108 protein-coding genes, 1 tRNA gene and 1 pseudogene (2 of these 110 running past the window's edge) are annotated in these 113,631 nt (G+C 64.2%); 49 read left to right on the forward strand and 61 right to left on the reverse strand.

The window, feature by feature from the left end; all coding sequences use genetic code 11:
* The 4 genes from sdhA to QA642_RS01635 form a co-directional block, all read right to left on the reverse strand.
* Positions 1-279, reverse strand: partial view of a succinate dehydrogenase flavoprotein subunit gene (sdhA, locus tag QA642_RS01620; RefSeq protein WP_283083088.1) — the beginning only. 1,557 nt of this gene lie to the left of the window's left edge; the window shows 279 of its 1,836 coding nt (coding positions 1-279); the start codon lies at positions 277-279; its stop codon lies off the left edge, out of view.
* A gap of 3 nt (positions 280-282) precedes the next feature.
* On the reverse strand, positions 283-687 hold the full coding sequence (gene sdhD / locus QA642_RS01625) for a succinate dehydrogenase, hydrophobic membrane anchor protein (RefSeq protein ID WP_027561806.1): 405 nt from the start codon (positions 685-687) through the stop codon (positions 283-285).
* A complete protein-coding gene (sdhC, locus tag QA642_RS01630) occupies positions 684-1,082 on the reverse strand; it encodes a succinate dehydrogenase, cytochrome b556 subunit (RefSeq protein WP_027561807.1) in 399 nt (132 codons plus the stop codon). The genes sdhD and sdhC overlap by 4 nt, the downstream gene beginning before the upstream one ends.
* A gap of 402 nt (positions 1,083-1,484) precedes the next feature.
* Positions 1,485-2,390 (reverse strand): LysR family transcriptional regulator, encoded by a 906-nt coding sequence (locus tag QA642_RS01635; RefSeq protein ID WP_283083089.1) that lies wholly within the window; start codon positions 2,388-2,390, stop codon positions 1,485-1,487.
* Positions 2,391-2,611: 221 nt separating this feature from the next.
* Between QA642_RS01635 and QA642_RS01640 the strand changes: the two genes are divergently transcribed.
* Complete coding sequence (locus QA642_RS01640; protein WP_283083090.1) at positions 2,612-3,469, forward strand: sulfite exporter TauE/SafE family protein; 858 nt, start codon at positions 2,612-2,614, stop codon at positions 3,467-3,469.
* 119 nt (positions 3,470-3,588) lie between these two features.
* On the opposite strand, the gene QA642_RS01645 is transcribed toward QA642_RS01640, so the two are convergent.
* A complete protein-coding gene (locus QA642_RS01645) occupies positions 3,589-5,118 on the reverse strand; it encodes a malonyl-CoA synthase (protein WP_283083091.1) in 1,530 nt (509 codons plus the stop codon).
* Positions 5,119-5,213: 95 nt separating this feature from the next.
* On the opposite strand from QA642_RS01645, the gene QA642_RS01650 reads away from it, so the two are divergent.
* From QA642_RS01650 to QA642_RS01665, 4 genes are all read left to right on the forward strand, one after another.
* Entirely contained in the window at positions 5,214-5,975 is a 762-nt protein-coding gene (locus tag QA642_RS01650) for an SDR family oxidoreductase (protein WP_283083092.1), read from the forward strand.
* Positions 5,976-6,227: 252 nt separating this feature from the next.
* A complete protein-coding gene (locus QA642_RS01655; RefSeq protein ID WP_283083093.1) occupies positions 6,228-6,782 on the forward strand; it encodes a fasciclin domain-containing protein in 555 nt (184 codons plus the stop codon).
* 184 nt (positions 6,783-6,966) lie between these two features.
* Positions 6,967-7,596, forward strand: a complete 630-nt coding sequence (locus QA642_RS01660) for a cytochrome b/b6 domain-containing protein (protein ID WP_283083094.1) — start codon at positions 6,967-6,969, stop codon at positions 7,594-7,596.
* 12 nt (positions 7,597-7,608) lie between these two features.
* Entirely contained in the window at positions 7,609-8,391 is a 783-nt protein-coding gene (locus tag QA642_RS01665) for a molybdopterin-binding protein (RefSeq protein WP_283083095.1), read from the forward strand.
* Between the two features lie 93 nt (positions 8,392-8,484).
* Here QA642_RS01665 and QA642_RS01670 read toward each other — a convergent pair whose 3' ends face one another.
* Positions 8,485-9,687, reverse strand: a complete 1,203-nt coding sequence (locus QA642_RS01670; protein WP_283083096.1) for a YbfB/YjiJ family MFS transporter — start codon at positions 9,685-9,687, stop codon at positions 8,485-8,487.
* 227 nt (positions 9,688-9,914) lie between these two features.
* Between QA642_RS01670 and leuB the strand changes: the two genes are divergently transcribed.
* Together leuB and QA642_RS01680 are read left to right on the forward strand one after the other, a co-directional pair.
* A complete protein-coding gene (gene leuB / locus QA642_RS01675; RefSeq protein ID WP_283083097.1) occupies positions 9,915-11,027 on the forward strand; it encodes a 3-isopropylmalate dehydrogenase in 1,113 nt (370 codons plus the stop codon).
* 130 nt (positions 11,028-11,157) lie between these two features.
* Entirely contained in the window at positions 11,158-11,796 is a 639-nt protein-coding gene (locus QA642_RS01680) for a DapH/DapD/GlmU-related protein (RefSeq protein WP_283083098.1), read from the forward strand.
* Between the two features lie 182 nt (positions 11,797-11,978).
* Here QA642_RS01680 and QA642_RS01685 read toward each other — a convergent pair whose 3' ends face one another.
* Together QA642_RS01685 and QA642_RS01690 are read right to left on the reverse strand one after the other, a co-directional pair.
* Positions 11,979-12,362, reverse strand: a complete 384-nt coding sequence (locus QA642_RS01685; RefSeq protein WP_283083099.1) for a hypothetical protein — start codon at positions 12,360-12,362, stop codon at positions 11,979-11,981.
* 157 nt (positions 12,363-12,519) lie between these two features.
* Entirely contained in the window at positions 12,520-13,308 is a 789-nt protein-coding gene (locus tag QA642_RS01690; protein ID WP_283083100.1) for a hypothetical protein, read from the reverse strand.
* A gap of 116 nt (positions 13,309-13,424) precedes the next feature.
* On the opposite strand from QA642_RS01690, the gene QA642_RS01695 reads away from it, so the two are divergent.
* Complete coding sequence (locus QA642_RS01695; RefSeq protein ID WP_283083101.1) at positions 13,425-14,459, forward strand: aspartate-semialdehyde dehydrogenase; 1,035 nt, start codon at positions 13,425-13,427, stop codon at positions 14,457-14,459.
* A gap of 131 nt (positions 14,460-14,590) precedes the next feature.
* Here the strand turns inward: QA642_RS01695 and QA642_RS01700 are convergent, their stop codons facing one another.
* The gene (locus tag QA642_RS01700; protein ID WP_283083102.1) at positions 14,591-15,235 is read right to left on the reverse strand and encodes a carbonic anhydrase; all 645 of its coding nucleotides are present in this window, start codon (positions 15,233-15,235) and stop codon (positions 14,591-14,593) included.
* Between the two features lie 111 nt (positions 15,236-15,346).
* On the opposite strand from QA642_RS01700, the gene QA642_RS01705 reads away from it, so the two are divergent.
* Together QA642_RS01705 and QA642_RS01710 are read left to right on the forward strand one after the other, a co-directional pair.
* A complete protein-coding gene (locus QA642_RS01705) occupies positions 15,347-16,228 on the forward strand; it encodes a CoA ester lyase (RefSeq protein WP_283083103.1) in 882 nt (293 codons plus the stop codon).
* A 219-nt stretch (positions 16,229-16,447) separates the two neighbouring features.
* Entirely contained in the window at positions 16,448-17,200 is a 753-nt protein-coding gene (locus QA642_RS01710; protein WP_283083104.1) for a hypothetical protein, read from the forward strand.
* 161 nt (positions 17,201-17,361) lie between these two features.
* Here QA642_RS01710 and QA642_RS01715 read toward each other — a convergent pair.
* A pseudogene (locus tag QA642_RS01715) lies at positions 17,362-17,751 on the reverse strand (SDR family oxidoreductase); the annotation flags it as partial.
* Between the two features lie 77 nt (positions 17,752-17,828).
* Between QA642_RS01715 and QA642_RS01720 the strand changes: the two are divergent.
* A complete protein-coding gene (locus tag QA642_RS01720; protein WP_283083105.1) occupies positions 17,829-18,602 on the forward strand; it encodes an N-acyl homoserine lactonase family protein in 774 nt (257 codons plus the stop codon).
* Between the two features lie 5 nt (positions 18,603-18,607).
* Here QA642_RS01720 and QA642_RS01725 read toward each other — a convergent pair whose 3' ends face one another.
* From QA642_RS01725 to QA642_RS01740, 4 genes are all read right to left on the reverse strand, one after another.
* Positions 18,608-19,027, reverse strand: a complete 420-nt coding sequence (locus QA642_RS01725; protein WP_283083106.1) for a hypothetical protein — start codon at positions 19,025-19,027, stop codon at positions 18,608-18,610.
* A gap of 280 nt (positions 19,028-19,307) precedes the next feature.
* Entirely contained in the window at positions 19,308-20,093 is a 786-nt protein-coding gene (locus QA642_RS01730; RefSeq protein WP_283083107.1) for a hypothetical protein, read from the reverse strand.
* Between the two features lie 82 nt (positions 20,094-20,175).
* Positions 20,176-20,781 (reverse strand): 3-isopropylmalate dehydratase small subunit, encoded by a 606-nt coding sequence (leuD, locus tag QA642_RS01735; protein ID WP_283022723.1) that lies wholly within the window; start codon positions 20,779-20,781, stop codon positions 20,176-20,178.
* Positions 20,782-20,862: 81 nt separating this feature from the next.
* Entirely contained in the window at positions 20,863-21,261 is a 399-nt protein-coding gene (locus QA642_RS01740; protein ID WP_283083108.1) for a metallopeptidase family protein, read from the reverse strand.
* A 160-nt stretch (positions 21,262-21,421) separates the two neighbouring features.
* On the opposite strand from QA642_RS01740, the gene QA642_RS01745 reads away from it, so the two are divergent.
* Positions 21,422-21,715, forward strand: a complete 294-nt coding sequence (locus tag QA642_RS01745; RefSeq protein ID WP_283083109.1) for a hypothetical protein — start codon at positions 21,422-21,424, stop codon at positions 21,713-21,715.
* A 309-nt stretch (positions 21,716-22,024) separates the two neighbouring features.
* Here the strand turns inward: QA642_RS01745 and QA642_RS01755 are convergent, their stop codons facing one another.
* Entirely contained in the window at positions 22,025-22,324 is a 300-nt protein-coding gene (locus QA642_RS01755; protein ID WP_283083111.1) for a DUF1330 domain-containing protein, read from the reverse strand.
* A 177-nt stretch (positions 22,325-22,501) separates the two neighbouring features.
* Here QA642_RS01755 and QA642_RS01760 point away from each other — a divergent pair, with 177 nt between their 5' ends.
* Entirely contained in the window at positions 22,502-23,065 is a 564-nt protein-coding gene (locus QA642_RS01760) for a hypothetical protein (RefSeq protein ID WP_283083112.1), read from the forward strand.
* Between the two features lie 109 nt (positions 23,066-23,174).
* Here QA642_RS01760 and QA642_RS01765 read toward each other — a convergent pair whose 3' ends face one another.
* The 7 genes from QA642_RS01765 to ffh form a co-directional block, all read right to left on the reverse strand.
* A complete protein-coding gene (locus tag QA642_RS01765) occupies positions 23,175-23,384 on the reverse strand; it encodes a hypothetical protein (RefSeq protein ID WP_283083113.1) in 210 nt (69 codons plus the stop codon).
* A gap of 91 nt (positions 23,385-23,475) precedes the next feature.
* Positions 23,476-24,882 (reverse strand): 3-isopropylmalate dehydratase large subunit, encoded by a 1,407-nt coding sequence (gene leuC, locus QA642_RS01770; protein ID WP_283083114.1) that lies wholly within the window; start codon positions 24,880-24,882, stop codon positions 23,476-23,478.
* Positions 24,883-25,208: 326 nt separating this feature from the next.
* Entirely contained in the window at positions 25,209-25,589 is a 381-nt protein-coding gene (gene rplS, locus QA642_RS01775; RefSeq protein ID WP_018643929.1) for a 50S ribosomal protein L19, read from the reverse strand.
* A 108-nt stretch (positions 25,590-25,697) separates the two neighbouring features.
* Positions 25,698-26,453, reverse strand: a complete 756-nt coding sequence (gene trmD / locus QA642_RS01780) for a tRNA (guanosine(37)-N1)-methyltransferase TrmD (RefSeq protein ID WP_283083115.1) — start codon at positions 26,451-26,453, stop codon at positions 25,698-25,700.
* Positions 26,454-26,570: 117 nt separating this feature from the next.
* Positions 26,571-27,128, reverse strand: a complete 558-nt coding sequence (gene rimM, locus QA642_RS01785) for a ribosome maturation factor RimM (RefSeq protein WP_283083116.1) — start codon at positions 27,126-27,128, stop codon at positions 26,571-26,573.
* Between the two features lie 9 nt (positions 27,129-27,137).
* Positions 27,138-27,470, reverse strand: coding sequence for a 30S ribosomal protein S16 (gene rpsP, locus QA642_RS01790; RefSeq protein ID WP_027561838.1), 333 nt, complete (start codon positions 27,468-27,470; stop codon positions 27,138-27,140).
* 85 nt (positions 27,471-27,555) lie between these two features.
* Entirely contained in the window at positions 27,556-29,103 is a 1,548-nt protein-coding gene (gene ffh / locus QA642_RS01795) for a signal recognition particle protein (RefSeq protein ID WP_283083117.1), read from the reverse strand.
* A 465-nt stretch (positions 29,104-29,568) separates the two neighbouring features.
* Here ffh and QA642_RS01800 point away from each other — a divergent pair, with 465 nt between their 5' ends.
* Positions 29,569-30,633, forward strand: coding sequence for an MBL fold metallo-hydrolase (locus QA642_RS01800; RefSeq protein ID WP_283083118.1), 1,065 nt, complete (start codon positions 29,569-29,571; stop codon positions 30,631-30,633).
* Positions 30,634-30,825: 192 nt separating this feature from the next.
* Here the strand turns inward: QA642_RS01800 and QA642_RS01805 are convergent, their stop codons facing one another.
* The gene (locus QA642_RS01805) at positions 30,826-31,527 is read right to left on the reverse strand and encodes an SIMPL domain-containing protein (protein ID WP_283083119.1); all 702 of its coding nucleotides are present in this window, start codon (positions 31,525-31,527) and stop codon (positions 30,826-30,828) included.
* Positions 31,528-31,532: 5 nt separating this feature from the next.
* The gene (locus QA642_RS01810) at positions 31,533-32,300 is read right to left on the reverse strand and encodes a GyrI-like domain-containing protein (RefSeq protein ID WP_283083120.1); all 768 of its coding nucleotides are present in this window, start codon (positions 32,298-32,300) and stop codon (positions 31,533-31,535) included.
* 226 nt (positions 32,301-32,526) lie between these two features.
* On the opposite strand from QA642_RS01810, the gene dapF reads away from it, so the two are divergent.
* Together dapF and mtaB are read left to right on the forward strand one after the other, a co-directional pair.
* Complete coding sequence (dapF, locus tag QA642_RS01815; RefSeq protein WP_283083121.1) at positions 32,527-33,402, forward strand: diaminopimelate epimerase; 876 nt, start codon at positions 32,527-32,529, stop codon at positions 33,400-33,402.
* Positions 33,402-34,655: a tRNA (N(6)-L-threonylcarbamoyladenosine(37)-C(2))-methylthiotransferase MtaB gene (mtaB, locus tag QA642_RS01820; protein ID WP_283083122.1), complete on the forward strand. Its 1,254-nt coding sequence runs from the start codon at positions 33,402-33,404 to the stop codon at positions 34,653-34,655. The genes dapF and mtaB overlap by 1 nt, the downstream gene beginning before the upstream one ends.
* A gap of 219 nt (positions 34,656-34,874) precedes the next feature.
* On the opposite strand, the gene QA642_RS01825 is transcribed toward mtaB, so the two are convergent.
* Positions 34,875-35,984, reverse strand: coding sequence for a DUF2336 domain-containing protein (locus QA642_RS01825; RefSeq protein WP_283083123.1), 1,110 nt, complete (start codon positions 35,982-35,984; stop codon positions 34,875-34,877).
* 300 nt (positions 35,985-36,284) lie between these two features.
* The gene (locus QA642_RS01830; protein WP_283083124.1) at positions 36,285-36,986 is read right to left on the reverse strand and encodes an RNA pseudouridine synthase; all 702 of its coding nucleotides are present in this window, start codon (positions 36,984-36,986) and stop codon (positions 36,285-36,287) included.
* A 225-nt stretch (positions 36,987-37,211) separates the two neighbouring features.
* Between QA642_RS01830 and ftsY the strand changes: the two genes are divergently transcribed.
* Both ftsY and QA642_RS01840 read left to right on the forward strand, forming a co-directional pair.
* Positions 37,212-38,159: a signal recognition particle-docking protein FtsY gene (gene ftsY / locus QA642_RS01835; protein WP_283083125.1), complete on the forward strand. Its 948-nt coding sequence runs from the start codon at positions 37,212-37,214 to the stop codon at positions 38,157-38,159.
* A 148-nt stretch (positions 38,160-38,307) separates the two neighbouring features.
* Complete coding sequence (locus tag QA642_RS01840) at positions 38,308-38,910, forward strand: septation protein A (protein WP_283083126.1); 603 nt, start codon at positions 38,308-38,310, stop codon at positions 38,908-38,910.
* A 105-nt stretch (positions 38,911-39,015) separates the two neighbouring features.
* On the opposite strand, the gene QA642_RS01845 is transcribed toward QA642_RS01840, so the two are convergent.
* The 5 genes from QA642_RS01845 to ccmA all read right to left on the reverse strand — a co-directional run bounded on the left by QA642_RS01845 (position 39,016) and on the right by ccmA (position 42,175).
* The gene (locus tag QA642_RS01845) at positions 39,016-39,609 is read right to left on the reverse strand and encodes a DsbE family thiol:disulfide interchange protein (protein ID WP_283083127.1); all 594 of its coding nucleotides are present in this window, start codon (positions 39,607-39,609) and stop codon (positions 39,016-39,018) included.
* The gene (gene ccmD / locus QA642_RS01850; RefSeq protein ID WP_283083128.1) at positions 39,606-39,803 is read right to left on the reverse strand and encodes a heme exporter protein CcmD; all 198 of its coding nucleotides are present in this window, start codon (positions 39,801-39,803) and stop codon (positions 39,606-39,608) included. Before ccmD ends, QA642_RS01845 begins: the two co-directional genes overlap by 4 nt.
* Positions 39,800-40,585, reverse strand: coding sequence for a heme ABC transporter permease (locus QA642_RS01855; protein WP_283083129.1), 786 nt, complete (start codon positions 40,583-40,585; stop codon positions 39,800-39,802). The genes ccmD and QA642_RS01855 overlap by 4 nt, the downstream gene beginning before the upstream one ends.
* A 92-nt stretch (positions 40,586-40,677) precedes the next feature.
* Positions 40,678-41,346, reverse strand: a complete 669-nt coding sequence (ccmB, locus tag QA642_RS01860; RefSeq protein ID WP_063198473.1) for a heme exporter protein CcmB — start codon at positions 41,344-41,346, stop codon at positions 40,678-40,680.
* Positions 41,347-41,572: 226 nt separating this feature from the next.
* Positions 41,573-42,175 (reverse strand): heme ABC exporter ATP-binding protein CcmA, encoded by a 603-nt coding sequence (gene ccmA / locus QA642_RS01865; protein ID WP_283083130.1) that lies wholly within the window; start codon positions 42,173-42,175, stop codon positions 41,573-41,575.
* 240 nt (positions 42,176-42,415) lie between these two features.
* On the opposite strand from ccmA, the gene acnA reads away from it, so the two are divergent.
* The 3 genes from acnA (at position 42,416) to QA642_RS01880 (ending at position 47,191) form a co-directional block, all read left to right on the forward strand.
* Entirely contained in the window at positions 42,416-45,136 is a 2,721-nt protein-coding gene (acnA, locus tag QA642_RS01870; RefSeq protein ID WP_283083131.1) for an aconitate hydratase AcnA, read from the forward strand.
* Between the two features lie 302 nt (positions 45,137-45,438).
* Entirely contained in the window at positions 45,439-46,215 is a 777-nt protein-coding gene (locus tag QA642_RS01875) for a DUF1223 domain-containing protein (RefSeq protein ID WP_283083132.1), read from the forward strand.
* 604 nt (positions 46,216-46,819) lie between these two features.
* Complete coding sequence (locus tag QA642_RS01880) at positions 46,820-47,191, forward strand: DUF2794 domain-containing protein (protein WP_283083133.1); 372 nt, start codon at positions 46,820-46,822, stop codon at positions 47,189-47,191.
* Positions 47,192-47,301: 110 nt separating this feature from the next.
* Here the strand turns inward: QA642_RS01880 and QA642_RS01885 are convergent, their stop codons facing one another.
* The 4 genes from QA642_RS01885 to QA642_RS01900 all read right to left on the reverse strand — a co-directional run bounded on the left by QA642_RS01885 (position 47,302) and on the right by QA642_RS01900 (position 52,405).
* Positions 47,302-47,832, reverse strand: a complete 531-nt coding sequence (locus QA642_RS01885) for a GNAT family N-acetyltransferase (protein ID WP_283083134.1) — start codon at positions 47,830-47,832, stop codon at positions 47,302-47,304.
* A 221-nt stretch (positions 47,833-48,053) separates the two neighbouring features.
* On the reverse strand, positions 48,054-48,845 hold the full coding sequence (locus QA642_RS01890; protein ID WP_035702927.1) for a Bax inhibitor-1/YccA family protein: 792 nt from the start codon (positions 48,843-48,845) through the stop codon (positions 48,054-48,056).
* A gap of 270 nt (positions 48,846-49,115) precedes the next feature.
* On the reverse strand, positions 49,116-51,686 hold the full coding sequence (locus tag QA642_RS01895; RefSeq protein ID WP_283083135.1) for an FtsX-like permease family protein: 2,571 nt from the start codon (positions 51,684-51,686) through the stop codon (positions 49,116-49,118).
* Positions 51,683-52,405 carry an ABC transporter ATP-binding protein gene (locus QA642_RS01900; RefSeq protein ID WP_092217832.1) on the reverse strand — a complete coding sequence of 241 codons (723 nt, stop codon included), beginning with the start codon at positions 52,403-52,405 and terminating at the stop codon, positions 51,683-51,685. The genes QA642_RS01895 and QA642_RS01900 overlap by 4 nt, the downstream gene beginning before the upstream one ends.
* A 55-nt stretch (positions 52,406-52,460) precedes the next feature.
* On the opposite strand from QA642_RS01900, the gene QA642_RS01905 reads away from it, so the two are divergent.
* From QA642_RS01905 to QA642_RS01960, 12 genes are all read left to right on the forward strand, one after another.
* Complete coding sequence (locus QA642_RS01905) at positions 52,461-53,096, forward strand: arylesterase (RefSeq protein ID WP_283083136.1); 636 nt, start codon at positions 52,461-52,463, stop codon at positions 53,094-53,096.
* A gap of 174 nt (positions 53,097-53,270) precedes the next feature.
* A complete protein-coding gene (thpR, locus tag QA642_RS01910) occupies positions 53,271-53,807 on the forward strand; it encodes an RNA 2',3'-cyclic phosphodiesterase (protein ID WP_027561862.1) in 537 nt (178 codons plus the stop codon).
* Between the two features lie 122 nt (positions 53,808-53,929).
* Positions 53,930-55,114, forward strand: a complete 1,185-nt coding sequence (zapE, locus tag QA642_RS01915; RefSeq protein WP_283083137.1) for a cell division protein ZapE — start codon at positions 53,930-53,932, stop codon at positions 55,112-55,114.
* 241 nt (positions 55,115-55,355) lie between these two features.
* Complete coding sequence (gene mdh, locus QA642_RS01920) at positions 55,356-56,324, forward strand: malate dehydrogenase (protein WP_008145224.1); 969 nt, start codon at positions 55,356-55,358, stop codon at positions 56,322-56,324.
* A 220-nt stretch (positions 56,325-56,544) separates the two neighbouring features.
* Entirely contained in the window at positions 56,545-57,741 is a 1,197-nt protein-coding gene (gene sucC / locus QA642_RS01925) for an ADP-forming succinate--CoA ligase subunit beta (RefSeq protein WP_283083138.1), read from the forward strand.
* Between the two features lie 4 nt (positions 57,742-57,745).
* A complete protein-coding gene (locus QA642_RS01930) occupies positions 57,746-58,225 on the forward strand; it encodes a DUF1579 family protein (RefSeq protein WP_283083139.1) in 480 nt (159 codons plus the stop codon).
* 36 nt (positions 58,226-58,261) lie between these two features.
* Positions 58,262-59,146 carry a succinate--CoA ligase subunit alpha gene (gene sucD / locus QA642_RS01935; protein WP_283083140.1) on the forward strand — a complete coding sequence of 295 codons (885 nt, stop codon included), beginning with the start codon at positions 58,262-58,264 and terminating at the stop codon, positions 59,144-59,146.
* Positions 59,147-59,283: 137 nt separating this feature from the next.
* Positions 59,284-62,253, forward strand: coding sequence for a 2-oxoglutarate dehydrogenase E1 component (locus QA642_RS01940; RefSeq protein WP_283083141.1), 2,970 nt, complete (start codon positions 59,284-59,286; stop codon positions 62,251-62,253).
* Positions 62,254-62,411: 158 nt separating this feature from the next.
* Positions 62,412-63,653 carry a 2-oxoglutarate dehydrogenase complex dihydrolipoyllysine-residue succinyltransferase gene (gene odhB, locus QA642_RS01945; protein ID WP_283083142.1) on the forward strand — a complete coding sequence of 414 codons (1,242 nt, stop codon included), beginning with the start codon at positions 62,412-62,414 and terminating at the stop codon, positions 63,651-63,653.
* Between the two features lie 52 nt (positions 63,654-63,705).
* Positions 63,706-64,467, forward strand: a complete 762-nt coding sequence (locus tag QA642_RS01950) for an SDR family oxidoreductase (protein WP_283083143.1) — start codon at positions 63,706-63,708, stop codon at positions 64,465-64,467.
* 58 nt (positions 64,468-64,525) lie between these two features.
* Positions 64,526-65,926, forward strand: coding sequence for a dihydrolipoyl dehydrogenase (lpdA, locus tag QA642_RS01955; protein ID WP_283083144.1), 1,401 nt, complete (start codon positions 64,526-64,528; stop codon positions 65,924-65,926).
* A gap of 33 nt (positions 65,927-65,959) precedes the next feature.
* Complete coding sequence (locus QA642_RS01960) at positions 65,960-66,490, forward strand: hypothetical protein (RefSeq protein ID WP_283083145.1); 531 nt, start codon at positions 65,960-65,962, stop codon at positions 66,488-66,490.
* Positions 66,491-66,684: 194 nt separating this feature from the next.
* On the opposite strand, the gene QA642_RS01965 is transcribed toward QA642_RS01960, so the two are convergent.
* Positions 66,685-67,275 (reverse strand): DUF4337 domain-containing protein, encoded by a 591-nt coding sequence (locus QA642_RS01965; protein WP_283083146.1) that lies wholly within the window; start codon positions 67,273-67,275, stop codon positions 66,685-66,687.
* Positions 67,276-67,400: 125 nt separating this feature from the next.
* Complete coding sequence (locus QA642_RS01970) at positions 67,401-68,366, reverse strand: tyrosine recombinase XerC (protein ID WP_283083147.1); 966 nt, start codon at positions 68,364-68,366, stop codon at positions 67,401-67,403.
* 123 nt (positions 68,367-68,489) lie between these two features.
* Between QA642_RS01970 and QA642_RS01975 the strand changes: the two genes are divergently transcribed.
* Positions 68,490-70,700 carry a primosomal protein N' gene (locus QA642_RS01975; RefSeq protein WP_283083148.1) on the forward strand — a complete coding sequence of 737 codons (2,211 nt, stop codon included), beginning with the start codon at positions 68,490-68,492 and terminating at the stop codon, positions 70,698-70,700.
* 381 nt (positions 70,701-71,081) lie between these two features.
* Here QA642_RS01975 and QA642_RS01980 read toward each other — a convergent pair whose 3' ends face one another.
* Complete coding sequence (locus QA642_RS01980) at positions 71,082-71,582, reverse strand: septal ring lytic transglycosylase RlpA family protein (protein WP_283083149.1); 501 nt, start codon at positions 71,580-71,582, stop codon at positions 71,082-71,084.
* Positions 71,583-72,242: 660 nt separating this feature from the next.
* Between QA642_RS01980 and QA642_RS01985 the strand changes: the two genes are divergently transcribed.
* The 6 genes from QA642_RS01985 (at position 72,243) to QA642_RS02010 (ending at position 79,246) form a co-directional block, all read left to right on the forward strand.
* Positions 72,243-72,803 carry a F0F1 ATP synthase subunit delta gene (locus tag QA642_RS01985; RefSeq protein WP_283083150.1) on the forward strand — a complete coding sequence of 187 codons (561 nt, stop codon included), beginning with the start codon at positions 72,243-72,245 and terminating at the stop codon, positions 72,801-72,803.
* Positions 72,803-74,332: a F0F1 ATP synthase subunit alpha gene (gene atpA, locus QA642_RS01990; RefSeq protein WP_283083151.1), complete on the forward strand. Its 1,530-nt coding sequence runs from the start codon at positions 72,803-72,805 to the stop codon at positions 74,330-74,332. The genes QA642_RS01985 and atpA overlap by 1 nt, the downstream gene beginning before the upstream one ends.
* A gap of 142 nt (positions 74,333-74,474) precedes the next feature.
* A complete protein-coding gene (locus tag QA642_RS01995) occupies positions 74,475-75,347 on the forward strand; it encodes a F0F1 ATP synthase subunit gamma (RefSeq protein WP_283083152.1) in 873 nt (290 codons plus the stop codon).
* Between the two features lie 85 nt (positions 75,348-75,432).
* Positions 75,433-76,866 carry a F0F1 ATP synthase subunit beta gene (gene atpD, locus QA642_RS02000; protein WP_027561880.1) on the forward strand — a complete coding sequence of 478 codons (1,434 nt, stop codon included), beginning with the start codon at positions 75,433-75,435 and terminating at the stop codon, positions 76,864-76,866.
* Between the two features lie 142 nt (positions 76,867-77,008).
* The gene (locus QA642_RS02005; RefSeq protein WP_283083153.1) at positions 77,009-77,416 is read left to right on the forward strand and encodes a F0F1 ATP synthase subunit epsilon; all 408 of its coding nucleotides are present in this window, start codon (positions 77,009-77,011) and stop codon (positions 77,414-77,416) included.
* Between the two features lie 150 nt (positions 77,417-77,566).
* On the forward strand, positions 77,567-79,246 hold the full coding sequence (locus QA642_RS02010; RefSeq protein ID WP_283083154.1) for an adenylate/guanylate cyclase domain-containing protein: 1,680 nt from the start codon (positions 77,567-77,569) through the stop codon (positions 79,244-79,246).
* A 286-nt stretch (positions 79,247-79,532) separates the two neighbouring features.
* Here QA642_RS02010 and QA642_RS02015 read toward each other — a convergent pair whose 3' ends face one another.
* From QA642_RS02015 to proB, 10 genes are all read right to left on the reverse strand, one after another.
* Positions 79,533-80,033, reverse strand: coding sequence for an RNA pyrophosphohydrolase (locus QA642_RS02015; RefSeq protein WP_283083155.1), 501 nt, complete (start codon positions 80,031-80,033; stop codon positions 79,533-79,535).
* 152 nt (positions 80,034-80,185) lie between these two features.
* Positions 80,186-80,692 carry an RNA pyrophosphohydrolase gene (locus QA642_RS02020; protein ID WP_027561884.1) on the reverse strand — a complete coding sequence of 169 codons (507 nt, stop codon included), beginning with the start codon at positions 80,690-80,692 and terminating at the stop codon, positions 80,186-80,188.
* A gap of 77 nt (positions 80,693-80,769) precedes the next feature.
* Positions 80,770-82,002, reverse strand: a complete 1,233-nt coding sequence (locus tag QA642_RS02025) for a divergent polysaccharide deacetylase family protein (RefSeq protein ID WP_283083156.1) — start codon at positions 82,000-82,002, stop codon at positions 80,770-80,772.
* Positions 82,003-82,226: 224 nt separating this feature from the next.
* Positions 82,227-83,585, reverse strand: a complete 1,359-nt coding sequence (locus QA642_RS02030) for a S41 family peptidase (RefSeq protein ID WP_027561886.1) — start codon at positions 83,583-83,585, stop codon at positions 82,227-82,229.
* Complete coding sequence (locus QA642_RS02035) at positions 83,582-84,940, reverse strand: peptidoglycan DD-metalloendopeptidase family protein (RefSeq protein ID WP_283083157.1); 1,359 nt, start codon at positions 84,938-84,940, stop codon at positions 83,582-83,584. Before QA642_RS02035 ends, QA642_RS02030 begins: the two co-directional genes overlap by 4 nt.
* A gap of 35 nt (positions 84,941-84,975) precedes the next feature.
* Positions 84,976-85,458 (reverse strand): 23S rRNA (pseudouridine(1915)-N(3))-methyltransferase RlmH, encoded by a 483-nt coding sequence (gene rlmH / locus QA642_RS02040; RefSeq protein WP_027561888.1) that lies wholly within the window; start codon positions 85,456-85,458, stop codon positions 84,976-84,978.
* A 95-nt stretch (positions 85,459-85,553) separates the two neighbouring features.
* The gene (gene rsfS, locus QA642_RS02045) at positions 85,554-85,910 is read right to left on the reverse strand and encodes a ribosome silencing factor (RefSeq protein ID WP_092217824.1); all 357 of its coding nucleotides are present in this window, start codon (positions 85,908-85,910) and stop codon (positions 85,554-85,556) included.
* Between the two features lie 203 nt (positions 85,911-86,113).
* Positions 86,114-86,758 (reverse strand): nicotinate-nucleotide adenylyltransferase, encoded by a 645-nt coding sequence (locus QA642_RS02050; RefSeq protein WP_283083158.1) that lies wholly within the window; start codon positions 86,756-86,758, stop codon positions 86,114-86,116.
* Positions 86,759-86,778: 20 nt separating this feature from the next.
* The gene (locus tag QA642_RS02055; RefSeq protein ID WP_283083159.1) at positions 86,779-88,086 is read right to left on the reverse strand and encodes a glutamate-5-semialdehyde dehydrogenase; all 1,308 of its coding nucleotides are present in this window, start codon (positions 88,084-88,086) and stop codon (positions 86,779-86,781) included.
* 217 nt (positions 88,087-88,303) lie between these two features.
* Positions 88,304-89,425 carry a glutamate 5-kinase gene (gene proB / locus QA642_RS02060; RefSeq protein ID WP_235541890.1) on the reverse strand — a complete coding sequence of 374 codons (1,122 nt, stop codon included), beginning with the start codon at positions 89,423-89,425 and terminating at the stop codon, positions 88,304-88,306.
* Between the two features lie 184 nt (positions 89,426-89,609).
* On the opposite strand from proB, the gene QA642_RS02065 reads away from it, so the two are divergent.
* Positions 89,610-90,587 (forward strand): Bug family tripartite tricarboxylate transporter substrate binding protein, encoded by a 978-nt coding sequence (locus tag QA642_RS02065; protein ID WP_283083160.1) that lies wholly within the window; start codon positions 89,610-89,612, stop codon positions 90,585-90,587.
* A gap of 147 nt (positions 90,588-90,734) precedes the next feature.
* On the opposite strand, the gene QA642_RS02070 is transcribed toward QA642_RS02065, so the two are convergent.
* From QA642_RS02070 to QA642_RS02080, 3 genes are all read right to left on the reverse strand, one after another.
* Positions 90,735-92,369, reverse strand: a complete 1,635-nt coding sequence (locus QA642_RS02070; protein ID WP_283083161.1) for an alkaline phosphatase family protein — start codon at positions 92,367-92,369, stop codon at positions 90,735-90,737.
* 260 nt (positions 92,370-92,629) lie between these two features.
* Positions 92,630-93,670, reverse strand: coding sequence for a GTPase ObgE (gene obgE / locus QA642_RS02075; RefSeq protein ID WP_283083162.1), 1,041 nt, complete (start codon positions 93,668-93,670; stop codon positions 92,630-92,632).
* Between the two features lie 248 nt (positions 93,671-93,918).
* On the reverse strand, positions 93,919-94,398 hold the full coding sequence (locus QA642_RS02080; protein WP_283083163.1) for a MaoC family dehydratase: 480 nt from the start codon (positions 94,396-94,398) through the stop codon (positions 93,919-93,921).
* Positions 94,399-94,659: 261 nt separating this feature from the next.
* Here QA642_RS02080 and QA642_RS02085 point away from each other — a divergent pair, with 261 nt between their 5' ends.
* Positions 94,660-95,574, forward strand: a complete 915-nt coding sequence (locus QA642_RS02085) for a DMT family transporter (protein ID WP_283083164.1) — start codon at positions 94,660-94,662, stop codon at positions 95,572-95,574.
* Between the two features lie 178 nt (positions 95,575-95,752).
* Here QA642_RS02085 and QA642_RS02090 read toward each other — a convergent pair whose 3' ends face one another.
* From QA642_RS02090 to rplU, 3 genes are all read right to left on the reverse strand, one after another.
* Complete coding sequence (locus QA642_RS02090) at positions 95,753-96,346, reverse strand: GNAT family N-acetyltransferase (protein WP_283083165.1); 594 nt, start codon at positions 96,344-96,346, stop codon at positions 95,753-95,755.
* Between the two features lie 152 nt (positions 96,347-96,498).
* A complete protein-coding gene (gene rpmA / locus QA642_RS02095) occupies positions 96,499-96,768 on the reverse strand; it encodes a 50S ribosomal protein L27 (RefSeq protein ID WP_018643862.1) in 270 nt (89 codons plus the stop codon).
* 102 nt (positions 96,769-96,870) lie between these two features.
* Entirely contained in the window at positions 96,871-97,245 is a 375-nt protein-coding gene (gene rplU / locus QA642_RS02100) for a 50S ribosomal protein L21 (RefSeq protein WP_283083166.1), read from the reverse strand.
* Between the two features lie 331 nt (positions 97,246-97,576).
* Between rplU and QA642_RS02105 the strand changes: the two genes are divergently transcribed.
* The gene (locus QA642_RS02105; protein ID WP_283083167.1) at positions 97,577-98,698 is read left to right on the forward strand and encodes an ROK family protein; all 1,122 of its coding nucleotides are present in this window, start codon (positions 97,577-97,579) and stop codon (positions 98,696-98,698) included.
* Between the two features lie 278 nt (positions 98,699-98,976).
* Here QA642_RS02105 and QA642_RS02110 read toward each other — a convergent pair whose 3' ends face one another.
* Positions 98,977-99,840 (reverse strand): alpha/beta hydrolase, encoded by an 864-nt coding sequence (locus QA642_RS02110; RefSeq protein WP_283083168.1) that lies wholly within the window; start codon positions 99,838-99,840, stop codon positions 98,977-98,979.
* A gap of 136 nt (positions 99,841-99,976) precedes the next feature.
* Between QA642_RS02110 and QA642_RS02115 the strand changes: the two genes are divergently transcribed.
* Positions 99,977-100,066, forward strand: a tRNA-Ser gene (locus tag QA642_RS02115).
* 42 nt (positions 100,067-100,108) lie between these two features.
* Here QA642_RS02115 and QA642_RS02120 read toward each other — a convergent pair.
* Positions 100,109-101,293: an IS481 family transposase gene (locus QA642_RS02120; RefSeq protein WP_283083169.1), complete on the reverse strand. Its 1,185-nt coding sequence runs from the start codon at positions 101,291-101,293 to the stop codon at positions 100,109-100,111.
* Positions 101,294-101,737: 444 nt separating this feature from the next.
* Here QA642_RS02120 and QA642_RS02125 point away from each other — a divergent pair, with 444 nt between their 5' ends.
* The gene (locus QA642_RS02125; RefSeq protein WP_283083170.1) at positions 101,738-103,342 is read left to right on the forward strand and encodes a hypothetical protein; all 1,605 of its coding nucleotides are present in this window, start codon (positions 101,738-101,740) and stop codon (positions 103,340-103,342) included.
* A gap of 330 nt (positions 103,343-103,672) precedes the next feature.
* Entirely contained in the window at positions 103,673-105,271 is a 1,599-nt protein-coding gene (locus tag QA642_RS02130) for a trypsin-like peptidase domain-containing protein (protein WP_283083171.1), read from the forward strand.
* Between the two features lie 106 nt (positions 105,272-105,377).
* Here QA642_RS02130 and QA642_RS02135 read toward each other — a convergent pair whose 3' ends face one another.
* Positions 105,378-106,799: a hypothetical protein gene (locus tag QA642_RS02135; protein ID WP_283083172.1), complete on the reverse strand. Its 1,422-nt coding sequence runs from the start codon at positions 106,797-106,799 to the stop codon at positions 105,378-105,380.
* Complete coding sequence (locus tag QA642_RS02140; protein WP_283083173.1) at positions 106,796-108,538, reverse strand: SIR2 family protein; 1,743 nt, start codon at positions 108,536-108,538, stop codon at positions 106,796-106,798. Before QA642_RS02140 ends, QA642_RS02135 begins: the two co-directional genes overlap by 4 nt.
* Before the next feature lie 851 nt (positions 108,539-109,389).
* Here QA642_RS02140 and QA642_RS02145 point away from each other — a divergent pair.
* Positions 109,390-111,078, forward strand: a complete 1,689-nt coding sequence (locus QA642_RS02145; RefSeq protein ID WP_283083174.1) for a type IV secretory system conjugative DNA transfer family protein — start codon at positions 109,390-109,392, stop codon at positions 111,076-111,078.
* 5 nt (positions 111,079-111,083) lie between these two features.
* Here QA642_RS02145 and QA642_RS02150 read toward each other — a convergent pair whose 3' ends face one another.
* Genes QA642_RS02150 through QA642_RS02160 form a run of 3 tightly spaced genes read right to left on the reverse strand, consistent with a single transcriptional unit; the run spans position 111,084 to position 112,821 of the window.
* Positions 111,084-111,653, reverse strand: a complete 570-nt coding sequence (locus QA642_RS02150) for a hypothetical protein (RefSeq protein ID WP_283083175.1) — start codon at positions 111,651-111,653, stop codon at positions 111,084-111,086.
* Complete coding sequence (locus tag QA642_RS02155) at positions 111,638-112,360, reverse strand: hypothetical protein (protein ID WP_283083176.1); 723 nt, start codon at positions 112,358-112,360, stop codon at positions 111,638-111,640. Before QA642_RS02155 ends, QA642_RS02150 begins: the two co-directional genes overlap by 16 nt.
* Entirely contained in the window at positions 112,357-112,821 is a 465-nt protein-coding gene (locus tag QA642_RS02160; RefSeq protein WP_283083177.1) for a hypothetical protein, read from the reverse strand. Before QA642_RS02160 ends, QA642_RS02155 begins: the two co-directional genes overlap by 4 nt.
* Before the next feature lie 241 nt (positions 112,822-113,062).
* Here QA642_RS02160 and QA642_RS02165 point away from each other — a divergent pair, with 241 nt between their 5' ends.
* Both QA642_RS02165 and mobF read left to right on the forward strand, forming a co-directional pair.
* Positions 113,063-113,329: a hypothetical protein gene (locus QA642_RS02165; RefSeq protein ID WP_283083178.1), complete on the forward strand. Its 267-nt coding sequence runs from the start codon at positions 113,063-113,065 to the stop codon at positions 113,327-113,329.
* Positions 113,326-113,631, forward strand: partial view of a MobF family relaxase gene (gene mobF, locus QA642_RS02170; RefSeq protein WP_283083179.1) — the 5' end (the start) only. 2,538 nt of this gene lie beyond the right edge of the window; only the first 306 of its 2,844 coding nucleotides appear in the window; it begins with the start codon at positions 113,326-113,328; the stop codon falls past the right edge of the window. Before QA642_RS02165 ends, mobF begins: the two co-directional genes overlap by 4 nt.

The following is a 113,631-nucleotide window of genomic DNA, read 5'->3' on the forward strand; positions in this document are numbered from 1 at the left end:
CTTCACGGTGTCGTACATGTGCCAGCGCCAGTCGTCCTTGTGCATGTTGCCGAGCGAGGCGGAGATGCCGCCCTGCGCCGCAACCGTGTGCGAGCGGGTCGGAAACACCTTGGTGATGCAGGCGGTGCGCAGACCGGCTTCGCTGCAGCCGACCACGGCGCGCAGGCCGGCGCCGCCGGCGCCGACCACGACGACGTCATAGGTGTGGTCTTCGATCGGATAGGCTTTGCCGTTGGTGGCGGGAGCGCCGTTGCCCTTGCCATTCGTCTCGTTGGCCATGGGTTACACTCCGGATGACAGTTGGAGAATCGCGTAGATCGAGGCGAGCGCGACCGCGATCGAGAAGAAATTGTTGAGCATGATCGCGGTGAGCTTCAGCTTCTCGTTGTGGACGTAGTCCTCGATCACGACCTGCATCCCGATCTTCATGTGCCAGGCGCTGGCGATGATGAAGAGCACCATGATGATGGCGACCGGGAGCGAGCCGAGGATCTGCTTGGCGCCAGCCTGGTTGCGGCCGAGCAGCATCATGATGATCACCAGCACCGGGATCATCAGCAGCGTCATCGCCACCGCCGTGAGGCGCTGGCGCCAGAAGTCGGACGTGCCGGAATGCGCCGCGCCGAGATTGCGGACGCGGCCGAGCGGGGTGCGCATGCTGCGCTTCGGCGTATCGGTCGCGCTCATCGTCCACCTCCGATCGCGTAGGCGATGATCCAGATCAGCACCGTCAGGGCGATGCCGCCGATCGCTGCGCCCCAGGTCAGCGCCTCGCGCTCATTGGCCTTGAAGCCATAGCCGAGGTCCCAGACGAAATGCCGGATGCCGCTGAGCATATGGTGCATCAGCGCCCAGGTGTAACCGAACACGATCAGCCGGCCGATGATGCTGCCGGTGAAGGCCTGGACATGGGCATAGGCGGCGGGGCCGGAGGCCGCCGCGATCAGCCACCAGGCCAACAGCAGGGTTCCGACGTAGAGGGCGATACCGGTGGCGCGGTGGACGATGGACAGGGCCATCGTCAGCGTCCAGCGGTAGACTTGCATGTGTGGTGAAAGCGGTCGTTCGATCCGTGCGGTCATGAGCTTTGATGTTTTATGGCGGCCCAACAGGGCGCGCGCGGGGATCGCGAGAGGTCGGCTCTATTTACGGAGTCGGTTTCGCCTGCGCAATCACCAAATCGCCATAAATCGAACCTGCGTTCAGCTCTAGACCCTTGATGAAACAAGGCCAATCAGGGTCTTGGTATACCAGAAGGTCGGTCCCCCAACGAAGAAGGGAATCTATATTCATCATTTCGAAAGTGCCGAGGCGCGTTGAAATTGCTATTGGAACACCTCTAAACGGACCATGCCGTCCAAACCGGGCAGAGATCGGCCAAAGGCGTCGCCAGCCTCATTCACCCGGGCGCCGACCTTCCCCCTCACCATTCGATTTGATCCGGTCCGGATATGCGCAACCTGCATTCCACCCCGCCGCGGAGATCAGCGGCTGAGCGGATCGCTTCCGCGCCACCGCTCGACCAGGAAATCGATGAAGGCGCGAATCTTCGTCGAGCCCAGTCGCGACGGCTGATACAGCGCGTTCAGCGGCGCCGGCGCAGGCTCGTGCTCGCGCAGCAGACGTCGCAGGCGTCCTTCCGCGAGTTGTTTTTCCACCTGCCATGACGGCACGCGGACGATGCCCGCGCCGTTCTCGGCGGCGGCGGCGAGCGCATCGAGGCTGTTGACCCAGAGTCGTCCCGAGATGCGGATTCGCGTTCCGCCGTTCGCCTCGCGGCCGAATCGCCAGGTTGCGGCGCCCGGCGCGTCCGAAAACACCAGGCAATCATGCTGCGCCAGATCGGCAGGCGTATGCGGCTCGCCGCGGCGTGCGAGGTAATCGGGCGAGGCGCAGTGAATCATCTGCACTTCCGCCAGCTTTCGCATCACCAATTGCGAATCCGGCATGCGCCCGACGCGAAGCGCCAGGTGAACGTCCTCCTCGATCAAATCGACATTGCGATCGACCAGCAGCAAGTCCACCGAGAGCGACGGATAGGTGCGCAGGAAATCGCCGAGCAGCGGTGCGATCAGCAGGCGCCCCATCAATGTGGGCGCGCTCACGTTCAGCCGTCCGGACGGCTCGCGGCGATTTCCGGCCAGGCCCTCTTCGATCTCCTTGAGCTCGCCCAGGATCGATTTGGCGCGCTCGTAGAGCATGCGTCCATCCTCCGTGAGCGCGAGCTGCCGCGTCGTCCGCATCAGCAGGCGCGTGCCGAAGTGGCGCTCGAGCGCGGAAATCTGCCGGCTCACCGATGTCAGAGAGCTCGGCAACGATCGCGCCGCCGCCGACAGACTGCCGTGGTCCACGGCCCGCACAAAGGTCGCCATCGCCGCAATCTGGTCCATGGCCATCCTTCCGCATATCGCAAGAGAGTATATCGACTGTCAGAAATAGCGCCGAAAAACGGAAGGGTCTACGTTGCGGTGGCTCCAAGCAGTCCGGGACTTCCCATGCCCACCCATGTCAGCCTGACGTCCATCCCCCACCGGCGCACCGCGCCCGCCCTCGCCGCCGCAGCAGCCGTCTGCGTCGCGCATTCGCGAGAGCTGCCGACGGATCGCCGCCGGTGAGTGGCCTCGAGGTTTTCGACGTCGTCGAGCTCGCGCTGCTGTTGATCGCAACCGGCGCGCTCTCGGGATTCCTGGCCGGCGTGTTCGGCATCGGCGGCGGCGCGATTCTCGTGCCGGTGTTCTACGAGTGCTTTCGCATTGCCGGCGTTCCGCTGGAGGTGCGCATGCCGCTCTGCATCGGCACCTCGCTGGCCGTGATCATCCCAACGTCGATCCGTTCGTTCCAGGCGCATTACAAGCGCGGTGCGGTCGACATGTCGATCCTGCGGGTGTGGTCGCTGCCGATCGTGATCGGCGTTGTCGCCGGCAGCGTGATCGCGCGCTATGCGCCGGAAAAACTGTTCAAGATCGTGTTCGTCTGCGTCGCCTGGTCGGCGGCCGCGCGTCTCATCTTCGCGCGCGAAGGCTGGAAGTTCGGCGATGATCTGCCGAAGGGCCCGCTGATGCGCGTCTACGGCTTCTGCGTCGGCATCCTCTCGACGCTGATGGGCATCGGCGGCGGCCTGTTCTCGAATCTCTTGATGACCTTCTATGGCCGTCCGATCCATCAGGCCGTCGCGACCTCGTCGGCGCTCGCCGTGCTGATCTCGATCCCCGGCGCGCTCGGCTACATCTACGCCGGCTGGCCCGCGGCGGCGACGTATCCGAGCGTAGCGGCGCTGCAGATTCCCTTCGCGCTCGGCTACGTCTCGCTGATCGGCGCCGTGCTGGTGATGCCGATGAGTCTCGTCACCGCGCCGCTCGGCGTGAGAGCCGCACATGCGATGTCGAAGCGGACGCTGGAGGCTGCGTTCGGGTGCTACCTGTTTGTCGTCGGCAGCCGGTTTGTGATGAGCCTGGTGGGCGGGCAGTAGCCGCCCCGCACTCCGTCATTGCGAGCGAAGCGAAGCAATCCAGACTGTCTCCGCGGAAAGATTCTGGATTGCTTCGTCGCAAGAGCTCCTCGCAATGACGAGGCGAGAGAGCCGTCCCCTCATTTCTTCGCGTAAATATCCTTGTACGTATCGCGCAGCACGTTCTTCTGCACCTTGCCCATCGTATTGCGCGGCAGCTCGTCGACGACGAAGACGCGCTTGGGCATCTTGAATTTGGCGAGCCGCCCGTCGAGCGCCTTCAGCACGGCGGCTTCGGTGATATCGGCGCCCTTGTTGCAGACCAGCACCGCGGTGACGCCTTCGCCGAAATCCGCATGCGGCACGCCGATCACGGCGGACTCGATCACGCCGGGCATGGCGTCGATCTCGCTCTCGATCTCCTTGGGGTAGACGTTGAAGCCGCCGGAGATGACGAGATCCTTGCCGCGGCCGAGGATGTGGACGTAGCCGTTGTCGTCGATCTTGCCGAGGTCGCCGGTGATGAAGAAGCCGTCGGGCCGGAACTCCGACTTGGTCTTCTCGGGCATGCGCCAGTAGCCCTTGAACACGTTCGGACCCTTGACCTCGATCATGCCGATCTCCTCGCGCGGCAGCTCCTTGCCGGTCTCGGGCTCGGTCACGCGCACGGAGACGCCGGGGAGGGGAAAGCCGACCGCGCCGGGCACGCGCTCGCCGTCATACGGGTTCGACGTGTTCATGTTGGTCTCGGTCATGCCGTAGCGCTCGAGCACCGCATGGCCGGTGCGCGCCGACCATTCACGATGGGTCTCGGCCAGCAGCGGCGCGGAGCCCGAGATGAACAGGCGCATATGCTTGGTGGTTTCGCGCGACAGCGCGGGATTTTGCAGCAGTCGCGTATAGAAGGTCGGCACGCCCATCAGCGCCGTGGCCCGCGCCATCAGCTTGATGATGAGGTCCGGATCGAGCTTCGGCAGGAAGATCATCGAGGCGCGGGCGAACAGCGTCACGTTGGTCGCCACGAACAGGCCGTGCGTGTGGTAGATCGGCAGCGCGTGGATCAGCACGTCCTTGTCGGTGAAGCGCCAGTAGCCGACCAGCGAGAGCGAGTTCGACGCGAGGTTATCGTGCGTCAGCATCGCGCCCTTGGAGCGGCCGGTGGTGCCGGAGGTGTAGAGGATCGCGGCGAGATCGTCGCCGGCCCGCGTCACCGTCGCAAAATCGCTGCTGGCTTTGTCGGCGGCGTCCGTCAGCGAGCCCTTGCCGTCAGCTCCAAGCGTCTCGACCCTGGCCTTCACCTTGGCGGCGATCGGGGCAAGACCCTCGGCCTTGGAGGGATCGCAGACCACCAGTGACGGCTCGGCATCGCCGATGAAGTAATCGAGCTCGTTCAGCGTGTAGGCGGTATTGAGCGGCAGATAGACCGCGCCGGCCCTGACAGTGCCGAGATACAGCACGATGTTGGCGACGGATTTCTCCACCTGCACCGCGACGCGGTCGCCGGGCTTCACGCCGCGCGCGACCAGCACATTCGCCATCTGCCCGGCCCGCGCGATCAGATCGCCATAGCTGATATGGCCACCGTCCTGCGTCTCGATCGCGAGGCGTTTGGGGTCGTCGAGGCCGTCGAACAGGCGGGAAAACAGGTTGGCGTTGGCTGCTTGGTTCATGCAAGATTTCCTCGACCGCAAGACTGACAAGGCCGGTCAAAACCGAGGGCTGGATTAGCAAAAACCGCCCCATTGAAGCAACGGAGACAGTTTGCATGACCAAAAACGGGAAACGCGTGGCCTGGGTCACGGGCGGCGGCAGCGGGATCGGGGAGGCCGGCGCCGAGGCGCTGGCGGCCGACGGCTGGACCGTCGTGGTTTCGGGCCGCCGCCAGTCAGCCCTGGATACCGTGGTTGCGAAGATCACCAAGGCCGGCGGCGCGGCCGAGGCCATCGCGCTGGACGTGGCTAACGCGGACCAGGCCCAGAAGGCGGCCGATCAGATCGTCGCGAAGCACGGCCGGATCGACCTGCTCGTCAACAATGCCGGCATCAATGTCCCCAAGCGCAGTTGGAAGGACATGGAACTGGAGGGCTGGGACAAGCTGGTCCAGGTCAATCTCAACGGCGTGCTCTATTGCATGCGCGCGGTGCTGCCGACCATGCGCAAGCAGCAGGACGGCTCGATCATCAACGTCTCATCCTGGGCCGGCCGCCACGTCTCCAAGATGCCGGGCCCGGCCTACACCACGACAAAACACGCGGTGCTGGCCTTGACCCATTCCTTCAACATGGACGAGTGCATCAACGGCCTGCGCGCCTGCTGCCTGATGCCGGGCGAGGTGGCGACACCAATCCTGAAGCTGCGCCCGGTGGTGCCGAGCGAGGAGGAGCAGGCGAAGATGCTGCAGTCCGAGGATCTCGGCCGCACCATCGCGTTCATTGCCTCGATGCCGCCGCGCGTCTGCATCAACGAGCTGCTGATCAGCCCGACGCATAATCGCGGATTCATCCAGACGCCGCAGAGCAGGGATTGAGGCGGGCAGACTGCTGCAACGGGCACACTGCCTTAACGGCACTGTCTGCTCGGCTCGCGCGCATCGCACGGGCACGCCGCCCCATAGTTTCACCCATCACAAAGAATTTTTCCTCGAAACCGCATCTCAGGCCGTCCCGTAGTTCGGCCAACGACGGCGCTGCTGCTTCACCTCGAGACTGCCGCAAGCCGCCTTCGTTGCCCCAACTCAACGCCGGCCCTTGCCGGTCACCATTCAATCGGGAGACTTTCCATGTCGAAGCGTATTGCCTATCTCGCTGCTGCCGCCTTCAGCGCTCTGGCCATCACCGCGACCGTCGTCGCGCCTGTGCGTGCCGAGGAGAAGACCGTCATGGTCGGCGGTGCCGCGATGTTCCCGTCCAAGAACATCGTCCAGAACGCGGTCAACTCGAAGGACCACACCACGCTGGTCGCGGCCGTGAAGGCTGCCGGTCTCGTGCAGACGCTGGAAAGCAAGGGCCCGTTCACGGTGTTCGCGCCGACCAACGCCGCCTTCGGCAAGCTGCCGGCCGGCACCGTCGACAATCTGGTCAAGCCCGAGAACAAGGCGACGCTGACCAAGATCCTCACCTACCATGTCGTGCCCGGCAAGCTCGAAGCCTCCGATCTCACCGACGGCAAGAAGCTGAAGACCGCCGAGGGCGAGGAGCTCACGGTGAAGAAGATGGACGGCAAGGTCTGGATCGTCGATGCCAAGGGCGGCACCTCGATGGTGACGATCTCCAACGTCAACCAGTCCAACGGCGTCATCCATGTGGTCGACACCGTGCTGATGCCGGCGACATAACACCGCGTAGCCCGGTTTCATCCCCCAAACCGGATGCGGCGAAAACGGCGAGCCGGGGGCACCCGGCTCGCTTTATTGTGACCGGCATAGCCTGACGGTATCGATTCGATGCCGGACAGGGCGTAACGAAAGCGGCCGCAGCGGCGTATATTCTGTGTCAGACCACGTTCAGGACCGAACCATCATGTCGAGCCTCACAGTCTCAGGCGAGCAGGTCAGCGCCACCCCGGCCAAGGTGATCCAGCCGGCCTGGGTTCGCGTCATGCACTGGATCAATGCACTGGCCATGATCCTGATGATCCTGTCGGGCTGGCAGATCTACAACGCTTCGCCGCTGTTCGGCTTCAGTTTTCCGCGCGAGTACACGCTGGGCGGCTGGCTCGGCGGCGGCCTGCTCTGGCATTTTGCGGCGATGTGGCTGTTGATGACCAACGGCCTTGCCTATCTCGTCACCGGCTTTGCCACCGGCCGCTTCCGGAAGAAGCTGCTGCCGATCACGCCGTCGGGCGTGCTTCACGACGTCAGGGCCGCGCTGACCTTCAAGCTCGGTCATGACGACCTCACCGTCTACAATTACGTGCAGCGCCTGCTCTATGCCGGCATCATCGTGGTCGGCGTGCTGATCGTGCTCTCCGGCCTCGGAATGTGGAAGCCGGTTCAGTTCTATTACCTGGTGATGCTGTTCGGCGATTATCCGACCGCGCGCTACGTGCATTTCTTCTGCATGGCCGCGATCTGCGCCTTCCTCGTCATTCACGTTTTGCTCGCGCTGCTGGTGCCGAAGAGTCTGCGCGCGATGATTATCGGGCGATAAAGGAGAATAGCGATGGCCAAGCGTTCATTCCTGATCCCCGGCGTCGACAAGCGGCTGCTGATCAAGGACTCCATCAAGGCGATGCCGGATTTTACCCGTCGCCGCTTCATCGCCGGCGGCGCCAGCCTGGGGGCGCTGACGCTGCTCACCGGCTGCGACGTGATCGACTCGTCCTCGGCTGAGACCATGCTGGCCAAGGTTTCGAAGTTCAACGATGCCGTGCAGGGCTTCATCTTCAATCCCGACGCGCTGGCACCGACCTTCCCGGAGAGCGCGATCACAAAGCCGTTCCCGTTCAACGCCTATTACGATCTCGACGACGCGCCCGATGTCGACGGCAAAGACTGGAAGCTCGAGGTGCGCGGCCTCGTCGACAACAAGAAGTCCTGGACGCTGGACGAGCTCTACAAGCTGCCGCAGGTGACGCAAATCACCCGTCACATCTGCGTCGAGGGCTGGAGCGCGATCGGCAGCTGGACCGGCACGCCCTTGCGCGATTTCCTCAAGCTGATCGGCGCCGACACGCGCGCGAAATATGTCTGGTTCCAGTGCGCCGACAAGGACGGCTACAACTCGCCGCTCGACATGCGCAGCGCGCTGCATCCGCAGACCCAGATGACGTTCAAATACGCGAACGAGATTCTGCCGCGCGCCTATGGTTTCCCGATGAAGATCCGCGTGCCGACGAAGCTCGGCTTCAAGAACCCGAAATACGTGGTCTCGATGGAAGTCACCAACGACTACAAGGGCGGCTATTGGGAAGACCAGGGGTATAATTCGTTCAGTGGGAGCTAGCCCCGCAGCCGTAGGGTGGGCAAAGCGCAAGCGTGCCCACCATTCTATCCATCAAGAAGACCGTGGGCACGGCGCTGTGCGCCTTTGCCCACCCTACGGCACCGATGATTTGGCCGGCCCCACCTTGCGCTGGCAAAGCGCCGCCACCGCCCCCAAGGCCAGCAGCGCTGCCGACACATTCAGCGCGTAGCTCAAGCTCCCCAGCGCATCCGTGATCGCACCCACGACGATCGGGCCGAGCGTCTGGCCGACGCCGAACGAGATCGTCATCGCCGCGATCGCGGTTGGCCACATCTGCGGCGGATAGTTGAAGCGGACGAAGGCGGTGGTCGAGCCGACCACGGCGAAGAAGGCAACGCCGAACACCACCGCTGAAATCGCGAGCCATGTCGGGGAATGCCCGAGCATCGGCAAGCCGGCGCCGAGCGCGTTGGTGCCGAGGATGATCGCGGTGGCGAGCCCGCCGCGATCGAGCGCGAGCACGCCGCGCCAGGCCCAGGGCGTGACGAAGGCCGACAGGCCGATCAGGCCCCAGAACGCAGCTTGCGCCGCGGCCCCACCGCCGCCGTCGCGGACATAGGCGATCATGAAGGTCATGTAGGCGATGTAGCCCGCACCGAACAGGAAATACGCGGCGAGATAGATCAGCACGGGCAGGATCGCGAAGGTGGCGTGGCTGCCTTCGGAGAAGCGCGCGCCGCTCTCGATGCGAGTCAGGAACAGCGGCACGGTCATCGCGGCCGACAGCAGCGTCAGCGCCCACCATACGATCCACCACGAGCCCGGCCCGAAATATTGCAGCGTGAACGGGGCGATCAGCCCCGAGGAGAGGATGCCGATGCCGGGCCCGGCATAGAACAGGCTGAGCAGGAAGTTGGCCCGCTCCGGGTGCGACTGAGCGATGGTTGCGGCGAGCGCGCCGCCGGCGACGAAGCCGGCCGCGGCGCCGAGGCCCAGCACGAGGCGGGCGAGGCTCAGCGCGACGAAATTGCCCGTCAGCGCGCAGGTGGCGAGCGCGGCGACGCAGGCCAGGGTCCCGCCGCGGATCGCCGCCGCCCAGCCGACCCGCTGGATCAGCCGCGACGCCGCAAGCGCGCCGACGAGATAGCCGACGGCATTGATGGTGTTCATGAAACCCGCCGCCGAGTAGGACCAGCCGAGGTCCTCCCGCATGTCCGGCAGCACCAAGGCATAGGCAAAGCGGCCGATGCCGAGCCCGACCGTCGCCGCCAGCGACAGGGTCAGGATCAGCCGCGCGGGATGTGCGTCGGGTCGAGGGCGGTCAGGCGCGTGCAAGGGGTTCTCCGGCTGGTGCAGTGTGGCAGGCCCGGTGCGCCTTGCACAGCCGCGGTGCGGCAATGGTGTCTTGCCAAGCACGCAACGCCGCTCTAGCACTCCGGCCGAAATTCACGAGGCGCCGTCATGCCCGGCCTTGTGCCGGGCATCCACGTTCTTCGCAGCGAAAGCAAGGACGTGGATGGCCGGGACAAGCCCGGCCATGACGAAACGGAGGAAGAACGACCATGGCGACCCACAAATTGCTGCTGCTCCCCGGCGACGGTATCGGCCCCGAGGTGATGGGCGAGGTGAAGCGGCTGATCGATTGGCTCAATTCGGCCGGGATCGCCAAATTCGAGACCGACACCGGCCTCGTCGGCGGCTCGGCCTATGACGCCCACAAGGTGTCGATCTCCGAGGGCGACATGGCCAAGGCGCTGGCCGCCGACGCCATCATCTTCGGCGCGGTCGGTGGTCCCAAGTGGGACGCGGTTCCCTACGAGGTGCGTCCCGAAGCCGGCCTCTTGCGCCTGCGCAAGGATCTGGCCCTGTTCGCCAACCTCCGCCCCGCGGTGTGCTACCCGGCGCTGGCCGACGCCTCCAGCCTGAAGCGCGAGGCGGTCGAGGGCCTCGACATCGTCATCGTGCGCGAGCTCACCGGCGGCGTCTATTTCGGCGAGCCCAAGACCATCACCGATCTCGGCAATGGCCAGAAGCGCGCCGTCGATACCCAGGTCTACGACACCTATGAGATCGAGCGCATCGGCCGCGTTGCCTTCGAGCTTGCCAGGAAGCGCAAGAACAAGGTGACGTCGATGGAGAAGCGCAACGTCATGAAGTCGGGCGTGCTCTGGAACGAGGTCATGACTCAGGTCCACAAGCGCGAATACCCTGATGTCACGCTCGAGCACCAGCTCGCCGATTCCGGCGGCATGATGCTGGTGAAGTGGCCGAAGCAGTTCGACGTCATCGTTACCGACAATCTGTTCGGCGACATGCTGTCCGATATCGCGGCGATGCTGACCGGCTCGCTCGGCATGTTGCCCTCGGCTTCGCTCGGCGAGGTCGACGTCAAGAGCAAGAAGCGCAAGGCGCTGTACGAGCCGGTGCACGGCTCGGCGCCCGACATCGCCGGCAAGGGCCTCGCCAATCCCATCGCGATGATCTCGTCGTTCGGCATGGCGCTGCGCTATTCCTTCGACATGGGCGATCTTGCCGACAAGGTCGACGCCGCCATCGCCGCCGTGCTCGCGAGTGGCTTGCGCACCGCCGACATCAAGTCGGAAGGCACGACGGCTGCTTCCACCACGCAGATGGGCGAGGCGATTTTGAAGGAATTGCAGAAGCTGCACGCCTGACGGCAAGCACCGCACTCGTAGGGTGGGCAAAGCGAAGCGTGCCCACCAATCGATTGCGATTAGAGAGAGATGGTGGGCACGGCGCGCTGCGCCTTTGCCCACCCTAGGGCACCTGCTTCCGGAGCCACTCATGGATGCCTCACCCCGCCCCAAGATCGCAGAAACCGTCATCCATGAAACAGTGCGCCAGCGCGAAGCGCAGATCGGGCGCCGCTGCGAGATCCTCGCCAACACCCGCATCGAATATGCCTCGCTCGGCGATTACTCCTATCTCGGCGAGTCCTGCGACGTCGCTGACGCTGCCATCGGCAAATTCACCGCGATCGCCAATTCGGTGCGGATCGGTGCGCCCAATCATCCGATGGGCCGCGCGTCCCAGCATCGCTTCACCTATGTCCCCGAATATTACGAGGCGAGCGCGACGCGTGACCGCGGCTTCTTCGCTGATCGCCGCGGCGACCGCGTCATCGTCGGCAATGACGTCTGGATCGGCCACGCCGCGATTCTGCTGCCGGGTGTCACGGTCGGCGACGGCGCGGTGATCGCGGCGGGCGCGGTCGTCAGCCGCGATGTCGCGCCCTACACGATCGTCGGCGGCGTTCCCGCGCGCCCCATCCGCAAGCGCTTTCCCGATTCCGTCGCGGCGAGCCTGCGCCGTATCGCCTGGTGGGATTGGCCGGACGAGCTCATCTTCGAGCGCCTCGGCGATTTCCGCTCCGAGGCGATCGAGGAATTTTGCCGACGCTATGACCCGGCTGCCAACGCGTAGCCTCAGCTGTCATTGCGAGGAGCGAAGCGACGAAGCAATCCAGAATCGTTCCGCAGAGAGATTCTGGATTGCTTCGCTGCGCTCGCAATGACGATGTAGAGGCAAGTGTGCCCTATGACACCTCGCAAAATCAAAAAGGCCGGGCGTGAAGCCCGGCCTTTTGATTCGGTCGCCGCGCCGCCTCAGTACAGCGGGAAATTCCGCGGATAGCCGCCGACGTCGGCCGGCGTCGAGAGCGGCTGGCGATCGATCGGACGGTTGTTGTTCTCGCGTGCGAAGGTTGGATAGCCGATCTCCGGCGGGAAAGCGTAATCCATGAACTTGCGGTCGCCCGGATTGACCTCGGTGCCGCCGTCGAGCCAGGAGCGCTTGCTCACATAGATGCGGGTGCGACCCTGCTGGTAGACCGAGTTGGGGCCGCTCGGGCCGTAATAGACCCGGCCGCGCTCGTCATAGCGCTTGGTCTTGGTGTCGGCCGCAGCCGGCGTCGCGAAGGCCGCGGCAATGACGGCGCCCGCCGCTAGCCAGGTCGCCAATTTGGTTGCCGCAGAAAATGTCGAGCTCATCACGTCCCCTTCAGGCGGCAGGCCGCCAGTCGATTTCGCCCCATACTAGCCCGGCCGGGGTGGTTGCAACTAGGTCTATTGGGTCACACCGGGTGGGAATAATCGTGCGCGCCGGCAAAAAGTTGCATCAATACCAGCCACTTGAGCTTGATGCCGATCAAAGCGCCCCGCGCAATTGCGCGTTGGCCGCGCCCAGCAGCCAGTCGGAGGCAGCAGCGCCCTCGCAGGCGCGGCGCTTCAGCTCGGCATGGGCGAAGAATTCCGCCAGTTTCGGCTCGTTGCCCGAAGCGAGCAGCGTCAGCCGGTTCAGCAGGCAGGCGACCGCCGCGCGCCGGGCGGGCAGCGTGTCGCCCTGGCAGGAGAAGCCGGAGATCTGCAGCGCCGGCTCCTCGTTGCGCTTGAGGTAGCCGAGGCAGGACGGCGCCGCCTTGTCCGTGCCGACCGGCCGGAACAGGGCCACGGGGCCGAATTTGGTGTCGATCAGTCCGGCCTGCTCGAGCGGGGTGGCCGAACCCAGGCCCATCTGGATGGCGAGGTCCGCTGCCGCCGGACGGGCCACGTCGAATTCGCCGCCTTCCCGGTAAATCTCGAGCTCGGCTATGGGCTTGTCCGCCTCGCCGGCCCAGCGCATCACATCCCTGCGGCCGCCTTCGGGATGCCTGAGGATGGTGTAAGAGGCTGTTTTATCTGATGAATCAAGCCGGCTCACAGCGAAGGCCGGATGCGAGCGGTCGGCCACGGTCCAGCCGGGCCTTGTGGCCGGCTCATCGTCCCGCATGTCGGGCAGCTGGTTGAGGGCCGCCAGCGCCAGGATGGCAAACAGGGCGAGCGCCCCCACATAGGCGAACAGGCGCGCCAGCGTGCCGACGACCTCGTCGGCGAAGGCTGCAAGCGCCAGATAGAGCTGGGTAGGAGTTTCGGCCGTCCTGGCCTCAGGCGATTGCATCCACGGCCTTCAGGCATGGTCCAACGTTGTCTTGGGGCCGGTTCTCGCATAGAAGCGCTGCTCTTCCTGTTTAAGCGTCAGCTTCGGGAACGGGCTTTTTCATCGGAGAGTGAACGATGGGTTACAAAGTCGCAGTCGTCGGCGCGACCGGCAATGTCGGACGGGAAATGCTCAACATCCTCGATGAGCGCAAATTCCCTGCGGACGAGGTCGTGGCCCTGGCGTCACGCCGCAGCGTCGGCGTCGAGGTCTCCTATGGCGATCATACCCTGAAGGTCAAAGCGCTCGAGCACTACGACTTCTCCGACGTCGACATCTGCTTGATGTCGGCGGGCGGCTCGGTGTCGAAGGAATGGTCGCCGCAGATCGGCGCCGCCGGCGCGGTCGTGATCGACAACTCCTCGGCTTGGCGCATGGACCCCGACGTGCCGCTGATCGTGCCCGAAGTTAACGCGGCTGCGACCGAAGGCTTCAAGAAGAAGAACATCATCGCCAACCCGAACTGCTCGACCGCGCAGCTCGTGGTCGCGCTCAAGCCGCTGCACGACAAGGCGACGATCAAGCGCGTCGTGGTCTCGACCTATCAATCGGTGTCGGGCGCCGGCAAGGACGCGATGGACGAATTGTTCTCGCAGACCAAGGCCGTCTACACCAATGACGAGCTGGTCGCGAAGAAATTCCCCAAGCGCATCGCCTTCAACGTCATCCCCCACATCGACGTCTTCATGGAGGACGGCTACACCAAGGAAGAGTGGAAGATGATGGCGGAGACCAAGAAGATCCTTGATCCCAAGATCAAGCTCTCCGCGACCTGCGTGCGCGTGCCCGTGTTCGTCGGCCACTCCGAGGCCGTCAACATCGAGTTCGAGAATCCGATCACCGCCGATGAAGCGCGCGAGATCCTGCGCAAGGCGCCCGGCTGCCTCGTCATCGACAAGCAGGAGCCCGGCGGCTACGCCACGCCGTATGAAGCGGCCGGCGAGGACGCGACCTATATCAGCCGCATCCGCGAGGACGCGACGGTGGAGAACGGCCTGGTGCTCTGGTGCGTGTCCGACAACTTGCGCAAGGGCGCAGCCCTCAACGCGATCCAGATCGCGGAAGTCCTGATCAACCGCAAGCTGATCAGCGCGAAGAAGAAGGCGGCGTAAGCTCCGTACCGGTCTCGTAGGGTGGGCAAAGCGAAGCGTGCCCACGACCTGCGTTTTAATCGGAAAAGATGGTGGGCACGGCGCTTTGCGCCTTTGCCCACCCTACGAATTCAAGCCAAGCCGCGGAAGCCCTACACCGCGCTCCGTGCGCTCTTGAATTCCTTCGCCGCCTTGTCCAGCACGAACAGCGTGCCCTCGGCGACGCCGAAATAGGCCCCGTGCAGCTGCATCTGGCCGCCCTCGACGGCCTTCTGCACGAACGGGAATGTCGTCAGGTTTTCCAGGCTGCGGAACACCGCGGCCTTCTCGATGCGCTCGACGAACTGCGCCATGGTCTCGTGGTCGCGCTGCTCCACCACCTCACCCGGCTTGATGAACATCTGCATCCATTTGCCGATGAAGTCGCCGGGCGTGAGTGGCTCGATCTTGTCGACGAAGGCGCGGATGCCGCCGCATTGCGCGTGGCCGAGCACCACGATGTGCTTCACCTTCAGCACCGTCACCGCGTATTCCAGCGCCGCCGAGACGCCATGCGCGTTGCCGTCGGGCTGGTACACCGGCACCAGGTTGGCGATGTTGCGGACCACGAACAATTCGCCGGGGCCGACGTCGAAGATCACCTCGGGCGAGACGCGGCTGTCGCAGCAGCCGATCACCATCACTTCCGGGAACTGTCCCTTCACCGACAGCTCGCGATAGCGGCTCTGCTCGGTCGGCAGCCGCTGGGTGGCGAAGGCCTTGTAGCCTTCCAGCAAATGCTTCGGGAATGTGATCATGACCTATGCCTAACCATAGAGCCGGGGAACGAACAAGCCTTTCGAATAGGCAGGCCAAGTGCTATCGGCTCGGGGCAGAATGGACACGAGGAAACCGGAAGGAACGTCAGCATGACCCGCCCGCGCCGCAGCCATCTGTTCATGCCCGGATCCAACCCCCGTGCGCTGGAGAAGGCGAGGAATCTCGCCGCCGACGGTTTGATCCTCGATCTCGAAGATTCCGTCGCGCCTGACGCCAAGGCGGTGGCGCGGGACGGCATCGCCGCCGCGATCGCGGCCAAGGGGTTCGGCAAGCGCGAGATCCTGATCCGGACCAACGGCCTCGACACGCCGTGGTGGGCCGACGACGTCGCGATGGCAGCCAAGGCCTCGCCGGACGGCATCCTGGTTCCAAAGGTCTCCAGCGTCGAGGACCTCGACACGATCGGCCGCAAGCTGGCCGAGCTTGGCGCCGCGCCGACCGTCAAGGTCTGGGCCATGATCGAGACCGCGCGCGCGGTGCTGCATGCCGAGGAGCTCGCCGCGGCCGGGCGCGATCCGAAGACGCGGCTGTCAGGCTTCGTGTTCGGCCCGAACGACATCTCGCGCGAGACGCGCATCCGCATGCTGCCGGGCCGCGCCGCGATGATCCCGATGATCTCGCACTGCATCCTGGCGACGCGCGCTCACGGCCTCGAGATCCTCGACGGTCCCTATAGCGACATCGCCAATTCCGACGGCTTTGCCACCGAATGCGCGCAGGGCCGCGATCTCGGCTTCGACGGCAAGACGCTGATCCATCCCTCGCAGATCGAAGCCTGCAACGTGATCTTCACGCCGCCCGAGGAGGAAGTCGCGCGTGCGCGAAAGATCATCGCGGCGTTCGAGCTGCCGGAAAACGTCTCGCGCGGCGCGATCCGCCTCGACGGTGCGATGGTCGAGCGTCTGCACGCCGACATGGCGCGCCGCACGATCGAGATCGCGGACGCGATCGCTGCGATGAGCAAGGGCTGAGATTGCCCTGAGCGCTTCGTCCTGCGCGACGACAGGGGGAATTTGCGGCTGGGAACTCAGCTAATCCATTGATTTGGCTGATGCTGCGGCGCTGCTTTCGATCACGACCGCGCGAATAAGCGTCGCGGCCGCCGCCGTTGACTTGCGCAAGGCCCACGTCGCAAGGTAACTCCAGCAACAGTTGAACATATTTGGCCCAACCTTGGACGAGGTGTCCCCATGACGGCGCTTGCGGAAGTCGCGGCTCCTGCCAACCTGGTTGACGAACTCACGGCACACGCGGTGCGCAGCATCGAGGCCGCCGATCATTCCGCGGCTCCGTTTCCGCACATCGTCTTCCGCGAGTTCTTTCCGGAGGACTTCTACCGTGACCTGATCCGGAGCGTGCCCACTCAGGGCTACGATCCGATCACCGGGACCGGAACGCGCATGGCGCTGCGCCTCTACGGCGAGAACGTCGACAAGATCGAGCCGTCGCTGCGGCCGGCATGGGCTGCGGTGTCGGCCATGCTGACGTCGAAGAGCGTCGAGGAGGCGATCCGCAAGCGGCTGCATGACGGGCTCGAGATTCGCGCCCGTGGCGACAAGGTGGCCGGCGCCGACGATCTGACCTTGGTGGCAAAGCCGGTCGTCTACGTGGACAGGGACGGCTATCAGATCAAGCCGCATCCGGACACGCGCAAGAAGGTCGTGACGATGCAGCTCTATTGCCCCGCCGACGCCAGCCAGGAGGCTTTGGGGACGACGCTCTACAAGGCCTCGCTCAAGGGACTGCTGCATGTCGGCTCGTATTGCCTGGAGCCGGTGAAGACGATCCCGTTTCTGCCCAATGTCGGCTACGCCTTCGTGGTCCTGAAGGCCTATCACACGCTGACCAGGATGAGCTGGCACGGCCGCCCGCCGATCCAGACCGACCGGGATCGCGTCACCATCCTCAACACGTTCTATGTGAACGAGAAGGTCGGCTTCTAGAGCATGATCCGGAAAGTGTGCAGCGGTTTTCCGAAAAGATCATGCTCAAACAACAACCTAAAGCGCGATGACGATTCGTCCCAATCTCATCGCGCTTTAGGCGTTTGATCTGGACCGCGCCGGGTTCTTGACCCGATCGCGAATCCCTAGCACCGCCTCGCTCAGATCGTCTGGCCCCCGGACACCTCGATGCGCTGTGCCGTGACCCAGCGGTTGTCGGGACCGAGGAGACTTGCAACCATCGGTCCGATGTCGTCGGGCAGGCCGACGCGGCCGAGCGCGGTCATTTGGGCGAACTGCTGGTTCAAATCCGACATGTCCCGGACTGCGCCGCCGAGAAAATCGGTTTCGATCGCACCCGGGGCGACGACGTTTGCGGTGATGCCGCGTCCGCCGAACTCTCTGGCCATATAGACCGTCAGAACCTCGATGGCGCCCTTCGCGGCAGCATAGGCTGAGAAGCCGGGGAAGGATACGCGCGTCAGCCCGCTGGAGAAGTTGATGATCCGGCCGTTGTCGGCGAGCAATGGCAGCAAGGCCTGCGTCAGAAAGTGTTCGGCATACCGCCCGGGCGCGACATGCGCGAGACGAAGCGCCGCGTCGAATCGGCGGCTTGAAGAGTTCCCCAATGGCGACGATTGACAGGATCTACATCCTCGACGGAGGCATTGCAGAGGTCGCAGACGGCTCGATCTATTCTCCGGGTATCAACGTCGGCGTCCCCATGACGTTGAGCTGCAATGCCTACCTCATCAGCCATCGCGGCGAATGGCTGATCTGGGATACGGGCATAGAGGATAAGCTGGCGAAGCATCCGGAAGGACGCATCATTGCCCATGGCATACGCGGCATCGTGCGTCGTCCCATCGCGGACCAATTGGATGAAATCGGGGTGCGGCCCCGCGATGTCAGTACGATCCTCCTTTCCCACGCGCATTTCGATCACATCGGAAATGTCGATCTGTTCGAGAATGCGAGATGGATCGCCCAGCGGGCCGAGTTCGAGGCCATGTTCGGAAACGAGCCTGAAGAATTCGGCTATTCGCTGCAGCACTACGAGGCGCTGAAGGAGCGGCCTTACCAGATCGTCGATGGTGACCACGACATATTTGGCGACGGCGCCGTGCGGATGATCTTCACGCCCGGCCACACTCTCGGGCATTGCTCGCTGATGGTGAGGCTGCCGCGGCGCGGCGCCGTGCTGCTGAGCGGCGACGTCGCGCACAATTGGGAAAACCTCCGGCACATGCGCGTGCCGTCCTTCAATGCGGACCAGCAGGTAACGGTCGCGTCCATGGCCAGAGTCGCCGAGCTGCTTCGCGTCGAGAACGCCGAAATCTGGATCAATCACGATACGGCACAGAGCGAGGCATTGCCTCACGCGCCAGGCTGGATCGCGTAAACGCGTCAGTGCGGCGCGACGTCGGCGCGTTCGAGCGATTCCAGTGTCGAGGCATTGCCGCAATAGCCGTGATAGTTTTCCGCGGCGGTGCCCTCAGTGAGGTCGCGGTCGCACTCGCCCTTGTGATCGCAGAGCGAGCAGACCCGTTCCATGTCGCGCAGCAGCAGCGGCTGTGCGCGTCCGAGCCCCTCCGCGCTGATGCCGAGTTGCTCCAGCATCTTCGGCAGCTCGTCGGCGGCATGCTTGCCGTGACGGACCAGCTCTTCGAGGTCGTCCGGGGCAATCCTGAGATCGCTCGCGATCCGGTCGAAATCTCCGCGGTCGAGCCGTCGCATCTCGTTCATCTCGCGGCGATGCTTCAGCCAGGCGGCAAAGGACTCGATGAGGTCCTGGACGATGGGATACGGCCTGCTTGCGGTGCTCATGCGAGGCTCCATAGGGATCGTGGAACTGGAGCGAGACTACGCACAATGATGCAGGGGCGCGTTGCGCTGGATCAAATTCGACTCGTCTCCCCGACGCGGCAACGCGATCGAATGTAAGGCCGCGAACCCTCCACATCGTCATGGCCGGGCATAGCCGTCCGAAGGACGGCGTCGCTTCGCTCGCCTATGTCCCGGCCATCCACGCTTTGCGCAAGAAGAACGTGGATGCCCGGGACAAGCCCGGGCATGACGACCGACGATGGGTCCGAGCGCAGAAGAGCTACGCGAACCGCTCCGCCGCCCATGCATAGAGGCTGCCGGGTACCGCCGGCTGCTTGCTGCGTCCCTTGCCCGAGATGTGCAGGCCGATCACGTCGGGGTCGGTGACGATGCCGAGATAGCTCGACGGCTCGAAGAACAGTTTTGGCTCGGAATGCACCGCGTAGAACGATTTCTTCGGCAACGCCTTTTGAAGATCGCCCGAACGCTTGGCGAGGATGGTGAGTGCCGGCGGCCCGTAGATGGCGATGCGCAGGTCGGACAGGCGCTGCGAGCCGCCGCTCAGCCGTCGCATCGCAAAGCTCAGGCGATGGCTGAGCGAGAGCCATTCCGGCGTGAGCTCCTCCTGCTCCATCAGCGCCTCGAAGGCGCGAACGATCTGGTGTCCGCGCGGCAGATAGAGCACGGAGTTGCCGAGCCGGCGCGATCGCTCCCAGGCGAAGTAGGGCTTTGCCGGATCGATCTCGACAGGCCTCAGCAGCACCACGTCGGCATCGAGCCAGAGCCCGAGGCCCATCGCCATCAGCTTCATGCGGAAGAAGTCGCTGAACTGGAGCGTGGTCCAGTCGCGCCAGCTGCCGTCCGGCTGCGGCGGCCGCAGGCGTTCGGAGAACGCGTGCGGCAGCACCGCCTCGGCATCGGCGTTCGCAACGCCCGCGGGCAGGCCGGGAATGGGGTCGAAGCTGTAGAGCGTGACCTTGTGCCCAGCGGCCAGCTGCGAGCGCAGACAGGTCTGGCGCAGCGCATCCATCGGGCCGTGCCAGAAGGTGACGATGTCGGGTAGCATCAGGGAAAAGCTATAGGCGATATCGAGGGCAAAGAAAAAGCCCCGGCGCGTCAGGCGCCGGGGCTCGAATGGGATGTCGATCTCAGGCCCAGGCGCGTTCGCGCTTGAGCTTGTCCTCGTAGCTGTCGATCGAGGCCTTCTTCTCCATGGTGAGACCGATGTCGTCGAGGCCGTTGATCAGGCAGTGCTTGCGGAACGGGTCGATCTCGAACTTGACCTTGCCGCCGTCCGGACCGCGGATCTCCTGGTTCGGCAGGTCGATCGTCAGCGTCGCGTTGGCGCCGCGCTCGGCGTCGTCGAACAGCTTGTCGAGGTCTTCCTGCGAGACGCGGATCGGCAGAATGCCGTTCTTGAAGCAGTTGTTGTAGAAGATGTCGCCGAACGAGGTCGAGATCACGCAGCGGATGCCGAAGTCGAGCAGCGCCCAGGGCGCGTGCTCGCGGCTCGAGCCGCAGCCGAAATTGTCGCCGGCGACCAGCACCTTCGTGTTGCGATAGGCGGGCTGGTTGAGGACGAAATCCGGGTTCTCGCTGCCGTCGTCCTTGTAGCGCTGCTCCGAGAAGAGCCCCTTGCCAAGGCCGGTGCGCTTGATGGTCTTCAGGTACTGCTTCGGAATGATCATGTCGGTGTCGACATTGATGATCTTCAGCGGCGCCGCGACGCCTTCCAGCGTGGTGAACTTGTCCATGGTTGCGCTTTCCCGGGTGGTTCTGGGGGAACCGGTATTTATCGCGATCGGGGCCAAAATCCTAGGCCGATTTCGGCAGATCTAGTCTGCTTTGGCCTCAATTGCCGCCATATCGTCGTCCGAGAGGCCGAAATGGTGGCCGATCTCGTGGATCAGGACGTGGCGGACGATGTGGCCGAGGCTTTCGTCGTGCTCGGCCCAGTAATCCAGGATCGGCCGGCGGTAGAGCCAGACCATGTTGGGCAGCCGCGCGACATCGCCAAAACTCTGCTGCGGCAGGCCGACGCCCTGGAACAGGCCGAGCAGGTCGAACTCGCTCTCGCATTCCATCTCGTCGAGGACCTCGTCGGTCGGGAAGTCGTCGACGCGAAGAATCACGCCCTCGCAGAGCTTAAGAAACTCCGCCGGCAGGCGCTCGAATACGTCATGAGCCATCGCTTCCATCTCGGCCAGCGAGGGCGCTTTCAATTCCGTCCACATGCGCTTCTCTTAGCGCGGGTTCCGCGGCGATGCATCCGGCTTTATAGGTGGGGCGTTGACGCCGCGCGCGAAAACGAGGAGCGTACGGCGCTTCAAGGGGTTGGCAGAGGTCGGTGGTGGTATGATGCGGGCGGGAACAGCGATACCGGTTCTACTGTGCATGGGGTTGTTTTCGACTATTTTTGACGGCGCTCAAAGCCAGGTCCAGGCGCAGACGGCCGGCCCCGAGATCCGGCTGGCCCAGGCGGCCTCGCCCGACGACGTCCCCCCGCCGCGCAGGCGGCCTCCGGCGCGCTTGCGCGTCACGCCCTATTACAGCCCCGACGGCGTCTATCCGCGCTACAACCCCGGTCCCGATGCGGTCCGTGAATGCAACGTTGCCTATGTGCAGGAGCACAGGCCCAGCGGCACCGTGATCACGCCGCATATGAGCTGCTACTGGCGGCGGGGCTGACGGGCCGGTTCAACGGGCAGCGCGGAGGCCTCGTGAGGGTGGTCATGGCGAGATGGATTGCACTAGCCTCCGTTGCCGTCGCGCTTGCCACCGGCCTGCCCCGTGCGCCCGCAGCACATAGGGTGACGATCCCCGAGGCCTCGGCGGGGATCGCGGTTTTCAATGCGCGACACGCGCGAACCCGTGAGATTGTGAGGCCTGCCGTGCGCCGTGATCCTCGCTATTACGCGCGGCCGGTTTACTACCGTCCCTATCCCTACGCCGTGCCTGCTCCCTTCGTGCTCGGCTACGGGCCGTTCTGGTGATCCGCTAACCGGACGGCGCAAATCCCTTGACCAGCAGCACCGTCGCCTGTGCGCCCGCCTTGCGATCGCGCGAGATGTCTTCGTACTCGGGTGAATTCGAGAAGGCGAGAAACGCAGCTTCGTCGGGAAACGACATCATGACGAGCTTGTCGTGCGGCCATGTGCCTTCGAGCACGCGCGGATGTTCATCGGCGGCGAGCAGGCGTCCGTTGTACTTCCTGAACACGTCGAAGAACCGCGCCTGATAGCGTTCGTAGGCTGCGCGGTCCGTCATCTTCAATTGCGCAATCGCATAGACAGTCATCTCGAATCCTCACCTCGCGGCCCTGCGTCGCAGCGCGTTGCCAGCAACGTCGTTCATTCACGGGGCGTTCACGTCGCTGTCCCTAACTTAATCTTGGGAGCGACTGCAAATGAACAGGGATGACTCGGGCCGGTCACGAGCGTCGCAACTCCGCTGTTCAGTTTCAGGGAGAAGTCCATGCTGAGGAGTTTGGGTCTCAGGGCAAGCCCGATGCGCTTGCTCGGGATCGCGGCGGCTGCGACGTTGATGCTGTCGACCGGCACTGCGCGACGTGCTGAAGCGCTGACCTTGATCAATCCGGCGACGTCACCCGCGACGAAAGCTGCGACCGACGACCTCGTCACGCAGGTTCGCCACGGCGGTGGTGGCGGACATGGCGGTGGCTCCCACGGCGGAGGTTTTCACGGCGGTGGCGGCTTCCACGGTGGCGGCGGACATTTCGGCGGCTTTCGCGGCGGTGGCTTCCATGGTGGCGGTTTCCATGGTGGCGGCTTCCGCGCCGCGCCGGCGTTTCACGGCGGTGGCTATCGCTACGGCGGATTCCACCGCTACGGCGGCTTTCATCGCTACGGCATCTATCGCCCGCATTACGGCTATCGCCACTTCCACCGGCGCTATTATTACGGCGGCTACTATCCCTACTACCACTATCCGCGCCGCTGCCGGATCATCTGGACCTATTACGGCCCGCGCCGCATCTGCCGCTGGCATCGCTGGCACTATCCGTATCGCTATTGGTGATGTGATCGGAGTCGTCATGCCCGGGCTTGTCCCGGGCATCCACGATCTTTCTATGCACGCCTAAGAACGTGGATGGCCGGGACAAGCCCGGCCATGACGGAGAAACTCGCTAGAGCCAGTCCTTCAGCTTCCACGACGAAGCCTTCCAGCGCATCAAATTCTCGACCTTCCACTGCCGAAACATCGCCGGCGGCCAGCGGCTGAGCTTCGAGGTCTCCTCGACCTCCGGCTTGGCGACGATGCGCAACGGCGTGGCGCGCCGGCGGTGCTGGCGCGTCGCCTCGCTGATCAGATCGACATATTCAGGCTTGTTGGCCATCAGAAGTGTCCTCGCGAGATCGTCGCGAGGACACTGTCGGCGCTGCCGATTAACGGCGGTTTGCCGGGTTAGCTCAAATTGCAGGGATGGCTTAGCGCCAGTCCCTGACGTCGACGAAGTGACCCGCGATCGCCGCTGCGGCGGCCATCGCCGGCGACACCAGATGGGTACGGCCCTTGAAGCCCTGGCGGCCTTCAAAGTTGCGGTTCGAGGTCGAGGCGCAGCGCTCTTCCGGCTTCAGCTTGTCCGGGTTCATCGCAAGGCACATCGAGCAACCGGGCTCGCGCCATTCGAAGCCGGCCTTGATGAAGATCTTGTCGAGACCCTCAGCCTCCGCCTGCTCCTTCACGATGCCGGAGCCCGGCACCACCATGGCGTTGACGTTGGCCGAAACGGTCTTGCCTTCCGCGATCTTGGCGGCGGCGCGCAGGTCCTCGATGCGGCCATTGGTGCAGGAGCCGATGAAGACGCGGTCGAGCTTGATGTCGGTGATCTTGGTGCCGGCGGTCAGGCCCATGTACTTCAAGGCGCGGTGCTTGGAGAGACGCTTGGCCTCATCCGCGATCTTGTCGGGATCGGGCACGATGCCGGTCACCGAGATCACGTCCTCAGGGCTGGTGCCCCAGGTCACGATCGGCGGCAGTTTTGCCGCATCGAGGCGCAGCTCGTGGTCGAAATGCGCGCCTTCGTCGGAGCGCAAGCCCTCCCAATAGCGCATCGCCGCGTCCCAGGCCGCGCCCTTCGGCGACTTCGGCCGGTCGCGCAGGAAATCGTAGGCCTTCTGGTCGGGCGCAACGAGGCCGGCGCGGGCGCCGCCTTCGATCGACATGTTGCAGACCGTCATGCGGCCTTCCATCGACAGCGAACGGATCGCATCGCCGGCGTATTCCAGCACATAGCCGGTGCCGCCCGCGGTGCCGATCTCGCCGATGATGGCCAAGATAATATCCTTGCCGGTCACGCCGTTGGGCAATTTGCCGTCGACGGTGACGCGCATGTTCTTGGCCTTCTTCTGGATCAGTGTCTGCGTCGCCAGCACGTGCTCGACCTCCGAGGTGCCGATGCCGTGCGCGAGCGCGCCGAACGCGCCATGCGTCGAGGTGTGGCTGTCACCGCAGACGATGGTGGTGCCGGGCAGAGTAAAGCCCTGCTCGGGGCCGATGACGTGGACGATGCCCTGGCGCTTGTCGAACTCGTTGTAATATTCGATGCCGAATTCCTTGGCGTTCTCGGCGAGCGCCTTGATCTGCTCGATGCTTTCAGGATCGGGATTGGGCTTGGTGCGGTCAGTGGTCGGCACGTTGTGATCGACGACCGCGAGCGTCTTCTCGGGCGCGTGGACCTTGCGCCCCGTGGCGCGCAGGCCTTCGAACGCCTGCGGCGAGGTCACCTCGTGCACCAGGTGGCGGTCGATATAGAGCAGGCAGGTGCCGTCGTCGGCTTCGTGCACCAGATGGTCGCTCCAGATCTTGTCGTACAGAGTGGTCGGCTTGGACATGAGCTTAAGCTCCGAAGGAATGTGTGTAAGCGATGAGCGCGGCGAGCGCGCGGGCAACCAAATCGTCAGCGCAGCTTTTAGGCTGCGCGCGTAAGCTCTGACGTTGCCGAGGTCGCGAAGCGTCCGAAGAACCGGCCAGGCAGCCGCGAGCGATCGTCGATGACGATGCGTTGGGGGCTTACGAAGCTGGTCAGATCTGGAAACATTCTAGGAATATATAGCAGGCCGATTTGGAAGCGCGAGGGCTTTGACGCGCACGGCTGACGCAACAAAAAAGCGCGGAGCCGAGCCCCGCGCTTTTGAAAAGCTTGCCTGGTGGCGAAAGCTTACTCGCCGACGGCGGCCTGACGGTCCTGCTTCTCGACGATGCGGGCCGACTTGCCGCGGAGGTTGCGGAGGTAATAGAGCTTGGCGCGACGCACCTTGCCGCGGCGCACCACCTTGATCGAGTCGATCATCGGGGAGAGCAGCGGGAATACGCGCTCGACGCCCTCGCCGTAGGAGATCTTGCGGACGGTGAAGCTCTCGTTGAGGCCACCGCCGGAACGGCCGATGCAGACGCCTTCATAGGCCTGCACGCGGGTGCGGTCGCCTTCGACGACCTTCACGTTGACGATCACGGTGTCGCCGGGGGCAAATTCCGGGATCTCCTTGGTGGCGGAGAGCTTCTCGAACTGCTCTTTTTCAAGCTGTTGGATCAGGTTCATGGGGTAATCTCCATCGGCGCGCCCAGCCGCAGATCGGGGGCTGCGCGAAATTCGTCTATCCAGCTATTGCGGATTTGGCCGCTCCTATAAGGCAAGCCGGAGCGTTTGTCACCCGTCTGTCTTGTTTTTTGGCGTTTTTTGGCGACGGGGCCGATTCGGGGGCTTGGGCGGGATTTGGGCCCATAAATCCGGCCGCCGGGCCTCTGTCAGGGCCTCTGACTGCGCCCGCCGCCAGCCAGCGACCTTGGCGTGGTCGCCGGAGGTGAGGATGTCGGGGATCGGAACCCCCTCGAACAGCTGCGGCCGGGTATATTGGGGGTATTCGAGCAGGCCGTCCGAGAAGCTTTCCTCGGTTCCCGAGGCTTCCTTGCCCATCACGCCCGGCAGCAGCCGGACGCAGGCATCGATCAGGGCTAAAGCCGCGATTTCGCCCCCTGAGAGCACGTAATCGCCGATCGAGACCTCCTCCAAGCCCCGCCCGTCAATCACCCGCTGGTCGATCCCCTCGAACCGGCCGCAGACGATCAGCGGGCCGGGGCCCCGCGCGAGCTCTTTCACGCGGCCCTGGGTCAGTGGCCGACCGCGCGGGCTCATCAGCAGGCGCGGCCGATCCGGAGCGATCTCGACGGCATCGATCGCCGCCGCCAGAACATCCGCCCGCAGCACCATGCCCGGCCCGCCGCCGGCCGGCGTGTCATCGACGCTGCGATGGCGGTCGGTCGCAGAGGCCCTTATGTCCCGCGCCTCGATCTCCCACAGCCCGCCAGCCAGCGCCCGGCCGGCCAGGCTCACGCCGAGCGGCCCCGGAAACATCTCCGGAAACAGCGTCAGCACCGTCGCGCGCCAGGGTGAGGGGGTTGTCATGGTCTCTCAACTCTCGTCGTCCCGGGGCGCGCGAAGCGCGAGCCCGGGACCCATAACCACCGCACTTCGTTTTGCGATGATCGGGGCCATCAGCTTAGCCAAAACCACGGCCTGTGGTTATGGGTCCCCGCTTTCGCGGGGACGACTCGCGGAGGGATCGTTACCTTCGTCCTCGCCCTCGACCTCCTGCGGCAGCGCGATCACGACGCGGCCGCCTTTGAGGTCGACCTCCGGCACCACGGCATTCGAGAACGGCAGCAGCATCGTCGGCCCCTTGAGCGGCGCGATCTCGATGATGTCGCCGGCGCCGAAATTATGGATCGCGAGCACGCGGCCGAGCGCGTCGCCGTCGGTGGTGACGGCGGCGAGCCCGATCAGATCGGTGTGGTAATATTCGTCCTCGTCCGTCGCGGGCAGTTTCGCGCGCGCAACGTAGAGCTCGATGCCGTTGAGCCGCTCGGCTTCATCGCGGGTCGTGACGCCCTTGAACGTCGCGACCAGATGGTCTTTCGCCTCGCGCGCCGTTGCGACCTCGAACTGGCGCTTGCCGTCCTTGGCGAGAAGCGGACCGTAGCGGCGCACGGCAAACGGATCTTCGGTGAAGGTCCATAGTTTGACCGCACCGCGCACACCATGCGCGGCGCCGATCCGCGCGACGCAGACCAGCGCCGACATGATCTGGCCTTAGGCCTTCGCGGCGGCTTCGGCCTGCGCCTTGCGCTCCTTGCGCGGCACGGCCTTCTCGGGGTTGTTGCGCGCTTCGCGCTTCTTGACGCCGGCGGCATCGAGGAAACGCATCACGCGGTCCGACGGCTGCGCGCCCTTGGCGAGCCAGGACTTCACCTTCTCCATGTCGAGCTTCAGGCGGGTCTCGTTGTCCTTCGGCAGCAGCGGATTGAAATAGCCGAGACGCTCGATGAAGCGGCCGTCGCGGGGAAAACGCGAATCGGCGACGACGACGTGATAGACGGGACGCTTCTTGGTGCCTGCGCGGGCGAGGCGGATAACGACGGACATTCAGTTCTCCTTCAAAGTACGTTTTGTTCGGTTGATTGGTATTCCGCGTCACGCGAGATGCTTGCGATCCCGTGCGACGAATTCCTCATTTCTTCTTGCCCGGGAAACCGCCGAGGCCCGGCAGCGTCGGCTTGCCGCTCAGCCCGGTCAGTCCGGGAAGGTTGGGCAGGCCGCCGCGAAGACCGGGCGGCAGATCCTTCGGCAAATTCGGCAGACCCTGTCCGCCGCCGCTCTGCATCTTCTCCTGCAGCGCCTTCATCTCTTCGGGCGAGGGCATCTTCATGCCGCCGCCAAATCCCATCGCCTGCGCGATGCCGGCGAGCGGGCCGCGCTTGCCCGAGCCCATGGCCTTCATCACGTCGGCCATGTTCCGGTGCATCTTCAGGAGCTTGTTGACGTGCTCGACGCTCTGGCCACTGCCGGCGGCGATGCGCTTCTTGCGGCTGGCCTTGAGCAGGTCGGGATGGCGGCGCTCGTCGCGCGTCATGGAATCGATGATCGCGACCTGGCGCTTCAAAATCTTGTCGTCGATGCCGGCGGCCGCGATCTGGTTCTTCATCTTGGAGATGCCGGGCATCATGCCCATCAGCCCGCTGATGCCGCCCATGTTGGACATCTGCAGCAATTGCTCACGCATGTCGTTGAGGTCGAACTGACCCTTGCGCATGCGCTCGGCGGTGCGCGCGGCCTTCTCGGCGTCGATGTTCGCCGCGGCCTTCTCGACCAGCGAGACCACGTCGCCCATGCCGAGGATGCGCCCCGCAATACGATCGGGATGGAAGTCCTCCAGCGCGTCGGTCTTTTCACCGGTGCCGATCAGCTTGATCGGCTTGCCGGTGACGGCGCGCATCGACAGCGCGGCGCCGCCGCGGCCGTCGCCGTCGACGCGGGTCAGCACGATGCCGGTGAGGCCGACGCGCTGATCGAACGCGCGCGCGAGGTTCACCGCGTCCTGGCCGGTGAGCGAGTCCGCAACCAGCAGCACTTCATGCGGATTCGCAGCCGCTTTGATCGCGGCTGCTTCCGCCATCATCTCTTCGTCGAGCGTGGTGCGGCCGGCGGTGTCGAGCAGCACGATGTCGTAGCCGCCGAGCTTGCCGGCCTCCAGCGCGCGTTTTGCGATTTGCGGCGGCTGCTGGCCCGCCACGATCGGGAGGGTCGGGATGTCGAGGTCGCGGCCGAGCACGGCCAGCTGCTCCATCGCCGCCGGGCGATAGACGTCGAGCGAGGCCATCAGCACCTTGCGCTTGTCGCGCTGGACCAGGCGGCGGGCGAGCTTCGCGGTGGTGGTGGTCTTACCGGAGCCTTGCAGGCCGACCATCATGATCGGCACCGGCGGCACGGAATTGACGTCGATGGTCTGGCCTTCCGCGCCGAGCGTGTTGACCAGCTCGTCATGGACGATCTTGACCACCATCTGGCCGGGCGTGACCGACTTGACGACGGTGGCGCCGATCGCCTGCTCGCGGACGCGCTCGGTGAAGCTGCGCACCACTTCGAGCGCGACGTCGGCCTCCAGCAGCGCGCGGCGCACCTCGCGCATCGCGGCGTCGACGTCCTTTTCGGTCAGCGCACCGCGCCCCGTCAGACGATCGAGAATGCCACCAAGCCGTTCCGACAGATTGTCGAACAATGCCGTTGTCCTGTTGCTGTCCCCTGGTGAGGGGCGCGCCGTTATTTTCCGCTGTCATGCCCCGGCTTGACCGGGGCATCCAGTACGCCGCGACACCTCGGTTCTCGCCGAGCCGCTTCTGGAATACTGGATCCCCCGCCTGCGCGGGGGATGACCACTTCCTTGGCAAGCGATCTTCCAAACACCTTTACGCCCGAGGGCGCACAGCGCTGTCGGGCGTTGACCTCCGGCCACCAGGGCCGGTCGGCGGGTCGAAAAGAAAGCCTTTCCGAGAAAGTGGCGGGGTTAAACGCCGCTCCCGCCCAAAAGTCAAGGAAAGTTAGGGTGCCGGGGCGCCTTTGCCGAGGCCAGGTCCTGAAATAAGGCCTTGAAATATGGCCATTTCCGGCGACGGGTTCCTTTTTCGCCGGCCCCGCCCATATAGCCGGTCATGACTTCCCTCCGCTATCATCACTGAAGCCGCCCGTGCGCATCACCCGCCGCCGCCTGTTCGGAGTGCTGGCCGGGGCCGGCGCCCTCGTCGGTGTTCCGTCCTTTTGGATGTCCCGCATGAAAACCTATGACGGTCCCGTCTCCGATCATTACGACGGCTTGCACTTCTTCGATCCCAACGGGGCGTCGCCAAGATCGCTTGGCGAGGTCCTGCGCTGGCAGTTCGGCGGCGGCCGCAAGCGCGAGACCTGGCCGGACTGGGTCCCCAGCCCCCATGCCGACATCCCGCCCGCGCGGGTCGATGGCGACAAGGTGCGGCTCTCCTTCATCGGCCATGCCAGCTGGCTGATCCAGGCCGGCGGGCTCAACATCCTGGTTGACCCCGTCTGGTCGATGCGGGTCTCGCCGGTCGCCTGGGCGGGGCCGAAGCGTCACAACGATCCCGGCATCGCCTTCGAGAACCTGCCGAAGATCGACGCCGTGCTGGTCTCGCACGGGCACTACGACCATCTCGACATCGCGACGCTGTCGCGGCTCGCCAAGAATTTCGCCCCGCGCGTGGTCACCCCGCTCGGCAACGACGTGACGATGCGGAGCTCCGATCCCACCATCAAGGTGGAAGCGTTCGACTGGCACGATCGCGTCGAGCTCGGCGAAGGCGTTGCGGTGCATCTGGTGCCGACGCGGCACTGGACCGCGCGCGGCGTGTTCGATCGTAACAAGGCGCTGTGGGCGAGCTTTGTCTTGGAGACGCCGGCAGGGAAAATCTATGTCGTCTGCGATTCCGGCTATGGCGATGGCGGGCATTTCCGTCGCGTCGCGGAGAAGCACGGGACGCTACGCCTCGCGATCCTGCCGATCGGCGCCTACGAGCCGCGCTGGTTCATGCGCGACCAGCACATGAACCCGGAAGACGCAGTGAAGGCGCTGGCCGATTGCGGCGCCGAGGCCGCGCTCGGGCATCATCACGGCACGTTCCAGCTGACGGACGAAGCGATCGACGCGCCGGCGAAAGCGCTAGTGGAAGCACTGGACGTCGCGAAGATTCCGCAGGAGCGGTTCGTCGCGATGAAGCCGGGGCAGGTGGTGGAGATTTAGCGTCAATCTCCGCTGTCGTCCCGGGGCGCGACGAAGTCGCGAGCCCGGGACCCATAACCACAGGGAGACGTTTGGCGAGGACTCGGAGTTACCGCCTGCGCGCAACAACCACTGCCTGTGGTTATGGGTCCCCGCCTTCGCGAGGACGACACCATTGGTGTTGCGGCGATGTGCCTCTTACGAAGCCCCGTCTTACTGCCCCTGCTTGATCGCCCAGCTCACATTCACCGTCACCGACAGCGTCTCCTCGCCCGGCGCGACCGCAGCAGGCGCAGCCATTGGCGCTGTCGCCATCCGCGCCTTGAACAGCGGCACCGGGCCGCCACCCTCGGATACACTGAGCGGCGCGCCCAGCGTCACGCCGGTGGCCTTGGCGTAGATCTCGGCCTTGCGGCGCGCATCGGCGACCGCCTGCTCGCGCGCATCGTCGAGCAGTTTTGATGCCTGCGTCACCTCGAACGCGATGTTGCCGATGTCGTTGGCGCCGGCGCCAACCAGCGTGTCGATGATGCCGGCGACCTTGGTCACGTCGCGAATTTTCACGGTGACGCGGTTACTGGCGCGGAAGCCGACCACGGGCGAAGCGCCGGTGGATTTGTTCTGGCCGTATTGCGGCTGCAGCGACAGCCGCGAGGTCTGGTAATCCTTCTCGGCGATGCCGGCGCCCTTCAGCGCCAGCAACACCTTGCCCATCGCGGCGTTGTTCGCGTCTGAGGCCTCCTTCGCCGTCTTGGCATCGTTGGCGACGCCGGCATCGATCTGCGCAAGGTCCGGCGCTGCGGAAACATTGGCTTCGCCGCTCACCGTAATGGCGGAGGGAAAATCATCGGCGAGCGCAGGCGTTGCCAGCAGCGTGGCGGCGAAAACGGCAGCGAGTACGGCAGGCTTCTTCATCTCTCTCACTTCAATGGCACGAACACGTTGATCACGAGCTTGTCCTCGGCCGTCTTCAGGGGATCGGTGAGGTACTCCTCGATGAACGTGTCCTTGGCTTCCAGCTTCTTGTCGTCAAGGTGATTGGTGATCGCCTCGTAGGTGTTGTCCATGTTGTCGTAGGAGCCGCGATGGACGAATTTCAGCGCCTTGCCCTCCGGCGACTTGCCGATGCTCATGTCCTTGGACAGGTTCTTCGGATCCTGCTCGACCGGAATCTCCGCGAGGAAGGTGAAGCCGGTGTCGTCGGTCGAGGTGTAGACGATCATCGAATTGCCAGATGGCTTGATGCCCTGCTTGTCCAACAGCGTGTTCAGCGCCTTGAAGGCGTCGATCAGTGTGTCGAAGGCGGAGTCCCAATTGGCAGTGCCCTTGACCATCACGACCTTCTTGGCCTCGAGCGTGGTCTCCTGGCCGAACGGGTCGGCGGTCTGCACCGGGGCGGGCGTGGCGGCGGCTGCGGGCGGCGGGGCCGCCGGGCTGGGTGAGGCGCTGGCCGCGGGCGAAGGCGTCGCTGCAGGTGCCGGTGAGGCGCTCGCGGCCGGCGCCGGGCTTGCCGCAGGCGCGGGCGAAGCGCTTGCGGCCGGGGCGGGCGATGCCGACGGGGCCGGCGAGGGGCTTGCTGATGCGGCTGGTGCCGGGCTCGGGGTCTGCGCCAGGGCGCCGGACAGGCCAATCGACATGGCCGCCGCCGGGATCAGCGCGGCCAGAGCGAGACGACGAAAGCTGATCATTTTACTCTCCCCAAGACCTTGTACACCAAGGCCTAAATCCATCCTTGCGCCCGCCCGCGCGTCCCTCCCCGCGCGAGTCGCGCCGTTCTAACACGCGAGCGCCGAATTCGTCCCATGACAGATGCGTCATGGCAGCTCACCTTGGCAGACACCCTCGGTCGCCGCCAAATGACTGGCCAAGCCGGCAAGGATCGCCATATAAGGCAGGCGAAATTCGGGAATTTTCATGAGCGCGCTGGCCAACCACGCATTTGCCAAGATGAACGGCATCGGCAACGAGATCGTCGTTGTCGACATGCGCGATTCTGCCTCGCCCGTGACGCCGGACGACGCCCGCGCGGTGGCGTCCGCTCAAGGCGGCGTGCCCTACGACCAGCTCATGGTGCTGCAGAAGCCGCGGCTCGACGGCACCGAGGCCTTCATCCGCATCTACAACAATGACGGCTCCGAGGCCGGCGCCTGCGGCAACGGCATGCGTTGCGTGGTGCGGCGGATTTTCGAGAGGACCGGCCAGACCACGGCGACGTTCGAGACCGCGGCCGGCCTGCTCAATGCCTGGCAGGGTCCGGCGCCCGATCTCTACACCGTCGACATGGGCGCGCCGAAGTTCGGCTGGCAGGACATTCCGCTGGCTGAGGAGTTTCGCGATACCCGCTACATCGAATTGCAGATCGGGCCGATCGACAATCCGATCCTGCATTCGCCCTCGGCCGTGAGCATGGGCAATCCGCACGCGGTGTTCTGGGTCGACGACGTCAACGCCTACGACCTCGGCCGCTTCGGTCCGCTGCTGGAAAATCACCCGATCTTCCCCGAGCGCGCCAACATCACGCTGGCGCATATCGTCGATCCCCAGCACATCACGATCCGCACCTGGGAGCGCGGCGCAGGTCTGACCCGGGCCTGCGGTTCGGCGGCCTGTGCGACCGCGGTCGCGGCTGCGCGGCTGAAGCGCGCCGAGCGCAATGTCGAGATCACGCTGCCCGGCGGCAAGCTCGGCATCGAATGGCGCGAGCGCGACGATCATGTGCTGATGACCGGCACGGCGACCTTCGAATACGAAGGCAATTTCGATCCGGCGCTGTTCGCGCCGGTCGGGTAATGGCCGTCGACGTCGTCAGCTTCGGCTGCCGCCTCAACGCCTTCGAGGCCGAGGTGATCCGCCGCGAGGCCGAGGGCGCGGGGCTCGAAGACACCATCGTCATCAATAGCTGCGCCGTCACCAATGAGGCCGTGGCGCAGGCGCGCCAGTCGATCCGCAAGCTGAGGCGCGAGCGGCCTTCGGCGCGCATCGTCGTCACCGGCTGCGCGGCGCAGACGCAAAGCGCGATGTTCGCCGACATGGCCGAGGTCGACCGCGTCGTCGGCAATGACGACAAGCTGCGCGGCGAAGCGTGGCGCGAGACGCGCAACGCTTTCGACCTTGGTGCCAGCGAGAAGATCGCCGTCAGCGACATCATGGCGGTCAAGGAGATGGCGCCGCATCTGATCGATGGCTATGCGCGCGGCCTGCCGCGCGTATTCGTGCAGGTGCAGAACGGCTGCGACCATCGCTGCACCTTCTGCATCATCCCGTTCGGCCGCGGCAATTCACGCTCGGTGCCGATGGGTGCGGTGGTCGATCAGGTGCGGACGCTGGTCGGGCGCGGCTATGCCGAGATCGTGCTGACCGGCGTCGATCTCACCAGCTACGGCACTGATCTGCCGGGCGCGCCGAAGCTCGGCATGCTGACCAAACAGATCCTGCGGCATGTGCCGGAGTTGAAGCGTCTGCGTATCTCTTCGATCGATTCGATCGAGGCGGACGCCGATCTGCTGGACGCCATCGCTGACGATGCGCGGCTGATGCCGCACCTGCATCTGTCGCTGCAATCCGGTGACGACATGATCCTGAAGCGCATGAAGCGGCGGCATTCGCGGAAGCAAGCGATCACGTTCTGCGACCAGGTCCGCCGCCTCCGCCCGGATATCGCGTTGGGTGCCGACATCATCGCGGGCTTCCCGACCGAGACCGAGGAGATGTTTTTGCGCTCGCTCGATCTGGTCGAGGAGTGCGGCCTGACATTCCTGCACGTCTTCCCCTATTCGCCACGCCCCGGCACGCCGGCCGCGCGGATGCCGCAGGTCGCGGGTGGCGCGATCAAGCAGCGCGCGAAGCGGCTGCGTGCGGCAGGTGAGGTGGCGCTACGGCAGCGGCTGCAAGCCGAGGTCGGCGCGACGCGCGAGGTGCTGATCGAGAGTGACGGGCAGGGACGCACGGAGCACTATCTGCCGGTGGCGATTGCGGGCGGACGTGTGGGCAGCGTCGTGCAGCTGATGATTGCCGGCAGCGATGGCGAGCGGCTGACCACGTAACAGGTGCTCTCTTCCTTCTCCCCTTGTGGGAGAAGGTGGCATAGGCGGCCTTTGGCCGCCGTCTCTAAGAACGCCGAAGCGAAGCTTCGGCTACGGCGCCGGATGAGGGGTTGCTTCCGCGAATTCTACTGCGTGAAGGTGCACGCGGAGAGAGACCCCTCACCCGTCTCGCCGCTGCGCGGCGAGCCACCCTCTCCCACAGGGGGAGAGGGGAAGAATCTACTGCGCCCTGACCTGCCAGAACCTGAGCGTCCGCCGCGCATTCTCCGGCGTCATCCGCGCAAAATGCCCTTGCGCTCTGGCGACGTCGGCCGGCTTCATCGCGCCGGTGGCATAACGGCTTTCGAGCACGGCGGCCGTGGTTTCCCAGCGGAGCTGCGCGGCCTTGCACGGCACCAGCAGGCCGTCGTCGCGCAGGCTCTGCATCAGCGGGCGAATCACCTCGACGGTCGAGCCGGACAGCGCGGCCAGAGCCGCGACGGTCTCCTCATAGCGCCGCTGCATGGCGAAGCCGAGCAGCGTCGCCTCGCTGAGCTGGCCGGCGGCCTTGAGACTGGCGATCGCCCGCTTGGCGCCTTCGAAGTCGCGGACTGCCGACATCTCGCGCTCGACGCCGACGGTGACGGCCGTGATCGCGCTCTGGATTTCCTCGAACAGATGCGGCGGCGCGCGCGACAGCAGGCGGGTGCGCACCGCATCCGTTGCCGAGCGCAGCAATTGACGGCGCAGGTCCGACGGCAGATCGACGCGGACGCCGACATTGACGGCGAGCTCGGGATCGCTCTCGGCCTGTCCGACGATGAGGGCAAATCCATTGCCTGAGACGCGCGCGCCCGGATTGGTCGCGAGGCGCCGGCTGACGCTGGGATAACGCCGCGCCAGCAGCGCGTCGGTGACGATCTCCTTCAGCCACCAGCGCCCGGCGACCGCGAGCAGATGTGGCTCGCCCTTGCTGGAGGCGATCTTCACGAGCTCGCCGTCGTCGAGGCGTGCGGATTCTTGCAGCACGGGGCCGGCGATGCGGATCTCGTCATTGTTGGCGAGGCGGCGGATGACGGAGGGCGGCGCCTGCGCGATCGGCGCGAGCTGCGCGCTGATCTCGGCCAAGGCAACGCGCGCGCCGATGTCGGCGATGGCGCGCAGCTCGATGGTGCCGATCAGGCGCTCGAGCACATCGTCGAACAGCGCGATCTGCTCGTCGTCAAAGCTGCCGGCGGAAGAGAGGAACAGATCGGTGACGCGCCGGGCGGTTTCCAGGCCTTTTTCCGCCGAGCCCATCCGAATCGCGGATTCGACCTCGTCGATGATCGATAGTTCGGCCTTGGACATGACGCGCGGCTCGTCCTGAGCGGATTGACGGAAGCTTGTTCTAAGCAACCGCTATCATTAGAGGCGAGCGCTGAAGGTTTCGTAAACCATGGGCGATGCGAACGAGATGCCGCAACGGCGGAGCTGCGCTCCCTCCCCCGCTCGCGGGGGAGGGTAGGGGAGAGGGTGTCTCCGCAACGGGATAATCCCCCAGAGGATAGAGCCCTCACCCGCGCCGGAGCCTGGCATCGGGCGCGCCTTCGGCGCGACCCGTTGGGCGCGACCTCTCCCCCAAGCGGGAGAGGTTAAGCGACATCGCCGCTACTCCCCATTCCACCCGCACGCCCTGAGCTTCTCATGCATGTGCGGCGGGGCCGGCGCGACCACGCGGACCGGCTCCTTGTTCCGGGAGATCGGCACCACGATCTCGCGGGAATGCAGGTGCAGCTTCGGCTCGCCGAAGCGCGGGCCGTTGCCGTAAATGTTATCGCCGAAGATCGGCCAGCCGGATGCGGCCGAATGCACCCGCAATTGGTGGGTCCGCCCGGTCACCGGTTCCATGGCGAGCCAAGTGAAACCGTCGCCCCGCCCCATCACCTTCCAGTTAGTGACGGCCTTCTGGCCTTCAGGGTCGGGCTTCTGCCACCAGCCGCGCTCGGCATTGAGCCGGCCGAGGGCTAAGTCGATCGTGCCTTCGTCCTCATTGGGGCCGCCCTCGACCACCGTCCAGTAGGTCTTGCCGATCTTGCCGTGTTTGAACAGCAGGCCGAGCGATGCGGTCGCCTTGCGATGGCGGCCGAGCACAAGGCAACCGGAGGTGTCCTTATCCAGCCGGTGGGCCAGCACCGGCGGCCGGGGCAGGCCGAACCGGAGCGCATCGAAGGAATCCTCCAGATTGGGGCCGCCCTTGGGGCCGCGATGCACGGGAAGGCCGGCCGGCTTGTCGATCACCAGCATCAGGCCGTCGCGGTGGAGCACACGGGCCAGGATCTCGTCGGCGGTCAATTGGGGAACATCGAGCAATCGCAGGACTTTCGGTCAAGACTTTCGTTTGGCAGCCGGAACGGCTAACACACCACCAGTGCGGTGGATTTGGCATTCGCTCAGCGGCAGCCGCGAAATGCGAAGCGAATGCCAAATCCAGGGCCGCACTGGCAACAACATTTTCTCGTGCCGCTCTTCGATTTGAAGTTCCTAACCGGACTTGCGGCAAGAGAGTAGGAACTTCAAATCGGCGGCACGAGAACCATGAACGATACCACGTCAGATCCCCCCAAGCTGAGCTGGTGGCGCCGTCTGTCCAACGGGCTGAAGCGCACCTCGTCCTCGCTCGGGACCGCGGTCGCCGATCTCGTCACCAAGCGCAAGCTCGACCGCGCCATGCTCGACGACATCGAGGACGTGCTGCTGCGCGCCGACCTCGGCACCTCGGTCGCGGTGCGGATCGCGGACGCGGTCGGCACCGGGCGCTACGACAAGGCGATCTCAGCGGACGAGGTCAAGGACGTCGTCGCGACCGAGGTCGAGAAGGTGCTGGCGCCGGTTGCAAAACCCCTTGTGATCGATACGGCGAAAAAGCCGTTCGTCATTCTCGTCGTCGGCGTCAACGGCTCCGGCAAGACCACCACTATCGGAAAACTCTCGCAAAAATTCGCCTCCGAAGGCCGCAAGGTGATGCTGGCCGCCGGCGATACGTTTCGCGCCGCAGCCATCGAGCAGCTCAAGGTCTGGGGCGAGCGCACCAAGACGCCGGTCATCGCGGGCGCGCAGGGCTCGGATTCGGCGAGTCTTGCCTTCAACGCGCTGACGGCGGCGAAGGAGCAGAGCATCGACGTGCTCCTGATCGACACCGCCGGCCGGCTCCAGAACAAGGCCGAACTGATGAACGAGCTCGAAAAGGTCGTGCGCGTGATCCGCAAGGTGGATGACACTGCGCCGCATGCCGTGCTGCTTGTGCTGGACGCCACCGTGGGCCAGAACGCGCTGTCGCAGGTCGAGGCCTTCCATCGCACCGCCGGGGTCACCGGCCTCGTGATGACCAAGCTCGACGGCACCGCGCGTGGCGGCATCCTGGTGGCGCTCGCGGAGAAATTCAAACTGCCGGTGCATTTCATCGGCGTCGGCGAGGGCGTCGACGATCTCGCCGCCTTCACCGCGCGCGATTTCGCCCGCGCGATCGCCGGAATCGAGTCATAGGTTTTCTTTCGTCATCCCCCGCGAAGGCGGGGGATCCAGTATTCCGAGGCGCCTGTAGTCTGCAACGAGCGGCGCGGCGTACTGGATGCCCCGCCCCCAGTGCGCAATTGCGCACAAGGCGGGGCATGACAGCAACGAAGGTCAGGTAATGGACAAGACCCAGCCGCATCCGCTGTTCAAGCTTGCGACCGAACTCGGTCCGCTGCTCGTGTTCTTCTTCGTCAACGCGAAGTTCAATTTGTTCGCCGCTACCGGCGCCTTCATGGTCGCGATCGTCGCGGCGATGATCGCGTCCTATGTGGTGACGCGTCACATCCCGATCATGGCGGTCGTCACCGGCGTCATCGTGCTGGTGTTCGGGACGCTGACCCTGGTGCTGCACGACGAGACCTTCATCAAGGTCAAGCCGACCATCATCTATGGCCTGTTCGCCGCGATCCTCGGCGGCGGCCTCCTGTTCGGCCGCTCCTTCATCGCCGTGATGTTCGACCAGATGTTCAATCTGACGCCGCAGGGCTGGCGAATCCTCACGCTGCGCTGGGCGTTGTTCTTCGCAGGCATGGCGGTGCTGAACGAGATCGTCTGGCGCACCCAGAGCACGGACTTCTGGGTGAACTTCAAGGTGTTCGGCGTGACCACGATCACGATGATCTTCGCCATCGCCCAGATGCCGCTGACCAAGCGCTACGGCATCGAGCCGGCCTCGCTGGAGGCGAGCGAGGCTGAGGCGGGGGATGTGAGGAAGGGGTGACGGTCTCTCCGCTCGTCATTGCGAGCGAAGCGAAGCAATCCAGACTATCTCCGCGGAGGTACTCTGGATTGCTTCGTCGCGAGCTCCTCGCAATGACGGTCTTGGCTAAGATCCCGCCTTCAACGCCTTCTCCATCTGCGGCAACAGCACCGTCCGCAAATTGTCCGGCGTGATCGGCCCGACCAGCTTGTAGACGATCGTGCCCTCGCGGCCGACGACAAAGGTCTCCGGCACGCCGTAGACGCCCCATTCAATCGAGGCGCGGCCGTTGGCGTCGACGCCGACGCGGCCGAACGGGTTGCCGTAGCGCCCCAGGAAACGCCGCGCGTTGTCGGCGCTGTCCTTGTAGTTGATGCCGACGAGCTCGAAGCGTTTGTCTTTTGCCAGTTCAGTCAAGAGCGGTGCTTCGTCATGACACGGCACGCACCAGGAGGCCCAGACGTTGACGAGGCTGACCTTGCCTTTGAACGCGGTGGGATCGAGACCGGGCACCTGCGCATTGCCGGTCTGTAGTCCCTCGAGCGGCGGCAGCGTGGTCTGCGGCGCCGGACGACCGATCAGCGCCGAGGGAATGCGCGAGGGATCGCCGCTGCCGAGCCGGAACCAGAACAGGAGCGCAAGCGCGATGAAGGCGAGCAGCGGCAGCACCATCAGGAAGGTGCGGCGCTGCGGTGCCGCGGGTGTCGATTGTTCGCTCATGTGAGTTGTCTTGGGCTGTCCGTCGCGCTGCGACCGGAGCGGCGCGTGACGCCGCTGCGGTCAAGCTCGCGCAGGCGCTGGGTCTGGCTGCGATAGTCGAGCGCGATCCAGCCGACCAGGATTGCGACCACGAGGGCGACGGCGGCATAGGACGTCACGATGAAGGACGCGTAGGGACCAAGCGACATCGTCATGCGGCCCCTTTTGACGCGTTTTCTTCACGCGAACCGGTGCCCATTTCGGTTGAAAACGCGATGCGGCTTGCCTGCATCATCTGCAGCGAGCGGACACGTCGGCGTAAAATCTCGTTGCGCATGGCGGCCAGATGCAGCGTGACGAACAGCAACGTGAACGCGATCGCCATCACCAGCAGCGGGACCAGGAACGACTTGTCGAGCGTCGAGCCGCCCATGCGCATCACCGAGGCCGGCTGGTGCAGCGTGTTCCACCAGTCCACGGAGAACTTGATGATCGGCAGATTGATCGCGCCGACCAGCGTCAGCACGGCGGCGGCGCGCGCCGCGCGCGAGGGATCGTCGACCGCGCGCCACAGCGCCATCAGGCCGAGATACATCAGGAACAGGATCAGCACCGAGGTCAGCCGCGCGTCCCATTCCCAATAGGTGCCCCACATCGGCCGGCCCCACAGCGAGCCTGTCAGCAGCGCGAGGAAGGTGAAGCTGGCGCCGATGGGAGCAGCCGCCTTCGCGGCGACGTCGGCGAGCGGATGCCGCCACACCAGCGTGCCGAGCGAAGCGATGCTCATCACGCCCCACACGAACATCGACAGCCAGGCATTGGGCACGTGGATGAACATGATCTTGACGGTCGCACCCTGCTGATAATCGTCGGGTGCGAGCGCCGATTGATAGAGGCCGATCGCGAGCAGGATGACGGTCGCGGCCGCAAGCCACGGCAGCAGCCGCGCGGTCAGCGCGAGGAACCGTGTCGGATTGGCGAGGTCGATCAGCGTCATGGTCTTCTGATTAATCACAGGTCAGCGCTCACGCAATCAGCATAAAAGCGCGCAGCGAAAGTTGATCGGGGTCAAGGACGGCCGAGCCATGGTCAGTCGAGCCCGTGCCGCAGGCTCGCAGCCGCCGCGAACGGGCCGATCACGAGGCTGACCAGCGACAGCGCGCACAGGATCGAGAACGGCGCGCCAAAGGTCATGGGGCCGACGATCACGGCCTGCGAGGCCGCAACGCCGAAAATCAGCACTGGGATAGACAGCGGCAGCACCAGCACCGCCATCAGGAGCCCGCCCCGGTGCAGCGTCACCGCCAGTGCCGCGCCGATCATGCCGGTGAAAGTGAGGGCCGGAGTGCCTGCCAGCAGCGTCAGCGCCACCGCAGCGGTGGCGACCATGTCGAGATTGAGCAAGAGGCCAAGCACGGGGGTTGCGACAATCAGCGGCAGCCCCGCCGCTAGCCAATGCGCCAGCGCCTTGGCCGCGCAGGCGAGTTCCAGCGGGGTCCGGCTCATGGTGATCAGGTCGAGCGAGCCGTCCTCGTGATCGGCCATGAACAGCCGGTCAAGCGTCAAAAGGCTCGCCAGCAGTGCGCCAAGCCACAGGATCGCGGGCCCGAGCCGCGACAGCAGCGCCAGATCGGGTCCCACCGCGAACGGCATCAGCACGACGACGGTCAGGAAGAACAGCACGCCGATCAGCGCCCCGCCGCCGACGCGGAGCGCGATCCTGATGTCCCGGCGGATCAGGGCGGAGAGGGCGGTCATCTGAGGCTCCCATCTCGCCCCAAAGGCGGTGCACTCCCTCCCCCCTTGCGGGGGAGGGCGGGGGAGAGGGGTAGCCCAGGAAATGGTGCGCTTGGCACTAGAGAAGAACTTCGGTCGACCGAGAGAGTCTCCGTGTGGCACCCCTCTCCCTGACCCTCCCCCGCAAGGGGGTAGGGAATGGAGAGAGCGGCGCCCGGCCGCTTGGAAAGCTGAGGGTGCTTCGATCTCACGCCATCCCCCCGATCCGCAGCTCCCGCGATTCGATCCCGAGCGGCGCATGGGTCGCTGCGATGATCATCCCGCCGTGCCCCAGATGCTCCCGCATCAGCCCCCCGAACATCTCCTGGCCGGCGACATCCAGCGCATTGGTCGGCTCGTCCAGCAGCCAGATTGGCCGACGGACCGTCAGCAGCCGGGCCAGCGAGAGGCGGCGGCGCTGGCCGGCCGAGAGGAACGCGGCGGGCAGGTGGGTGGCGTGGTCGAGGCCGACAATGGCGAGGCTTTCAGCGGCGTCACCGCGCTCGCCGCCCAGGAAATCAGCCCAGAATGACAGATTTTCAGCCACGCTCAGCGCAGGCTTCAGGGCGTCGCGATGGCCGAGATAGTGGCACTGCTCGGCCAGCGTCATGTCGGCGTCGCCCCCGTCCAGTACGATCGTGCCGCCGGCCGGAACGAGCAGGCCGGCGATCAGCCGCAGCAGCGAGGTCTTGCCCGAGCCGTTGCGGCCGACCACCGCCACGGCCTCGCCGGCGCCGGCCTCGAAATCGAGCCCGGCAAACACCTCGCGGCCGCCGCGCACGCAGGTGACCCCTCGCCCGGACAGCTGCATCTTGCCTGGTATCAACCCGTCCACCGTCGGGCCTCAGGAAAACTTGGGGTAGCGCATCAGAATTTTTGGCTCGCGACTTGCTGGGTTCGATTGTGGCTGTGGCGGCGCGGTTAGAAAGCTTCTATAAGCCCGGAACTACTTGATGCAGCAACTCAACCTGCCCCTGCAAGCGACCCAGCCTGCTATGCTGACGGTGTTAAAATACCCTGCCGGGTATAACTAACAATTGGGATTTCCTACATGACCTCGCTCGACAGCTTCAAATGCAAAAAGACCCTCAAGGTCGGCGCCAAGACCTATGTCTATTACAGCCTGCCCACGGCCGAGAAGAATGGTCTGAAGGGAATCTCCAAGCTCCCCTATTCGATGAAGGTCCTGCTCGAGAATCTCCTGCGCAATGAGGACGGCCGCTCGGTCAAGAAGGAAGACATCGTCGCGGTGTCGAAGTGGCTGCGCAAGAAGTCGCTGGAGCATGAGATCGCGTTCCGCCCGGCCCGCGTCCTGATGCAGGACTTCACGGGCGTCCCGGCCGTCGTCGACCTCGCCGCGATGCGCAACGCGATGCAGAAGCTCGGCGGCGATGCCGAGAAGATCAACCCCTTGGTGCCGGTCGATCTCGTCATCGACCACTCCGTGATCGTGAACTTCTTCGGCGACAACAAGGCTTTCGCCAAGAACGTCACTGAAGAGTACAAGCAGAACCAGGAGCGCTACGAGTTCCTGAAGTGGGGCCAGAAGGCGTTCTCGAACTTCTCGGTCGTGCCGCCCGGCACCGGCATCTGCCACCAGGTCAATCTCGAATATCTCTCCCAGACGGTCTGGGCCAAGAAGGAGAAGATGACGGTCGGCAAGAAGACCGGCACCTTCGAGGTCGCCTATCCCGACTCGCTGGTCGGCACCGACTCCCACACCACCATGGTCAACGGTCTCGCCGTGCTCGGCTGGGGCGTCGGCGGCATCGAGGCGGAAGCCTGCATGCTCGGACAGCCGCTGTCGATGCTGCTGCCGAACGTCGTCGGCTTCAAGCTGAAGGGCGCCATGAAGGAAGGCGTCACCGCGACCGACCTCGTGCTGACCGTGACGCAGATGCTGCGCAAGCTCGGCGTCGTCGGCAAGTTCGTCGAGTTCTTCGGCCCCGGTCTCGACAATCTCTCGGTCGCCGACAAGGCGACGATCGCCAACATGGCGCCCGAATACGGCGCGACCTGCGGCTTCTTCCCGGTCGACGCCGCCGCGATCGACTACCTCAAGACCTCCGGCCGCGCGCCCGCGCGCGTCGCGCTGGTGCAGGCCTATGCCAAGGCGCAGGGCCTGTTCCGCACCGCCAAGTCGGCCGATCCGGTGTTCACGGAAACGCTGACGCTCGACCTCGCCGACGTCGTGCCGTCGATGGCCGGCCCGAAGCGTCCCGAAGGCCGCATCGCGCTGCCGTCAGTCGCCGAAGGCTTCTCGCTCGCGCTCGGCACCGAGTACAAGAAGGCCGAGGAGCCCAACAAGCGCTTTGCCGTCGAAGGCAAGAAATACGAGATCGGCCATGGCGACGTCGTCATCGCCGCCATCACCTCCTGCACCAACACCTCGAATCCGAGCGTGCTGATCGGCGCGGGCCTTTTGGCGCGCAACGCTGCCGCAAAGGGCCTCAAGGCCAAGCCGTGGGTCAAGACCTCGCTCGCCCCGGGCAGCCAGGTGGTCGCGGGCTATCTCGCCGATTCCGGTCTGCAGGCCGATCTCGACAAGGTCGGCTTTAACCTCGTCGGCTTCGGCTGCACCACCTGCATCGGCAATTCCGGTCCGCTGCCGGAGGAGATCTCGAAGTCGATCAACGAGAACGGCATCGTCGCCGCGGCCGTGCTCTCCGGTAACCGCAACTTCGAAGGCCGCGTGTCGCCGGACGTGCAGGCGAACTATCTGGCTTCGCCGCCGCTGGTCGTCGCGCATGCGCTCGCCGGCAGCGTCACCAAGAACCTCGCGGTCGAGCCGCTCGGCGAAGGCAAGGACGGCAAGCCGGTGTACCTCAAGGACATCTGGCCGACCTCGAAGGAAATCAACGCCTTCATGAAGAAGTTCGTGACCGCCTCGATCTTCAAGAAGAAGTATGCCGACGTGTTCAAGGGCGACACCAACTGGCGCAAGATCAAGACCGCCGAGAGCGAGACCTATCGCTGGAACATGTCTTCGACCTATGTGCAGAACCCGCCCTATTTCGATGGCATGAAGAAGGAGCCGGAGCCGGTCACCGACATCGTCGAGGCACGCATCCTCGCCATGTTCGGCGACAAGATCACCACCGACCACATCTCGCCGGCCGGTTCGATCAAGCTGACCTCGCCCGCCGGCAAATATCTCAGCGAGCATCAGGTGCGCCCGGCCGACTTCAACCAGTACGGCACGCGCCGCGGCAACCATGAAGTCATGATGCGCGGCACCTTCGCCAACATCCGTATCAAGAACTTCATGCTGAAGGGCGCTGACGGCAACATTCCGGAAGGCGGTCTCACCAAGCACTGGCCCGACGGCGAGCAGATGTCGATCTACGACGCCGCGATGAAGTATCAGCAGGAGCAGGTGCCGCTGGTCGTGTTCGCCGGTGCCGAATACGGCAACGGCTCCTCGCGCGACTGGGCCGCGAAGGGCACGCGTCTGCTCGGTGTGCGCGCCGTGATCTGCCAGAGCTTCGAGCGCATCCATCGCTCCAACCTGGTCGGCATGGGCGTGCTGCCGCTGACCTTCGAGGAAGGCACCTCGTGGCAGTCGCTGGGTCTGAAGGGCGACGAGAAGGTCACGCTGCGTGGCCTCGTCGGCGACCTCAAGCCGCGGCAGAAGCTGACCGCCGAGATCGTCTCCGGCGACGGTTCGTTGCAGCGCGTTTCGCTGCTCTGCCGCATCGATACGCTGGACGAGCTCGACTATTACCGGAACGGCGGCATCCTGCACTACGTGCTGCGCAAGCTCGCGGCGTAAAGCATGATCCGGAAAAGTGCGTAGCGGTTTTCCGATAAGATCATGCTCGAACAAGAGCCTAAAGCGCGCTTGTCGCGCTTTAGCGCGCGAATTTGTGAACGGTGGCTCACCGCGACGTGAGTAGAAGGTTAAACGAAGGCGGCCTATCACAAGGCCGCCTTCGCGCGTTTGCGGCATGCTTCAGATGGGCCCGCCCGGCGGAAATCCCGCCCAGGACGGTTGAATCTGCCGCGCCCCGTAAGATTACGGTGACCTTCAGGCGATAAGTTTCCCCCAACGACTGACGATGTGTGACGTTCGACATGACGACAATGATGGCTTCTAATCTGGCTTCGCGCTGGTCCGGTGCATTCTGGTCGGGAGCGCTCAGCATCTGCGCCATCGTCGCCATCATCCGTCCCGCGCACGCCGATCCGCGCGCCGTTGTCGAATTGTTCACCTCGCAGGGCTGCTCGTCCTGCCCGCCCGCCGACAAGATCATCGGTGATCTCTCAAGCGATCCCTCGATCATCGCGCTGAGCATGCCGATCGATTATTGGGACTATCTCGGCTGGAAGGACACGCTGGCGGATTCGCGTTTCTCGGCGCGGCAGCGTGCCTATTCGCGCATGCGCGGCGACCGCGAGGTCTACACGCCGCAGGTCGTCGTCAACGGCTCGGCGCACGTCATCGGCAGCGATCGTGCCGGCATCGAGAATGCGATCGGCAAGACCGACAAGAGCGGTGGCGTGATGAGCGTGCCGGTGACGATGTCGCTCTCGGGCAAGCAGATCAACGTGTCGGTGGCCGCGAGCAAGGAGCCGGCGGTCTCGCATGGCGAGGTCTGGATCTGCTCGGTCGCCAAATCGGTGCCGATCTCGATCGGCCGCGGCGAAAATCGCGGACAGCAGATCACCTATCACAACGTGGTGCGCAATTTGCTCAAGGTCGGCGACTGGACCGGCCGCCCGGAAAGCTGGACCGTGCCGCTCGAGAACCTCGCGCGCGACGGCGTCGACGGCGCGGTGGTCTATGTCCAGGACGGCAGCCGCGACAAGCCCGGCCCGATGCTGGGCGCGGCGTACACGTCGCTGCACTGATTCTCTCTAGCGTCGCACTCTGCTCTCACTCCTCATGGTGAGGAGGCGCATTAGCGCCGTCTTGAACCATGCAGGCCCCTGCTGGAGCAGCTCGGCCTTTCATCCTTCGAGACGCGCGCAGGAGCGTGCTCCTCAGGAGGGGAGAGAATTTTCGCGCTGATGTTTGGTGAGAGAATCCGTCGTGTCAGAAACAATCCGCCCCAAACAAAAAAGGACCAACTTGCGTTGGCCCTCCTTGTCGCGCGTACAGACCCGATCCTGTTCGACCCCGGGGGGCTGGGGGCTGAGGAATCCGGAACCGAAAGGACCGGGCCAACGCACACGAATCTTTTCGCAGTGCAGGGCGGCGGGCGCTTGGCGGAAAAGCGGCGACAGTATGATTCCTGCTAACGATCCCGTGACGCTTTGCCGCGACAAAGTTCCACTTTTGCGTGTGGGCGGATTCGTACCCGATCAGACCGGTTGAGCCCAGAGCTCTGTCCCGGATCCCCGCAAGAGCCCTTGCGGCGCGGAGCGGTTGGCGCAATCATGTGATTGTCATGATCTGCGGTTCCGGGGACGGTTTCGCGGGCGCGGTCATGCTGTGTGCGATGAGGAGGCGCCCATGAGCCTGACGACGGAGGATGCCGATCCGAGCGAGCAGCGCGCGGCGGCGCGGCCCGTCGCGGCGAATGCGCAGCCGAACCGGGTGACGTTCAACCGGCTCGAGCTGCACCGTATTCTCAATCTCTACGGCCGCATGGTCGCCGACGGCGAGTGGCGCGACTATGCTATCGACTTCCTGAAGGACCGCGCGGTGTTCTCCGTCTATCGCCGCGCCTCGGAAGTGCCGATCTACCGCATCGAGAAGGACCCGCGCCTCGCGCGCAAGCAGGGCATGTACAGCGTGATCTCGGCAACCGGCCTGATCCTGCGCCGCGGCCACGAGCTCGAGCGCGTGCTGCTGGTGATCGACCGCAAGCTGGCGGTGGTCTAGCAGCACGACCGGTGCCGTAGGGTGGGCAAAGGCGCAAAGCGCCGTGCCCACGTTCTTTCTCTATCGCCGCGAATGGTGGGCACGCTATCGCTTTGCCCACCCTACGAGACCTACCTTGTCGGCACTGTCTTTGCGCCCTCGCCGAGGTCGCGCTGCATCATCACCGTGTCCAGCCAGCGGCCGAACTTCAGCCCGACATTGGGATGGGTGCCGATCATCTTGAAGCCGCCCCGGGTGTGCACACCGATCGAGCCGGCATTGGCGGAATCGCCGATCACCGCGATCATCTGGCGGAAGCCGCGCGCCTCGCATTCGGTGATCAGCCGCTCCAGCAGCAGCGAGCCGATGCCGCGGCGGTGGAAACTCGGATCGAGGTAGATCGAGTTCTCGACCGTGAAGCGATAGGCCGGCCGTGGCCGGTAGGCGCCGGCATAGGCATAGCCGGCGATGCGGCCGTCGAGCACGGCGACGAAATAGGGATAGCCGCCGTCGATCAGCGCGCGGTAACGGCGCGTCATCTCGGCTAGGTCGGGCGGATCCAGCTCAAACGTCGCGGTGCCCTCGCGGACGGCCTGCTGGTAGATGGCGGTGATGGCGGGAAGGTCGGCCTCAAGCGTGGGCCTTATTTCAGGTGCGGACATGGGGGCGAGATTAGAGCCTTCCCGCTGGTGCTGGAAGGGCCCGGCTGTCTCTACACCCGTCATTGCGAGCGCAGCGAAGCAATCCAGAGATGCGTCCGCGGAGGGACTCTGGATTGCTTCGTCGCAAGGGCTCCTCGCAATGACGAGGAGAGACCACCGCCCCCAAACAAAAACCCCGGCCTCTCGGCCGGGGTTCGTGTCCGTTCTCTCGGGTCTGGCGCTTAGTCGCGCTGGCCGAGGAGCTGCAGCAGCAGCGTGAACAGGTTGATGAAGTTCAGGTACAGCGACAGCGCGCCGGTGATGGCCGCACGCTCTGCGATGTCACCGCCGGCCGAGGCGTAGCCGTAGATGTAGTCGTTCTTCAGCCGCTGGGTGTCCCAGGCGGTGAGGCCCGCGAACACCAGCACGCCGACCACCGACACGATGAACTGCAGCATCGAGCTCGCCAGGAACAGGTTCACCAGGCTCGCGATGATGATGCCGATCAGGCCCATGAACAGGAACGAGCCCATGCCGGTCAGGTCACGACGCGTGGTGTAGCCGTAGAGGCTGAGCGCACCGAAGGTCGCCGCGGTGATGAAGAACACCCGCACGATCGAGGTGTGAGTGAACACCAGGAAGATCGACGACAGCGAGATGCCCATCAGCGCCGAGAACACCCAGAACAGGATCTGGGCGGTCGAGGGGGCGAGACGGTTGATGCCCGCCGAGATCACGAACACCATCGCGAGCGGCGCGAGCATGAACAGCCACTTCAGGGGGCTGACGAACATCGCGTAGCCGAACGGGGTCAGGAACAGCTTGCCGACACGGACGGCTTCCGGCGTCGGAACGTCGGTCACGGCAGCCATGTAGACACCGAGCGCGGCCAGGCCGGTGATGGCGAGGCCAATGCTCATGTAATTGTAGATGCGCAGCATGTAGGCGCGCAGGCCGGCGTCGACCGTCGCGGCGTCAACACGCCCGGCGGCCCTGCCGAAAGGAGAAGCGTAGTTACGGTCTAGGTCCGACATGGTCGAATTCCCGTTGGTTGGCCGGTCCGGCATGAGGGTCGCCATGCCGCCGGTTCGTCAAGTTCTATCCGGATACCCAGGTCTGCCGACATTAAATTTGGCTAACAATCGGGGGCTCCGAACCCATTCGATATGTGGGAAACTAACACATTCGCTGCAACCGTCCACGCGCGGCTGAATGTCGCCCTCGGGCACAATCCTGGCGAGCGGACGTGGTTAATCGCAGGAATCGTGCGATTCCGCTACCGCACGGCCCCCCGCTACATTTTGTCACAAATTCCGCAACACCGTAGCCGGCTTTTTGTTCAACGCCAGCAGCGTGCCGGCAAGCCCCAGCCCCACGGTGACGACCAGTGCGGCCGCGACCACGCCGGCGGCGCTGCCGGCCTGCCAGACGAAGCTCAGGGTCATCAGCCGCGTCACGATCATCCAGGCGGCGATACTACCGGCGATCACGCCGAACACCGCGGTGGCGAGCCCGATCAGGAGGTATTCGAGGGCATAGGCGCCGAGCAGCCGCAGCCGGGTTGCACCCAGCGTCTTCAGGATCACCGCATCATAGACCCGGTGGCGGTGGCCGGCGGCGAGCGCCCCGCCCAGCACCAGGATCGCCGAGATCAGGGTCACGGCGCTGGCGCCGCGGATCGCCAGCGCAAGGTTGGTCACGACCGAGCCGACCGTCTCCATCACCTCGCGCACGCGCACGCTCGTCACCATCGGATAGGCATCCGCAACCTGCTTGATGATCTTGCCGTCGCCGGCCGCATCGCCCCCGGTTTCGGTCAGCGTCGCGATGTGGGTGTGCGGCGCGCCCTTGAAGGCGTTCGGCGAGAACACCAGCACGAAATTGATGCCCATGCCCTGCCAGTCGATGGTGCGCAGATTGCCGATTTTGGCGGGAATGTCGCGGCCGAGCACGTTGACGACTATCTCGTCGCCGAGCTTGAGGTCGAGCCCGTCGGCGATCTTCTTCTCCATCGAGACCAGCAGTGGACCGGAATAGTCGGGGCCCCACCATTGGCCCTCGACCACCTTGGAGCCCTTCGGCAGCTCGGCGGTATAGGTCAGGCCGCGGTCGCTTTGCAGCACCCACTCCGAATCCGTGGTGGGCTTGAGGTCCTCGGCGCGGACCCCGCGGGCGGCGACGATGCGCCCACGCAGCATCGGCACGTCCTCGACCTTCGCGCCGGGCGCGATCTGCCGCAGATAATCGTCGAACTGCTCGGCCTGCGTGCTCGGGATGTCGATGAAGAAGAACGAGGGGGCACGATCAGGGAGCGCCGCCAGGAACTGCCGGCGTAGATTGCCGTCGATCTGGGTGATGGTGACGAGCACGGCCAGTCCGAGACCGAGCGACAGCACCACCGAGGGCGTCAGCGCGCCGGGCCGGTGGATGTTGGCGATCGCCAGCCGCAGCATCGGCAGCCGCGTCCGCGGCAGGCGCCGCGCAATTCCCATCAGCAGCGCGGCGATGCCGCGCAGCAGGGCGAATACGACGACGGAGGAGGCCACGAACACCGCGGCGATGCGCTTGTCGAACGAAAGCCCGATCACGACCGCGACGAGCAGCGCGATCACGACGCCCATGAACACGAGATAGCTCGCGCGTGGCCGGTGCCATTCGGAGCTGATGGTGTCGCGGAACAGCGCGGCGACAGGCACGTCGTGCACCCGCCCGAGCGGCCACAGGCCGAACGCGAGCGCGGTGAGCAGGCCGTAGACGAAGGACAGCGCGAGCTCGTCGGCATGCACGGCCGGCACTACCGGCAGCGGCAGCAATTTTCCGAACAGGCCGACGATCGCGAACGGCATGGCGGCGCCGAGCGCAAGGCCGATCACCGAGCCGATGGCGGCGAGCAGGAGCACCTGCGCGAGGTAAATGCCGAAGACGTCGCGGCCGGTGGCGCCGACCGCCTTGAAGGCGGCGATCACCTCGAGCTTGCGGTCGATATGGCTCTTCACGGCATTGGCGACGCCGACGCCGCCGACCAGCAGCGCGGCGAGGCCGACCAGCGTCAGGAACTGCGTGAAACGGTTGATGTTGCGCCCGAGCTGCGGCGAGGCGTTGGAGCGGCTGCGAATCTCCCAGCCGGCCTGCGGCGCCGCGTTGCGCGCATCGTTGATGAAGGCTTCGGTGGCGCGCTCGCTGTTGGCGCCATCGGGCAGCTTCACCCGGTAGACCCAGCGCACCAGGCTGCCGGGCTGGATCAGGCCGGTGGCGCGCAGGCCGGCCTCGCTGATCAAAAAGCGCGGGCCGAAGCCGATGCCGCCGGCGAGCTTATCCGGCTCGGCCTCGACGGTGGAGCGGATCTGGAAGGTGGCCGAGCCGATGGTGACGCGGTCGCCGGTCTTGAGGGACAGTCGCGCCAGCAGCGTCGGATCGGCCGCCGCGCCGAACGCGCCGTCGCGCTCGGCGAGCAGATCCGAGAGCGGCATCGGCGGGGACAGCGTCAGCTGGCCCAGCATCGGATAGGTGTCGTCCACCGCCTTCATCTCGACCAGCGCGAGCTTGCCCTCGGACGAGCGCGCCATGCCGCGCAGAGTCGCGGCGGTCGAGACGGTGCCCCGCGAGCGCAGGAAGCTGACCTCGTCGGGCTTGGCCTCGCGCTGGAACAGCACGAAGGAGACATCGCCGCCGAGCAACGTGCGGCCCTCGCGGGCGAGGCCGTCGGAGAGGCTCGCCGACACCGAGCCGACGCCGGCGATGGCCATCACGCCAAGCGCGATGCAGGCGATGAAGACGTAGAAGCCGCGCAGGCCGCCGCGCAATTCGCGCAATGCGTAACGCAGCGACAGCGCGACGGCGCTCGGCTTCGCGAACGGTTCGGCGACAGTGCTCATGCCGGCGCGGTCTGCGTGTCGATGCGGCCGGAGCGCAGGCGGATCACGCGATCGCAGCGATGCGCCAGCGAGGAATCGTGCGTGACCAGCACCAAGGTCATGCCGCGCTCGGCATGCTTGCTGAACAAGAGATCGACGATCTGCTTGCCGGTGGCTTCGTCGAGATTTCCGGTCGGCTCGTCGGCGACGAGGATGGCGGGATCAGGCGCCAGCGCGCGGGCGAGCGCGACGCGCTGCTGCTCGCCGCCGGACAGCTGCGTCGGATAATGATGCAGGCGGTCGCCGAGCCCAACCGATTGCAGCTCCTGTGCCGCGCGCTTGGCCGCATCGGGATTGCCGGCGAGCTCGAGCGGCACGGCGACGTTCTCCAGCGCCGTCATGGTCGGGATCAGATGGAAGGACTGGAATACGATGCCGACCTGTCGGCCGCGGAAGCGGGCCAGCGCGTCCTCGTCGAGGGCATTGAAAGGCGTGCCGTTCACCACCACCTCTCCGCTATCAGGACGCTCCAACCCCGCCATCACCATCAGCAGCGTGGATTTGCCCGAGCCTGACGGGCCGATCAGGCCGATCGTCTCGCTACGGCCGACCCGCAGGCTGATATCCTTGAGAATGTGAACGCGTGCCGCGCCCGTACCCAATGAGAGATTGACGTTGGAGATGGCGATGGTGTCCGACGAGGTGTCGGCAAGCGAAGAGGGATCGATGCGAGTGTCCATGGTCCGGTCATATGGCAAGTCCGCACGCGCGGTCGAGAGGCGTTGCGGATTCTTCATGCACATAGCCGTGTTGATGCTCGCTTTGATGACGATGGCGAACCCGGCCTGGGCGGACGCGACAAAGCCGGTCAAGCTTGTCGTTCTCGGCGATTCTTTAAGCGCCGGCCTCGGCCTCCCGGGCCAGGAGGCATTCCCTATAAAACTTCAAAAAGCCTTGCAAGCCAAGGGTATAACCGTCGACATGACCAATGCGGGGGTGTCCGGCGACACCTCCTCCGGCGGCCGCGACCGGCTCGACTGGTCGGTGCCCGACGGAACCGATGGCGTGATCGTCGAGCTCGGCGCCAACGACGCGCTGCGCGGCATCGATCCCGACTTGACGCGCAAAGCGCTGACCGACATCGTTGCGCGTCTGAAGGAGCGCAAGATCCCGGTGATGCTGTGCGGCATGCTGGCGCCGCCGAATTACGGCGCCGAATATGCTGCGCGCTTTAATTCGATTTATCCGGATCTGGCGAAAACATTCGACGTGCCGCTCTATCCGTTCTTCCTCGATGGCGTCGCGGCCGACGCCAAGCTCAACCAGGCCGACGGCATTCATCCGACAGCGGCCGGCGTCGACATCATCGTCGGCAGGATCATGCCCACCGTGGAGGCATTCGTTGGCACGATCCACGAGCAACGACGTTGAAAAACAGGCAGCGCTAACCCTAATTCCCAGGGTTTTCCCGGGGTGAGGCGCGGCATGCTTCGCAGAGTCACACAACTGCGATAGGAATCAGGGTACCGGTGATTCGTCGCCGGCTCTAATTTGGATATGGTCCTTGCCTCGAGGGCCGTACCCAAGCATCGGGAGTGCTGAACGATGCCGCGTTTGTTCACTGGTCTGGAAATTCCGGCCGAGATCGGCCAGTCGCTTTCCAATCTCAGGGGCGGCCTTCCCGGCGCCCGGTGGATCGATCCCGAAAATTATCACGTCACCTTGCGCTTCATCGGCGATATCGACGGCGCCTCCGCCAACGAGATCGCCTCGATGCTGTTTCGCGTCGACCGCAAGCCGTTCGAGGTGAAGGTGCAGGGCCTGACCAGCTTCGGCGGCCGCAAGCCGCGCGCGGTGGTCGCCACCATCGCGCCGAGCAAGCCGCTGATGGAATTGCAGGCCGAGCTCGAACGCATGATGCAGCGGATCGGTCTCGACCCCGAGGGACGCAAGTTCATCCCGCACGTCACGCTGGCTCGTTTGCATGACGCCACCGACCGCGACGTCGCGGACTATCTCTCGATCCGTGGCTACTTCCCGAGCAAGGCCTTCATGGCCGAACGTTTTGTCTTGTTCTCGTCGCGCGCATCGACCGGCGGCGGTCCGTATGTCGTCGAGGACGCCTACGAGTTGTGTGAGTAGCGCCGACGCCGCGATGTACGAAATAGTGGGTCCGCACGCCGCTGCGTCCGGGACACGGAACGCATAGGCCCCGCACCAATTCACGGCTTGCAATTTCCGCCCATCTCTGGCGGTAAAGAGCCATGCTCTCCACCCCGAACTCCTCATTCCGCGAGGCCTACCAGGCCCAGATCGCATCCGGCGCGATCGAGCCCGATGCCGCGCAGGCCGAGGTCGCCGAGGCCTATGCGGCGCTCGACCTGCGGCTTGCGAACTACAAGCCGCAGCGCAAGCAGGGCCTGCTCAGCCGCCTGTTCAGCAGCGACAAGGACGATGCGCCGCGCGGGCTCTACATCCATGGCGAGGTCGGCCGCGGCAAGACCATGTTGATGGATCTGTTCTTTCAGCAATCGAGCGTCGAGTACAAGCGCCGCGCGCATTTCCACGAATTCATGGCGGAAGCGCATGAGCGCATCTACGACTATCGCCAGAGCATCGCGCGCGGCGAGATAGCCGATGGCGACGTCATCGCGCTGACCGCGACCGCGATCTTCGAGGAGAGCTGGCTGCTCTGCTTCGACGAATTCCACGTCACCGACATTGCCGACGCGATGATCCTGGGACGCCTCTTCGCCAAATTGTTCGAGCTCGGCACCGTTGTGGTTGCGACCTCCAACGTCGCGCCCGACGATCTCTACAAGGGCGGCCTGAACCGGTCGCTGTTCCTGCCCTTCATCAAGCAGATCACCGACCACATGGACGTCGCGCGGCTCGACGCCCGCACCGACTTCCGCCTGGAGAAGCTCCAGGGCGTGCCGATGTGGCTGACGCCGGCGGATGGCGATGCGGACGCCGCGCTCGACCGCGCCTGGTCGAAGATGACCGGCAACGCCAAATGCAAGTCGCGCGATATTTCGATCAAGGGCCGCACCCTGCACGTGCCCTGCTCGGCCCATGGCGTGGCGCGCTTCAGTTTCGCCAATCTCTGCGAGAAGCCGCTCGGGGCATCCGACTATCTCCGGCTCGCGCACGACTACCACACCATCCTGGTCGACCATATTCCAGTGATGGACTTCTCCCAGCGCAACGCCGCCAAGCGCTTCATCACGCTGATCGATACGCTCTATGACAATGCCGTGAAGCTGATGGCCTCGGCGGACGCCAACCCGATCTCGCTCTACCTCGGCACCGAGGGCAACGAGGCCATGGAGTTCAAGCGGACCGCCTCGCGCTTGATCGAGATGAGCTCGGAATCCTATCTGGCGCTGGCCCACGGCCGCAAGGATTCCACCGCCAGCGGCTCCACCAAGGGGCTGGTGGAGACTTAAGTCCTATCTCCGCCCGTCATTCCGGGGCGCGCGAAGCGCGAGCCCGGAATCCATACTCCCGATGGTGGTTATGGATTCCGGGCCTGCGCCTGTCGGCGCATCCCGGAATGACGGCGTAGAGTTTGCTGGCCGGATTCTCAGCAAGCCCGACAAATGGGCATCCACCGACTTGAACGAGGGAGGCGAAAGGGATAACCACCCATCAGTTTTCCCTCCTTACGTGTCTAAAGGACAGGTTCACATGGCGCGCGACAAGATTGCTTTGATTGGCTCCGGTCAGATCGGCGGAACGCTGGCTCATCTCATCGGCCTGAAAGAACTGGGCGACGTGGTGATGTTCGACATCGCCGAAGGCGTGCCGCAGGGCAAGGCGCTCGACATCGCACAGTCCTCGCCGGTCGACGGTTTCGACGCGCATTACACCGGCGCCAATTCCTACGAAGCGCTCGACAACGCCAAGGTCTGCATCGTCACCGCCGGCGTGCCGCGCAAGCCCGGCATGAGCCGCGACGATCTCCTCTCCATCAACCTCAAGGTCATGGAGCAGGTCGGTGCCGGCATCAAGAAGTACGCCCCCGACGCCTTCGTCATCTGCATCACCAACCCGCTCGACGCGATGGTCTGGGCGCTGCAGAAGGCCTCGGGCCTGCCGCACAAGAAGGTCGTCGGCATGGCCGGCGTGCTCGACTCCGCGCGCTTCCGCTACTTCCTGGCCGACGAGTTCAACGTCTCGGTCGAGGACGTCACCGCCTTCGTGCTCGGCGGCCATGGCGACACCATGGTGCCGCTGGTGAAGTACTCCACCGTCGCCGGCATCCCGCTGCCCGACCTCGTCAAGATGGGCTGGACCTCGCAGGCGCGCCTCGACGAGATCGTCGACCGCACCCGCAACGGCGGCGCCGAGATCGTCAACCTGCTCAAGACCGGCTCGGCCTTCTACGCGCCGGCCGCGTCGGCGATCGCGATGGCCGAGAGCTATCTGCGTGACAAGAAGCGCGTGCTGCCCTCTGCCGCCTATCTCAATGGCGAATACGGCGTGAAGGACATGTATGTCGGCGTGCCCGTCGTGATCGGCTCCAAGGGCGTCGAGCGCGTCGTCGAGATCGAGCTCGCCGGCAAGGACCGCGAGGCCTTCGACAAGTCGGTCGGCGCGGTGCAGGGCCTGGTTGACGCCTGCAAGAAGATCGCACCCGATCTTCTCGGCCGCTAAGGCGCAAACAATCCCGCCGAAGACCGAAACCCGGTCTTCGGCGGTTTCACTTCCGGGGCCCGGCTGACCGGGCGGGCTTTCGGCAAGTTCAGCAATTCCGCAGTCCAGAGATCTCGAAGTCAAAGAATCCGGGTTGCAGTTCCTGTGGTATATGGTATGCCAGCCACAAGACTGAGGTGGGCCCATGGGGTCACCGCCCGCGGGTTCAGGGAGCGACCATATGAATATCCATGAATATCAGGCCAAAGCGCTGCTGGGTGAGTTCGGCGTACCGATCTCCAAGGGCGTCCCGGTTCTCAAGGCCGCCGACGCGGAGGCCGCCGCCAAGGCGCTGCCCGGTCCGGTCTATGTCGTGAAGAGCCAGATCCACGCCGGCGGCCGCGGCAAGGGCAAGTTCAAGGAAGCCTCAGCCGGCGACAAGGGCGGCGTCCGCATCGCCAAGTCGGCTGCCGAGGTCTCCGAGTTCGCCAAGCAGATGCTGGGCGCGACGCTGGTGACCGTGCAGACCGGCTCCGCCGGCAAGCAGGTCAACCGCCTCTACATCGAGGACGGCTCCGACATCGACAAGGAGTTCTATCTCTCGATCCTGGTCGACCGCGAGACCTCGCGCGTCTCCTTCGTCGTCTCGACCGAAGGCGGCGTCAACATCGAGGACGTCGCGCACAATACCCCTGAGAAGATCGTGACCTTCTCGGTCGATCCCGCGACCGGCATCATGGGCCATCACGGCCGCACCGTCGCCAATGCGCTGAAGCTCTCCGGTGACCTCGCCAAGCAGGCCGAAAAGCTCACCGCCCAGCTCTACGCGGCCTTCGTCGCCAAGGACATGTCGATGCTGGAGATCAACCCGCTGGTCGTGACCAAGCAGGGCCAGCTCCGCGTGCTCGACGCCAAGGTGTCGTTCGACGACAACGCGCTGTTCCGTCATCCCGAGGTGCTCGCGCTGCGCGACGAGACCGAGGAAGACGCCAAGGAAATCGAGGCGTCCAAGTACGACCTCAACTACGTCACGCTCGACGGCAACATCGGCTGCATGGTCAACGGCGCCGGTCTCGCCATGGCGACCATGGACATCATCAAGCTCTACGGCATGTCGCCGGCGAACTTCCTCGACGTCGGCGGCAGCGCCAGCAAGGAGAAGGTCGCGGCCGCGTTCAAGATCATCACCGCCGATCCCAACGTGAAGGGCATCCTGGTCAACATCTTCGGCGGCATCATGAAGTGCGACGTGATCGCCGAGGGCGTCACGGCTGCGGTTCGTGAGGTCGGCCTCAGCGTGCCGCTGGTGGTCCGCCTCGAAGGCACCAATGTCGAGCTCGGCAAGAAGATCATCCGTGAATCCGGCCTGAACGTGGTGCCGGCCGACAATCTCGACGACGCCGCGCAGAAGATCGTGAAGGCCGTCAAGGGAGGCTAAGGCCATGGCCCAGGACCATCTCGCCGCATCATCTCCGCTTGCAGAGCATGCGCGTCTCGCCGCGTTCGCCGGCGAATGGGATGGCGAAGAGACGGTCTTCCCGTCGCGCTGGACCAAAGGCGGACCGGCGACCTCGCGCACCGTCGCGCGCATGGATCTCAACGGGTTCTACCTGATCCAGGACTCGGTGCAGATGCGTGACGGCAAGCAGGTCTTCGCGACCCACGGCATCTTCACCTACGATCGTGACGACCGGACCTACAAACTGTTCTGGTACGACTCGCTCGGCTACACGCCGCCCTCGCCCGCTTCCGGCGGGTGGGTCGGCAAGACCCTGACGCTGGTGCGCGGCTCGCTGCGCGGCAATGCGCGCCACGTCTACGAGATCATCGACGACAATTCCTATTCGTTGAAGATCCAGTTCTCGCCGGACGCGGAAGGCTGGGCTGACGTCCTCACCGGCGTCTACCGCCGCATCCACTGACCCTCTCACTCTGTTAGTTTCGCGAAAGCAGACCTCATGTCCATCCTGATCGACAAGAACACCAAGGTCATCTGCCAGGGCTTCACCGGCAAGAACGGCACCTTCCATTCCGAGGCTGCGCTCGCCTATGGCACCAAGATGGTCGGCGGCACCTCGCCCGGCAAAGGCGGCTCGACCCATCTGAACCTGCCGGTGTTCGACACCGTCCGTGAGGCGCGCGAGAAGACCGGCGCGGATGCGTCGGTGATCTATGTGCCGCCGCCGGGCGCGGCCGATGCGATCTGCGAAGCCATCGACGCCGAGATCCCGCTGATCGTCTGCATCACCGAAGGCATTCCCGTCATCGACATGGTGCGCGTGAAGCGCTCGCTGGCCGGCTCCAAGTCGCGCCTGATCGGGCCGAACTGCCCGGGCGTCATGACCGCCGGCGAGTGCAAGATCGGCATCATGCCCGCCAACATCTTCAAGACCGGCTCGGTCGGCATCGTCTCCCGCTCCGGCACGCTGACTTACGAAGCCGTGTTCCAGACCTCCCAGGAAGGCCTCGGCCAGACCACCGCGGTCGGCATCGGCGGCGATCCGGTCAAGGGCACCGAGTTCATCGACGTGCTCGAAATGCTGCTGGCCGATCCCAAGACGGAATCGATCATCATGATCGGCGAGATCGGCGGTTCCGCCGAGGAGGACGCCGCCCAGTTCCTCAAGGACGAGGCCAAGCGTGGCCGCAAGAAGCCGATGGTCGGCTTCATCGCCGGCGTCACCGCACCTCCCGGCCGCCGCATGGGCCATGCTGGCGCGATCATCTCGGGCGGCAAGGGCGACGCCGGTTCCAAGACCGAAGCGATGCAATCGGCCGGAATTACCGTCTCTCCGTCGCCCGCACGCCTCGGTCACACGCTTGCCGAAAAGTTGAAAGGCTAATTCACTTCTTCGTGCTTTTCCGGGCGAAGTTTCGCAGCAAATAGGGTAAATGGTGCCGGTCGCGTCGGGCCTCTGCCGGGGAGCCCGACGCCAGCGCCGTTTGTTATGCGCGAACCGAAATCGCCAGGAACTCAAGTATGTCTCGCCAGGACGCGAACGCAGCCTTTGCCCTCTCTTCGTTTTTGCAGGGCACCAACGCCACCTACATCGACGAAATCTACGCCCGCTACGAGAAGGACCCGTCCTCGGTCGATGCCGAGTGGCAGGAGTTCTTCAAGAGCCTCAATGACCAGCCGGGCGACGTCCGCAAGAACGCGGAAGGCCCGTCCTGGGAGCGCGACAACTGGCCGCTGACCCCGAACGACGACCTGACCTCCGCCCTCGACGGCAACTGGGCTGAGGTCGAGAAGGCGGTCGGTGCCAAGATCGCCGCCAGGGCGCAGGCCAAGGCAGGCGACAAGGGCGCCGACATCTCCTCCGCCGACGTGCTTCAGGCGACGCGCGACTCCGTCCGCGCCCTGATGCTGATCCGCTCCTACCGCATGCGCGGCCACTTCCACGCCAAGCTCGATCCGCTCGGCATCGAAGCCCAGCGCAACCGCGAAGAACTCGATCCCCGCACTTACGGCTTCAGCGAAGCTGACTTCGACCGCAAGATCTTCCTCGACCATGTGCTCGGCCTTGAATTCGGCACGCTGCGCGAGATCACCGCGATCTGCGAGCGCACCTACTGCCAGACGCTCGGCGTCGAGTTCATGCATATCAGCAATGCCGCGCAGAAGGCCTGGATCCAGGAGCGGATCGAGGGACCCGATAAGGAGATCTCGTTCACTCCTGAAGGTCGTCGCGCCATCCTGACGAAGCTGGTCGAAGCCGAGGGTTTCGAAAAGTTCTGCGACACCAAGTTCACCGGCACCAAGCGCTTCGGACTCGATGGCGGTGAAGCGCTGATCCCCGCGCTCGAGCAGATCATCAAGCGCGGCGGCAATCTCGGCGTGAAGGAAATCGTGCTCGGCATGCCGCATCGCGGCCGCCTCAACGTGCTGACGCAGGTGTTGGGCAAGGCCCATCGCGCGCTGTTCCACGAGTTCAAGGGCGGCTCGGCCAATCCCGACGCGGTCGAAGGCTCGGGCGACGTCAAGTACCACCTCGGCGCCTCATCGGACCGCGAGTTCGACGGCAACCGCATCCATCTGTCGCTCACGGCCAACCCCTCGCATCTCGAGATCGTCGATCCCGTCGTGCTCGGCAAGGTCCGCGCCAAGCAGGACCAGCACGGCGATCCGCCGGATATGCGCATCTCCGTGATGCCGCTCCTGATGCACGGCGACGCCGCGTTCGCCGGCCAGGGTGTGGTCGCGGAGTGCTTTGGCCTCTCGGACCTGAAGGGCTACCGCACCGGTGGCTCCGTGCACTTCATCGTCAACAACCAGATCGGTTTCACCACCTATCCGCGTTACTCGCGCTCCTCGCCCTATCCGTCGGATGTGGCGAAGATGATCGACGCCCCGATCTTCCACGTGAACGGCGACGATCCGGAAGCCGTCGTGTTCGCCGCCAAGGTGGCCACCGAATTCCGGCAGAAGTTCCACAAGCCGGTCGTCATCGACATGTGGTGCTATCGCCGTTACGGCCACAACGAGGGCGACGAGCCCGCGTTCACCCAGCCGGTGATGTACAAGCGGATCGCGGCCCATCCCTCGACCCTCACCCTCTACTCCAAGCGCCTGATCGCCGAAGGCGTTGTCACCGAGGGCGAGGTCGACAAGCTGAAGGCCGACTGGCGCTCGCGGCTCGATGCCGAGTTCGAGGCCGGCACCTCCTACAAGCCGAACAAGGCCGATTGGCTCGACGGCAAGTGGTCCGGCTTCAAGATCGCCGACCAGGAAGAGGATGCGCGGCGCGGCGTCACCGGCGTCGACATCGCCACGCTGAAGGATATCGGCCGCAAGATCACCAAGGTGCCGGATGGCTTCCGCGTTCACCGCACCATCCAGCGTTTCCTCGATAACCGCTCGAAGGCGATCGACACCGGCGCCGGTATCGACTGGGCGACCGGCGAAGCGCTGGCGTTCTGCTCGCTGCTCAATGAAAACCATCACGTCCGCCTGTCCGGACAGGATTCGGAGCGCGGCACCTTCTCGCAGCGCCACTCGGTCCTGATCGACCAGGAAGACGAGAGCCGCTACACGCCGTTCAACCATCTCGGCCACGAGCAGGGCCATTACGAGGTCATCAACTCGTTGCTGTCGGAAGAAGCCGTGCTCGGCTTCGAATACGGCTACTCGCTCGCCGAGCCGAACACGCTGACGCTGTGGGAAGCCCAGTTCGGCGACTTCGCCAACGGCGCGCAGGTCGTGTTCGACCAGTTCATCTCCTCGGGCGAACGCAAATGGCTGCGCATGTCCGGCCTCGTCTGCCTTCTGCCGCACGGCTATGAGGGCCAGGGACCGGAGCACTCCTCGGCGCGCCTCGAGCGTTACTTGCAGATGTGCGCGGAAGACAACATGCAGGTGGTCTACCCGACCACGCCGGCGAACTATTTCCACGTGCTGCGCCGCCAGCTGCATCGCGAGATCCGCAAGCCGCTGATCCTGATGACGCCGAAGTCGCTGCTGCGCCACAAGCGGGCGGTGTCGCGTCTCGAAGAGCTGGCGAAGGGTACGACCTTCCACCGCATCCTCTATGATGACGCCCAGATGCAGCCGAACGAGGCGATCAAGCTCGTTCCGGACGAGAAGATCCGCCGCATCGTGCTGTGCTCCGGCAAGGTCTATTACGACCTCTACGAGGAGCGCGAGAAGCGCGGTATCGACGACATCTATCTGATGCGCGTCGAGCAGCTCTATCCGGTGCCGCTGAAGGCGCTGGTGGCCGAGCTGTCGCGTTTCAAGAAGGCCGAGATGGTGTGGTGCCAGGAAGAGCCCCGCAACATGGGTGCCTGGCACTTCATCGAGCCCTATCTGGAATGGGTGCTGAACCAGGTGAACGGTGTGAGCCGGCGTCCGCGTTATGTCGGCCGCGCCGCTTCCGCCGCGACCGCGACTGGTCTGATGTCCAAGCATCAGGCGCAGTTGAAGGCATTCCTGGACGAAGCACTGAGCTAGACAATTTGGACTGAGTCATGCCCCGCGAAAGCGGGGCATCCAGTACTCCGCGCCGTTTGTGATGATCACCAACGTCTCGGCGTACTGGATCGCCCGCTTTCGCGGGCGATGACATTTGAAATTCATGACCGCATTGGCGATCCCTTAAGGAAAAGACCATGACTGAAATTCGTGTGCCGACGCTCGGCGAATCCGTCACCGAGGCCACCATCGGCCGCTGGTTCAAGAAGGCCGGCGATCCCGTCGCTGTCGACGAGCCCTTGGTGGAGCTCGAGACCGACAAGGTCACCATCGAGGTCCCGGCGCCCTCGGCGGGCACGCTGAGCGAGATCATCGCCGCCGATGGCGCGACCGTTGCGGTCGGCGCGCTGCTCGGCCAGATCACCGACGGTGCCGGCGCCGCCAAGCCCGCCGCCGCGCCTGCCAAGCCTGCTGCAGCTCCGGCTCCCGCCGCTGCTGCTCCCGCGCCTGCTCCGGCCGCGAAGGCGCCGCCGGCCGATGCGCCGCTCGCCCCGTCTGTGCGCAGGATTTCGGCCGAGAGCGGCATCGACGCTTCCACCGTTCCGGGCTCCGGCAAGGACGGCCGCGTCACCAAGGGCGACATGCTGGCTGCGATCGAGCGTGCGGCCTCCGCGCCGACGCCGGTCAACCAGCCCGCCGCCGCCGTTCAGGTGCGTGCGCCGTCGCCGGCCGATGACGCCGCCCGCGAAGAGCGCGTCAAGATGACCCGCCTGCGCCAGACCATCGCGCGCCGCCTCAAGGACGTGCAGAACACCGCGGCCATGCTCACGACCTTCAACGAGGTCGACATGACCAACGTCATGGCGCTGCGTGCCCACTACAAGGACGCGTTCGAGAAGAAGCATGGCGCCAAGCTCGGCTTCATGGGCTTCTTCACCAAGGCCGTCGTGCAGGCGCTGAAGGACATCCCGGCCGTCAACGCCGAGATCGACGGCACCGACCTGATCTACAAGAATTACTATCACATCGGCGTCGCCGTCGGCACCGACAAGGGCCTCGTCGTGCCCGTGGTGCGCGACTGCGACCACAAGTCGATCTCCGACATCGAGAAGGGCATCGCCGATTTCGGCCGCCGCGCCCGTGACGGCCAGCTCAAGATCGACGAGATGCAGGGTGGTACCTTCACCATCACCAATGGCGGCATCTACGGCTCGCTGATGTCGACCCCGATCCTGAACGCGCCGCAGTCCGGCATCTTGGGCATGCACAAGATCCAGGAGCGGCCGATGGTCGTCGGCGGCAAGATCGAGGTCCGCCCGATGATGTACCTGGCGCTGTCCTACGATCACCGCGTCATCGACGGCAAGGAAGCCGTCACCTTCCTGGTTCGCGTCAAGGAGAGCCTAGAAGATCCGGCGCGCCTGGTGCTCGATCTCTGATCCCTGATGCTCTGCGAGCGCCGTCGCCATTCGCGACGGCGCATGTCGAACCATGGAGGCGCGCGTGACGGATAAGGTCGTTGTCATCACCGGCGGCAGCCGCGGCATCGGGCGGGCGACCGCGCTTGCGGCGGCCGCGCGCGGCTTCCGCGTCGTGGTCGGCTATGCCAGCAACAAGCAGGCCGCCGACGAGGTGGTCGCGCAAATCGAGGCCAGCAACGGCAAGGCCATCGCCGTGAAATGCGATGTCGCCGAGGAAAGCGACATCCTCGATTTGTTCAAGGAAGCGGACAAGTTCGGCACGCTTGGCGCCCTCGTCAACAATGGCGGCATCGTCGGCAAGAGCGGCGTGCGCGTCGACGAGATGTCGGCCGAGCGCATCCAGCGCGTCATGGCGGTCAACGTCACCGGCTCCATCCTCTGCGCGCGCGAGGCGGTGAAGCGGATGTCGACCAAGCATGGCGGCAAGGGCGGCGTCATCGTCAATCTGTCGTCGGTCGCTGCCAAGCTCGGCTCGCCCAACACTTACGTCGACTATGCGGCGTCGAAGGGCGCGATCGATTCCTTCACCATCGGCCTCGGCTATGAGGTCGCGAGTGAAGGCATTCGTGTCGCCGGCATTCGCCCCGGCCTGATCGACACCGAAATCCACGCCGCCGGCGGCGAGCCCGACCGCGCCCATCGTCTGGCCCATCTGGTGCCGATGAAGCGCGTCGGCACCGCAGACGAAATCGCCAACGCCATCGTCTGGCTGCTGTCGGACGAGGCGTCCTACGTTACCGCAGCAACTCTCGATGTGTCCGGCGGACGCTGACGCGCCGCGCGGACGCTGACACATCCTCATCACGCCAAACCTTACGGGACTTTCTCTCATGCCTACCTACGATCTCGTCGTCATCGGCACCGGACCGGGCGGTTATGTCTGCGCGGTGCGCGCCAGCCAGCTCGGCATGAAAGTCGCCGTGGTCGAAAAGAACGCAACCCTCGGCGGCACCTGCCTCAACGTCGGCTGCATGCCGTCCAAGGCGCTGCTGCACGCCTCCGAAATGTTCGAGGAAGCCGGGCATTCCTTCGCCAAGATGGGCGTGTCCGTTTCCGCGCCGAAGCTCGAATTGCCCGCCATGATGAACTTCAAGCAGCAGGGCATCGACGGCAACGTCAAGGGCGTCGAGTTCCTGATGAAGAAGAACAAGGTCGACGTGCTCAAGGGCACCGGCAAGATCCTCGGCACCGGCAAGGTCGAAGTCTCCGCCGATGGCAAGTCGCAGGTCATCGAGACCAAGAACATCGTGATCGCCACCGGCTCGGACATCGCGCGCCTCAAGGGCATCGAGATCGACGAGAAGCGCATCGTCTCGTCGACCGGGGCGCTGTCGCTGGAGAAGGTGCCGGGCAGATTGCTGGTCATCGGCGCCGGCGTGATCGGGCTTGAGCTTGGCTCGGTGTGGCGCAGACTCGGATCCGAAGTCATGGTCGTCGAATTCCTCGATCGCATCCTGCCCGGCATGGACGGCGAGATCGCGAAGCAGTTCCAGCGCATCCTCGAAAAGCAGGGATTTGCGTTCAAGCTTGGTTCGAAGGTCACCGGCGTCGAAGCGAACGGCAAGGCACTGCTTGCGAAAATCGAACCGGCTGCGGGTGGCGCGGCCGAGACCATCGAGGCCGACGTCGTGCTCGTCTGCATCGGCCGCGTGCCGTACACGGATGGGCTCGGATTAAAGGAAGCCGGCGTTGCGCTCGACACTCGCGGCCGCGTGCAGATCGATCCGCATTTCGCCACCAGCCTGAAGGGCGTCTATGCCATCGGCGACGTCGTCGCAGGCCCGATGCTCGCGCACAAGGCCGAGGATGAAGGCGTTGCGGTTGCCGAGATCATCGCCGGCCAGGCCGGCCACGTGAATTACGACGTTATCCCAGGCGTCGTGTATACCACGCCGGAAGTGTCCTCCGTCGGCAAGACCGAGGAGGAGCTGAAGCAGGCGGGCGCGGCTTATACCGTCGGGAAGTTTCCCTTTACCGCCAACGGCCGCTCCAAGGTCAACCAGACCACCGACGGCTTTGTGAAGATTCTCGCAGATGCGAAGACCGATCGCGTGCTCGGCGTGCACATTATCGGCGTCGAGGCCGGCGAAATGATCCATGAGGCCTGCGTTCTCATGGAGTTCGGTGGCAGTGCGGAAGATCTCGCCCGCACCTGCCACGCGCATCCGACCCGCTCGGAGGCCGTCAAGGAAGCTGCGCTTGCAGTGGGCAAGCGGGCCATCCATATGTAGGCGAAGCCCAGCTCCGAATCGGGCGGGAAACACATGCTGCGCCGCTTACTTCAACCGCTCTGGGTCCTGCTGGCGATCATCTTCCTGATCGAAGCCTGGCTGTGGGACCATCTCGAGCCGATCGTCGCACGGGTTGTCGCAGCCATCCCGCTCGCACGGTTCAAGCAATGGCTGACGGAGCGCGTCGATGCGCTGCCGCCGGCCATGACGCTGATCGTGTTCGCGGTGCCGATCATCCCGTTATTTCCGCTCAAGCTGATCGGCCTGTATCTGCTCACGCATGAATACTGGTTGACCGGCGTCTCCACGTTCCTGTTCGCAAAGCTGCTCGGCGTCGGCGTCACCGCGTTCGTGTTCGACGTCACGCGCGACAAGCTGCTGGAGATGCACTGGTTCGAGCGGCTCTACGATCTCGTCATGAAGCTGCGCGCCAAGGCGCACCTCTTGGTCGACCCGATCAAGCGCCGCATCCGTGAGCTGATCGCCGGCAACGGCGAAGGCTGGTCCTCCCGCACGCTGCGCCTGATCCAGCGTTTCAGGAAGAGCGTGCACGAGGCGCGATGAGCGCGCTCTCGGTTGTCGCGCCAGAGCTTGCGCCAATTCTCCAGTGTCGTCCCGGCGAACGCCGGGACCCATAGCCCCAGGGAGAAGTTTGGCGAAGACTCGTCGTTCGGTACTGCTGCCTACCGCAATCGATAGATCACGCGGTATGGGTCCCGGCATTCGCCGGGACGACGGGAGTGAATCGCCTCAGCCCCTCAATGCAAATGCAGCAGGTGCGGCCACCACAGGCCGAGCGCGGTCATGATCAGGCCGGCGAGGGTCAAGATGCCGCCGACATAGGCGAGCGCGAGCATGCCGGTGATGATGGTGGCCGAGGCCAGCACGATGCCGATCTGGAAGGCGGCCGATGCCAGCTCGAAATGATGATACTTTGCGGTCGCCTCGTCGCGCTCGTGCTCGGCGTGCTTGGCCTTCTCGGCGAGCTGTTCGGTGCCTTCGCCGGTCTCCGGCTCGGAGCGGTAGCGCTGCGCGGTCTTGGTCCAGTCGTCGATCTGCTTCTGCACGAGCGCCTTCTGGGCGTCGTCGGTGGTGGCGCCGAGCGTGAGCTTGCCCTGCTCGGCCGCGGTCACGACCACGGTGCGGCGGATGCTCTTGGCTTGGAAGAACGCCCAGAGATTGGCGGCCTCGACGTTCTTGCTGATCGCTTCGGTCTGCGCACCCTTGCCGAGCGTCTCCGAGATCGCCAGAAACAGTGCCAGCACGGCGATCAGGAGGGCTATCTTCTTGTTCGAGCCGGACGCGTGTTCGGCGTGCTCGGCATGCTCCATGCTTTCATGTGCGCTCATACAAATCCCCTCCTGTCGTGGCGCCCCACGATTGACCGAACCGCGGGCGCCGCGCAAGAGGCACGCACGCTGTGACAGCTTCATGTCAGGATCGAGCGGCTATTCAGCGCTGGTTCAGCAACGGCTCAGCGCCGCGGATGCGCGCTGGCATAGACTTCGAGCAGGCGCTCGGAATCGATGCCGGTATAAATTTGCGTGGTCGAGAGCGAGGAATGGCCGAGCAATTCCTGGATCGCGCGCAGATCGCCGCCGCGCGAGAGCAGGTGCGTGGCGAAGGAATGGCGGAGCGCGTGCGGCGTCGCGCTGTCGGGCAGGCCAAGCGCGCCGCGCAGCCGCTCCATCGCGAGCTGGATGATGCGCGGGCTGAGCGGTCCGCCGCGTGCGCCGACGAAGATCGGGCCTTCCGCCGGCAACGGATAGGGGCACATCGACACATATTCCTGCACGAGCTCCAGCACGTTCTGCAGCACCGGCACCATGCGGGTCTTGTTGCCTTTGCCCGTGACGACCAGCACGTCGCCTTCGCCCGGACGCGGCACCTCGCGGCGCTTCAACCCCAACGCTTCGGAGATGCGCAGGCCCGAACCATAGAGCAGCGCCATCACCGCGGCATCGCGCGCCAGGATCCAGGTCTCGCGTTCCTCGCCGGCGCGCTCGTCGGCATCGGCAAGACGTTTTGCCGACGCCATCGGCAATGGCTTCGGCAGGCTCTTGGCCACCTTCGGCGCGCGGATCGCGGAGAGGGCGCCGACCTTGCCTTTGCCCTCGCGCTCGAGGAAGCGGCCGAACGAGCGCAGGCCCGCCAGCGCGCGCATCAAGCTGCGGCCGGCAATGTCGTCGGCGCGGCGCATCGCCATGAAGGCGCGGATGTCGGTGGCTTCAAGCGATGCGAAACGCGCCAGTGTCACGCGCTCGCCCCAATGATTGCAAAGGAAATCCAGGCACTGCCGCAGATCGCGGCCATAGGCCTCCAGCGTCTTCGGCGACAGCCGCCGCTCGGCGCCGAGATGCGCCAGCCAGCGCGTGATCTCCTGCGCGATCGAGGGATCGGCGCTGGCGAGCTCGATCTGGGGGGCGGCCGCTTTGCTCATGCGCTCTGGACGTAATGATTCCGGACAGTATATCGCATCACATCCGTTTACTGTTCGCTAAGGCCGCCTCGCGGCGCTAGCCTGAAGGCCGCAAGGTTCCGATTCTCCCTCCAAAGACCGTTGATGGATCACACGTCGCGCAGCAACGCCGCCCCCACCAATGCGACCCGCATGGTCGACGTGCTGGTGCCGGTCGCGCTCGACCAGACCTATTCCTACAAGGTGCCGCGCGGGATGGAGCTGAAGGCCGGCGATCTCGTTGGCGTGCCGCTCGGCCCGCGCGAGGTGCTGGCCGTGGTCTGGGGCGAGAACGCCAACCCCGATCCGCGCCTGCACAACCGCCTCAAGGAGGTCAGCGAGAAGCTCGACATCCCGCCCTTGAAGCCCGAGCTGCGCCAGGTGGTCGATTGGGTCGCCAATTACACGCTGAGCCCGCGCGGCATGGTGCTGCGCATGTGCCTGCGCATGGGCGAGAATCTCGGCCCCGAGCGCGTCCGCCCGGGCGTGCGCCTCGTCGGTGATCCCCCCAGGCGGCTGACGCCGGCACGCCAGCGTGTGATCGAGGTGCTGTCGGACCGGCTGCTGCACGGCAAATCCGAGGCCGCCAAGGAAGCCGGCGTCTCCGCCGGCGTGATCGACGGGCTCGTCGACGAAGGCACACTCACGGTCGAGCCGATGCCGCCGCCTCCGCCGCCGCCGGCACCCGATCCCGATTTCGGCCGTCCGGATTTCTCGCCGCTGCAGCGTGCCGGCGTCGATGCGATGCGCGCGCTCGCGGCCAACGGCACGTTCCACGTCGCGCTACTCGACGGCGTCACCGGCTCGGGCAAGACCGAGGTCTATTTCGAAGCGGTCGCGGAAACGATCCGCCGCGGAAAACAGTCGCTGATCCTGATGCCGGAGATCGCGCTCACCGGCCAGTTCCTCGACCGCTTTGCGCAGCGATTCGGTGTGCGCCCGATCGAGTGGCATTCCGAGCTGACGCCGCGCACCCGCGCGCGCAATTGGGCGGCGATCTCCGAAGGCACAGCGCCCGTCGTGGTCGGCGCGCGCTCGGCGCTGTTTCTGCCTTACGCCAATCTCGGCCTCATCGTCGTCGATGAAGAGCACGACCAGGCCTACAAGCAGGACGAGGGCGTGCATTATCACGCCCGCGACATGGCGGTGGTGCGTGGGCACATCGCAAAGATCCCGGTCGTGCTGGCCTCGGCGACGCCTTCGGTCGAATCCGAGGTCAATGCGCGCAAGAACCGCTATCAGCGCGTCGCGCTGCCCTCGCGCTTCGGCGGCCAACACATGCCGCATATCGAGGCCATCGACCTGCGCCGCGAGCCGCCCGCGCGCGGCCGCTTCATCTCGCCGCGGCTTGCGGGCGAGATCAGGACCGCGATCGAGCGGCGCGAGCAGGCGCTCTTGTTCCTCAATCGCCGCGGCTATGCGCCGCTGACGCTGTGCCGTGCTTGCGGCCACCGCTTCGCCTGCACCATCTGCGATGCCTGGCTGGTCGATCACAGATTCCGCCAGCGCCTCGTCTGCCACCATTGCGGCTTCTCCATGCCGCGCCCGCATCTCTGTCCGAACTGCTCGGCGGAGGAATCGCTGGTCGCGGTCGGCCCCGGCGTCGAGCGCCTGCAGGAAGAGGCGGCCGCGCTGTTTCCGGACGCGCGCACCATGGTGCTGTCGAGCGATCTCATCACCTCGATCGAGACGATGCGCTCCGAGCTCGCCGAGATCGCGGAGGGCCGCGTCGACATCATCATCGGCACGCAACTCGTCGCCAAGGGCCACAATTTCCCGCGGCTCAATCTCGTCGGCGTGGTCGATGCGGATCTCGGCCTTTCCAACGGCGATCCGCGCGCGGCGGAACGCACCTGGCAATTGCTCAACCAGGTGATCGGCCGCGCCGGCCGCGAGCAGGGCCGCGGCGTCGGCTATCTCCAGACCCATCAGCCCGATCATCCCGTGATGAAGGCGCTGATCGCCTGCGACCGCGAGGCCTTTTACGACAGCGAGATCGACCTGCGCGAGAGGACGCTCTATCCGCCGTTCGGCCGGCTCGCGAGCCTGATCATCTCCGCCGGCGACCGCCCGAGCGCTGACGGTTTCGGCCGCAAACTGGTGGCGCTCGCCCCGCGCGACGAGCGCGTCGTGGTGCTCGGCCCGGCGGAAGCCCCGCTCGCCGTGATCAAGGGCCGTTACCGCTTCCGCATCCTGGTGAAGTCCGCGCGCGGCTTTGACCTCTCGGATTATCTGCGCAACTGGCTCGCGGTCTGCCCGAAGCCGACAGGCAATCTGAAGCTCGAGGTCGACGTCGATCCGCAGAGCTTTTTGTAGCGCTGGCGCCACAAGACACCCTGTGCTCCCTCCCCCCTTGCGGGGGAGGGCGGGGGAGAGGGGTGGCCCCGGAAACGGTGTCAGTGAGTGTGGCAAATCTTTTTAAGGCGATGGAGAGCGTCCCCGTGTGAACCCCTCTCCCTAACCCTCCCCCGCAAGGGGGGAGGGAACGCAGTGTGCCCTCCATCCACGTCATTACGAGGAGCCCTTGCGACGAAGCAATCCTGCGGAGCCTGTCATCGGGCCGCGCTACGCGCGGACCCGGTGGCCCGGAATGACAGGGAATAAAAAAGCCCGCGGTCCCCCAAGACCGCGGGCTTGTTTTACGCGCGCATCAAACTGATGAAATCTGCGCGGGCAATGTGAGGCGCCTTGAACGCCTTACGAGATGACTTCCGCGGTGACGCGGCCGACGCCGGCACCGGTGAGGCCGATGGCGCGGGCTGCGCCCGTGGAGAGGTCGAGCACGCGGCCGCGGATGAACGGGCCACGGTCATTGATGGTGACAACCACGCTCTGGCCACGGTGGGTGACGCGCAGCTTGGTGCCGAACGGCAGCGAGCGGTGTGCAGCAGTCAGGGCGTTCTGGTTGAAGCGCTGGCCCGAGGCGGTGCGGCTGCCGGATTCGTTGCCGTAATAGGAGGCCATGCCGGAGAAGCTGTGCCCCGTGCCCGATGACGGGGTCATCGACGCATTGGCGTTGCGCCAATCCGAGCCGGCGTTGGTGTCGGCCTGGGCATCGTGGCGGTGATGATGATGACGGTGATGCCGGGATTTGGCGGAAGCTTCGGTGGCAGTTCCACCGACGATGAGAGTTGCGGCAACAAAGGCAATCGCCGTGCGCGGCCGGGTCACGGTGCCCAGCGTCTTCAAAGACAGCATTTATCAGTCCCTAAGCTAGTATTGCCACATATGTGGCAAGTGGAGCCCCCATCAGTTTGTGAGCGGGACGGCGTTTCGATTCCTAATGAGGCATGAATTGGGCAGTAAATCCATTATGTGTCGTCATGACATATCTTGTGACTGGCATCGATATTGCAGCCGGTATTCCGTAGTCTCGCGCTTTAATAATTCATTAACCTCTAGATTACTTGCGAATACTGTAAAGCGAAGTCGTTGTTCCCGATCTTTAGAATTCGATAAGTATTCGGCGGCTCACGCCGGCGCGCGAAATGTCACGCCTCAGCGATCCGTGTTCATGGCCGCTATGCGCTGAGGGCGGGAACGAAACGGCGAGATGCCGCCGTAAGGGTCGCGGCAATTCCGTGGCACGGCAGGTTGTCTGGCAGGCTGCCCGACAGCTCGTCATTCCGCGCGAATGACTGCGACGAACTGGCGAACGAACCGCGTGCCTTTAATTTGGCGTCATGTTGCACGTGCGCGCCTGCTATGTTAGCAAAGCCGCGATTTTAACGGACCCGGCACCTCCCGTGTCGGCCGAAAATCGAAGTCCCGCTTGAATTCCAAGGGCTTGGATCGCTAGGCGCCGCTTCGTGGCGACGGTTTTTCCCTTGCGAGTTTGACAGCAAAAAGAGCGCGTCTGTGGCTGCAGAAGATACGTCCGTTTCAGGTGTGTCGGGCCGTTATGCAACGGCCTTGTTTGAACTGGCCCGCGACCAGAAAGTGGTCGATGAGGTCAAAGCCGATCTCGACAAATTCGATGCCTTGCTGAACGAGAGCGCCGATCTCAAGCGCCTCGTCCGCAGCCCGGTGTTTGCGGCCGACGCCCAGTCCAAGGCGCTTGGGGCCGTACTGGACAAGGCCGGCATCGCCGGCATCTCCGCCAATTTCCTCAAAGTGCTGACCGCCAACCGCCGCCTGTTCGCGGTGGCTGACGTCATCCGCGCCTATCGCGCCCTCGTCGCCAAGTTCAAGGGCGAGACGACGGCCGACGTGACCGTGGCGGAAGCGCTCTCTGACAAGAATCTCGACGCCCTCAAGGTTGCCCTGAAGTCGGTGACCGGCAAGGACGTCGCGCTGAACGTGAAAGTCGATCCCGCGATCATCGGTGGCCTCGTCGTCAAGCTGGGCAGCCGCATGGTCGATGGATCGCTTCGCACCAAACTCAATTCGATCAAGCACGCGATGAAAGAGGCAGGCTGATGGACATCCGCGCCGCGGAAATTTCCGCGATCCTCAAGGACCAGATCAAGAATTTCGGCCAGGAAGCTGAAGTCTCCGAAGTCGGACAGGTGCTGTCCGTCGGCGACGGTATCGCCCGCGTCTATGGTCTGGACAACGTCCAGGCCGGTGAAATGGTCGAGTTCGAAAACGGCACCCGCGGCATGGCGCTGAACCTCGAAACCGACAACGTCGGCGTCGTTATTTTCGGTGCCGACCGTGAAATCAAGGAAGGCCAGACCGTCAAGCGCACCCGCGCCATCGTGGACGCGCCGGTCGGCAAGGGCTTGCTCGGCCGCGTCGTCGACGCGCTCGGCAACCCGATCGACGGCAAGGGTCCGATCCAGGCCGACAAGCGCATGCGTGTCGACGTCAAGGCGCCCGGCATCATTCCGCGCAAGTCGGTGAGCGAGCCGATGGCGACCGGCCTCAAGGCGATCGACGCCCTGATCCCGATCGGCCGCGGCCAGCGCGAGCTGATCATCGGCGACCGTCAGACCGGCAAGACCGCGATCGCGCTCGACACCATCCTCAACCAGAAGCCGCTCAACGCGCAGCCGGACGAGAACATCAAGCTGTACTGCGTCTATGTCGCGGTCGGCCAGAAGCGTTCGACCGTCGCCCAGTTCGTGAAGGTGCTGGAAGAGCAGGGCGCGCTCGAATACTCGATCGTCGTCGCCGCCACCGCCTCGGATCCGGCGCCGATGCAGTACATCGCCCCCTTTACTGCCTGCACCATGGGCGAATTCTTCCGCGATAACGGCATGCACGCCGTCATCATCTATGACGATCTGTCCAAGCAGGCCGTCGCTTACCGCCAGATGTCGCTGCTGCTGCGCCGTCCGCCGGGCCGCGAAGCCTATCCGGGCGACGTGTTCTATCTGCACTCCCGCCTGCTCGAGCGCGCGGCGAAGCTCAGCAAGGATCATGGCTCGGGCTCGCTGACGGCGCTGCCGGTCATCGAAACCCAGGCCAACGACGTGTCGGCCTACATCCCGACCAACGTCATCTCGATCACCGACGGCCAGATCTTCCTGGAAACCGACCTGTTCTTCCAGGGTATCCGTCCCGCGGTGAACGTCGGTCTGTCGGTGTCGCGCGTGGGTTCGTCGGCGCAGACCAAGGCTACCAAGAAGGTCGCCGGCAAGATCAAGGGCGAGCTCGCGCAGTACCGCGAAATGGCGGCGTTCGCGCAGTTCGGCTCCGACCTCGACGCCTCGACCCAGCGCCTGCTGAACCGCGGCTCGCGCCTGACCGAGCTCCTGAAGCAGCCGCAGTTCTCGCCGCTGAAGATGGAAGAGCAGGTGTGCGTGATCTGGGCGGGCACCAACGGCTATCTCGACCCGCTTCCGGTCAACAAGGTGCGCGCGTTCGAGGACGGCCTGCTGTCGCTGCTGCGCGGCAAGAATGCCGACATCCTCAATTCGATCCGCGACAGCCGCGACCTCTCGGATGACACCGCCGCCAAGCTGAAGTCGGTGGTCGAAGGTTTCGCGAAGAGCTTCGCTTAAGAGGCCCGTCATGGCCGGGCTTGTCCCGGCCATCCACGCATCACCGCGTGGAGGGGAAAGACGTGGATGCCCGGGACAAGCCCGGGCATGACGAAAGGATAGGGTCGCGGTCGAGCCACAGGCTGATCGCTGGGGACGAAGAATGGCGTCACTTAAAGACATGCGCGTCCGCATCGCCTCCACCAAGGCGACGCAAAAGATCACCAAGGCCATGCAGATGGTCGCGGCCTCCAAGCTGCGCCGCGCGCAGACCGCGGCGGAAGCCGCGCGTCCCTATGCCGACAAGATGAGCGCGGTGATCTCCAACATCGCCGGCGCCGCTGCGGGTTCGCCCGGCGCGCCGCCGCTGCTGGCCGGCACCGGCCGCGATCAGGTCCACCTGCTACTGGTCTGCACCGGCGAGCGCGGCCTGTCCGGCGCCTTCAACTCCTCGATCGTGCGTCTTGCCCGCGAGCGCGCCTTGGCGCTGATCGCGCAGGGCAAGGAAGTGAAATTCTTCTGCGTCGGCCGCAAGGGCTACGAGCAGCTGCGCCGCCAGTTCGACAAGCAGATCGTCGAGCATCTCGACCTGCGCAGCGTCCGCCAGCTCGGTTTCGTCAACGCCGAGGACATCGCCAAGAAGGTTCTGGCGCGCTTCGAGGCCGGCGAGTTCGACGTCTGCACGCTGTTCTATTCGCGCTTCAAGTCCGTCATCGCGCAGGTCCCGACCGCCCAGCAGATCATTCCGCTGGTGGTCGAGGAGGGCGCTGCCGCCAGCACGACGTCTTACGAATACGAGCCGGAAGAGGACGAGATCCTCACCCGCCTGCTGCCGCGCAACCTCGCGGTCCAGATCTTCCGCGCGCTGCTCGAGAACAACGCCTCGTTCTACGGCGCGCAGATGAGCGCGATGGACAACGCGACGCGCAACGCCGGTGAGATGATCCGCAAGCAGACGCTGGTCTACAACCGCACGCGTCAGGCGCAGATCACCAAGGAACTGATCGAAATCATCTCGGGCGCCGAAGCCGTCTAGCAAGGACGCATCGGGACCCATCAACGCAACAAACATCCCGGTCAGCTGACCGTGGTTTAGAAGTTCGGATCGAAGGAGACATTCAATGGCAGCCCAGGTCGGTCGCGTCACCCAGGTCATCGGCGCCGTCGTCGACGTGCAGTTCGAAGGCCACCTCCCGGCCATTCTCAATTCGCTCGAGACCAAGAACGGCGGCAACCGCCTGGTGCTCGAAGTCGCCCAGCATCTCGGTGAGTCCACCGTCCGCACCATCGCGATGGACACCACCGAGGGTCTGGTCCGCGGCCAGGAAGTCACCGACACCGGCGCTCCGATCCGCGTCCCCGTCGGCGAGGGCACGCTCGGCCGCATCATCAACGTCATCGGCGAGCCGATCGACGAAGCAGGTCCCGTCAAGACGGAAGGCCTGCGCGCGATCCACCAGGAAGCGCCGACCTACACCGACCAGTCCACCGAAGCTGAAATTCTCGTCACCGGCATCAAGGTCGTCGACCTCCTCGCGCCCTACGCCAAGGGCGGCAAGATCGGCCTGTTCGGCGGCGCCGGCGTCGGCAAGACCGTGCTGATCCAGGAGCTGATCAACAACGTCGCGAAGGCGCACGGCGGTTACTCCGTGTTCGCCGGCGTCGGCGAGCGGACCCGCGAGGGCAACGACCTCTATCACGAGTTCATCGAGTCCAAGGTCAACGCCGACCCGAAGAATCCGGATCCGAGCGTGAAGTCGAAGTGCGCGCTGGTGTTCGGCCAGATGAACGAGCCGCCGGGCGCCCGTGCCCGCGTCGCGCTCACCGGTCTGACCATCGCGGAAGACTTCCGCGACCAGGGCCAGGACGTGCTGTTCTTCGTCGACAACATCTTCCGCTTCACCCAGGCCGGCTCGGAAGTGTCGGCGCTGCTCGGTCGTATTCCTTCGGCGGTGGGTTATCAGCCGACGCTCGCCACCGACATGGGCGCGCTGCAGGAGCGCATCACCACCACGCAGAAGGGCTCGATCACCTCGGTGCAGGCCATCTACGTTCCGGCCGACGACTTGACCGACCCGGCGCCCGCGACCTCGTTCGCGCACTTGGACGCGACCACCACGCTGTCGCGCTCGATCGCTGAAAAGGGCATCTATCCGGCGGTGGACCCGCTCGACTCGACCTCGCGCATGCTCTCCCCGCTGGTCGTCGGCGAGGAGCACTACGCGGTCGCCCGTCAGGTCCAGCAGGTGCTGCAGCGCTACAAGGCGCTCCAGGACATCATCGCCATTCTCGGCATGGACGAGCTCTCGGAAGAGGACAAGCTGACCGTGGCCCGCGCCCGCAAGGTCGAGCGCTTCATGTCGCAGCCGTTCCACGTCGCCGAAATCTTCACCGGCTCGCCGGGCAAGTTCGTCGACCTCGCCGACACCATCAAGGGCTTCAAGGGCCTGGTGGAAGGCAAGTACGACCACCTGCCGGAAGCTGCCTTCTACATGGTCGGCACCATCGAAGAGGCGGTCGAGAAGGGCAAGAAGCTGGCGGCGGAAGCTGCCTAAGCTCTCTCATCTCGTCATCGCCGGGCTAAAGCGCGAAGCGCGTCTTCAAACTGAAGCCCCGGCGATCCATCGAAAGAGAATTTCGATGGATGGACCCGCGGGTCAAGCCCGCGGGTGACAAGCGGAAAACAACGGATAGCCCATGGCCACCTTCCACTTCGATCTCGTCTCTCCGGAAAGGCTCGCATTCTCGGGCGAGGTCGACCAGGTCGACGTCCCCGGCTGGGAAGGCGATTTCGGCGTGCTCGCCGGGCATGCTCCCCTCGTGGCTGCGGTGCGGCCGGGTATTCTGACCATCATCGCCGGCGGTCGGAAGCAGAAGGTCATCGTGACCGGTGGCCTCGCGGAAGTGTCCGACGATCGCCTGACCGTGCTGGCCGACGTCGCCACGTCGATCGAGGAGCTTGATCGGGCGCAGTTCGCTGACAAGATCGCCGAAATGCAGGAAAAGCTGTCCGAGCAGGAAGGCTCCGAGCTCGATCTCGCGATCGCGCGACTCGACCACTACAAGAGCATCCAGCACGAGCTCAACACCACGGCTATGCACTAAGCCCCGGGGCACCGCTCCGGGGCTCAAGGCTAAAATTCCTGAACAGGTTCAGCGCTCGTCACCGACCGTGGCGGGCGCTGAAACTTTGTTGCACCGCGCCGAAGATAGCGGCATTCTGCGCCCGCGAATTTGTTCCGGGGCTGGGTGCAGATGAAACGCAAGATCGCGGCGATTTTCGCAGCCGATATTGCCGGGTATTCGAGGCTGGTCGCGGAGGACGAAGAGGAGACGCTGCGGCGTCTCGCCTCCTACCGCGAGGTCGTCGACGATTTCATCGCCAAGGCGGGCGGTCGCATCTTCAACACGGCGGGCGATGCCGTGCTCGCGGAATTCCCGAGCGCGGTCGATGCGGTACGATGCGCGATCGACATCCAGGAATCCCTGCGGACCCGCAACATGGCGTACCCGCCGAGCCGGCAGATGTCGTTCCGCATCGGCATCACCATCGGTGACGTGGTCGAGCGCGACGGCGATCTGCTGGGCGACGGCGTCAATATCGCGGCTCGGCTCGAGGGCCTCGCCGAGGTCGGCGGCATCTGCGTCTCCCGCGCGGTGCACGAGCAGGTTGCCAACAAGCTCTCGGTGCAGTTCGCCGATATCGGTGCGCAAGAGGTCAAGAACATCCCGACGCCCCTACACGCCTACATGGTGGCGATGCGGCGAGAGGACGGTACCTACGCCAAGCCGCAGGTGAAGAAGGCGGGTGCGAAGCTCGCTGCCGCGCCGGTGTGGATGTGGCCGCTCGTGGTTGCCGTCGTCTCGATCGTTGCCATCGTCGTCTCGGGCTTCCTCTACAACACCAAGCTCAAGCAGACGGCGGCCGCCGCATCGACGCCGGCGGTCACACCCGGTGCCGTGCCGAGCGCAACGCCGGCTGCGGTGGCCGCGTCGCCGAGCCCAACGCCGACCCAAATTGCAAAGGCGCCGATGGCCCCGATGGCTCCGCCGAATGCCGGCGCTGCGATGGTTCCGATGCCGGCGCCGTCACCATCCGCCGCGCCGATGACGGGCAAGCTTGCCGCCGACAGCGTGCCCTTCATCAACGAGCGCATCCGCAATTACCTGGCCGGCGACTATTCCGCGGCCGGTGACTACAAGGCCTTCGCGCTCAATATCGGCGGCTTCACCGGCTCGGTGTTGAACCAGCCGAGCGAAGAGGCTGCGCGCAACGGCGCGATCGAGCAGTGCCAGAAGCGCGCCGATGCCGCGCAATCGCCGCGGCGCTGCGAGCTCTATGCGGTCGGCAACGACGTCGTCTACGCGCACGGCAAGCCGCCGATGCCGCCGGCTCCCTATTTCCGGCATGACGCCATGACCGAGCGGACGTTCGCGTCGAAGGATTTTCCGATCGTGCGAGAACAGCAAAAGGTGCGGCTCGAGAATATGTTCGCGCCGGCGGCGAAATCGCGGACGGTCGCGCTCGGCCCAGGCGGGCAATATTTCATGGTGCTCGGCGCATCATCCCCTGAGGACGCGGCGCGGCGTTCGCTGGAATCGTGCGGCGCCATTGCCGGCGTCGCCTGCATGATCGTCGCAGTCGACGACAATTTCGTCGTGCCGATCCCGACCCTGTTCAGGATCACGGGCTTCTTCCATGCTGCCAGCAGTCCCTCGATCGTCGCCGACACCCGCGACGACGTCGTGCGCAAGCTCGGCGATGCCATGGGCTGGAATGCGGTTGCCGTCGGCACCGCAGGCCGTCCCGGCCTTGGCCTGAAGGCCGCCGACGAGCAGACCGCCGTCAATGCCGCACTCGCCGAGTGCGCCAAGCGCGACAGCGATTGCCACGTCATCGCCATCGGCCCGTTCACGGTGGGGCCGACGAACTAGCACTTGCTTTGATAGCGCCCCACTAGCGCACCAACAAAGGTGCGTTCCCTCCCCCCTTGCGGGGGAGGGCTAGGGAGAGGGGTAGCCCAGCAAAGGGTGCCGGTTGTTGATACGCTGAAGCCGGTGAGCGACGGATAGAATCCCCGTGTGACACCCCTCTCCCCAACCCTCCCCCGCAAGGGGGGAGGGAGCGAGAGAGCGGTGCCTTCCTTACGCGCACCCCTGACAAAAATTCTCAAATGATTTCAATCCCCATTCTACTGTGCATGGGGTTGTTTTCGCCGCTTCAGTTTCCGAATGCTGCAAACTTGCGCGCCACGGCGCGGTAGACCTCACGCCGGAACGGCACCACGAGGTCGGCAACGCGGTCGAGGCGCTCCCAGCGCCAGGCGTCGAACTCTGCGGGCTGGTTGTTGCGCGGTGTCAGCGGATCGATCTCGTCATCGCTGCCCGTGAAGCGCAGCGCGAACCATTTCTGGCGCTGGCCGCGGAATTTCGCCAGCCGATGCGTCTGCGGTCCGTCATAGGGCGGGAATTCGTAGGTCAGCCAGTCGGTCTCGCCGAGATAGTCGGCGCTGACGACGTTGGTCTCCTCCCAGAGCTCGCGCATCGCCGCGTCGCGCAGATTCTCGCCCTCGTCGACGCCGCCCTGCGGCATCTGCCAGTCGAGGCCCGGCAGGATGATCTCGGGCCCGTCGCCCTTGAAGCGGTGGCCGATCAGCACGCGGCCGTCGGCATTGAACAGCGCGATGCCGACGTTGGGGCGGTAGGGTTTTTGGTTGGTCATCTCAGTCATTCCGGGGCGCGCGGAGCGCGAGCCCGGAATCCATAACCACAGGCTGGTGTTGCTTGAAAGGCCGTGGTTGCCATCTCCTGTCCAACGTCTCCCTGGGGGTATGGATCCCCGCGTTCGCGGGGATGACAGCGAGGGCGTGGCAGCTAGTCATCGGCCAGCGCGGAAAATTCCTGCACCACGCGCTCGTAGACCGGGCGCTTGAACGGGATGATCAACCCGGGGAGGTTCTTCATCGGCTCCCAGCGCCAGCTGACGAATTCGGCCTTGTGGCCGCCGCCGCCGGGCTTCTCGACATTGATCTCGCTGTCCTTGCCGGTGAAGCGCACCGCGTACCATTTCTGGCGCTGGCCGCGATAGCGGCCCTTCCAGGCGCGGCCCGCCACCGTGCGGGGAATGTCGTAGGTGAGCCAGTCCGGAACCTCGCCGAGCCGCTCGACCGAGCGCACGCTGGTTTCCTCATAGAGCTCGCGCCGCGCCGCTTCCCAGGTGTCCTCGCCGGGATCGACGCCGCCTTGCGGCATCTGCCAGACATGGCTGTCGTCGACATGCTCTACGCCGCCGGCGCGGCGGCCGATGAACACCAGTCCTTTTGGGTTGATCAGCATCACACCGACGCAGGTCCGGTAGGGCAGATCCTCGTAACGCGCCATTCCGCCAGACCTCTCCGCGTGCTGTCGGGTGGGCTCGAACAGGCCCCGCCGACCCCGTGCCGCACCAATCCGTTGATTTAGCTGGATTTTGATTTCAGCATCACGGTTGTCAATGGCACCAAAAGGATACCTCGGTCGCTCAATGTCCTGGTCCAGGCACCGATGCGCTCGATCGAGACCGGCAGGGCCGAGGCGGTGCCGATTGCGGCGCCGCGCTCGCGCGCTGCCGCTTCGAGCTTGTTCAGGGCGCGGTCGATCTCGGTCGGGGTCGGCACCGCGTCGATCGCGATGTCGCCCTTTCCGAACGGCATCGCCTGGCTCCCGGCGACCTGGGGCGCGATGCTGCGCGGCGAGGAGCCGTCGTCGAAGAAGCCGAGGCCGCGCTTGGCCGCCTCGCGGATGACCGGCTGCATTGCCGCGTCCGTCGCGATGAAGCGGGCGCCCATGAAATTGGTGATGCCGGCATAGCCTTGCATCCGGCTCAGGTGCCAGTACAGCCGGTCCATGTTCTGGTCGGTGGTGAGCGAGGTCAGCAGCGTCTGCGGCCCCGGATCGTTGTCCGGGAAGTCGTAGGGCTCCATCGGGATCTGGAGGAAGATCTCGTGGCGCTGGGCGCGGGCGCGTTCGGCGAGCTTCCCCGGATCGGCACCATACGGCGTGAAGGCCAGCGTCACCGCGGCCGGCAGCTTCATGATGGCATCGGTAGTTTTCGCCGCGCCGACGCCAAGGCCCCCGATCACGATCGCGACCACCGGCATCTTGGCGGCCTTGGCGCGATCGGCGTCGGCCGCGTACACGTTGAACGGCTTCAGGTCCCCGGCGACCACGGGGATCATCCCGTAGCGCGACTTCTCCAGCAGTTTCGGATCAATCCCGGCCATGACGGGCGGCGGGGCGGATGCGGCCGCCGCATCGCCCTTGTCAGCGGTATCGCCGGCGCCGATCACGACGTCATGGCGCGTTCCGGTGGAGCCGTCGATCATGGTGACGGTCTTCTGCTCGCTTGGCTGCTTCGCCGCTTCCCTGGTCTCTTGCTTGCTCGCATGACCCTGCGCTTGGCCCTGCTCCTGATGGCCGGAGGCGACCGGCTTCTCGTCGGTCGCTTTGGGCTCCCGGATCGCCATACGCGCCATCGGCTCGCCGCCGAGCGGATCCTTGTTGAAGATGGCGAAACCGACGAAGGTGACGAGGAACAGGCCGAGCATGACGGCGAGGAGCTGCATGGCCGTGAATGGCAGCCGCAGCCGGCGTTTGCGGCGCGGCTTATCCTGTCCGAGCGGGGCGCTCAGATCATCGGCCGTTTCAGTCATGCGAGATCCCGAATCACTCCACCGACGATACCACGCCGGGGTCAAGTGGCGGCAGGCCGGGAGAGGCCGGGGACGCGTGATCGAATCGGATGGGGTGCGCCCCTCTCCCGCAATCGGGAGAGGGGAGGAAGCGCCGCTCTTCCGGCGCCGCCGGCCTGAGTTCTAAAGCAAAAGGGCGGCTCTGGGAGCCGCCCTTTTTCCTTGGATCGGTTTGATGCGCCGACTTAGTTGGCGGCTTTGGGCCTGTCGGCCGTCGCCTTGTTGTCGCCGCCCGGCGTCGGCGCTGCGGAAGCGCTGTTCTTGATGCCGTGGAGCAAATCGTCGGCGAGCTTGAGCGCCTTGTCGTCCTTGGCGTCCGGCGGGACGTAGGACTGCGAGCCGGTCTTCTCGTCGCCGTCGTTCTTCAGATGGCCGCGCAGCGAAGCCTCGCCCTTGGTGTCGGTGCGCGACTTCAGCTCGTCCGGCACGTCCTGCAGCACTTCGATGTCGGGCACGATGCCCTTGGCCTGAATCGACTTGCCCGACGGCGTGTAGTAGCGCGCCGTGGTCAGGCGCAGCGCGCCATTGCCCGAGCCGAGCGGGATGATGGTCTGCACCGAGCCCTTGCCGAACGAGCGCGTGCCGACGATGGTCGCGCGCTTGTGGTCCTGCAGCGCGCCGGCGACGATTTCCGACGCCGAGGCCGAGCCGCCATTGACCAGCACGATGACCGGCTTGCCCTTGGTGAGGTCGCCCGCATGCGCGGTGCGGCGCTGGGTCTCCTCGGCATTGCGGCCGCGGGTCGAGACGATTTCGCCCTTCTCCAGGAACGAGTCGGAGACGGTGACCGCTTCCTCGAGCAGGCCGCCCGGGTTGTTGCGGAGATCGATGATGTAGCCCTTGAGCTTGTCGCCGATCTGATTCGAGAGGTTGGCGACCTCGCGCTTCAGGCCTTCGGTGGTCTGCTCGTTGAAGGTGGTGATGCGGATATAGGCGATGTCGTCGGCCTCGATGCGGGCGCGCACCGAGCGGACGCGGATGTTGTCGCGCACCAGGGTGACGTCGATCGGATTGTCCTGGCCCTTGCGGATGATCTTCAGCTTGATCTTGGTGTTGACCGGACCGCGCATCTTCTCGACCGCCTGGTTCAGGGTCAGGCCCTGCACCGCCTCGTCGTCGAGATTGGTGATGATGTCGTTGGCCATGATGCCGGCGCGCGAAGCGGGCGTGTCGTCGATCGGCGAGACCACTTTGATCAGGCCGTCTTCCATCGTGACCTCGATGCCAAGACCGCCGAACTCACCGCGGGTCTGCACCTGCATGTCGCGGAAGCTCTTGGCGTCCATGTAGCTCGAATGCGGATCGAGGCCGGTGAGCATGCCGCTGATGGCGGATTCGATCAGCTTGGTGTCGTCGGGCTTCTCGACATAGTCGGAGCGCACGCGCTCGAAGACGTCGCCGAACAAATTGAGCTGGCGATAGGTGTCCGCGGTCGCGGCTCGCGCGCTGGAGCCCATGAACACCGCGCGGGGCTGGGTCACGAACAGCGTCAGCGCCGCACCGGTGGCCGCGCTGAGGAGGATAACTGAAGTCTTGCGCATCATCCGCGAACCTTCTCGCCTTCATTTGCGGCCCACCATGGGCCTGGATCGATTGGAGTGCCGTCTTTGCGGAACTCGACATAGAGCACAGGTTGACTCGCATTCGTGGCGAGAATGGAGGCGACTTGAGAGGTCGACCCCATGGTCGCGACTGGCTCCCCCGTGAGCACAAACTGTCCGATGCTTACCGAAATGCGCTCCATCCCGGCGATCAGGACATGATACCCGCCCCCGGCATTGAGGATCAAGAGTTGTCCATAGCTGCGGAATGGGCCGGAATAGACCACCCAGCCGTCACACGGCGTTGTGACCTGGGAGCCGGGCTTGGTGGCCAGGGAAATGCCCTTCTGGACCCCGCCGACCCCGTCGGAACCGCCAAAGTCCCTGATCTTGTTACCGTTAACCGGAAGCGGCAGGAGCCCCTTGGCCGAGGCGAAGGCAATTGCAGGGGTGGTCCGGGAGCGGTCCTTGAAAGCGGCCGGGCCGGACTTTGCGCTGGCATTGGCACTGGCGGCCGCCTTGGCCTCGGCCTGCCTTGCGGCCTCGGCCGCCTTCTCGGCGGCCTTGGCGGCGCTCTGCAGGTCCTGCTCCATCTTGGTGATCAGCCCCTGGAGATCGCCGACCTGCTTTGAAAGCGCGATGGCGCGCGAGCTCTCGGCATCGAGGTCCTTTTCGCGTGAGGCCTGCTGGCGCTGCCGTTCGTCGATCAGGGCGGCGAGCCGGGTCTGGTCGCTCCTGACCTTGTCGCGGTCGGAGCCGAGCTGGTCGCGTTCGCTCGCGATGGTCTTGCGTAGCGCCACGAGCTCGCCGATCTCACTTGCGATCTTCTCCGCGCGGCCGCGCAATTCCGGCACAACCGCGCCGAGCAGCATCGCCGTGCGCAAGGATTGCAGCGCATCCTCGGGCCGCACCAGCAGCGCCGGCGGCGTGCGCCGGCCGGCGCGCTGCAACGCCGCCAGCACCTCGACGATGTCGGCGCGGCGCGAATCGAGCGAGGAGCGCATCTCCTGCTCGCGGCCGTTGAGTGTACGCAGTCGCGCTTCGGCCTCGTCGATCTTGGTCTCGACGGAGCGCACATTGGCGGCGGTGTCGATCAATTGCTGATTGAGCTGGGTCCGGTCCTGGCCGAGCGAGGTGATCTCGGCCTTGAGCTTGGCCTGCGCCTCCTCCGCGCTCTTCTGCCTTGCGCGCGCGGCCTCGAGCTCCTGCTCGCGCTGCTTGATCGCGTCGGGCGAGACGGCGGCGGTCTGCGGCGCCGGCGCTGCGGTCTGAGCTTGCGCGAGACTTACGCAAGCTTGCGCGAAGCTTGCGCCCGAGACGCTCGCAATCAGCAGCAGGTTAAGGGCGGGCGCTCGCATCGAGTCTCGGACAAAGGTGCTTGTTGTGGCGCGCATCACGCGCGGTGATAGGGGTGGCCGGCCAGGATGGTGGCGGCCCGATAAAGCTGTTCCAGAAGCATGACGCGGACCATTTGATGCGGCCAGGTCGCAGCGCCGAACGCGATCGCGAGCTTGGCCTTACGGCGCAATTCGGGCGAAAGTCCGTCCGCCCCTCCGATCACGAAGATAGTATGGCCGGCACCCTCGTCGCGCCAGCGCCCGAGATGCCGTGCGAATACGGTGGAATCGAGATTCTGGCCGCGCTCGTCCAGCGCCACCAGGATCGATTTCTCGGGAACATGCGCGGAGATCGCCGCGGCCTCTTCGGCCATCCGCGTCGCGGCGTCACGCGCGCGGCTTTCGGGGATTTCGTGGATGCTGAGCTCGCGGAAACCGAGCTTGCGGCCGGCTTCGTCGAACCGCTCGAAATAGCGGTCGGCAAGCTCCCGTTCGGGGCCCTGCTTCAGCCGGCCCACCGCAATGACAGCAACGCGCATGATATCTTCAGAGTCGTGTTTTCGGGGCCGCGCGCAGGTTGCGCGCGCACGACGCTAGCATGCGCGTCAGCCGATTCGAAATCGGCTCGATGAGCCTAGATCGCCTTCGCCGCCCCTGGGCCCTGGGTGTACAACCGCTCAAGGTTGTAGAACTCGCGGACCTCGGGTCTGAACACGTGCACGATCACATCGCCGGAATCGATCAGCACCCAGTCGCAATTGGGCAAGCCCTCGACATGGATGCTCTTGATGCCGTTTTCCTTGAGGCCCTTCGTGACGTTGTCCGCGATCGCGCCGACGTGCCGGTTCACCCGGCCGGTGGTGACGATCATGTAGTCGGAGTACGCCGATTTGCCGCGAAGGTCGATGGTGACCGTCTCTTCCGCCTTCATGTCCTCGAGGCGGGAGAGGATCAGGCTCAGCGTCTTGTCGGCGTCGGGTTGCGCCTGCAAGGCCGCTTTGGTCGATGTTTTACGCGTAGGCTTGGCAACCTTGGGTAAAACAGACTTGGACAATACAGATGTGGTCAGGGACCATTCCTTTCACTGTATCGCGAACGCCGAATCCGGCGCCCACCGGTTACACTACATCATGTGGGGTTAAGGGTTTCAATATGCCAGACAGCCCCAAATCCCACGACTCCACACACGCCCTCTCACGTGGTTCCCTTCCAGCTCCCGTCCGGGTTCCGCAGGCCGGTTGAGGAGAGATTCAGCTTCAAACCGGTCAGAAAGACCCAGGCCGGCGCCGGCCGGTCCGCAAGCAAGGCTGCCTTGTCCTCGGGCAGGCGGTAGCGCGCGAGGGCCTTGGCGGCGGGCGAGGCGAGGGCACGGAAACTCTTCGGCGGACGATCGATCACGGCCATCGGCACTTGGGCGGCGATGCGCCGCCAGTCCTGCCAACGATGGAATTGAGCGAGGTTATCGGCGCCCATAATCCAGACAAAGCGCAGGCCCGAGAAGCGGCGGCGCAAGGTGTTGATCGTGTCGATAGTATAGCGGGTACGAATGACGGATTCGAGACAGCTCACCTCGATCCGCGGGTCATCAGCGACGTCGCGCGCGGCCTGCATGCGCTCGCCGAGCTCATGCAGATTGCCGTTCTCCTTGAGCGGATTGCCGGGGGTCACCAGCCACCAGACGCGATCGAGTTGCAATCGCGTCAGCGCGAATCGGCTGATCGCGCGATGGGCCTGATGCGGCGGATTGAACGAGCCGCCGAGCAGGCCGATGCGCATGCCCTCGGTGTGGGGCGGGACCGCTTGCGCCACGAACCGCGGCACGACGAAATTGTTGCTCAATGCCCGCCCCGCGACGTTGCTTACGGCCGCGTCTGCCCGGTGCCGTGAACGCGATACTTGAAGCTCGTCAACTGCTCGGCACCGACCGGGCCACGGGCGTGGAAGCGGCCGGTGGCGATGCCGATCTCGGCGCCGAAGCCGAACTCGCCGCCATCGGCGAACTGCGTCGAGGCGTTGTGCAGCACGATCGCGGAATCGACCTCGCTGAGGAATCTCTTCGCCGCCGCGTCATCCGCGCTCACGATCGCATCGGTATGGTGCGAGCCGTGATTCTGGATATGTGCGATCGCGCCGTCGACGCCGTCGACCACCTTCGCCGCGATGATCGCGTCGAGATACTCCGTATCCCAATCGTCTTCGCTGGCAGGTTTTACACGCGCGTCGGCTTTTTGAACGGCATCGTCGCCGCGCACTTCGCAGCCGGCATCCAACAGCATCTCGACCAGCGGCTTCAGGTTTGTGCCGGCAGCGGCGCGATCGACCAGCAGCGTCTCGGCCGCACCGCAGACGCCGGTCCGGCGCATCTTGGCGTTGAGCACGATCGACTTCGCCATGGCGAGGTCGGCGCTGGCATCGATATAGACGTGGTTGACGCCTTCGAGGTGCGCGAACACCGGCACGCGCGCTTCCTGCTCGACGCGGGCGACGAGGCTCTTGCCGCCGCGCGGCACGATCACGTCGACGGCGCCGTTCAATCCTGAGAGCATCATGCCGACCGCCGCGCGGTCGCGCGTCGGCACCAGCGTGATCGCAGCTTCGGGCAGGCCGGCTTCGCGCAGGCCCTGCACCAGGCAGTCATGGATGGCGCGGCAGGAACGGAAACTGTCGGAGCCGCCGCGCAGGATCACGGCATTGCCGGACTTCAGGCACAGCACGCCGGCATCCGCCGCAACGTTCGGCCGGCTCTCGAAGATCACGCCGACGACGCCGAGCGGCACGCGCACGCGCTCGATGGTCATGCCGTTCGGCCGCTGCCAGCTCTCGGTGACGACCCCGATCGGATCGGCGATGCCGCGCACAATGCCGATGCCCTCGGCCATCGACTCGACGCGCGCCGGTGTCAGCGTCAGGCGATCGATGAAGGAGGCGGTCATGTTGCTCGACGCGCGGGCTTCCGCGACGTCCTCGGCATTGGCGGCAAGGATCGCGGCTGAGTTCGCGCGGATCGCCCGCTCCATGGCTTCCAGCGCCCGGTTCTTCTGCTCCGGCGGCGCCAGCGCCAGCACGCGCGCGGCGGCGCGGGCCTTGGTGGCGAGATCGGACATCAGCGCCAAGAGATCGCCAGTCCGATCGGCATTGCCGTCAACGGCTTTGAGGGGGGCGGCCATGGGGTCAAACCTTCTGCTAAGGCGGTGTCCTAGCACGGAAATCCCGCGTCTGCGAAGGGCGGGGAGGGTATGGCTGGGCTTCGGTCGGCGGGATCGGGGTTCGGCCACTGGCCTATCCCCGGCGTCATGGCCGGGCTTGACCCGGCCATCCACGTCTTAGCCGGGCCAAGAAAGTACGTGGATGCCCGGGACAAGCCCGGGCATGATGGCAAAGGCCTTACCCACCCACCACCAGGTCGTCGCGATGGATCATTTCCGACCGCCCGCTGATGCCGAGGATGGCCATCACGTCCGGGGAGGAGCGGCCCTTGATCCGCTCGGCGTCGTCGGCGTCATAGGCGATCAGGCCTCGGCCGACTTCGCTGGTATCGGGGCCGCGCACGATCACGGCGTCGCCGCGGGCGAACTGGCCTTCGACCTTGATCACGCCGGCCGGCAGCAGGCTGGCGCCGGCGCGCAGCGCCGCGACCGCGCCGGCATCGATCGTCAGCGTGCCCTTCGGCTCCAGCGAGCCGGCGATCCAGCGCTTGCGCGAAGTGATGGGATTGGCCGGCGTCAGGAACCAGGTGCAGCGGCCGCCATTGGCAATCGCCTGCAAGGGATGCTCGATCTTGCCGGAGGCGATCAGCATATGCGTGCCGCCGGTGGTCGCGATCTTGGCGGCCTCGACCTTGGTGCGCATGCCGCCGCGCGACAGCTCGGACTCGGCGTCTCCCGCCACCGCCTCGATCTCGGAGGAAATGCTTTCCACCACCGGGATCAGTTTGGCATTCGGATTGTTCTTCGGCGGGGCGTCGTAGAGCCCGTCGATGTCGGACAGCAGCACCAAGAGGTCCGCGCTCGCCATGGTGGCGACGCGCGCGGCGAGGCGGTCGTTGTCGCCATAGCGGATCTCGTTGGTGGCGACCGTGTCGTTCTCATTGATCACGGGGATGGCGCGCCATTCCAGCAGCTTGCCGATGGTGGAGCGGGCATTGAGATAACGACGGCGCTCCTCGGTGTCCTGCAGGGTCACCAGGATCTGGCCGGCCCCGATGCCGTGCGCCCCTAACACCTCCGACCAGATCCGCGCCAGCGCGATCTGGCCGACGGCGGCCGCGGCCTGGCTCTCCTCCAGCTTCAGCGGGCCGCGCGGCAGCTTGAGGCGGCTGCGGCCGAGCGCGATCGAGCCCGAGGACACGACGAGGACGTCACGGCCCTCGCGGTGCAGCTTGGCCATGTCGTCGGCGAGCGCGGCCAGCCAGGAGGCACGCACCTCGCCCTTGTCGGAATCGACCAGTAGCGCGGAGCCGACCTTGACGACGATGCGGCGGAATTGACTGAGTTCGGGGCTGGCCATGACGCGTGTAACGAACTGCTCGGTAAACGGCGGAGCGACGGGCGGCGCCGATGAGCCCTGCTTTTGCAGCAGGATGGTGACCGGCGCAAGGCGGCCAGGATGGTAAACGGCGAAGGTCGGCCTTGTCTTGAGCGCCGGCCCGGCTCTAATGCCGCCAACTAATAATGGGCTGGAGGGGACGCGAATGGATCGCCGCAAATTCATCGCCGGATGTCTTGGTGGAGGTCTTGGGCTGCCGCTGCTGGCGCAGGCGGGTGAGGCGCAAGCGCAGGCCGGGCTGAGCAAGATCGTCTTCCCCTTCGCGGCGGGAGCCGGCGGCGACACGCTGTGCCGGCTGATCGCGCAGGAGATGGCGCCGGTGTTGCAACGGACCATCGTGGTCGAGAACCGCACCGGCGGCGATGGCCTGATCGGCATCAAGGCGGTGAAGGGCGCAAGTCCCGACGGCAGCATGGTGCTGGTGACGACGGGGCCGACCATGTACCTGCTGCCGATGGTCGAGACGACACCGAGCTTCGATACCGCCAAGGATTTCATGCCGGTGTCGCTGCTGGCGCGGTTCGAATTCGCGCTGGTGGTCAGTCCGGCGATGGACGTCGACGATTTCAAGGGATTTGTCGCCTGGTTGAAGGCGCATCCGAACAAGACCTCGTTCGGCGTGCCGAGCAACGGCACCATTCCGCATTTCATGGGCTCCAAGCTCGAGAAAGATCTCGGCATTCCGCTCACGCGCGTGCCCTATCGCGGCAGTGCGCCGATCCTCAACGACCTCGTCGGCGGCCACATTTCTTTTGGGATCACCACGCTAGCCGACGCGCTGCCGCAGCATCGCGCCAAGGGCGTGAAGATCATCGCGGTCTCGAGCGCCGAGCGCTCGCCATTCGCGCCTGACGTTCCGACGCTGAAGGAAAGCGGCATCGATCTCGTCGCGGACGCCTGGTACGGCATGTGGCTCCCCGCCGGCAGCCCGCCGGAGTTTGCGAGCAAGCTCGGCGCCGCCGCAAGCGCCGCGCTCGCCAAGCCCGAGGTGAAGGAGAAGCTCACCGCGATCGGCTTGATCCCGGTCGGCAGCAATGCGGAAGAATTGTCGAAAGAGCTCGCCGCGAATACGGCGTTCTGGCAGCCGATCGTGAAGGCGACGGGGTACAAGATCGAGAACTAGGTCTCTCCTCCCGTCATTGCGAGGAGCCCTTGCGACGAAGCAATCCAGAATCTCTGGGGAAAAGAACTGGATTGCTTCGCTGCGCTCGCAATGACGGCGTGGATGGATGTTCGATTGTATCGACGATGCAGAGTCGCGGAGAGCAGCTCACATCTTCCCGCGCTGCGCGATGCCGTCCTTGATTGCGGCAAGCTCTTTCTCATCCCAGATGCCGATCAGGACGCCGCCCTTTACCTGGAGCTGGTTGTCCGCATAGGCCGCGATCTTCTCGCGCGGCGTGGTGATGTGGTCGTTCGGATGCAGCGCCCAGTCGAACAGCTCGGCCTGTAAACGCGCGATAATGCCGGCGCACTCAGGATCATCGCCGCGGTCGACATATTCCTGCGGATCGGTTTCGAGATCGTATAGCATCGGGCGGAAGCCGGAGGCGTGGATGTATTTCCAGCGGCCGTCGAACACCATGAACAGGCGGCAGCGCTCGATCGGCTGGTTCAGCTTCAGCCGCACGTCCTGCATGGCGTAGTCGTATTCGGAGAACGCGACCTTGCGCCAATCCGGCGGCGTGGGCCCGCGCAGCAGCGGCAGCAGCGAGCGTCCTTCGAGAATGTGGCCTGGCACCTTGCCGCCAAAATAATCGACGAAGGTCGGCGCGAGATCGATGCCTTCCACCAGCGCGTCGCTGCGCGTGCCGCGCGTGGCATCCGCCTCCTGCGAGGGATCGATGATGATCAGCGGGATTTTTGCCGACTGCTCATGGAACAGGTCCTTCTCACCCATCCAGTGATCGCCGAGATAGTCGCCATGATCGGAGGTGAACACGATCATGGTGGTGTCCAGGAGGCCGCGCTCACCTAAGAATTTCATCAGCGCGCCCATCTGGTCGTCGATCTGGGTGATCAGGCCCATATAGGTCGGGATCACCTTCTCGCGGGCCTCGTCGCGCGCCATGTTGCGGGAGTAGCGCATGTCCATGTAGGCGCCGAATACCGGATGCGGGCTCGAGCGCTCGCGCTCGGAGCGAATCACCGGGATCATGTCATCGGTCGAATACATGCTCGCGTAAGGCTCGGGCGCGATATAGGGCCAGTGCGGCTTGATGTAGGACAGATGCAGGCACCAGGGCCTGCCGTCCGTCTCGGCTTCGCTGATGAAGTCCATTGCGCGCCGCGTCATGTAGGGCGTCTCTGAATGCTCGTCCGGCACGCGCGCGGCCTTGTCGGCGTGCACCAGCAGCCAGCCGTTCTGCAAGCTGCCGTCTTCTGCCGCGCCTGAATTGGCCCAGTGCTCCCAGGGATTGGTCGCTTCAAAGCCCTGCTGGCGCAGATATTCATCGTATTTCGGGCGCGGCCGGCCGGTCGGATGCAGGCCGTCGTCGCGCTCATAGGGCTCGAAGCCGCATTCGGCGACGTGCACGCCGATCATCGACTCCGGCGGGATGCCGAGCGCCTTCATGCCTTCGAGGTCGGGCGCCATGTGGGTCTTGCCGACCAGCACGTTGCGCACGCCGATCTTCTTGAGGTGATCGCCGAGCGTGGGCTCGCCGACGCGCAGCGGCCAGCCATTCCAGTGCGAGCCGTGCGAGCGCATGTAGCGCCCGGTGTAGAACGACATCCGTGACGGGCCGCAGATCGGCGATTGCACGTAAGCCTTGGTGAAGAGCACGCCACGCTTGGCCATGGCGTCGATGTTCGGCGTCTTCAGCGTGGGATGTCCTGTGCAGCCGAGATAATCATAGCGAAGCTGGTCGCACATGATCCAGAGAACGTTCTTCGCGCGCGCCATGCCTCGTCCCTGCATTTTCTTGATTGGTTGATGCTGCGCTATCGCGGTCGGGATGGCAACCTGCCAGTGATGCGCGCGCTCGGAGCCATACATTCCGCTGTCGTCCCTTGCGAAAGCAGGGACCATAACCACAGGAAGTGCTTTGGCGAAGACCCGTCGTGCGGGACTGCAACCATCCGCAATCGATAGATCACGCGGTATGGGTCCCCGCTCCCCGTGCGCAATTGCGCACTAGGCGGGGACGACGGAGGGGAGAAAGTTCAAGCCGACCACGGCTCCGCTTCAGCCGCGCTCTTGGCCTTGGCGGAGACCGGGCTCTCGCCGATCACGTCGGCCAGCGCGCGCAGCGCTTCCTTGACGCCGTCGCCTGTGACGCCGGAGAGCAGCAGCGGCGTCTTCTTGGCGGCGCGCTTCAGGCGGTCCTTCTGCTTCTTGAGCTCGTCCGGCTCGACTGCGTCGATCTTGTTCAGCGCGACGATCTCGATCTTGTCGGTGAGCTGCCCGCCATAGGCGTCGAGCTCCTTGCGCACGGTCTTGTAGGCCTTGCCGGCATGCTCGCGGGTCGCATCAATCAGATGCAGCAGCACGCGGCAGCGCTCGACATGGCCGAGGAAGCGGTCGCCGAGGCCGGTGCCTTCATGCGCGCCTTCGATCAGGCCGGGGATGTCGGCAAGCACGAATTCACGGCCGTCGGTGTTCACGACGCCGAGCTGCGGATGCAGTGTGGTGAAGGGATAGTCGGCGATCTTCGGCCGCGCCGCGCTGACCTTGGACAGGAAGGTCGACTTGCCGGCATTGGGCATGCCGACGAGACCGGCATCGGCGATCAGCTTCAGCCGCAGCCAGATCCAGCGCTCCTCGCCCACCTGGCCGGGATTGGCGTTGCGCGGCGCGCGGTTGGTCGAGGATTTGAAGTGCGCGTTGCCGAAGCCGCCATTGCCGCCCTCGGCCAGCACGAATTTCTCGCCGACCTTGGTGAAGTCGTGGATCAGCGTCTCGCGATCTTCGTCGAAGATCTGCGTGCCCATGGGCACCTTCAGCACGATGTTCTTACCGTTGGCGCCGTGACGATCCGAGCCCATGCCGTTCTCGCCCTTCTGGGCCTTGAAGTGCTGCTGGTAGCGGTAGTCGATCAGCGTGTTGAGGCCGTCGGCGACCTCGATGATGACATTGCCGCCGCGGCCGCCATTGCCGCCGGAGGGACCGCCGAACTCGATGAACTTCTCGCGGCGGAACGCCACGCAGCCGTTCCCGCCGTCACCGGAGCGGATATAGACCTTTGCTTCGTCGAGGAATTTCATGGGCCATAGGTAGGCCAGCCGGGCTGGCGCGGCAACCCGGGCTTACCCGCAAATTGGCCGAATTTCCGCGAATTTGACCCCTTGCTTAACCAACCGGGCGCCGGCTCTCACCCGTCGTCCCGGGGCGCGCAACGCGCGAGCCCGGGACCCATAACCACAGGGAGACGTTTGGCGAAGACAGGTCATTACTATCTCGTGAAACGACACAGGCCTGTGGGTATGGATCCCCGCGTTCGCGGGGATGACGGTTAGAGGGGCCGGCGGCGGATCAGGAATTTCTGCATGCCCTCCAGCACCAATTCCTTGCGCTGGTTGAACACGGTGCTCCGCAGCGTCACCGTGCCGGTCGTGCGGCCCGGCACGAGCTCGGTGACCTCGAGCGCGGGATAGATCGTGTCGTCGGCGAAGACCGGCTTGAGGAACCGGCTCGACTGCTCGAGGAAGCCGACCAGGGATTCCTCGACCATGAACGGAAACAGGCCGGCGCCGGGCGCGGTGTGGATCAGGGTCTGGAAGCCGTGGGCGAGCAGGTGCGGCATGCCGCGGCTGCGGCAATATTCCACGTCGTAATGCACGGGATGGGTGTCGCCGCTCGCGGTCTGGAATGCCGCGAACACCGCGGTGGTCTGGGTCCGGCTCGGCAGCACGAACCGTTCGCCGACCACGAAATCCTCAAACCAGCGTTGCGTGGGGATCATGCGATGCTGGGCCGGATCGAAGTCGGTCATGTCGATGCTCTTTCGTTCGTGGGCGGCCTATCGCTACCGCGACGCGAAGAGTGCGACAATCCGTTCAATTCGGCTTGCGCGGGCTTGTCGCGGTGGCTCACGTCATTAAAACGACCGCAAGCGACTCTATTCGCCGGTTTCCGCCGCTCTCTCAGCCGTCATTGCGAGGAGCGAAGCGACGAAGCAATCCAGACTGCCGCTGCGGAGACAGTCTGGATTGCTTCGCTTCGCTCGCAATGACGATCCCTCACAGTTCGATCAATGCCCTTCTTCAAAAATCTCTCCGCCTATGACGATCGCTCCGCGCGCCTGGCCGGCATTGCGCTGATGGTGCTGTCGATCTTCATGTTCTCGTTCGGCGACGCCATGGGCAAGTTCCTGGTCGGGACCTATTCGGTGGGGCAGCTCCTGTTCCTGCGCGCGTGCGCGGCGCTGCTCTTGCTGTCGCCGTTGATCTGGAAGCAGCGCCACCAATTCCTGAATCTGGAGCGGCCGCGATTGCAGCTCTTCCGCGTCATCCTGTCGACGCTGGAAGTGGCCGCCTTCTTCCTCGCGACCGTCTACCTGCCGCTTGCCGACGTCATCACCTATTATCTCGCCGGACCCATCTTCGTCACCGCGATGTCGGCGATCTTTCTGGGAGAGAAGGTCGGCTGGCGGCGCTGGACCGCGATTCTGATCGGCTTCTGCGGCGTGCTGATCGCGCTGCGGCCGTCGGCGCAGACGGTGAGCCTGCCGGCGCTGATCGCGCTCGGCGGCAGCCTGTCGTTCGCGACGTTGATGCTGATCACGCGCAGCCTGCGCAAGACGCCCGACATCGTGATGGCATCCTCGCAATTCATCGGCACGTTCTCGCTGGGCGCCGTGCTGTCGGCATTCCACTGGGTGCCGCCGACGCCGGGAAGCCTCGTCTTCTTCGCGCTGGCCGGGCTCATCTCGGTCACCGCGCTGTTCTGCGTCAACCGCTCGCTCAAGCTCGCGCCTGCGAGCGTCGTGGTGCCGTATCAGTATTCGATGATTGTCTGGGCTGTGATCTTCGGCTTCGTCGTGTTCGGCGACGTGCCGTCAATTGCCACCATCGTCGGCGCCGCCATCATCATCGGCGCGGGGTTCTACATCTATCTGCGGGAGCGCGATCTGGGGCGCGAGAGCGCGGAGGTGAATCCGCCGGTGTAGCCGCAACGTCGTCCCGGGGCGCGCAGAGCGCGAGCCCGGGACCCATACCCACAGGAAGTCGTTTTGCGAAGACTCGGAGTGGGTGCTACGCCTCACACTCCTCCCCGTGGTTATGGGTCCCGGGTTCGCGCTGCGCGCGCCCCGGGACGACAGCGGAGAATGTCGCGGCGTCTCAGGCCTACCTCATCCGTCTCGCGCTGCTCCAGCTCTTCAGCGACGACCACACGCCGCGCGAGAGGCGGAAGCAGTCGACCGGCGTCGAGGAGCCCAGTGCCAGGAAGCGGTGCAGCTGCACGCCGCTCCACTGGAAGCCGCACTTCTCCAGCACCTTGCGCGAGGCCGGGTTGGTGACGCGCGCGCCGGCGTAGAGGTGGTCGTCCTCGAACTCCTCGAAGAAGAAATCGATCGCGCCGCGCGCGGCTTCCGTTGCAAAGCCCCGGCCCCAATGCTCGACGCCGAGCCAATAGCCGAGTTCGGCATTGCCAGGGGTGGAGCAGTCGATGCCGACCATGCCGAGCGGGCCGCTGTCGTGCTCGATCAGGAACACGGTCTCGCTGCCGAACTTGGACGTGGCCCGGATGAATTCGACGGCGTCGTCCTGCGAATAGGGATGGGGGAGGCGGCGGGTGTTCTCCGCGACGCGGCGATCGTTGGCGAGCTGGGCGATGGTTCTGACGTCGGCGAGGGTCGGCCGCCGCAAGGTCAGCCGCTCCGTGGCGACGACGCTCGGTCTCGCCTCCCGCAAGGTCGCGCTCGAGAAATCCTGCAACATGTCCGGCTCCGTGAAAGTCACTAAGTGAAAGTGAGCAAGTCAAAGAAAAGGGGAGGCCGGTTTCCCGCCTCCCCTTGGAGCCTTCGATCTCTAGGATCTCTGGGACTCCGCCGGTTTGGTAGGACCCGGCGGACTCCAAATTGATCCACCGTTTATTCAGCCGCCTCTGCGATCGGGAGTACCGATACGAAGGTGCGGCCGTTGGCTTTGGCCTGGAACGCAACACGACCTTCGACCTTGGCGAACAAGGTATGGTCCGTGCCCATGCCAACGTTAAGGCCCGGATGCCAGGTGGTGCCGCGCTGACGCGCAATGATGTTGCCGGGAGTGACGATCTCCCCGCCGAACGCCTTGATGCCGAGGCGCTTACCCTTCGAATCGCGTCCGTTGCGCGATGAACCGCCTGCTTTTTTGTGAGCCATGGCTCGTCTCCGAAATCCTGCGTAGTTCTAGGTCAATTCCTTGACGGAATCATTTCAAAACGTCGCACGCATCAATTCGTGAATTGGCGTGATCGGTTTTCGTTACTCGGCGGCTTCCTTTGCCACCTTCTCCTTCTTCGGCCGCGGGCCCTTGGTGGGCTTGGCGTTATCCGTCAGGATCTCGCTGACGCGCAGCACCGTGATCTCGTCGCGGTAGCCGCGCTTGCGGCGCGAGTTCTTGCGGCGGCGCTTCTTGAACGCGATGACCTTCGGCCCGCGCTTGTGGTCGAGCACCTCGACCGCAACGGACGCGCCTGCGACCGTCGGAACGCCCAGCACCGGCGTGTCGCCGCCGAGCACCAGAACTTCATTCAACTGCACGATCGAGCCGACTTCGCCTTCGATCTTGCCTACTTCGAGAACATCATCCGGCATGACGCGGTATTGCTTGCCGCCGGTTTTGATGACTGCGAACATCGTTTTTGTCTCCGTGTTCAATCCCGGCCTCGCGACGAGAATCGTCCGGGCCGGCTTTTTGTCAGTCGCTATGGGTTTATCTGCGTTTTGTGCGGGTGGGAGTTATCCCTTTGAAAACCCACGCAAAAACAAGCGGCGCGAGAAACGCCCCGCGCCGGCTGTGGGACTTATAGCCGCTGGTCCCCGCAAGTCAAGGAAAACCGCCGAAACGGCCCGGATTTGAAGGATTTGGGCCGTTTCCACGGTCTCAGCGAATCTTGGCGCAAGCTGCAACCAACGAGTTCCCCCGCCGTTAGTCCCGCCGGAACAGGTATGCGGGCAAGGGCTCCCAATGGCAACAGACGAACTGGTCAATACGACGGGCATCGCCCAGCACGGGGCGGAGCGGCTGCCGTCGGTGGACGTCAACAGCTTCAACCTCGAGATCAAGGACGAGGACGGTTTCCTCGGCGACCGCGCCAGCAAGAGCGCGTTCCGCGAGATCCTCGACCGCTGGCGCAAGCCGCTGCGCAAGACCGGCGAGGACCCGTTCGGCAAGGAGCCGTCGGAGAGCATCAGCAAGAAGACGCTGGACGCCATCCTGATCGGCGACGACACCGAGGCTTCCGCGGTGGTGCACAGCGCGATCGAGGATTTTGCCCAGGAGCTCGCCTACGTCACCCGCCGTTTCCTCAAGACCAAAGCCTGGGCCAAGACCGAGCGCATCGTGGTCGGGGGCGGTTTTCGCGATTCCCGGCTCGGCGAGCTCGCGATCGCGCGCACCGAGATCATCCTGAAATCCGAGGATTTCAAGATCGACATGATGCCGATCCGTCATCACCCCGATGAAGCCGGCCTGATCGGCGCGCTGCACCTCGCGCCATCCTGGATCTTCGAGGCCCATGACAGCATCCTTGCGGTCGACATCGGCGGCACCAACATCCGCTGCGGCCTGGTCGAGACCGGCTGGAAAAAGGCAAAGGACCTGTCCAAGGCCAAGGTCGTGGACTCCGAGCTGTGGCGTCATGCCGACGACGAGCCGACGCGCGAAAGCGCGGTGAAGCGGTTGACGAAGATGCTGAAGGCACTGATCACCGGGGCCGAAGCCGAAGGCTTCAAGCTCGCGCCCTTCATCGGCATCGCCTGTCCCGGCGTGATCAACGCCGACGGCTCGATCGAGAAGGGCGCGCAGAACCTGCCGGGCAATTGGGAGAGCAGCAAGTTCAACCTGCCGGCGAGCCTGATCGAGGGCATTCCCGAGATCGGCGAGCACGACACCGCGATCCTGATGCACAATGACGGCGTGGTTCAGGGCCTCTCGGAGGTGCCGTTCATGCAGGATGTCTCGCGCTGGGGCGTGCTCACCATCGGCACCGGGCTCGGCAATGCCCGCTTCACCAACCGCCGCAAGGAGGGCAACGGCAAGGACCGGGATTCCACGGAGAACGGGAAGAAAAAGGGTAAGAACGACTAGGCAGCGTTTTCAAGCGAAGTGGATACCGGTTCGCGTCAGGAAAACGCGCAAAAACAGGGATTCGGAGCCCCCGTTCCGACTTCGTCGGAACGGAAGCGGCGCCGGAGTAACCTTGACTGGTTAGGTTAAGGACCGCTTTGCGTTGCGGCGCACCGGCTGCACGCTAGGGTCGAATCGTCGCCTCACCCTGGCCGGCGAAGCCGCCCTTCCTGGCCAGCATTTCAATGAGCGGCACCGGGACCGCCAGTGTTTACCGCGTCTGGCGGTCCCACCCGTTTTCAGCTCCAGCCGATGCGATGAAAGAACGTCGCGATCTCCGCGGCCGCGCGATCAGGGTCTTCCCGATGCGGGAAGTGGCCGACGCCGGGAAACATCGCGAGGTCGAGCGCGCGGAAAGTCTCGCCGAGACGGTCGGTCCAGGCATAGGGAAACAGCGGATCGTGCTCGGCCCAGCGCACGCCGGTCGGCACAATGATCGGCGGGAGCGGCCGTGCTTCGCCCTTCATCATCGCGACCCGCCCGGCATGCGAGGCCCGATAATGCGCAAAGCCGCCGGCGAGATTGCCGGGCTTGAAGAAATTGTCGGCGAAGGCGTCGAGGACGTCATCGAAGGCATCCTTGCGATGCGCCCAGCCCTTGAGGAAGTGGCTGATATAAAGCCGGCAGCTCTCCCGGCTCGCGCCGACCAGCGCCGGCGCCATCTCCATCTGGTGGAAGGACTGGTACCAGATGTGGTTGAGCCGATCGGGCGCCGCCATGCGCGGCCCGATGCCGGGATAGACGAAATCGAAGAAGAACAGCCCCGCCAGCCGCTCCGCCGCCTGCCGGGCCAGCGGCTGCATCACGGCGCCGCCGACATCGTGGCCGACGAGGCCGAATCGGTCGATGCCGAGCCCCTCCATCAGCGCCAGCATGTCGGCGGCATGGCCGTCCGGACCGTAAGCGCTATCAGGCTTGTCGCTGTCGCCGAAGCCGCGCAAATCGGGCGCGATCAGCATGAAGCGGTCGGCCAGGCGGGCCATCACCGGCTTCCAGGTCAGCCAGAATTCCGGCCAACCATGCAGCAAAAGCAGCGGTTTTCCGCCGCCAGTGCGGACCACGTGGAAATTGGCCCCATTGGCCCTGACCGTGAAATGCTCCATGGCGGTTCCTCCAGGGTTGAAGAACGGCGGGCGAAAGAGGCAGCGGATTTTCCCTTTTCGCGCCTTGTCTGGCCAGCCATCCTCGCCTATTAACGCCCCCAACCACAGGGGCCGCAGCTCCTATATGGCGCCTTCAGGAGAGGTGGCAGAGTGGTTGAATGCACCGCACTCGAAATGCGGCATAGGTGCAAGCCTATCGGGGGTTCGAATCCCTCCCTCTCCGCCAGCTCATCGTGTCCGGCCCGGAGACATAGGTCACGGATCGTACCTAAGAGATGGGTGACAACCTCGTGCCGAACGGGTTGTCGAGGGGTTGCAGGGTTTTCTGCTCCAGGTCGAAATATCCCAAATCATAGTGCATGAAGCTGACGAGCCAAATGCCGTCGTCGACCTCCTTGATGCCGAGCTTTTGTCCGGCCAGCACGGTGGAGAGATTGATCCGCTTGCGATGCAGGCAAAGCCGTCCGCAGGCGGTGACGAGTAGCTCGTGATCGTGGAACGGATAGGTCAGTTCCGGCAGGCCGGCATAGCAGCGCGTTGAGGCCAGGTAGCGCTCGGCAGGGCAGTTCATGTCGAGGGCCTCGTGGGGACGCTCGGCGTTGAACTCGCGGAGGAACGCGTCGAAGCGCTCCTGCTGCTGCAAGCTATTGGCGCCCGGCGGCCGAGTGGTTTCCTTCTTGAGGGTGAGGTGCATGCGCTCGTGGCGTCCGTTCTGCTGCGGATGGCCCGGCTTGATGCGCTCGATCGCAATCCCGAGCCGCAGCCACCACACCGAGAGCTTTGAGAGATTGAACAAGGCGTTGGGGCTGGCGAAGGGCACGCCGTTGTCGGAGCGGATGGCCAGCGGCAGCCCGCGCTCGCGAAACAGCCGCTCGAAGGCGGCAATGGCCGGCTCCTCGCGGGTGGAATCGAGCGCGTCGCACAGCAACAGGAAGCGCGAGGCATGGTCCGTGACGGTCAGTGGATAGCAGTAGCGGCCATTGCCGAGCTTGAACTCGCCTTTGAAGTCGGTGCACCACAGATCATTGGGTACAGCGCCCGCGGACAGCGGCGTGGCGCGCGCGCGGTGGCGCGGCACGCCGCCGCGTTTGACCAAACCATGGCGATCGAGCACCGCATGAATGGTGCTTTTGGCGGGAAGCCTGACATCGCCGTCGAGCCGCCGGACCAGCAATTCACGGATCTTGCGCGCGCCCCAGTGCGGCTTCTCGGCTTTGAGGCGGACGATCAGGCCCTCGACTTGCTCCGGGAGCTGATTGGCATAGTGCACCGGCCGCCGCGAGCGATCGCTCAGGGCCGCCAACCCCTGTTCCTTGTAGCGATCGAAAATCTTGTAGCCGGTCTTGCGTGATATGCCGAACTCCCGGCAGACGTCCGTCATGGCCTCCCCGTCCAGCAGACGGGCGACAAAGCGAAGGCGCTCTTCCATCACCGAACTCGCTTTCCACGGCATCCACACCTCCCGCAGAACAAAAGCGGAAAGTGTAACCCATGTGTCCGGTACGGACCGTTACCTATCTCTCGGGTCGCTCATCGCATCCGACCGCCACTTTCGAACGCCGAAAACCTCGAAAAACAACGCTTCCGGCCTGCCCCAGGTGTGCCAGTGTCGAAGCGTGTATCCACCAATGTAGTCCACGAAGTAGTCCAGCAGAAAAGGGCGTCCAAGGGCCCGGCGCGCTGGCCAAGAGGGCCGGGCCGGGCGCCAACTTATCTGGTGCGCCGGCTTTCCACGTATTTCTTCCAGATTCGGCCCCCCTCAAACCTTGCAGCCAGACTGCCGTCATGCGCTCCTATTCGGGTGCGTCTTGGGGTGCTTCCGCATCGTGAGGCGCAGCGGCGGGCGTCTTGGCTGGGCGCGCTGGCGCAGACCGGTTTCAGCCAGTGGAGAGGCGGGGTGAGTACTGACATGGGGGGAGAGATCCCGTGCAGCGACGTCGGGTTTCCGACGGGCAACAGCCCTGAGGAATTCCTGGCGAACATGCTCGCCTTCCTCGAGACGGCGGCGGCTAAGATCGCCAATCCCCCGCCGTGGCCGGATTTCTCGCCTGACGTGCTTCGCGATATCGCCTCGATCCAAGAAGCGGTGCTGATCGAAAAAGAGGTCAGCAAGGGTGGAGCGGGAAATACAACGGTCTTGGCCCGGGCCGACCTGTTGCGCCAAGACGTCTGGAATCGTTGGCGGGCTGGCGCAGGAATCGCGCCTAGCAGTGAGCCGCTCTCAGACGTGCTCGGCAAGCTCACCGAAGTTGCCGACCGGCAACTTGCCATTCTGGAGCAGACCTCGGCGACGTCGACCAGCCGCAGGCCGCGTGACTTCAGGCCAGTGAAGCCGGCGCCCGCGCCAGCGGTCGCGGCGCCTAACGTCGAAACGTCGACTGCGCCCAAGTTCAGCGAGTTGGAAGACGAGTATTTCGAGCTGCGAAAGGCCGGAGGAGCGTCTGACAGTGCCATCAGCACGGGTCGGATGCGTGCGGCAACCTTCAAAGCTCTTGTCGGAGATCGGCCGATCGATTGCTATTTGCCGATTGACCTGCAGAACTTCGTCAACGAGCTTCAGTACGTGCCGGTCGAGCTCTCGCGTGAAGGCGAAAACACCGAAGAGCTCCGGCAGATGGGGATCCATGCAGCGATCGAAAAGAATAAGGTCGAAAGCTGCTACGAGCCTCTGGCGCTGAAAACCATCCAGGACGGATACGTTCAGACGGTGCGAGCTATCATCAACGGCGCCGTTGGCCTGCATCGACTTCGCAATCCGTTCGAGGGCTACCGAGTGCGTTGGCCGGACAACGCCAAACCTTCAGTGAAACGGGAAGCCCTCGACTACGAAAAAGTTGACAAGGTCTTCAGACTGGGTGTCGACAGCGGCTATCTGGATGACGCGATGCTGGGCCCCCTGTGCCTTCTCTCGTCGCGCCGAATCGGAATCCTTCCGTTCATCCGGGGGAGCGATATTGACCGCAAGCATGGTGTCGACATCGTGCGCGTCAACGGCATCGTCTATGACAAAGAAAAAGGAATGTACAAACGCGTCGGCTTCAAAACAGAGGCCAGCCTGCGCTTCTTCGTGCTGCATGACTTCTTCCGCCGCATTGGCTTCGTCGAGTGGGCGGCCGCACAGGGCGATAATTTCATCTTCCGCCTGCTCGCCACCACGAGTGATCCGGGCGACGTTGCTTCGAAGCGCATAAATCGTCTCCTCAAGAAGGCCGGCGCGATCGGTATGAATATCGAAGTGGCACATTCCCTTCGGCACGGTGCCAAAGAGATGTTCATTGAGGAAGACCTCGATGACGAGGCGACTAGGCTGCAGATGGGTCACGAGTCAAACGACGTTCACGGCAACTACGGCCAGCAGTCAGCACTGCGCCGCAAGCAGTGTCAGGAACTGGCCAATTTCGAGCTGCCGAGGGAAATAGATTGGTCGATGTTCGAAGGCCTGGATTTCGAAGCCATGGCGTCCGAGCAGCGCAAGATCGGACGTCCGAGGGCTAGAATTTGACGATCGTCGGAGCGGCCGCGGCGGCGTGCTGTTTTTATCGTTGGGCGACATAGGCGAGAGTCACCCTTTCGCCTAGGACCTTTGCTGATGAAGCTACAAGCTGAAGTTCAGAGGCGTCGATCTGCAAGGTTGGCGACCCTAGGCAAAATATCCATGTGAATTTCCCAACGAGGATGTGGCGTCAGCGGGATGTGCTGCTATTGATGATCCTACGAGGTCTCCCCTCGCATACGCGCTGTCGTAACTGCGGCGTAAGAGCGAAAGTCTAATCAAGGATCGTGCGCGCCACGTTGCTCGCTGAATGCCTGGCGTGATTGGAAGGGAGACCTCGTGCCCAGCCTCGCATCGCTCTTCGGCGCTCCGGTCCGGATCACCGTTCCAAACGAGCTTACGAGCGAAGCCGAACTGCTGAAGTATCTTGCTTTGTCGGCAGCCGAACTCAAGAGAATCTGGTGGTTTCGCGGCCGGATGTATCAGAAGTTCGAGATTTCGAAAGGCGAAGGAAAGAAGCGCGTCATAAGCGCGCCGGACCGTCGACTGAAGATGCTGCAGGCAAAAATCGCGTCCTCGCTGGCATCGATATACAGGCCAAGGAATTCTGTTCACGGCTTCGTGGGCGGCCGTTCGGTCAAGACGAACGCTACGGCTCATCTCCGGAGCAAGTTCGTGATGAATTTGGACATAGAAGGCTTCTTTTCGGCCATTACGGAAGGACGCGTCTCAGGCCTTATGAGTGCACTCGGCATCGATGGTCGGGTCGCCGAGATCCTGGCGCGGATCTGCTGCAACGAGGGTGTCCTGCCGCAAGGCGCGCCTAGTAGTCCGGTGATTTCTAACATGATCTGCTTCCGGATGGATAAGGAATTGCAGACAATCGCAAAGGAAAGCCGCTGCATCTACACTAGGTACGCTGACGACATCACTTTCTCCAGCTATCAGCCGTTGACCTTGCTGTTCGAAGGACCTCCGCCACCGGCCGGGAATTTCTCGCCTGATCTGCTCAAAGATCGGCTTCGCGGAACCTTCCGATCCAACGGCTTCGCGATCAATCCGCAGAAGGTCCACTACGCCGACAAGCATTCGCGCCGAACGGTGACCGGCCTGAAAATCAACGAGCTCGTCAACGTCGATCGAAAATTCGTGCGAAACATTCGCGCGGCGTTGTTCGTGACGGAAACGCAGGGCGCTGCGGTTGCTCAGAAGATTCTCAAGGACAAGTATGGTCGCGAAGCGATCTTCGCGTCGCATCTTCGCGGACGAATATCCTGGGTGGGGCACATCAAAGGACCTTCGGATCCGATTTTCCGCAGTCTGGCCTCGCGCTACAACAAACTCTTCCCCTCCGAGAAACTGGAAATTCTGCCCACAATTTTCGAGATCAGGGAGCGTGCTGTGTGGGTGGTCGAGCATTGGGGAGATGACGCAGCGGAAGGTAGCGCGCAGGGCACGGCTTTCTTCTTGAAATCGGTGGGGCTCGTTACCGCCTGGCATTGCGTGGAGGGGGCGACCGAGATCGCGGTCTATCACCCCAGCAAGCCTTCAAATAAATTCAAGGTGACCGTCGCCAAGAACGACGCCCATCGCGACTTGGCCGTTCTCGCTCACGAAATACAAGCCACCGAGTACTACGAGTTCGATATGTCGAAACGCCCGCTCAAGGTCGGCGACAACACGACGGCGATTGGATTTCCGAGCTTCGGCCCGGGCGACAAGATCAACGTCCGATCGGGATCTATAACGTCGTTGCCCACGAAGAGCGCCGTTCCGATGATTGAGGTAACGCAGAAGCTCTCGCAAGGCATGTCTGGTGGTCCGTTAGTCGATGAGGACGGCGCCGTCGCTGGTATCAATCATAAGGGCGGACCAGGTGAGGCCAGAGATTTCGCCGTGCACGTCAATGCGCTGACCGATTGGCTGAGGGAGTCGTAGGTCTTCCGATCCGGCGAGATCTCCGGACCGTGCCCTCAACGGGCGCACGCTCCCTGAGCTTACTCAGACATCCGGCGATGCTAGACGACTGACATCGGCGATTTCGCTACATGAAGAAGCGAAACTGATAAGGTGTCGAGCCTAAGCCATCCATGCGCTTGACGACGCGCGCGAGCACTTTAGCGTAAGCCATCGTTACGGGCAGCATGTCGTACAGCGCGTCATTGTTCCAATCCATCTTCGCGAGAGCGAGAGCCGAACGGGCAGTCTCGTCCCAACTACCATGACCCGCGTGACGGATCAGACGGATCGGTCGCGGTGTGCTACGACCTCCTTGGTAGTATGAGCGTTCGGCAACGTTCTTCACGTCGCCGTGCATCCAAAGCAGGCACTCTCGATCCCCGAGCGGGATTAACGTACCGCGTTCAACAGGATAGCCGAAAGGCTTTCCTTTGGCGCCGCCCTGCCGGTCGCGTTCGATCCTGACGCCGCGCCAACCGACGTCCTCCACGACCTGCACGAGGTCGACCGCTTCGCACAGATGCAGCGCTTCCATGCAGCCGTCGATCTCGTCCTTCTTGAACTCCGTCGTCTTGTGCACCGTGATGCGCCGAGGCGTGCGGCCCGAATGTCTTCGCCGATAGAGGTCCAACGATCGGCTCATCACACGGAACATCTCGGTTCGGGACATGAACGGATTTTCCCGCTGAACGTCGACTTCGTGGGCATCGTATGCGACGAACTCTAGGCCGGCGCCTTCCGCGTCGAAGACCTGACTGCAGCACGTGACGAAGCGCGGCCGGTCGGATTCGGTCGGACGCACAGCGTAAGAGAGGCCCATATAGGCGGTCTCAGGATCCGTGTCAGCGAGCTTCCAGGGGACGCCTCCCGCCTTCGCGTAAATCGCAAGTCCTATGCGCCACATGACGCTTGCGCGGTCCGGATAAGCGAGAGCCCGGTCTTCGCGCACCAATTGGATCGGAATGCGTCGCGCGGCGGTCGCCGCCTTGAGGTGGTCGTGGAGGTCGAAATCGTCGCCGGCGGACCCCACGAAGCCCGCGGCCCAGCTTTGCGGGATGTAAATGAAGACAATGTCGAACGCGTCGCGACGCGCTTTGAGAGATTGGATGGCGCGAAGCAGCCGATCCGCCAGTACGACGTGGGGCGTGGCCGAGTCCTTCATCTCGAACTCTAGCCGATCGTCCAACTCGACGTGGCAATCCTTAACGGCGCCTCGCATATCAAGATTGAACGCCTTCCGGAAGCCTGGCCAGGCCGGGAGGTAGTCCTTACGTTCGGTCGCCTTGAACTCGGCCGCGAGTTCTCTCATGAAGCCGTAGAGTCGCGCCCCCTGCCGCGCCGGCGCGATTGTCGCGATCCGAATAGGATCGGGGACTAGGCCTGACGAATAGGGACCAAACCGCAACAGCCCGCGCAAGGGATGCAGGTCAACGTCCGATGTTCGCTCAGGATGGAATGCGAGTTCGGCTTCTGGGATAAAAAGGTGAGGCGATATCTCGCTCGTCATGGGCGGGCTCTTCCTGAATATGCCGTCGTATCGCCGAGCCTGAAGGCCGCATCCACGCCCGCGCTGATGCCGAGAGCCAGGATATCGCGCTCTGGGCACGTGAACAGCGTCGACCAGAACGTGAGAAGGGCATTGAGCGCCGGATTATAGCGTCTCACTGTGCGCTCGCGGGCAAAATCGGTTGCCGCGATTCTGTTCGCCTGCGTGATGCCTTCGAACACGGTGCGCGGCTCGAGCAGAAGCCAGAGCCGCTCGTCCGCCCAATCCAGCCGGATTCCCAGGCCCTCCCGCCAACTCAATTCGGGATGCTTTGGTACGGTTCCGCCTAGGCTCCCCGTCAATCTCTTCAACGGCGCCCACTTCGCGTCGTCAATCGATGACGGCTTCAGAAGATCGCTACTCCTGCGACGATCGGCGGTCATCTCGTGCGCTCGGGTTAGCGCGCAGATCAGAGCTTCGCGCAGAAGGCCGCGCTCCTGGCTTTCGTAGCGCAGTCGGCGGACTTCGATCGCGTGCAGGTCGAAGCTTTCAATATCGTAGGCCGAAAGCACGGCCCGCACGTCGGCGTCGGAGCCGAAAGCTAGTACTCCGGCTCGCGACCGAGTCGCCAGCACCGGCTGGCCTGCGGCTTCGATCGCCGACCTGACCTCCGCCACGCCGCCGATGCCGCATACGACGCGGCGACAAACGGTAGGCGTTCCGATTAATTCGAGAGCATTGAGCCGGACCACCGGAAAACCGCGCTTGCCGGCCGGACGCGGTGCGGGCGACCAGATTCGTCGCTCTGAAGCGAGTTCGTCCAAGGCCTTGGTGTCGAGATCCTCCGCTAGGCGAACGAGGTCGCGCAAGACTTCGTCAAAATTTTCGATCGGCACCAGCCCGCCGTCGACGCCCTTGCGGGCACTGGCTGCCAAGAGACGTTGGACGCGCGGCAACGGCGGATCCTCGCCGCGATGGAGCCAGAAAAGACCGGCCGGAAAAGGCGGGTCCCGTTCGAGAGCCGCCTCCAACGTGTCCATGATGGAGTCGTCTCGGCCGCTGTAGCCGGCGACGATCAGGCCCCACCGGCCGCAACTTTCGATCAACAACGCCCTGAGCTTCGCATCCTGTTCGCGCAGTTCGTCTCCGGTGTTCTTCAGCCTGCGCGATCGAAAGTCGCCGTGCAGTTTGATTTCGACGGGCCAACGCCCCTCGTCGATGACTTGGCGTCCAATACTTCCGGTCTCGATCGACACCGTCGTCAACTGACCCGTTCCGCCGTAGACCTTCGCGCAGCCGTCGGCGATCAACGGGTCGAAATTGGTCGTCCACGTGAGGCGAGCGCGTCCGCCCCTCATCATTGTCGCAAGAGCGATATGTCCGTAAGATGGCTTCGCGCCGCTGACCTTCGACGCAATGTAGGTTCGACGGTCCGCCTCGCTCGGATAGACGGCTTCGAAGAGAGCAGCATACTCGTCAGGAGCTCCGGGCGGCGGCAGATTCCCGATGCCATCGATGAAAGACTGCAGTTCACGCCGGACGGCCGGGTTGGCGAGGTCGGCGACCATTTTCGGGGAGACGCGTCGCTGACTTACGTAGAGCTGCTGCTTGAACTCCCAGATCATGTCCCACGCCGTCGGAATGCCGGCGGCCGCCGATCCACCTGCTCCGAGCAACCACATCAGATTTCCACCCCGTTGCGAGAAGCGGCGCGCAAAATCATCCGCAGCTACGACAGGAAAGACCGAATCGGCTGACATCCAAACATTCTAGTCTTGGAAATTGCGCGGTGCGACTTAAGGCAACGCTTCTTGACCTCCTGCCCACCGGAATATTCAATCGCTCTCGCTGCCGGCAACGGGCAGTCCTGGTCGACGCTCTGAGAAGCCACCTGCAGGTGCCAGCTTCTTCAGGCACTGCGAACACCTAACGACGTTAGCTCAGAGCACTGAGGTCCAGGCGAGAATCTGGAGCAGTCCTTGAGCGGATCTTGCGCTTTTATTAAGGAATGAGCCGCAAGCGACATCGCGATGTCACAACGCGTGCAAAAACTAGGAATCGCTCCAATGAGGGCGCATCGTTGGTGGCCGCTTCGAGCGGCCACCTGTTAAAGCACGGCACAAGAGCGCTCGTCAGTCTATCGGTAGGGCGAAGGCCTCCCGGCGTCGGACCACTCCTTGATGAGTACTCCGATACGCCCACGAGCCTCTCCGATTTGCTTGAGCAGCTCGGCGCATTGCTCCTGCGTCTTTTTGAGTGTTGGGTTGCCCCGACCTTCTACTCCCCAGAAATGTACAAGGATGGTTTCCCCGAACTTCGAGCGCCGGGCCTCGTCGTTGTCGCCGGGCATACTGGGGTAATCGCCAGGAGTGGCCGCTTTCAAGTCCTGGAAAAGCAGATCTCGGGCTTCCTCTAGCGCAATCGCCATATCTTCTAGTCTGTTAAAGTCGGGACCTGACATTTCTTCTTGCTACTCCACGCTGTTTAGCAACATAGAACACACACGTACTAACACCGCTTGCTTCGGTTCCTTAAAAAGCCAATCAGTTCTTCGCGGGATCGTAAGAATTCGTCTGGTTTGTAGTGACACCAAAGAAGCGCGTTGTTTTTTATGAACCCGACCTTTCCCAGACTATTGCTCACGCTCATCGTTGTTTGCTTTGCGCTCGCGATTGGCTATCCGGCCGCCTTTATTGCGCAGCATGGTTGGCTTGCAGCGAGTTGGCCGCCAGAGCTCGCTGGCGTCTCGCCTGCTGCGTGGGCACTTCATTTATTTGATCGCTTCATCAACTTTCCGATGATCTTCGGCACGTATTGGGAAATGGCGCAGGGGAAATTGCCCGCCTTCGCTGGCGGCGGGACCGTCCAATTCTATGCCATCTCGGGCGTGACAACCTTCATTGCCGCGCTTCTTCTCGTCGCGGGCACCCCCGGTTCGATCCGGGACAATTCAGGGGTCTATGGCGATGCCAAATGGGCGTCGAACAGAACTGTCCGCAAAATGAATAGGGGGTTAGAGGTCGGTATCGACCCGATCACTGGCAAAGCCGTACGGATTCAGGTGGAGGGAAATCTTCTCACAATCGCGCCACCTCGAACGGGGAAGACAGACGGCTTCATTATTCCAAACCTGGCGTTTCCAGAACCTGACGCTTGGGCAGGGCCAGCTGTTGTCATCGATCCGAAAGGCGATGCCTACCGGGCTGTAAAACGTCGCCGTGAATCTATGGGGCGCGTGGTGCGCTGTATCGATCCGCTCAAACTCGCTGGCGGTGTCGACCGATGGAACCCGCTTATTCTCCTTGATCCGTCAAACATTCTCTATCTTCAGAGCATGGCCCTATCGCTTTTGCCCCCTGCAAAGGAAGCCAGTGAAAACAGCTATTTCCAAAGCCGAGCCAGCGATCTGATCGTTGCGGCGATTCTGGCGACAGTTCGCAACGGAAAAGCCGATCCGGTCGGAGCAGCTTTGCTCCTCATGAAGCCTGATGACATGATAAAGGCGGTCAGCGGAGCAACGGATCACTCATCTCAGGCTGCGGTCGCAATACTTGAAATGGATGCAAGATCCCGCGACAGTATAACGTCGACCGCCCAGCAAGCCACGCAGTGGTTACGGGACAGCCGCATGCAAGATGTGGTTCAGGCCCATACTTTCGAATTGGCTGACCTTGCTGCCGGGAATGTCGATCTGTTTATCGTGCTACCTGCCGGCGAGGAAAAGAAAATTCTGGCGCCTTATGTTCGCTGGTTACTCGCCGACCTGTTCGCGTCTGTGCGTAGGAATCGACCTAGTGAACGCATCATCGCTTTCATCGACGAGGCATTCGTGCTCGGTCGATTTGACGCCGTTTTGAACGGCGTAGGCGAATTGCCCGGTTACGGACTGTCGATTTGGACGTTCTGGCAGTCTCGATCCCAACTCGTTGAAACATTCAACGTCAACGGCGCCGACACCATGATTGCGACCGCAGAAATGCTCAACGTCTTTAATCTTCCAGCGGCTCTACCAAAAGAGAACGAATATTGGTCGAACGCGCTCGGCACCTACACCGGGATCAAAATCACGACGACGCCCGACTCCAAGACGGGAAAGCCGGTTCAGACGAAAACGTCCGAAGCGCTGCGGCTTGTGCCCGCCTCTGATATCCCAACGTTGTTGCAGAAGAACCAGATTATGTTCTTGAACAGCCTGTCGCACACACCGGACCGGGTTAAGCTGAAGCGCACGGTTGCTCATGATGATCCGCGCTTTGCATCGATCGTTGATTTTCAACCACCTGTCGGTAAGAGCAACTGAGCGCTTTAGAGGTGATCTGCGACATTAATCTTGGCTATAGCGTAACCCTCGCGGGCATACCACTTTCTGAGGACGTAAGATCCATCGGAGCGCTTCAGTAGCACTAGACTTTCGCCGGCCGGGACTGTGCGCCTGAGAACTTTGCCACTCGGCATTTGCCAATCCACAGTCACTGGACTGGAGGCGACGATCAGCTCGCCCGTATTGCGCCACGCGACGTATAAATAATATCCCACCGGCAAGATAAGGGCCGCGACGCAGCAAGCGCGCAGTAGGGATGAGAAGGACAGCACCCGATGTCGACGAAGCAGCGCCTTCGTCCGCCAAGCTACAGCGTGCCAATTTGGAGGTGCATCGTCGATCAAGAGCGACTTTCGCAGTTCGTTCCGTTCGTTTGGGAGAAGATCGGCATCATCGATCGCGTTAAGACGCTGCATCTTTGACAATTTCAAGAGCTCTGTCAGCCGGTGCTTGCTAACTGCTTCGAGCCGCCGCTCTACGTCCGTTACACGGCGGGCAGCCAACTTATATTTCTTGCTCAATACTTTTCTATTGGCGCTCATCCAATCAGCCATTCTGCGGCCGGCCTGACGGCGTCCATCGCCTCTTTCCGAAATCGCTCAAGGTCCTTCTGAATGCGCAAGGCGGGGCCAAGGCCATGTTTCGCTCGGAGCTTCGCTTGATCGAGTTGACCGATGGTCGCCAATCCTCCGGCCTGTAAAATCTCGTCGGCGCCATCTTCGAGCACCTGTTGATCGAATGAAGTGACTTTGATGCCGTTGCTGTTCCTCCTGATCCACTCCGCCTCGACAGCTTCGTGCAACCGATTTTCGATCAGGAACTGAGCTTTCGCCCAAGGTTTGGTCGATGAAAGAATCGATGTCGCGGCAGCGATGGCGGCATGTTCAGTCGTAACGATTACGCAGATACCAAATTCGGCGCCGTTGTTAGACAAAACGGGTGCAATCTCAGAGATGACGCTCAGGAATGTGAGCGAAGTGTTCGCGCCGACATCGACAATCGTCGGAATAGTTGCAGTTTCGAGAGCGGCCAGCACACCATCAAATTCCGCGCGAGACGCCTTGCCGCCCGTCTTTTCGATAGTGGCGCGGTCAGCTCGCATTTTGAAGAATGTGACCCGGTCGCCCAGCTCGATCATACGGGGGCTCGAATCGATTTCAATAACGGGCGCGCCGTCGACCGCTTCGGCCAGGGCTCGCGCGAAAACGGTTTTGCCGACCCCGCCCTTTTCTTGCGTGACGAGTAGAATCCGGGCCATCATTCTTCCTTCTTCAACAATGACTGAATCTTTTCGAATGCAGATCGACGCAAATTTTCTTCGGTGGATTGCGTGTTGCGTTCCGTGTCCGCACGAGGGCCCGCGAGATCCGGTGACAACCTGAGCTTAAGCTGGCGGTTCGCCGGTTGCTGGACGACATCGTGCCGGACCCGCTCCGCTCGGTTGGCTTTTTTTCGCTCCTGGCCCTCCAGCTGGCTGACGATCGCCGTGAGGCGTTTGGTCGTTAGCGGGATGCGGTCTCTGCCTTGAACGATGCCCTGCCCAGCCAGCGCTTGAGCGATCACGGGCCAAGAGATCCCCTCTTTTCGGAGGTCGTAGATGATAGGAAGGGCGGTTCTGATAGCTGAGGTCGTCCCGGTCGTCTCCTTGCCCACTGTCGTCGGCGGACGAGCCTTCTGGAGGCGCCGGGCGTCTTCTCGCAGCTTCTTGGGATCGAGGGGCATGACGAGCTTAATATAGGCGCTCTGCCGGCCGACTAGCGAGCACTAGTGGGACTAGTGGATACCAGTCAGTTTACCAGTTCAGGACCATTTATCTCGATTTTCACACCACACGCACTAAAGTTGCCATCCACTAACCACAATGGGAGAGGGCAGCGAATCGAGGGTTGATGCACGGCCCATCTCATGCGACGGGCCAGGGCAGCGGTCAAGTTGCCATCATTGCGAATTGCTGGGAGGGCGCATGCAAACCTACAGGGTGCAGATCGAGCCGAAGCTGTCCGAGCGGCTCGAACAGGCCGCTCGGGTAGCGAAAATTGCGCCGGCCGATCTGATTGCCCAATGCATTGAGCAGCACCTGGATATCGCTCTTCGGTATGTCGCGCTCCTCGATCGCCTGGACACGGTCGACCAGGGGCTCTTGGATTTGGCGAGCCTTGTCGGTGAGGCTTCCGCTGGGGGCGGCGTCGAGGTGTCCAGTATCTGCCGGTATTCGCCTCCGAAGGTATGACCGCCTCGCTACATACGTTGGGCGCCGGCCGCGACGCCGGTCTGTACTACGTCAACGATCCCAATCGCGAGGCGCGCCCTAGGAGCCGGGACGAGTACTACATTCGGGACGGTGGTGGCCTTTGGTGGACGACGGGCGAAACGATCGTTCGGCACGGTGCTGCGATCGACAAGGAGAGCTTTCGAGATCTTTGTGCGGGGATTGATCCGCGCACTGGCGAGCGACTCGTCCGCGGTGCCGGACCAAAGCATCGAGCCGGATGGGACATCACGTTCTCTGCCCCGAAATCCCTATCCATTTTG

The organism is Bradyrhizobium sp. CB2312, assembly GCF_029714425.1.
GTDB lineage: Bacteria > Pseudomonadota > Alphaproteobacteria > Rhizobiales > Xanthobacteraceae > Bradyrhizobium.

Coding starts and splice junctions, on each gene's coding strand:
- QA642_RS01805 (WP_283083119.1), bottom strand. CDS start 31,527: ATGAAGAAGCCTGCCGTACTCGCTGCCGTTTTCGCCGCCACGCTGCTG.
- QA642_RS01730 (WP_283083107.1), bottom strand. CDS start 20,093: ATGCTACCCGACATCGTCACCTTCTGGCACGGCCCGATGGATGCGCTG.
- odhB (WP_283083142.1), top strand. CDS start 62,412: ATGACTGAAATTCGTGTGCCGACGCTCGGCGAATCCGTCACCGAGGCC.
- atpA (WP_283083151.1), top strand. CDS start 72,803: ATGGACATCCGCGCCGCGGAAATTTCCGCGATCCTCAAGGACCAGATC.
- ccmA (WP_283083130.1), bottom strand. CDS start 42,175: ATGCAGCTGTCCGGGCGAGGGGTCACCTGCGTGCGCGGCGGCCGCGAG.
- proB (WP_235541890.1), bottom strand. CDS start 89,425: ATGGCCAGCCCCGAACTCAGTCAATTCCGCCGCATCGTCGTCAAGGTC.
- QA642_RS01705 (WP_283083103.1), top strand. CDS start 15,347: ATGACCCGCCCGCGCCGCAGCCATCTGTTCATGCCCGGATCCAACCCC.
- ftsY (WP_283083125.1), top strand. CDS start 37,212: ATGAACGATACCACGTCAGATCCCCCCAAGCTGAGCTGGTGGCGCCGT.
- QA642_RS01690 (WP_283083100.1), bottom strand. CDS start 13,308: ATGCAATCGCCTGAGGCCAGGACGGCCGAAACTCCTACCCAGCTCTAT.
- QA642_RS01930 (WP_283083139.1), top strand. CDS start 57,746: ATGGCCCAGGACCATCTCGCCGCATCATCTCCGCTTGCAGAGCATGCG.
- QA642_RS01710 (WP_283083104.1), top strand. CDS start 16,448: ATGACGGCGCTTGCGGAAGTCGCGGCTCCTGCCAACCTGGTTGACGAA.
- sucD (WP_283083140.1), top strand. CDS start 58,262: ATGTCCATCCTGATCGACAAGAACACCAAGGTCATCTGCCAGGGCTTC.
- QA642_RS01745 (WP_283083109.1), top strand. CDS start 21,422: ATGGGGTTGTTTTCGACTATTTTTGACGGCGCTCAAAGCCAGGTCCAG.
- QA642_RS01960 (WP_283083145.1), top strand. CDS start 65,960: ATGCTGCGCCGCTTACTTCAACCGCTCTGGGTCCTGCTGGCGATCATC.
- mtaB (WP_283083122.1), top strand. CDS start 33,402: ATGGCCGTCGACGTCGTCAGCTTCGGCTGCCGCCTCAACGCCTTCGAG.
- leuC (WP_283083114.1), bottom strand. CDS start 24,882: ATGTCCAAGCCGACCACTCTGTACGACAAGATCTGGAGCGACCATCTG.
- QA642_RS02155 (WP_283083176.1), bottom strand. CDS start 112,360: ATGATGGCCCGGATTCTACTCGTCACGCAAGAAAAGGGCGGGGTCGGC.
- QA642_RS02145 (WP_283083174.1), top strand. CDS start 109,390: ATGAACCCGACCTTTCCCAGACTATTGCTCACGCTCATCGTTGTTTGC.
- QA642_RS01885 (WP_283083134.1), bottom strand. CDS start 47,832: ATGTCCGCACCTGAAATAAGGCCCACGCTTGAGGCCGACCTTCCCGCC.
- QA642_RS01880 (WP_283083133.1), top strand. CDS start 46,820: ATGAGCCTGACGACGGAGGATGCCGATCCGAGCGAGCAGCGCGCGGCG.
- ccmD (WP_283083128.1), bottom strand. CDS start 39,803: ATGACGATGTCGCTTGGTCCCTACGCGTCCTTCATCGTGACGTCCTAT.
- trmD (WP_283083115.1), bottom strand. CDS start 26,453: ATGACAACCCCCTCACCCTGGCGCGCGACGGTGCTGACGCTGTTTCCG.
- dapF (WP_283083121.1), top strand. CDS start 32,527: ATGAGCGCGCTGGCCAACCACGCATTTGCCAAGATGAACGGCATCGGC.
- QA642_RS01740 (WP_283083108.1), bottom strand. CDS start 21,261: ATGTGGACGGAATTGAAAGCGCCCTCGCTGGCCGAGATGGAAGCGATG.
- leuD (WP_283022723.1), bottom strand. CDS start 20,781: ATGGACAAGTTCACCACGCTGGAAGGCGTCGCGGCGCCGCTGAAGATC.
- QA642_RS02085 (WP_283083164.1), top strand. CDS start 94,660: ATGCCCTTCTTCAAAAATCTCTCCGCCTATGACGATCGCTCCGCGCGC.
- QA642_RS01900 (WP_092217832.1), bottom strand. CDS start 52,405: ATGGACACTCGCATCGATCCCTCTTCGCTTGCCGACACCTCGTCGGAC.
- QA642_RS01855 (WP_283083129.1), bottom strand. CDS start 40,585: ATGACGCTGATCGACCTCGCCAATCCGACACGGTTCCTCGCGCTGACC.
- QA642_RS02010 (WP_283083154.1), top strand. CDS start 77,567: ATGAAACGCAAGATCGCGGCGATTTTCGCAGCCGATATTGCCGGGTAT.
- rlmH (WP_027561888.1), bottom strand. CDS start 85,458: ATGCGCGTTGCTGTCATTGCGGTGGGCCGGCTGAAGCAGGGCCCCGAA.
- QA642_RS01720 (WP_283083105.1), top strand. CDS start 17,829: ATGGCGACGATTGACAGGATCTACATCCTCGACGGAGGCATTGCAGAG.
- rplS (WP_018643929.1), bottom strand. CDS start 25,589: ATGAACCTGATCCAACAGCTTGAAAAAGAGCAGTTCGAGAAGCTCTCC.
- ccmB (WP_063198473.1), bottom strand. CDS start 41,346: ATGACCGCCCTCTCCGCCCTGATCCGCCGGGACATCAGGATCGCGCTC.
- QA642_RS01845 (WP_283083127.1), bottom strand. CDS start 39,609: ATGAGCGAACAATCGACACCCGCGGCACCGCAGCGCCGCACCTTCCTG.
- QA642_RS02015 (WP_283083155.1), bottom strand. CDS start 80,033: ATGACCAACCAAAAACCCTACCGCCCCAACGTCGGCATCGCGCTGTTC.
- QA642_RS01950 (WP_283083143.1), top strand. CDS start 63,706: ATGGAGGCGCGCGTGACGGATAAGGTCGTTGTCATCACCGGCGGCAGC.
- QA642_RS02105 (WP_283083167.1), top strand. CDS start 97,577: ATGGCAACAGACGAACTGGTCAATACGACGGGCATCGCCCAGCACGGG.
- QA642_RS02035 (WP_283083157.1), bottom strand. CDS start 84,940: ATGCGAGCGCCCGCCCTTAACCTGCTGCTGATTGCGAGCGTCTCGGGC.
- QA642_RS02025 (WP_283083156.1), bottom strand. CDS start 82,002: ATGACTGAAACGGCCGATGATCTGAGCGCCCCGCTCGGACAGGATAAG.
- QA642_RS02120 (WP_283083169.1), bottom strand. CDS start 101,293: ATGCCGTGGAAAGCGAGTTCGGTGATGGAAGAGCGCCTTCGCTTTGTC.
- QA642_RS02165 (WP_283083178.1), top strand. CDS start 113,063: ATGCAAACCTACAGGGTGCAGATCGAGCCGAAGCTGTCCGAGCGGCTC.
- QA642_RS01825 (WP_283083123.1), bottom strand. CDS start 35,984: ATGTCCAAGGCCGAACTATCGATCATCGACGAGGTCGAATCCGCGATT.
- QA642_RS02110 (WP_283083168.1), bottom strand. CDS start 99,840: ATGGAGCATTTCACGGTCAGGGCCAATGGGGCCAATTTCCACGTGGTC.
- mdh (WP_008145224.1), top strand. CDS start 55,356: ATGGCGCGCGACAAGATTGCTTTGATTGGCTCCGGTCAGATCGGCGGA.
- QA642_RS02150 (WP_283083175.1), bottom strand. CDS start 111,653: ATGGCTGATTGGATGAGCGCCAATAGAAAAGTATTGAGCAAGAAATAT.
- sdhC (WP_027561807.1), bottom strand. CDS start 1,082: ATGACCGCACGGATCGAACGACCGCTTTCACCACACATGCAAGTCTAC.
- QA642_RS01755 (WP_283083111.1), bottom strand. CDS start 22,324: ATGACTGTCTATGCGATTGCGCAATTGAAGATGACGGACCGCGCAGCC.
- QA642_RS01680 (WP_283083098.1), top strand. CDS start 11,158: ATGGATGCCTCACCCCGCCCCAAGATCGCAGAAACCGTCATCCATGAA.
- QA642_RS01980 (WP_283083149.1), bottom strand. CDS start 71,582: ATGCTGTCTTTGAAGACGCTGGGCACCGTGACCCGGCCGCGCACGGCG.
- QA642_RS02135 (WP_283083172.1), bottom strand. CDS start 106,799: ATGACGAGCGAGATATCGCCTCACCTTTTTATCCCAGAAGCCGAACTC.
- QA642_RS01895 (WP_283083135.1), bottom strand. CDS start 51,686: ATGAGCACTGTCGCCGAACCGTTCGCGAAGCCGAGCGCCGTCGCGCTG.
- QA642_RS01645 (WP_283083091.1), bottom strand. CDS start 5,118: ATGAACCAAGCAGCCAACGCCAACCTGTTTTCCCGCCTGTTCGACGGC.
- rplU (WP_283083166.1), bottom strand. CDS start 97,245: ATGTTCGCAGTCATCAAAACCGGCGGCAAGCAATACCGCGTCATGCCG.
- QA642_RS01940 (WP_283083141.1), top strand. CDS start 59,284: ATGTCTCGCCAGGACGCGAACGCAGCCTTTGCCCTCTCTTCGTTTTTG.
- QA642_RS01810 (WP_283083120.1), bottom strand. CDS start 32,300: ATGATCAGCTTTCGTCGTCTCGCTCTGGCCGCGCTGATCCCGGCGGCG.
- QA642_RS02065 (WP_283083160.1), top strand. CDS start 89,610: ATGGATCGCCGCAAATTCATCGCCGGATGTCTTGGTGGAGGTCTTGGG.
- QA642_RS01660 (WP_283083094.1), top strand. CDS start 6,967: ATGTCGAGCCTCACAGTCTCAGGCGAGCAGGTCAGCGCCACCCCGGCC.
- QA642_RS01655 (WP_283083093.1), top strand. CDS start 6,228: ATGTCGAAGCGTATTGCCTATCTCGCTGCTGCCGCCTTCAGCGCTCTG.
- QA642_RS01650 (WP_283083092.1), top strand. CDS start 5,214: ATGACCAAAAACGGGAAACGCGTGGCCTGGGTCACGGGCGGCGGCAGC.
- QA642_RS01725 (WP_283083106.1), bottom strand. CDS start 19,027: ATGAGCACCGCAAGCAGGCCGTATCCCATCGTCCAGGACCTCATCGAG.
- QA642_RS01970 (WP_283083147.1), bottom strand. CDS start 68,366: ATGAGCAAAGCGGCCGCCCCCCAGATCGAGCTCGCCAGCGCCGATCCC.
- QA642_RS01905 (WP_283083136.1), top strand. CDS start 52,461: ATGCACATAGCCGTGTTGATGCTCGCTTTGATGACGATGGCGAACCCG.
- QA642_RS02070 (WP_283083161.1), bottom strand. CDS start 92,369: ATGGCGCGCGCGAAGAACGTTCTCTGGATCATGTGCGACCAGCTTCGC.
- QA642_RS02080 (WP_283083163.1), bottom strand. CDS start 94,398: ATGACCGACTTCGATCCGGCCCAGCATCGCATGATCCCCACGCAACGC.
- QA642_RS01695 (WP_283083101.1), top strand. CDS start 13,425: ATGGGTTACAAAGTCGCAGTCGTCGGCGCGACCGGCAATGTCGGACGG.
- rpsP (WP_027561838.1), bottom strand. CDS start 27,470: ATGTCCGTCGTTATCCGCCTCGCCCGCGCAGGCACCAAGAAGCGTCCC.
- lpdA (WP_283083144.1), top strand. CDS start 64,526: ATGCCTACCTACGATCTCGTCGTCATCGGCACCGGACCGGGCGGTTAT.
- atpD (WP_027561880.1), top strand. CDS start 75,433: ATGGCAGCCCAGGTCGGTCGCGTCACCCAGGTCATCGGCGCCGTCGTC.
- QA642_RS01765 (WP_283083113.1), bottom strand. CDS start 23,384: ATGGCCAACAAGCCTGAATATGTCGATCTGATCAGCGAGGCGACGCGC.
- QA642_RS02020 (WP_027561884.1), bottom strand. CDS start 80,692: ATGGCGCGTTACGAGGATCTGCCCTACCGGACCTGCGTCGGTGTGATG.
- QA642_RS02055 (WP_283083159.1), bottom strand. CDS start 88,086: ATGGCCGCCCCCCTCAAAGCCGTTGACGGCAATGCCGATCGGACTGGC.
- sdhD (WP_027561806.1), bottom strand. CDS start 687: ATGAGCGCGACCGATACGCCGAAGCGCAGCATGCGCACCCCGCTCGGC.
- sucC (WP_283083138.1), top strand. CDS start 56,545: ATGAATATCCATGAATATCAGGCCAAAGCGCTGCTGGGTGAGTTCGGC.
- QA642_RS01995 (WP_283083152.1), top strand. CDS start 74,475: ATGGCGTCACTTAAAGACATGCGCGTCCGCATCGCCTCCACCAAGGCG.
- QA642_RS01635 (WP_283083089.1), bottom strand. CDS start 2,390: ATGGACCAGATTGCGGCGATGGCGACCTTTGTGCGGGCCGTGGACCAC.
- QA642_RS02090 (WP_283083165.1), bottom strand. CDS start 96,346: ATGTTGCAGGATTTCTCGAGCGCGACCTTGCGGGAGGCGAGACCGAGC.
- thpR (WP_027561862.1), top strand. CDS start 53,271: ATGCCGCGTTTGTTCACTGGTCTGGAAATTCCGGCCGAGATCGGCCAG.
- rpmA (WP_018643862.1), bottom strand. CDS start 96,768: ATGGCTCACAAAAAAGCAGGCGGTTCATCGCGCAACGGACGCGATTCG.
- QA642_RS02140 (WP_283083173.1), bottom strand. CDS start 108,538: ATGTCAGCCGATTCGGTCTTTCCTGTCGTAGCTGCGGATGATTTTGCG.
- QA642_RS01665 (WP_283083095.1), top strand. CDS start 7,609: ATGGCCAAGCGTTCATTCCTGATCCCCGGCGTCGACAAGCGGCTGCTG.
- QA642_RS01875 (WP_283083132.1), top strand. CDS start 45,439: ATGACGACAATGATGGCTTCTAATCTGGCTTCGCGCTGGTCCGGTGCA.
- QA642_RS02160 (WP_283083177.1), bottom strand. CDS start 112,821: ATGCCCCTCGATCCCAAGAAGCTGCGAGAAGACGCCCGGCGCCTCCAG.
- QA642_RS01975 (WP_283083148.1), top strand. CDS start 68,490: ATGGATCACACGTCGCGCAGCAACGCCGCCCCCACCAATGCGACCCGC.
- QA642_RS02030 (WP_027561886.1), bottom strand. CDS start 83,585: ATGATGCGCAAGACTTCAGTTATCCTCCTCAGCGCGGCCACCGGTGCG.
- obgE (WP_283083162.1), bottom strand. CDS start 93,670: ATGAAATTCCTCGACGAAGCAAAGGTCTATATCCGCTCCGGTGACGGC.
- leuB (WP_283083097.1), top strand. CDS start 9,915: ATGGCGACCCACAAATTGCTGCTGCTCCCCGGCGACGGTATCGGCCCC.
- zapE (WP_283083137.1), top strand. CDS start 53,930: ATGCTCTCCACCCCGAACTCCTCATTCCGCGAGGCCTACCAGGCCCAG.
- QA642_RS01700 (WP_283083102.1), bottom strand. CDS start 15,235: ATGATCACATTCCCGAAGCATTTGCTGGAAGGCTACAAGGCCTTCGCC.
- QA642_RS01890 (WP_035702927.1), bottom strand. CDS start 48,845: ATGTCGGACCTAGACCGTAACTACGCTTCTCCTTTCGGCAGGGCCGCC.
- QA642_RS01840 (WP_283083126.1), top strand. CDS start 38,308: ATGGACAAGACCCAGCCGCATCCGCTGTTCAAGCTTGCGACCGAACTC.
- acnA (WP_283083131.1), top strand. CDS start 42,416: ATGACCTCGCTCGACAGCTTCAAATGCAAAAAGACCCTCAAGGTCGGC.
- QA642_RS02005 (WP_283083153.1), top strand. CDS start 77,009: ATGGCCACCTTCCACTTCGATCTCGTCTCTCCGGAAAGGCTCGCATTC.
- QA642_RS01760 (WP_283083112.1), top strand. CDS start 22,502: ATGCTGAGGAGTTTGGGTCTCAGGGCAAGCCCGATGCGCTTGCTCGGG.
- QA642_RS01685 (WP_283083099.1), bottom strand. CDS start 12,362: ATGAGCTCGACATTTTCTGCGGCAACCAAATTGGCGACCTGGCTAGCG.
- QA642_RS01965 (WP_283083146.1), bottom strand. CDS start 67,275: ATGAGCGCACATGAAAGCATGGAGCATGCCGAGCACGCCGAACACGCG.
- rimM (WP_283083116.1), bottom strand. CDS start 27,128: ATGTCGGCGCTGGTCTGCGTCGCGCGGATCGGCGCCGCGCATGGTGTG.